The sequence below is a fragment of the Rhodococcus sp. NPDC057135 genome, assembly GCF_042670865.1.
GTDB lineage: Bacteria > Actinomycetota > Actinomycetes > Mycobacteriales > Mycobacteriaceae > Rhodococcus_F.
Genome location: NZ_JBHUUU010000006.1, coordinates 55486 through 164748, shown reverse-complemented (window position 1 = coordinate 164748; position 109263 = coordinate 55486). Strand labels below are relative to the sequence as shown.

Sequence of the window (109263 nt, the reverse complement as noted above, 5' to 3'; positions counted from 1 at the left end):
ACCCAGAACTTCGGGCCGTAGTATCCGACAAGAACCATGCGCATGGCGTTTCGCGCCCACGTGAGCGGCATCAGAGCGTGCAGCCACTGCAGGACCGTCGGCATCTGTTCGATGGGGTACACCGCACCGAACGCGAAGATCTGAATCATCAGGGCGCCCAGGGCGATGAAGGTTCCGTTGACGGCTCCGAACACAACGGTGAAGAGCCTGCCGGAGCTGACTGCGGCGGCGCCCACCAGGATCATCACTGCGATCATCGCCAGGACACTCGGTGGTTCGACGTTTGCCAGGGTCAGTGAGACCACCGACAACACGAGCGCCGCGACCAAGGTGACCAGGGCGGGAATGCGGTAGCGGCGCAGCCCCTCACGCACCACGCTGGTGTGCGAGTTCAGCGAACGTCCGCGTCGGGGGCGGACGACGAACCAGGTGAGAATTCCGCACAGGAACAATGCCACCGAAATCACGGCTGGGACGGCTCCCGGTCCGAATCCGGCTGCGGGATAGTTGTTCCGCGCGTCGACGGCAACAGGGGAAGAGAGCAGATTGGCCGTGGTGGCGCGCTCGTCGTCCGTGAACTGCGGTACCTGGGCGGCACCGTCGGACAAACCGGTAGCCAGTTCCGCGCTACCCGCGTCGAGCTCGCCGACGCCGGCTGCGAGCTGACCGAGACCGTCACGGAGCGCGATACTTCCGGTGTCCAGCTGGCCGAGGCCTGTGGAGAGTTCCTGCGCGCCGGTAGCGAGTTGGCCTGCGCCGTCGGACAGTTGGCCCAGGCCGGTGTTGAGTTCACCTGCGCCTGCCGCCGCTGCGAGCAGGCCACCGCGGTAGTCACTGCTCGGATCGGTGAGTTGCCGCGAGATTTCCCGCGCACCGTCGCGAAGCTGACCGAGCTGACCGATCACGTCGTCGTCCGACGGTTGCGCGGTCAGGGAGGCTCGCAGTCCGCCGAGTGCGTCGACGAGTCCGGCGGAGACCGGATCGGTCGAGTTCCGAAGCATCGACGTGAGGGCATCGATCTGACCGACGACGGCGTCGGAGGACCCGGCAAGGTCGAGTACCGGGGTGGTGACCATGTCGACCACTTCGCTGATCTGACGAGCTCCAGCGCCGAGTTCGTCTGTTCCCCCGACCAACTGGTTGAGTCCGGCGCTCAGCTCGCCCGAGCCCGCAGCAGCTTCGTTTGCTCCAGCGGCCAGCTCGCCGGCTCCGGCGGCCAACTCCTTGCCGCCCTGATTTGCTTCACCCATACCGGTGGCGAGTTCCTTGCTTCCGGCGTAGAGCTCGTTGGTTCCGGCAAGCGCTTCGGAGGACCCGTCGGAAAGCTGTTGCGCGCCTGCGGCGGCTTCGCCGAATCCTGTTCCGAGTTCACCCAACCCGACCAGCACCTGGTCGATGGACTGCTCACCGATCGACTCGGAGACCGCCGAGCGCACCTGAGCGATGATGCTTTCACCGACCGGGCCGGCGACCAGACTGTTGTAGTCGTTGTACAAGACGTCGAGCTCGGCTTTGCGGCCCGAACCCGATGCGGCACTCGCCACATCCGCGCTGAAAGTCTTCGGAATGACCACGGAGAAGTAGTAGGTGCCGTCGTTGACGCCGTCGGCGGCTTCCTGTTCCGAGACGACCTTCCATGCAACGTCACCGCTCTGGACGAGCGCGGCAACAACCTCGTCTCCGGCGTGGAGACTGGTGCCGTCGAGTTCTGTGCCCGCATCCGCGTTGACGATGGCGACGGGCAAGCGGTTGACCGTGTCGCCCGGATCCCACAGTGCCCACATGTAGAACGCCGCAATCGACAGTGGTGCGATCACGAGGACAGCGAGAACTGTCCGGATGATGTGCGTGCGTCGCGTCGTGGTCGGGTTGTCGACGACGGGTTGTGGCGCCATGTGGAGCTCTCTTCTCGTGGACCGAAGCAGTTGTGGCACGAAAGAAAGCCACCAAAACTGCTGGACATACGTCCAGCTCGGTCACGATACAAAGCAAACGGCCATCCTGTGACCGTTTTCGAAGAATTGGGCGTTACCGGCCGCCGTGCTCTTCCTCGATCTTTGCCCACTCCCACCCGCGGAAGTTGGCCAGACGAAGCTCCTCTGCTTCGTCGAAGGTGTACCACTCGGTGCTCGGCGCATCAGGGAGAGTGCCGCGCAGGTATTCGCCCAGGTAGTGAAGCGGGCCTTCCCATCCGGTTCCGACGCCGTAGCAGCCGGTGTCCGGGTCGTTGCGGAAGACATCGGCGACGGAGGCGTGCTCCAACTCGAGCCAGGTGGCGTCGGGTCCGTCTGCCGTCAAACGGATCTCGACCTGATCGCTGTATCCGCGATCGCCGGGTGGGGTCCACTGCAGTCGCAGCAGGTGTGGAGCGTCGCAGGCCAGGATCTCGCCACTCGCCTGGCCTTCGAAAGCGTAAGAGCCGCCCACCTGGAAGTCTCCGCTCACCGGGAGGAAGAAGCGGTTGATGCGGTCAGGCGTTGTGATGGAGTCCCAGACGTCGTCGACCGACGCGTTGTAGCGGCGCTTGAGTACGGCTGTTCGAGCCGAACCTTCGGCTATCTCGCGGTTGCCCATGCTCCGCTCTACCGCGGTGAGGCTGGTGTCCTGGCTCGCGATCTCGGTCATTGTGAGTCCCCTTCTTCGGAAGAATTCGATGGTGAAGATCTGTTCCGTCCGGAGCCGCGTCGTTTCCCGCGTGCGAGTTCTGTGGCCAGTGCGTCGAGAGGTCCGCTCCAGAACTGCCGGAATCCGTCGAGCCAGTGGTCCACTTCTTGCAGTGGCGCGGGCTCGACGGCATAGAGACGCCTGGTGCCTTCGCTGCGTACGGTGGCGAATCCGTTTTCTCGGAGCACTCGCAAGTGCCCGGACGCGGTCGGTTGGGAGATCCCGAACTCTGCTGCCACGACTTCGGAGATCTGACCCGCCGAGCGTTCTCCGTTGGACAGGAGTTCCAGGATTCGCCGCCGAACGGGGTCTCCGAGAACGTCGAACGCATGCACCAGTCATTTATATCGGCGATGGCCAATATAGGCAAGCGCCGAATTTTCTCTGGAGCGTCGGTCAGTCCGCGAGAGTGAACTCGTCGGCGTCGAAGAGTTCACCGATCAGCCCGCCGAGATGGCGTCGATGTTCGGCCGACAATGTCGCTGCCGCCTCGGCATCGTGGTCTGCACACAGGTCGATCAGCTTGTTGTGATGGTCGACGGAGTCCTGGCTGCCGAGGAGGCTCGAGAACTTGCGGTAGTAGATGCGGTGAATTTGTGGGTGAACTTGGTGGATCAGCTTCTTCAACAGCGGATTTGCCGCAGCATCGATGATGACGCTGTGTAGGCGATCGTCAGCGGTCAGGGCTCGGCCTATGTCGTTTCGCTTGACGGCAGCAGCGAAGTCCTTGTTGGCCGAACGCATCGCCCCGATCATCTCGTCGGTGAGATTCGGTACTGCGGTGACGACGGCCAGTTGGTCGAGAGCTTCGATGACTGCGAGTGTTGCTTCGACGTCGCCGCGGTCGAGGGTGGTGATGCGTGTGTACGCACCGGGTTTCGCTTCCACGAGTCCGGTGTCGACAAGCCTTGCCAGTGCTTCGCGGACCGGAGTTCTGCTCAAGCCCAGATACTCGGCGAGCTCGCTGTCCTTGATCTTCGATCCCGGTGCCAGTTCACCGGTGACGATCGCTTCGCGAATGCGTTCGAGAGCGATGTCGCTCATTCGTGCTCGCTCAACCGGTTTACCGCCACGCAACATACTGGATATCGTACTCTGCAGACCGCCCGCAGCTGGTCAGCTCGGGTGCGCCGTCGAAGCGTATTTCCGTGCATCCGCAACGCGCAGGAGCAGAGCGCGGGCGAGAATTGTTGCCGGATCGATGATCTGACAGATTGTGGCATCGGCAGGCAGTCCGAGTGGAATCTCGGTGCATCCGGCCACGACTACTTGCGCGCCCGATTCGGCGAGAAGATCGGCGGCCCTGACGAGTTTGTCGGTGGTCTCGTCTCCGACGTTGCCGCTCTTGATGGCTCGGATCGCCGGCATCACCAATTCATCCTGGATCGCCGGTTCGGGTAGCAGGACGTCGATCGAGTATTCGGACAGCCACTGTTGATACAACCCGGTGCGGACCGTTCCCGTGGTGGCCAAGAGTCCGACGGACGTCACGGCCGGTGAGAGTGTCCGGATGTGCCGCGCAACTTCGTCGATCATGTGGACGACGGGAAGTCCCAGTTGGGACGAGATGCCGGGCAGAAATGCGTGGGCGGTATTGCACGGGATGGCGAGCGTCGTTGCGCCCGACTCTCGGAGAACGCGCGCACCGCGGATCAGCCACGGAGTGGGGTCCGGGCCGTTCTCGGTGAGTGCCAAAGTCCGGTCGGGAACGGTGGGATCGGCCCAGATGACAACTTTTGGATGCTCCTGATCCGTCGAACCTGGTGTCAGGGCAACGAGTTTGGAGTAGAAGTCGGCAGTAGCGGCGGGCCCCATGCCTCCGAGTATTCCGATGACGGGTTCGCTCATGGCCGCCGGAGAGTGGGCGCTCAGCCGTATTCGTTGCACCTTCATGTTGCAATCCAACCTTTCGCATCCAATATATTGGATACTCGTAATGTTGACTACAGTGAAGGAGATCGGAGGTAGTTGTCAAGTAAGGCGCGGCGTTCCCGGAAATGAGAAGTTCGAAAACTCAGTCGATCAGCAGGGGTTCGGTTCGCCGATCTTGACGGCCGAGAGCACGGCTTCGATTTCCCCGAAAGGACTTCCGGCAGAGGGTGTCTGATCGACGACAATCCAGTTGGAATCGACCAGCTGGCGTCGGCCCGCGCCAGTTGCGTCAGCGCTTCTCGAGAAGAAGACGCCGGCCGACTGAATGGTGTCCTGCGCGTCTTGAAGATTCATGCACACGACGTTGGGCATGATCGCGGGAGCTGCAGCGGGCGTCACTTCCGCGGCGACTGGGGGCGTGACCGTTGGAGAATTCGTCGTACCGGCCGCCGAGGTGGTCGATGGTGCCTGAGTCGTCGTGGGTTGAGTTGTCGAGGTCGCAGTGGTGGTCGCGATGGATGTTGATTCAGCCTTGCTGTCGGTGCTTGTTCCTGAGCATGCGGCAAGTGAAGCCAAGGCGAATGCGCTGAGTGCGATGCGAACGGCAACTGAGGACGGGCGAATCGATGTCGAAAAGATGGGTGGTGCGCGCACAGACGTTCCTTGTCGGTAAAGGGTTGATGAAAGGGGGAGATACGAGCGCAGAGCACATCACACGCCGTCGATGTGCCTTATGTCGAATAGAACCATAGGCTTTCGGCACCGGATTCGAGAGGAATTGCCCTACATGCATTTTCTGGAACTACGACACGCGCAGTGTGAACCCCCAGCGGCGTATTCGCCTGTCCTGGAGAGCTACGGAGACGTGCAGACTGTTCTTCTGGGCACCGACCCACTTCCGGCACATCGACGGTTCGACGCCGTGATCGTGATGGGTGGTCCGATGGGCGTCGGCGATCAAGCTGAGGTCGAGTGGCTGGCGTCCGAGATCGAGTACATTCGCGATCTGGTCGAGAACGACGTCCCGGTGTGGGGAGTGTGTTTGGGTTCGCAGTTGCTCGCCGCGGCGCTGGGTGCTCGCGTCTACACGGGAGCGGTACCCGAAGTCGGAGTTGAGGACATCACCTTGACTGCCGAGGGGCACGAAGATCCGGTGTGGGGAGGCCTGCCTTCCACATTCCCTGCGATGCAATGGCATTCGGATACCTTCGACATTCCGGACGGTGCGGTACGGCTCGCTGGTTCAGCCAAGTATCCGAATCAACTCTTCCGATACAAGCAGAGTTACGCCGTTCAGTTTCACCTCGAAGCGTCCTCCGCGGTGGCGCGCGAATGGATGGAACTGGCCGAGTACCGCGATTCGCTGCATGCTTCGTTGGGAGTGGACGGTCCGCGCATCTTTATGGAGCAGTTGGGTGCTGCCGAGTCGCAGGGGTTGGAGACAGCGACGACAGTCATGGAGAAATGGTTGAAATCCATCTCCACCAAATAGGCCCGTTTTGTCTAGATTGACCGATTTACCTGTTACCTTGTGTTCTCGTGGGTGGATGAACCGATCCGGTCGAGCAACACACCTCGTAGAGTCCGGATCTCCCCCGCGAAAGGGGAGCGATGCGCCGGATACGGAAGATATCGACAGCAGCAGTGACGTGTGTACTCGCGTCGACCGCGGTCTTGGGGGCAACCCAAGCGCATGCATCCCCGTGGGATTGCAACGTCACCGGCAGCTTGGATCAAACAGGCGGGCCGACCAATCCGATTCCCTGGCTCAACGGAACGGACGGGAAACTTCCAGAACTGCAGGGCCGCACCTCGGCGGTCGAGTACATCACGGGAGCACTCAGCCCCAACCAAACCGTCGAGCGGTTCAACGTCCTCGGCACGGATCTCGGCATCATGTGGGACAACGGTGCAGGTCAGGTCCTGACAGCTTTCGGTGACACCGTCGGTATCGGATCTGATCCTCTGTGCTCCGGGGTGGTCGGCGACTGGCGCAGCAACGTCCTGTTCCGTAGCTCGGACGGAAATTTGTCCGACGGGATGAACATCGACTCCTCACCGACCGACCGGCCGAATCACTCACGCGAGATCATCGGAAGTCTGAAAGTCACCGGCGTCGAAACCAGCAGCATTCCGACGACGGGCATCTCCGTGGGCGGCGTTCAATACGTCAACTACATGTCGATTCGGTCGTGGGGTGGGTCGGGCGAGTGGGTCACCAACTTCTCGCAGATCGCGTCCTCGCACGACAACGGTGAGACCTGGCAGATCGAACCGGCCTCGTCCCGGCCGAATCTGCCGTTGACGGGCAACGACAACTTCCAGATGGGCTCCTTTGTCAAAGACGGTGGTTACGTCTACAACTTCGGTACCCCAGCCGGACGTTTCGGCGAGGGACGACTCTCGCGGGTGAAGGAAGCCTCCATCGCGGACGTCGCGGCGTACGAATACTGGGACGGAAAGGCGTGGGTCCCCAACAATCCCGCTGCCGCGGCGGTAGTTCTCGACGGGGATGTCAGCGAACTGTCGGTGCAGTACAACAACTATCTCGGCAAGTTCGTCGCGATGTACTCCAACGAGTGGGGCGCACTGGTGCTGCGGACGGCCTCGGACCTGACCGGCCCGTGGAGTGCACCCGACGTCGTGATCGGCACCGATGCGGTTCCGGGGCTTTACGGCGCGTACATGCACCCCTGGTCGCAGGGGCAGGACCTCTACTTTCTCGCTACCACGTGGTCCGACTACAACGTGATGCTCATGAAGACCACGCTGCACCAGTGAACCGGATGGTTATCGTTGAACGGTGAGCACCACCGACAATGCGCTACTGAGCACCGCCCTTCGAGACGTGTTGGTGGGACCACTTCCCGAAATCGGCCGACGATTTTCGACGCTGATCGCGGATATGGTGCCGCACACCTCTCTGGTGATCTTCACCCGTGAGTGCACCGGTAGGCCGCGCAAAGTTGCCGGGGATCCAACTGTCGTCGATCGTGTGACCATCGCCGAACTCGACCGTATCCGTACAGATCTCACTGTCGGACAGATCTTTCGGGGAAAGTGCGCTGTCGCCGGCCGGGACCGTGAAGTGCTCGCGATGCTCGATCGAACAGACACCCTCCTCGTACTGACGCCACACCCCGGACCGGTGAAGGCGGCATCCCTCGATTTGATCCAGGCACTGTTCGCGGTGACTGCAACCGGAATTCAGCTCCAGGTGCGGAACGCGAGCCCGGCGTACCTGGCAGAGTCGCGGGCGGCGTCGTCCGAGCGAGCACGCACCGTCGCGGAAATGACCGAGGTGCATGCGGCCACCCTCGAGACGATGCTGGCGACGCTGCGCTCGGCTGATCTCGACGACACACGTGCGCGAACCTCGGCAAGGGAGACAGCGGCCTCGGCCCTGATCGGCCTGCGTTCAGCCGTCGACGTGCACCGCGAGCTGGCCGAAGAGTCGACCACCACGGCTTTTGCGCGGATGCGTGGGGAATTGCGTTCGCTGCTCAAGCATCGGGAAATCGCGTTGGAGTTGGTGGAGCCACCCGTCGACGGTCGCGGTCTGCCCGGCGAAGTGGCGCACGGCGCCCGCGCCGTCGTCCGCGGCGCGGTGTTGGCATTGTCGGATCAGCAGACGCTCTCGCGAATCCGCGTGGCCTGGACTCTCGACGCGGCTTCGCTCTCCATCGACATTCGAGACGACGGCGGCGGTGAAGCTGACGTGATCGATGTGGAACGTCAATTACGTTCGAGGGTAGAGACTTTGGGTGGAACCGTCGAATCCGAGTCGACGCCCGGGTGGGGGAACCGGATCAGCGCAACCATCCCGCTCGACGCGCCCGTCGCCCTACCGAACCGCGACGTCCTGACGGAACTGGCTCCGCGGGAGTTCGAGGTACTCGAGCATCTGGTGGCCGGACGGCGCAACAAGGCAATCTCGGAGCGACTCGGTGTCAGTGAGAGCACAGTCAAGTTTCATGTTGCCGGGGTCCTGCGGAAATTGGGCGTCGAGAGTCGGGGTGCGGCGGCCGCCGCGGGCGCCGAGGCCGGCGTGAAGCCCGCGCCCTAGTCCTTTCGGCCAGGTCGGTCAGTCAGTTCGACCAGGGTTGCGGGCACCTGCTTCGGGCTAACCTTTCAACGAGTGCACATATCGCAATGTGAAAACACTGCGTCATGTGACGACACGTCCTCAAATCGCACGAAGCCAGGAGCAAAGCCATGCCACAGCAGGTACGCGGCGTCATCGCCCGATCCAAGGGTGCCCCCGTCGAAATCGTCCCCATCACGATTCCCGATCCCGGCGCCAACGAGGTAGTGGTCGCCATTGCAGCGTGCGGTGTGTGCCACACCGACCTGACCTACCGCGACGGCGGAATCAACGACGAGTACCCGTTCCTGCTCGGGCACGAGGCGTCGGGCATCGTCGAGAGCGTCGGACCCGGTGTCACTCATGTCGAGGTGGGCGACTTCGTCGTGCTCAACTGGCGTGCCGTGTGCGGGCAGTGTCGCGCGTGTAAGCGCGGTCGCCCGCAGTACTGCTTCGACACCTTCAACGCCGAGCAGAAGATGACGCTCGAAGACGGCACGGAACTGACACCGGCACTCGGTATCGGCGCATTCGCAGACAAGACGCTGGTTCACGAAGGCCAGTGCACCAAGGTCGACGCCTCGGCCGATCCGGCTGTTGTCGGACTGCTCGGTTGCGGTGTCATGGCCGGCATGGGTGCCGCGATGAACACCGGCAACGTCGGACGCGGTGATTCGGTGGCCGTGATCGGGTGTGGCGGCGTCGGCGACGCAGCGATCATGGGTTCACGCCTGGCCGGTGCCAACACCATCATCGCGATCGACCGCGATCCCCGAAAGCTGGAGTGGGCCACTGAACTTGGTGCCACGCACACGATCAATGCCACCGAGGTCGACGACGTCGTCGAGGCGGTCCAGGAGCTGACCGGAGGTTTCGGTGCCGACGTGGTTGTCGACGCAGTCGGCCGCCCGGAGACGTGGAAGCAGGCGTTCTACGCCCGTGACCTCGCGGGAACCGTAGTGCTGGTGGGAGTTCCGACGCCGGACATGAAGCTGGAAATGCCACTGGTGGACTTCTTCTCGCGCGGCGGAGCCCTCAAGTCGTCGTGGTACGGCGATTGCCTGCCCGAGCGTGACTTCCCCGTTCTGGTCGACCTGTACCAGCAGGGGCGTCTGCCGCTCGAGAAGTTTGTCAGCGAGCGCATCAAGCTCGACGAGGTCGAGAAGGCCTTCGATACGATGCACCGCGGCGAGGTCCTCCGTTCGGTGGTGGTCCTGTGACATTGCGTGTGGATCGTGTAGTCACCTCGGGCACGTTCAGCCTCGACGGCGGAACGTGGGACGTCGACAACAACATCTGGCTGATCGGTGACGACAACGAAGTGGTTGTCGTGGACGCAGCGCACACCGCGCAGCCGATCATCGACGCTGTCGGTGGACGCAGGGTGCTCGGAATCGTCTGCACCCACGGCCACAACGACCACGTCACCGTTGCGCCGGAGCTGGCCGATAAGCTCGACGCTCCGATCTACCTGAACCCGGCCGACGATGTCCTCTGGGAGATGACTCACCCTGGGGTGAAGCATCTGAGCTTGGAAGATGATCAGCGTATTGCTGTGGCGGGCACGGACATTCTGGCCATCCACACACCGGGCCATTCCCCGGGGTCGACCTGCCTCTACCTGCCCGAGGCGGGGGAACTGTTCAGCGGCGACACCTTGTTCTCCGGTGGACCCGGCGCAACGGGGCGGTCGTACTCAGACTTCCCGACCATCATCGGGTCCATTCGCGACAAGCTGTTCGCGCTCCCCGCCGAGACCAAGGTCCACACGGGTCACGGCGACGGCACGACGATCGGTACCGAGGCGCCGCACCTCGAAGAATGGATTCGCGCCGGATCCTGATGTGATCAAAACGAAGTGGGGACGCCGGTATCGGTGTCCCCACTTTCGTCACAACGCGGAGGCCCAACCGGCGGTGTCGTTCTCACCCGGGATCGCCATCAGACCGTGCCACAGTTCGAGGATCTCGAACCATTCCGACTCGGATCGGCTGAGGGGCCGGACGGATTCGTAGCCGGCACGCAGGCTCTGCCGTACCGCGACCGGTGTCGGTCGCCAATCGGTGAACAGGGTGCCCAGATAGACGCAGGCCTTGGCAAGATCACTCACCCGGTGGTCGATTATCACGTCGTCGAAGTCGAGTACTCCGGTGATCTTCGAGTCTCGAGTCAGGATGTTGGCGGCCCGGAAGTCGTTGTGTACCAGTTGAGTTCGGTCATCGAGCTCGGACGCCCGCGCCAAGAGGTTCGTGAGCCTACGCGTTGCCTCAGGCGCAAACCCGCGGTCGAAATTCTCCAGCCAACCACCGATGCGCTCCTTCAACCCGGTGCTGCGCGACGAGAACACCGATCCGTCGACGTGGGTGGCGCCGAGCGTTCGGTGTATCTCCGCCAGACAGGCTCCTGCCGCCCGGACCGCCGCGTGGTCTTGCACGTCCAACCAATCTCCCGCCAACTCCGGCAGTACGGCGAATGACACTGCGCATGAAGGGCCTTCCAGTGTTTTCCGGACCAGCAGTGTTTCCCGGTCCAATCCGTTCAGGGACGTGACTGGCGATGGAACGGGCGCACCCTGCCCGGCGAGTGTGCTCAGCAGCCGAGTAGACGCTTCCAAATTCGCGAAGCGCTCTGTGGCTCGCGACCACTTCGCCACCAGCCCACCTCGGTCGCTCGCAACCCATACGATCGCGTTCTGGTCACTGATCGCCATCCGCGAGCATTCGAGGACCGTCAATCCCCAAGTCTGCGCGAGTACCGCCGAGACCCAGTGCGTGGCCGCGCCAAAGCTGTTGAATCCGAATCGCTCCTCCAGAGCGGCTTCCGGCTCCACAGACTCCCAGAGCATGGACAACCCGAGTGGAAACATGCTGTCCGACTTTAGTGGGGAGAACATCGTTTCGAGGTGTCGATCTCGAGTGCGCCAGAAGGTGCTGTTGCGGCTGTCCGTTCAGTCACCCTGCCGCAGTTCGCTGAAGATCAGGTTGGTCTGGGTATTGGCGATGGCCGGATCGTTGAGGTGCGCGCTGACGAAATCGCGAAGCCGAGTAGGGGATTCGCACGACACGTGCACCAGGAGATCACGGTCCCCGCTCATCAGGAATACTCGCTGAACGGAATCCAGTCCGCTCAGGTGCTCGGCAATTTCCGTCATCCGACTCCTGGCGTGGGAGTGAATCAGAATCGACACCATCGCCGAGATTTCGAGGCCGAGTAGCTCGAGGTCTATGTCTGCATGAAACCCCTTGATGACGCCCGATTCGCGTAGAGCGCGCATCCGCGCCAGAGCGGTCGACGGCGCTATCCCGACCTTCTCGGCGAGTGCATTGTTGGGGATGCGTGCATCCCGGACGAGTTCGCGGAGAATCGCCGTATCGACGTCGTCGAGCCGAACATGATTCGGCCGAGCTGCGGCAGCTGCCCGTTCGATCGCATTTATCATCCGATTTCTCCCTGCCGTCGCGAAAATATTCAGCATCTATTGACCGCGCCCGTCGATGATTCTAGCTTTTGCCAAACACATCGAATTATCAAACGGTCGAGATCGACACAGTTGACTGTTACGGACGAAGGGGTCTGGATGCTTCCGAGGATCGGCCGACACACGGGCGACGGACACATGGGCGACTGGGTGGCACGGGTGATCGACATCAGCCCGCCGATCTCCGAATCGACGCCTGTGTGGCCAGGCGATACCGCCTTCACCCGCGCTGTCACGTCAGACCTCGGCGGCAGTGACGCCGTCACCATCAACCGAATCACCACCACTCCGCATATCGGTGCTCACGCCGATGCCCCGGCGCACACTCGCATCGACGGCGCGACCATCGGTTCTGTTCCCCTCGAGCCCTATCTCGGCGAAGCACTGGTGGTCGACATGACGGGGGTCGACGGTGCCGCCCGCATCAGGCCCGTCGAAGAAACGGTGGAGCGACTCGGCGGACATCTGCCGCAACGGCTGATTCTGAGGACGTACCCGAAGTACCCGCGCGAGTGGGACAACGACTTCGCCGGTGTTTCTCCGGAGCTGACCCACTGGTTCGCCGACCGCGGTGGAGTTCTGATCGGAATCGACGCCGCTTCGTTCGATCCGATGGACAGCAAGACCATGGACGGGCACCACGCGGCAAGCGATCGTAGCGTCGCGATCCTCGAAGGACTTTGCCTCGACGACGTCGACGAAGGCTACTACGAGTTGATCGCACTGCCGCTGAAGTTCCTCGACCTCGATGCCAGCCCGGTACGCGCCGTGCTCCGGACTCTGCCTTCATCACTTTCAACGCCGACACATGCAGGAGAAGAATCGTCATGACATCGACAACCACCCTTTCGTTGGAAGACTGCGTCAAGGCCGACGCAGTGGATCCCTTGAGGGAGTTCCGCCGCGAGTTCGCGATTCCGGAGGGCGTTCTCTACTTCGACGGAAACTCGCTCGGCGCGCGTCCCATTGCTGCGCAGGAATGCGCCGCGAGAGTGATCGGCGACGAGTGGGGCAACGGCTTGGTTCGCAGTTGGAACGAGGCTGGATGGTTCGACCTCCCGGTCCGCCTCGGTGACAAACTTGCCCCGTTGCTGGGAGCAGGTGAAGGCGAAGTGGTAGTAACGGATTCGACGTCGATCAACCTGTTCAAGGCATTGGCCTCTGCGCTGTCCATCGCGGCTGCACAGGATCCCAGCCGGAAGGTGATCGTCTCCGAGCGAGACAATTTCCCCACTGACCTCTACATTGCGGAGGGCATCATCTCGCTGCTCGATCAGGGATACGAACTACGCCTGATCGACCAACCGGGCGACCTCACCGAAGCAGTAGGACCGGACACCGCCGTAGTGATGCTGTCGCACGTCAACTACCGCACCGGAAACCTGTATGCGATGGCGGAAGTCACTGCAGCAGTGCAGGAGCGTGGCGCGCTCATGATCTGGGACCTCGCACACTCGGCCGGCGCCGTCACTGTCGATCTGAGCGGCGCCGACGCCGACTTCGCGGTCGGGTGTACGTACAAGTACCTCAATGGTGGTCCAGGCTCTCCCGCATTCATCTGGGTCAACCGTCGTCATCAGAACACCGGAATCCAACCTCTGTCCGGGTGGTGGGGGCACGCGCGACCGTTTGCGATGGAGTCGGCCTACGAACCCGGCGCAGGAATACGGCGGTTTCTGAGTGGTACTCAACCCATCACGTCGTTGTCGCTTGTCGAATGTGGTCTCGACGTCGCGCTCAAAGCTGACATGGCCGACATCCGGAGCAAGTCGCTCGCGCTGGCCGATCTCTTCATCGACCTCGTCGAGGAGCGTTGCGCCGCCTACGGTTTGGAGTTGATCACGCCACGCGAGCATGAGCGTCGCGGCTCGCACGTGAGTTTTGTTCATCCCGAGGGTTATTCGATCATGAAGGCTCTCATCTCGAGGGGCGTCATCGGCGACTACCGCGAACCAGGAGTGCTGAGGTTCGGTATCACTCCGCTCTATCTCGGCTACGCCGACGTGTGGAACGCCGTCGACGTGTTGCGAGACATCCTCGAGAACAAGTCCTGGGATCGCCCCGAATTCCGCGAGCGCGACGCAGTCACCTGATTCTTCTTCCAAGTTTCCGCGGACCGGGAGGTGCCGCCTTTCGCAAGGAGCTTTCATGAGTGATTTCAAAAACATCCAGCAACGAGAATCAGGTCTCAAACGCGAACTCGGCCCCAAGCAGATGAGCATGATCGCGCTCGGCGGCGCAATCGGCACCGGACTCTTCCTCGGCAGTAAGTTCGCCATCGGCTTTGCCGGGCCGAGCGTCATCGTCAGTTACGCGATCGGTGGGCTGATCGCCCTCCTGCTGATGGGCGCCCTCGCCGAAATGACTGTCGCGCATGCGACATCGGGTTCGTTCGGTGCGTACGCAGAGTTCTACGTCGGACCGTTGATCGGCTTCCTCGTTCGCTATCTCTACTGGTCATGCATCGTCCTCGCGGTCGGTACCGAGGTCACCGCAATCGGTGAATACATGCAGTTCTGGTTCGCCGACGTACCGTCATGGCTGTGGATCGTGTTGTTCTCCGGGGTGCTGATCGGCGTGAACATGTTCAACGTCAAGGCCTTCGGAACGATGGAGTACTGGTTCTCGACGATCAAGGTCTTCGCGATCGTGGCATTCATCGTGATGGCAGCGTACGTCGTGTTCGGTAGCGGGAACCCGGACTACGGATTTCACAACTACACGGCCGGTGGCGGATTCTTCCCGAATGGTCTGTCCGGCATGTGGTTTGCCGTGATCGTATCGATCTTCAGCTACTTGAGCATCGAGATGATCGCCATTGCGGCCGGTGAGGCAGAAAACCCGGCGGTGGCGGTGAAGAAGGCATTCCGTGTGACGATCGTCCGGTTGTTCGTCTTCTACATCGCAACGCTTGCCTTGATTCTGGCAATCGCTCCGATGGACAAGATCTTGAGCGGCGGAAGCCCTTTCGTCACGGTGATGCAGGTCGTGAAGATTCCGGGCGCAGACAGCGTGCTGAACTTCGTGGTGATCATTGCTGCATTGTCCGCGATGAACAGTCAGTTGTACGTGTCTTCGCGAATGATGTTCTCGCTCTCCCGTGCTGGTGACGCGCCGGCCATTCTCGGCAAGGTCAGGGCCAACGGCTCACCGGTCAACGCCTTGCTCTTGTCGACGTCAGGTATCGCCGTCGCGACAATCGTCTACGTTCTCTTTCCCGAGCAGGCATTCACGTTGATGATCTCGCTGTCGATGTTCGGGGCAATGGCGACGTGGCTACTGATCTTCGTGACGCACTGGTTCTTTCGCAAGCGAATGAAAGAGGACGGAACAAAGCTTTCCTTCACGATCCCGTTCTTTCCCGTGGGGACAATCCTCGGCGGCGTCCTCATGGTCGCGATTCTGATCACCACGTTGTGGGTCGAGGATTTCAAGATGACGCTGGTGTTCGGGGTACCGTTTGTCCTCGCCGTGATCGGCATCTACTACTTCACTCGCTCACGTCGGGCACAGAGTCGAGCGGTGACGGCTGAGCAGGTTCAGGACGAGATCACCGGCACGGTGGTCAAGCGGGTGCCCTGACTCACGTTGGCAATCAAAGGTTTTCGTTGAAGAACTCCATAGTGCGGGTCCACGCGATGGCAGCAGAATCCGGGGCGTAGTGGCTGGCCGAAGTGTCGTTGTTGAACGCGTGGCCGGCGCCGGCGTAGCGGTACACCCGGGCGAGATCGGAGGCGGTTGCGCGCAATTGCTCGACGCTCTCGGGTGGGATGCTCGGATCGAGGTCGCCGTAGTGGCCGAGCCATGGGACCTGCAGTTGCGCAGCGAGTTCGGTGCCTGCCGCGATTCCGTCCCATCGGGCCTCGGCGACACCGCCGCCGTAGTACGTGACAGCGGAATCGACGAGGGGTACGGCGGCACACCACAGTGAGGCAGTGCCGCCCATACAGAACCCGAGGGAGCCGACCTTGTCTGCTCCCTCGGATCGGCTGTAGTCGACAGCGGCACGTACGTCGTGGCCGATGCTTGTGCTGTCGAGCGCCATGAGCGCGTCCTTGGCGGACGGAAAGTCGGTGAAGGACGTCTGTGCGCCGCGGTGGTAGAGGTGCGGAGCCACGGCAAGGTAGCCGGCATCGGCGAGACGCTCGAGGATGCTCTCGATGTGCTTGTTCACGCCCCACGCTTCTTGGAGAACCACTACCGCATGCTTCGGTTCTCCTGGCGAATCCGGTCGGCTGACGGTCAGCGGCACGTCGTGTGTGGTCGTCGTGAAAGTTCCCATATCCAGACTGTAAGCGAGTCCAGACTGTAGATGGACCGTCGAACTAGACTCGTCAAATGTTGAGTTCCGCCGTACAGCCGATCAGCTTGGGCAGTTGGCCGACGCCCGTCGAACCTGTGACGCATTGCGCGCAGGCACTCGGATTGGGGCCGGAAGACCTGTGGATCAAACGTGACGACGTCACCGGCCTGGGCGGCGGCGGCAACAAGATCAGAAAGCTGCAATACACCTGCGCTCAGGCTTTGGCCGTCGGCGCGACGACACTGATCACTACCGGTGCACCGCAAAGCAATCACGCTCGCTTGACTGCATCCGCAGCAGCTCGGTTGGGATTGCGTTGTGTGCTGGTGCTCGGTGGTGCCGAGCCGGAATCCGCGCAGGGAAATCTCGTTCTGGATGCGCTCGCGGGCGCTGAGATCGTCTGGGCCGGTGGGGACACGGCATCAGCGGTCGACGCCGCAGCGCAGGCAGTTGTTGACTCGGGCGGTGTACCTTTTGTCATTCCCTTCGGTGGTACGAGCGCGGTGGCCGCGCAGGGATACGTCGACTGCGCGCGCGAGATCGAGCAGCAACTCGCCGGAATCGATCGCGTCGTGGTTGCACTCGGATCGGGTGGAACGATGGCAGGCCTTGTCGCGCATCTGGGCGTCGACAGAGTTGTGGGCGTCGATGTCGGGGCTGTTGCCGATCCAGTGTCGACTGTCGCTGGGTTATTGGAAGAGATGCCGGGTCCGACCGTGCGAGCCGCAGATCTTCAGATCCTGCGAAACCAAGTTGGCCAAGGCTATTCGACGCTCACGGAAGCATCAGCCGGCGCGATCCGATTTTTGGCTCGTACAGAGGGCATCTTCCTCGACCCGACGTACACCGGCCGAGCCTTTGCGGGATTGATCCAACTCGTGGAGGACAAGGCCATCACGGCGGGATCGAAAACGGTCTTCCTGCACACCGGTGGGTTGCCTGGCCTGTTCGGACATCCAGAACTGCCGACGCTGCGGTGAGCGAGCAGATCGACTACCCGCTCAGCAGTCCGCTCGACGAACTGTCCGAGTGGCAACGCGTCGTTCGACCGCTGCGCGTCAGTGCCGACGGGTACCTGCGGTTGGCGACCAATCGGCTGGCCGTCGATTCCGACTACACGTGGGAGATGCACCGCCACAGCGATCACGAATTGCTGTGGGCGATCGACGGTGTTCTCGAGGTCCGTACTCCGGAGACTGTGTACACGGTGCCGAGCGGAGTCAGTCTGTGGATCCCGTCCTTCGTTCCCCACGAGGTGACAGCGCGCAGCGGGACCGAATTGTCGTGCACGTGGTTGGTGGCATCCGACGTGACGGGGTTGGATCGTGTGGTGGCCTTGTCCACCCCGCCGCTGCTAGAACAAGTACTCGACCACCTCACCCGAGACGACTTGACGGATGCGGCTCGTCGACGAGCCGAGGCGTTTGCCATCGATCTCGTCGAACCCGTTCCACGACTGATTTTCGATGTGCCGCTGCCGACGACGCCGTGGCTTCGGCAGATCGCAGATCAGTTGGTTGCCAGCCCGGCCGACACCCGATCGGTCGAGGAGTGGGCCGCCGACGCGAAAGTCAGCACTAGGACCTTCACGCGAAGGTTTCCGGCGGAGACCGGACTGACCTTCTCGGAATGGCGTATGCGACTGCGGGCTCATCACGCGATGCAACTTCTGGCACTCGGTCGAAGCATCTCGTTTGTGGCGCGGAAGACGGGTTTTCGTTCCGAGAGCGCGTTCGGCGCGGCATTCCGTCGAACGATGGGTGTGACTCCGGGCGAGTTCGCAAGCCTGATCGATCACCCGCGCACGCCAATGACCGATTGGCTACAGGACTAGTCCGAACAGCGACTCAAAGGGCCTCGATCGGACTTGTGTAGCGCCCGAGAATCAACTTAGGGTTGGCTAAACAATCACCCTGTAGGAGTTCTGCGTGCGCGCAATTCGATCAATTTCTGTCGGTTCCAGAGTCATCGCAGCGGCGGCAGCAGCCGTTGTCGGTGCGATGGTGATGACCGGCTGTTCCTCGTCGTCGGCCGATTCCGAGCAGACGGACGTCCGGACTGTTGCGTCGGCGTACGGGGACATCGAGGTTCCGGTTTCACCCGAGCGCGTCGTCGCCGCGTCATACGACACTCCTTGGCAGCTCATGTCCCTCGGAGTGAGACCGGCTGCTGTGCAGGACTACGGCAAGTGGATCAGTGAATTCACGCCGGAGCAGCAGGCCTTCGTCGACGGGCTCCCGACCATCGGGCCGTACGGGGAAATGAACTTCGAAGCGATCGCCGCGGCGGATCCCGACATCATCGTCGGTGACGCCGACGAGGTGGACCAAGCGGCGTTCGACCGTCTGTCGGGCATTGCACCCACCGTCATCGTCAAGGGTGAGAGCCGAGGCGACTGGAAGACGATCACCACCGAGATCGCCGAGGCGATCGGCAAGACCGACGTGCTCGAGTCGACGCGCACTGCTTACGAAACGAATCTCGAACGTGTTCGTGGCGAGTACGCGGACGTGATCGCGAACAACAAGTGGATTCACATCTCGCTCGGAGACGCACCCGGCGCATTCTCAGTCCAGCAACCCACCGGTGCGATCGGCAATTTGGTCGTCAACGAACTCGGGTTGGCGTACGGGCCTGGTGTTCCGACCAATTACACCGACGCCGGATACGAGTCCTACCCGATGGAGCAGTTGGCCGACATCGTCAACGGCGTGACGGTCGTGCTGTATCCGCTGAACGCGGACGGATCGACCAGTGCGGCGGTTCAGGCGGTCCTCGACGACAACCTCTTCACGAGGCTGCCGGCGGCGCAGGCCGGGCATGTTTTCGGATTGCAGTCGAGCGTCACAGATTTCGTGACCGCGAACGGTTGGCTGAACGAAGTGAAAACGAAGGTGTTTGCAAGGCTCTGACGCTTGCTCACCTTTTGACTGCGCGCCCGCAACTGACCAGTTGAGGGCGCGCAGTCTTTTTGGTCGCCACTACGAGCGGAAATCCTGTCCTCTGCTTATGATTTCTGTCACTGCTGGTTACCGTTACTTCGACGAGGGCGACGCGGTTCGACCTTGCCTTGGCAGGGATCGCCGATCCTCGGCGACGTGCGGAGGTGGTCGCCATCCCCGCAGATCGGTGGGGTATTTTGTCCGTATCTACTGTCGGGGTGAGCAGTGATGTGCGGGGGAGTTCTTGGTGAGGACAAGCGCTCGTGCCGTCTTTCGAGCAGGGCGCTCTGGATTTCGGGGCCATACCCGTCCGGACATTAGTTCTGGTTTGCTGAGCGTGAACGGTGCGTGGGGCGAACCGTTCGAGGGGACGAAAGGCGAGATCGGCGAATGACAGCGACTTCCGACGCACGGCGTACCGAATCGAACGCTGTCCAGAAGACAGTCTCGCCGTCCGCCGAAAACCCACGCTGGCGCGATCGCAAGAGGTACCTGTGGCCGCTCGGATTGCTTATCCCGCTCAGCCCGTTCATATCGTGGTTTCTCGTCGACAACCTTCGCCTCGGATTGTTCTGGGCGACCGGCGCGTGGCTGCTGGTCATTGTCATCCCGATCATCGACATGCTGGCCGGTGAAGACGGCGAAAGTCCGCCGGACGATGCGATCCCCGGACTGCAGAAGGACCGCTATTACCGCTGGTGCACTTACGCGTTCCTCCCCTTGCAATACGCCGGTCTGGTCTTTGCCTGCTGGTGCTGGATCAACGCTCCGATGGGAATCGCGGAGAAGATCGCGATGTCGTTCACGGTGGGCGTCGTCGCCGGCGTGGGTATCAACGCAGCACACGAACTCGGTCACAAGAGCGAGGAGGTCGAGCAGTGGCTCGCGAAAGTGGCGCTTGCACAGTCTCTGTACGGGCACTTCTACGTCGAACACAACTTCGGCCACCATGTGCGCGTAGCTACTCCGCAGGATCCGGCCAGCTCACGGTTCGGTGAGAGCTTCTGGAGGTTCTTGCCACGAAGTGTGGTCGGCGGCCTGCGTTCTGCGTGGCGTATCGAGAGCGCTCGACTCCAGCGGAAAGGCAAGCGAACCTGGAGTTTCGAAAACAACGTCCTCAACGCCTGGGCGATGAGCGTTGTCCTCTTCGCGACGCTCATCGGCATCTTCGGTTGGGAGGTCGCACCCTGGCTGCTACTGCAGGCGGTGGCCGGATTCACCTTCCTCGAAGCCGCGAACTACCTCGAGCATTACGGCCTGCTGCGTGGCAAGCGTGCCGACGGCTCGTTTGTGCGCTGCAGCCCGGCTGACAGTTGGAACAGCGATCACGTGGTGAGCAATCTGTTCCTCTATCAGTTGCAGCGACACAGCGACCACCACGCCAACCCGAAGCTGCGGTACCAAAGCTTGCGCAGCGCAGCCGAAGCCCCGCAACTTCCGGCCGGCTATGCGGTGATGATCGTGATCGCGTGGATACCGCCGCTGTGGCGTCGGGTGATGGATCAGAGATTGTTGGACTACTACGACGGCGATACAGAACGGATCAACGTCGGCTGATCACGTAGCCGCCGCTGAACTGTTCGGAGTTGTCGTCTCAGCGACCGTCGTCCCACACGGTGTTGCCGCTTGCAGTCGTCGACGGGTAGTCCTGGACGGCGTCCCAATGTTCGACGATCTTGCCGTTCTCATCGAAGCGGAAGATGTCCATCGAGCCGCTGCCAGCGGTTCCTTCACCGGACGAAGCGAAGGTCTGGACGAAGACGAAGTCGCCCTCGGCTACCGTTCGCGGAAACTTGGTGGCCTTGTCTCCGGTAACAGGTTCGACCCCGGCCAGTGCCGTGACAAACGCATCCTTGCCGTCTGCGAACGAGGGGTTGTGCTGCGTGTAGCTCGGGCCGACCAGCTGGTCGGCAGCCTCGGCGGCTTTGCCCTCGTTGAAGGCGAGCTGTAGGAAGGTCAGGGCGTTGGCCGTGTTGCGCTCCAATACTTCTGACGTCTTGGACGGCGAAGAGGTGGGTCCGTCGAACATCGTGTTCGGATTCGCGGACGTTTCCGGCACGTCTTGAATGGCATCCCAGTGTTCGACGATCTTGCCGTTGTCGACACGGAAGATGTCGAACACGGCCTGGCCGCGGTCGCCGGGTGCAGAAGTGGTGTGCGACTGGAGGACAACAAGATCACCCTCGGCGAAGACGCGAGTGATCTCGGCGTGCAACCCGGGTGTGGCCTCGACGTAACCGCCTATGCCGCTGACAAATCCGGCTGCCCCATCGGCGGCGGTGGGGTTGTGTTGGATGTAGACGTCGCCGATGTACCGGTCGGCGGCTTGCTGAACCTGGCGGCCGTTGAACGCCAGTTCGTAGAAATCCGTGACGATGGTCTTGTTGGATTCGAGTTGATCGCTCTGTCCGGCAACAACATTTGTGGACGTCGTAGAACTCCTGGGTGTTGCGGTTTCCGAGTCGTTGGAGCAAGAGGTGAGCAGGAGGGCGGCGGCAGCGGGAACAGTCATCCAGGCTGCGCGCCTACGAAGGTTGCCCATGCTCAGTGTGCGACGGTGAAACGCTGGCGACGGTGAGCCGGAGTCTCGATCTCGTCGACAAAAGCGTGTGCGTAATCTTCGCCTGCGATAGCGGAATTGCCCTCGGCGTCTGTCAGGAGAACGTCGCCACCCACCTGGAAGGATCCCTTCGGAGCGACGCCGGCGTGGGCGCCGAATGCTGCGGCCGGGCTCACGTAGAACCAGTCGACATTGCTGTCAGTCGCGCGGAGCGCATCGAGGACCTCGGCGTGAGCGAGCGCCTCACCCTTGTATGCGTCCGGGAAGTCGGGGGTGTCGACGACGCGTGGCCCACCCTCGGCGACCAACAAGCTGCCGGCGCCACCGACTACGGCAATGCGAGCACCGTTGCGTGCGGCGGCATCTGCGAGGGGAGTGACGGCGTCGAGCAGGCGCTTGCCGTCGATCTCGCGGGCGGGGATGGCAACGACAACGACGTCGTTGTCCGCCGTGACCTGCTCCACGATCGTGTTGTCGTGAACGGAACCCTGCACGACATTCGCCTCGGTTCCGGACTGCGCACTGCGGGCGACGACGGTCACCTCGTGGCCGCGTGAAGTGGCTTCCTTCGCGATTGCGCTTCCTGCAAAACCGTTTCCACCGAATACTGCGATCTTCGACATGGCGTGTGCCTTTCCTTGATGTCGTCGTTGTGCTTGTAGTAGTAAATTTATTCACCTGGAATGCCGATGTCTCGGTCAGATGCGGGCAGTAATTGGTGAAAAACAGACATCTTGATGACGGTGGACCGACTGCTTCGTGTCTACATTGCGAACCGTAGGGTTGGTGCATGACTCTCACCGCCGACAACAACGCAGGTCCGCTGGCAATCGAGCGCTCGGACGTCGAAGCCGCACGGACTCGTATCGCAGGGTTGGCGCGGCATACCCCGATCTTTCGAACTGCGCTACCGACGCCACACGGTGAGGTACCGGTTCTGTTCAAGCTCGAGTACCTCCAGCACGGCGGTTCCTTCAAAGTGCGCGGCAGTCTCAATGCAGTGGAACGAGCTGTAGCCAACGGCACCATGCCCGATGCCGGCGTGGTGATCGCGTCCGGCGGCAATGCAGCGATCGGGGCCGCGTGGGCGGCGCGGCGACGAGGACTCACATGCACAGTGGTGGTGCCGGAGACCGCGCCCGACGCAAAGGTGAAGGCGCTCGGGGAGTTGGGCGCCGCCGTTCACAAGGTAGGCGATCGCTACGCGCTCGCTGCTGCCGCCGCGGCGGAGATCGCACGCGCGAGCGGCGCGCTCGAACTGCACGCCTACGACCTGCCCGACATCGTCAGTGGGGCCGGCACCATCGCTCTCGAGATCGAAGACGAGGCGTCCGGACCGATCACGTATTGCATTGCAGTCGGCGGCGGTGGTTTGGTCTCTGGAATCGCCGCGGCGGCACGTCCCGAAGATCAAGTAGTAGCAGTCGAGCCGACCGGAGCTGCTACCTTGCACACCTCGCTCGATGCGGGTCGCCCGGTCGACATCGAAGTGAACAGCATCGCCGGGGACTCATTGGGGGCCACACGCATTGGCGCCATCGCCTGGGAGACACTGCATGAGAGTTCGGTAGGCAGTGTTGTGGTCGACGATGATTCGATCCGGCAGGCTCGGGCATTCCTGTGGCGGGAGTTCCGGATTCTGGTGGAGTTGGGAACCGCAGCAGCATTGGTTCCGGTTCTGAACGGAACGGTTACGCAGCCGTCCGGCGGTGAACTGTGCGTGGTTTTATGCGGAGCCAACACACATCCGACCGACCTGTAATTTTGGCGTATTTGTTTGCCTGCGTGTGAGAAAGTCGCAGGTGGGTACCTCTCGCAGTATGAGTACCAGCAGCATTATCTGGATAATTGTTGCCGTGGTCGTGGTGATAGCGATCGTGGCCGCACTCCTGTGGGTGGCGCGAAACAGACGTGACGAGCGTCGACACATCGAGGCAGAACAGATCCGCGAAGACGTCGCAGACAAGTCGCTGCAAGTCGGCGAGCGCGAGGCGCGGGCAGAAGAGACAGCAGCCAAGGCGCGCATGGTGAAAGCAGAGGCGGATGCCAAAGCGGCGGAAGCGTCTGCGCTGCAACACCATGCAGCGCAACACCGGAAAGAGGCGACGAGTTCTCGCGAGGAACTGAACCAGCAAAGAGATCACGCAGACACCATCGACCCCAAGGTGCCCAACCCGAAGGTCCCCAACCCCGAAGAACCGCGATCGGCGCCCGATCAGAACCCTCGCAACCCTTGACCTCGAAACCCTTCATGCACGCGTTCGAAGGAAGCGTCGGTCCGTATATGGTTCGTCGATCATGATGAACAAAGAATCGTCACCGCAGAACCAGAAAAGCGTCGCGTCGACGGCCGCTGACGTCGCACAGAACAACGTCTTCGAGCGCTTTGCCCGTGCCGGATTCATCGTCAGCGGTGTCGTTCACCTGCTGATCGGGTATATCGCGATCCGCGTTGCTCTCGGTGGATCCGGGTCTGCGGACCAATCGGGTGCGATGGCCGAGTTGGCAGGAAAGCCAGGGGGCGTCTTCGCTCTGTGGTTCGGCGTCGTCGCCTTCCTTGCCATGGCGTTGTGGAGATTGGCCGAGGCTGCGTTGGGAAGCTCGTCGTCGCCGTCCTCGGACGACAAGAAGAAGGAGTTCTTCGATCGCGCCAAAGCTTTGGGCATCTCGCTCGTCTATTTCGGTTTTGCGTTCACTGCATTCGGATTCGCCCGCGGTAGCGGTAAGTCGAGCAGTGGTCAGAGTGCGGGATTCACGGCACGTCTGATGGAGAACACGCTTGGGGCTATCGCATTGGTGCTCGGCGGGATCGTAATCATCGCTGTTGGTCTTTACCACGTGTACAAGGGCGCGAGTCAGAACTTCCTGGACGATCTGAAAGGCACACCCAGCACCTTCGTGCGCCGACTCGGAACCGTCGGGTACGTCGCCAAGGGTTTGGCCATCGCCGCGGTCGGCATTCTGGTTCTTCTCGCGGTCAACAACTCCGAACCAGGCAAGGCCTCCGGCCTCGACGGAGCGTTCAAGACGCTGGGTGCGCAACCGTACGGAGTCGCCCTGCTGATCCTTGCCGGATTGGGCATCATCACCTACGGGCTTTACTGCTTCGTGATGGCGCGCTCGACGAAGATGTAGCGCCCGTAGGTAAGTGGGTCTATCCGAATGACCCGGTCTGGAAGCCGACGTCGCTACCCGACGAACTTCCGGTCGAGCTACCGAATAGCGGTCGTCTCGGAACCAGATCATGCATCAGGTTCTCTGCTGCAGGGTCGATCATCGCCGCGTTTCCACCGTTCGCCAGAATCGTGATCGACCAGCCACTGTCGGGGACCAACAGGGTGATGCAGTTGGAACCCGTGCTGCCACCGTTCTTTTTGGCGAACCGTTGTGGGAAGTTCGGCGTCGGGGGTTGGAGCTGCCACGCCATTCCCATTCCGAAGGCCGGATTCTCCGGAGCCTGGGTGGCGATCTGATCGAGCATCGAGGTCAGTACCGGTTTGAGCGGGTTATTGCCGTAGCCGAGAGTTGTTGCGGCCCAGATCGACATGTCCTCAGCGGTGCTGACCAGGCCACCCCCGCCTGCGATCGCGCCCGTGTTGTTCCACAGAGGCGCTCTTGCGCCGTCGAGGTAGTACGGAACGGCCAGATCGGTTGCTTTGGACTCGATCACGGTACCCATCATCCCGAGCGGGTCGGTGATTTCGCGGGCGACTGCTGCCGCGAAAGGCGGCTTCTCCTGTCCCGGAATGATCTTGTCTGCCATGAGTGTGCCGAGCAGTCCGAACCCGAAGTCCGAGTACAGCCAGTGGCTACCGGGGGAGAACGCCAAGGCGCGGGGGTCCTCGAGGCCTTCCCACAGCATGTCTTTGGTGTACTTCGCCTTCTCGTCGTTGCATGATTTCTTGGGATCGGCACATCCTGCCGAAAGATTGGGCGGGTCGTCGCTGAGACCCGAACGGTGGGTGACCAGTTGGCGAAGCGTGATCTCCTCGCCACCGCTGCCTTTCGGCAGTGGGTTGCCATCCGAATACTTGCTCGCCAGGTCGTCCAATCCGACTTCTCCCCGAGCGATCAGTTTCGCCAGTAGTGCAGCGGTGAAGGTCTTGGTCTCCGAGGCGATCTCGAATTGCGTTCGCGGAGTGACTCTCACGCCGTTTTCGACGTCGGCATGACCGTAGTGGTACGTAGTGGTGACACTCGCCTTGCGGTTCTTCTCATCCGGTTTGACGATGGCCAAGGCAAGACCGGGAACTCCACCGTTCAGCAGTGTCTCTGCGACGCGCTGTACCGCTTGGGCTTCTGCAGGATCGCCGACCCGTGAACCTGGATTGGGCGCGACGGGGCCGGCGGCGCCGGCGGTCGACGAGGTCGCGAAGGTTATGACGGCGGTTGCCGCCAGCCCCGCAACGCTGATGAACTGTCGCCGTGACGTCCGGGCGGACCCTCGATCCTGGTTTTCCATTGTTTGCACATTACAACCAAAGTCGACTGGTTTGACTGTTTTGTCGGAATTGGCAAGGTGTGGTCCTTAGAGGACAGTGTCGTTAGATCACGCCGCCGTTGACGTAGATGACCTGGCCGTTGACCCAGCGAGCTGGGCCGGCGAGGAACGCGACAGCCTCCGCGATATCCACCGGGGTGCCGAGCCGCTCCAGGGGTGCCAGCTTGGACAGATTCTCCACTGTAGCTTCGTCTTTCCCGTCCAAGAACAGATCGGTGGCTGTGGGACCAGGGGCTACCGCGTTGACTGTGATGTCACGTCCGCGTAGCTCTTTCGCGAGAACCAGGGTGATTGCGTCGACAGCACCTTTGGTGGCGGCGTACGCGGCATAGGTCGGGAAGGCCAGCTTTTTCACCGAAGTAGAGAAATTGACGATCGCACCGCCGCGCCGGACGCGCCTGGCCGCCTGCTGGTCGACGACGAAGGTTCCTCGGACGTTGGTCCGATGCATCCGATCGAAGTCGTCGAAGTTCATTTCGGCAACGGTGGAGAGGATCATGATTCCGGCTGCGTGAACGACTACGTCGATGCCTCCGAACTCCTCCTCGACCGTATCGAACAGTGCAGCGACTTCACCTTCGTCGGCGACGTCGGCATGCACCGCTATAGCGCGCCCGCCCGCAGCGACGATGGCGTCAACTGTTTCCTGGGCGCGTTGAAGGTTTCCTGAATAGTGCACGGCGACAGCCATTCCGTCGGCGGCGAGCTTCTCTGCAGTCGCTCGCCCGATGCCGCCGGAAGCTCCGGTGACGATGGCGACGCGGGTAGTGGTGTCAGTCATGATGTAACTCCTGAACTGGTTTCGGTTGCATCGGACAGCTTGCGGAGCCACTCTCGCAGTAGGCCGACTTCGTTGGTGGAGAGGGAAGTTGAATCTGTGGCAGCCAGTTGGGCGTCGAGAGTGGATGCAACTCTGTTGAGTGAGGTTTCCGGGTGGGCGCCGGATTCGTCGATGATGGACGCGAAGATTCCGTCGCGAACTCGCTGTGACAGCGTCGGATCGGGGTACTGTTCCGGCCTTACGACGAGCATCAGAGCGACGCCCGCATTGGCGGACATCACCATCTGCGTAGCCACGTCGACCGATACGGTCAGAACGCCTGCGGCAGCACATCGTTCGAGAACCGATCGAAGTAGCGCCTGAGCCTGCAAGGCAGTGTCTGCGCTCTGGGCAGAGGGTGAGTGCATCAGCCGGTAGTGAGCGGGATGTGCGAGCGCGAAGGCTGTATGTGCATCCCAGCCGGCCCGTAGATCGGCAACGGGGTCATCGGAAGGTGTCGCAGCGCGTTTGCCTTCGAGGTATTCGAAGAAACCTGCCTCGACGACGGCTGCGAGCAGTCCGTCCTTGTCGCCGAACTGACGGTAGAGCGCGGGGGCGCCGACGCCGGCCATCTCGCACACGGCGCGGGTGGATATGTCGCCGTTGGGGGAGGTGTTGAGCAGCTCGGTCGCTGCGGCCAGAATCTTTGCTTTCGAGCTCATGTAAACAACGCTAACATAAATATGAAATCATCGCTATCAATGGTTCGGGTCGTGCGAACGAACTACAGACACAGAGACCAGGGCTTGATCAGATGAGTGAGCCGGTCCGGCCACGGTTCTGTGTGGAGTGACGGCTAAAGCCGTTCTGTTCTCACACTCTGAACGAAGGAATTCTGGTGATCGACTCGGAAACTACTGTCGCGCCCAATAATTTGCATTCCGGTTATCTGGGTTGGATTCTGCGGGTCATCAGTGTCGCGGCGTGCGTTGCGGTTGCAACGGTCGTTTTCTCGCTGACGCTCGGGCCGCCATTCGCGCGGGCCTGGGCACAGTGGGTTGCTCGTCATGTAGGTGGGGACTTCGAGACGGGAGTCGTTGTCGGATTCCTGACTGGGCTTCTAGGCACCGCTGTGACTTTGTTTGGAGCGCTGATGACTTCGTTGGCGTGGCGGCGCCGCGGTGGCCCGGCATTGTCGCTTGGTGTCGGTGCCATTGCCGTGCTTGCCGTTATTCCCGGCGCAGTGAATTTGAGTATCGCGGTCGGTGCAGCAGGATCCGGGGTAAGGGCGGCGGGGAGGATCCTCGACGTCGACGGGCCGGCGTTTCGTGGAGCCTGGGTAGCCGGATCAGTGGCGGGACTGTTGCTGTATATGGTCGGGGCGCTGCTGTTGGGGAGGAGCCTTCGTTCGACATTCGGGCCTGTCAGGCAGGCGGCGCCGCCGCTCCCGGGGGTGGTCGGCTACACCGCCGATGGCCGACCCGTTTTTGCGCAAGTGGGCTTCACAGCGGACGGGATTCCGGTACTCGCAGATCAACTTGAAGTGCGCTACCCAGCGCGACCAGCGGTCGGTACGAATGCCTTGGCCATCGTTGCACTCGTACTTGGAATCTTCGGTGGGGTTCTTGCCATTCCAGTGGGTCACGTGGCGCTGAATCAAATTCGCCAATCCGGCGAAAGTGGGCGTGGGTTGGCAGTGGCCGGCCTCGTTCTCGGTTATCTGTCGCTGATCGTCATCGTAGGTTTCGTATTAGTAGCTGTGTCCGCGGCGTATCGGTAATTTGGGTCGCGCATCAGAGCGGGATCGGTGAGAGGGGTTCGATGTCGTGGTCGCGAGGTCCGAACAGGCCCAGAGTCTGGGTGCGAATGGACGGTAGTACTTCGTGGAAGCTCCCGCCGAGACGGTGGAGAGAGTTGAACGAGCGCGATTCCCAAACCGGAAACTCTCCGTCAGCGCCGCGGGATGCTGTGTCCCACAGCAGAGCGTCACCGTTTTCGCTCCATCCGAAAACCTGCAGCGAGTCAGGGAGTGACCAATCGCCGTCGGGTTCGATCATCCAATCGAACTCGTCATCCCGTCCTTCTCGGTAGACGGACCGAAGATGAGCGGTGAGGTTGCGGGCGCGCCCTTGCCAGCCGTCGGCGAATCCGGGAAGGACGGGCGGATAGATGAGCCAGAGTCCGAAGGTCCGCGCCCAACCTGCGTGCCGGATGAATGCGCGATAAGAATCGGGGAAGCCCTGCCGGTCGGGAAATCGAAAAGAATCCAAAACAGTGAAATCTATGTGTTGAAGCGTCGACTGGCCTTCTACCGTCAGCGCGTTGGGTCCCGTGGCAAACACGTCATCAACACTAGCAATGCGAGTTCGTGAAATACTTGGACGCTCGACACCTTACCCCGTCTCACGATGCCGCGATGGGTGAGTTGTGTTGTCATGAATGCTCTTTCACAGCTTGGTTACACGGAGGCGACCGGCGGCAATGGGCCGCTAAGTCATAAAACGGCTGTTCGACGCATTCCCAGATTTTCGCCGGCAATGCGAATCAGATCGAGATCGTGGTCGGTTGAGCGGCGCAGTCGCTGGTCGCCAGGATCGGTATCGAGAACAATCGTCTGTGCACCCACCTCGGTCAGAAACTCGATGTCGGTACGTATCTGGTTGATGGTTCCGTACCCGAGTGGACGGTCCGGCGATTCGACAGATTCTCCGGCGGGGAGAAAGTAGATGCGGGGGACGAACTCACGCCCGGGGGCGAGTGAAGCGACTCCAGCGATGCATAGGTCCCGGGAGGGGTGCAATGGGTGCCATGCGGTGCCCAATCTGTTGGTTCGGTCGATCGCAGCGGGTCCGTTGCCGCCGATCCACAACGGAGGATGCGGTTGTTGCAAGGGAAGGGGTCCGTTGTGCACGCGATGTGTTCCGGCCGAGCCCGGGGCGTCGTACGTCTCCGACGTCCATGCTGCGATCAAGGTTTCGAGAGTGGTATCCGTCAGTCGACCTCGACGTGTGAACGGAACGCCGAGAACGTCGAAAGCCTGTGCAGTCCAGCCGACCCCGATGCCCACGATTAACCGTCCGCCGCTGAGACGATCGATCGTCGCGGTCGCGTGGGCGAGGTGGGCCGGGTGTCGATGACTGCCGATCAACACGCCGCTGCCCAGACGAATCGACTCGGTTCCCGCTGCGAGCCAGGACAGCGTGGCCAGGCACTCGTAAAACGGAGCAGGAGAGCGGCGATTCGCGTCGTCGGTCAACACCACGTGATCCGAGAGTAGGACATTGTCGAATCCGGCAGTTTCCGCTGTCCGGGCCCACGCGAGAATCCCGTCGGGGTCGATCTGCGGCCCGAAATTGGGGAGATTGATTCCGTACTTCACGACGAACTCGGAATCAGTCGGGCGGCGCCACCGCGGCGGAACGTCAGGACGTTTCCCCCGTTGGCGGTAAAAGGGAGAGGGGCGTCCGGTCGGCTGATGTGGTGCTCGAACAGCTCGATGTTCAAGTCGCCGACGGATACCATCGCCATCCGGGACGTTCCTTTCACGTCCGCATCGGGAACGGTGACACCGACTGTGGACAAGGCATTTTCGACATTCACGGTCACGGTCATGGGATCAGCAGTACCTTTCCTCGGGTTCCACCCGCGGCCAGCAGAGCGTGGGCTTGGGGTGCTTCGTCGAACCGGAATGTTCGGGCGACAGGGACGGTGACCGAACCGGTCGATACCAGTTCGGCGAATGATTCGAGGCCCGAGCCGTCCTCGTCGACATAGCTTTTCGCCGGTGTGATTCCACGTTGCGGTGCGGGTTGCTCGTTGTCGTCGATGGAGATGAAGGCGCCGTCGTCTCGCACGCTGTCGACGGATTCGGAAACACCCGCCGTGTCGACGACGGCGTCGTATTCCTTGTGCGCCAGGTCAACGGGACTCGCGATGACCCGACTGAGGCCGAGGGCCAAGAGTTCGTCAGCGTCGCTCTCGCGAGCGAGGGCGTCGACGCGGTGCCCTCGCGAGAGCAGCAGCGCCGACGCTATTCGGCCCACCGCGCCGGCAGCACCGGTCACCAACACCGCGGATTCTGGTGCAAGGTCGAGTTTGTCGAGGCATTGCACAGCGGTGAGCGCCGCGAGTGGGATCGCAGCAGCGTGCTCAAGGGTGACGTTCGACGGAGCGGGTGCGAATAGGGACTGGTCGGCGGTGACGCGTTCGGCATAGGTTCCGTAGCGGTGTGCCGGTTGCGCGATCATTCCGATGACTCGGTCTCCTGGCGCGAAGCGTGTTACCGCGGATCCGACTGCGATGACGGTGCCGGAGACGTCCCATCCCAAAACTGCTGGGAAGCACAACTCGATCGGCAAGAACCCCGAACGGGTCTTCAGATCGACAGGGTTGACGGCAGCGGCCGCAACGGAAACAGTGACGTCTCCGGGACCGGGTGTCGGCTCGTCGACCTCGGTGAGAGTGAGAACGCTCGGGTCGCCGGTGGCTTCGATTGCGATGACTTTCATGCGATTCCTTTCGTGAGACCTTGCGCTGGAGAGTGATCGACGGCGTAGCGGGCATTCTCTTCGGCTGCAGTCAGACCCAACCCGCCGTCGACGGTGACGGTGGTCCCCGTGAGATAGCTCAAACCGGATCCGGCGAGGAACACCGCGGCTGCTGCGACCTCGTGCACACCGGCCGGACGCCCCAACGGGATAGCGGGGCGATCGATGTCTGCATACGAGGATTCGTCATCGATGCCGTTCATCGCGGTGGCGGTTTCCCCCGGCGCGACGAGATTGACGCACACTCCGTGGAGTGCGAAGTAGAGGGCGGGGATACGACTCGGCGCCGCCAATGCGGCCTTGCTGGAGAAGCAGATTGCACTGCCGGTGATGGGGACTGTGTCTCAGCCTCGAATTCGATCCCCGTGATTCGGTCGACGTTCGCGTCGATGACGATCAACCGTCGGTCTCCGCGGTGTAGCGACGCTGGGCTGCACCCGTTGAGTAGTCGAGTGCTGTCCTTGGCGAACAGATTTCGTGCGGCGATCACGTGATACTCGACCTGTTTGACCGCTTCGACCGCTGTGGCTGAGACTCAGTTTGAATGAAGCGGCACTACGCATGTCGATCCCCCTAGACGGTGTGAAAGAGCGTTCGCGAGCTATGTCAGCAGTACGGCGTTACTTCAGTGAACAAAATGACTTTCGAGGAGAACAGTAGGACATTCGCATAGTGATCGCTACAAGAGTAGAATAGATCACATTTGGATCGGTAGATGCTGTGGAATTGGGAGGTTGCATGGCCGGGGTGCCGGGACAAGGACGGAAGTTCGACGTAGACGCGGCCTTGGACAAGGCGATGTATGCCTTCTGGGAGCACGGCTACGAGGGGACATCCGTTGCCATGTTGACTGCTGCGATGCAGATCAATCCACCGAGTCTCTACAGCGCTTTCGGCGGCAAGGAAGGAGTGTTCTTTGCCGCCGTCGATCACTACAACGCGACTCGCGGCGACTTCATGGACCGGGCGTTCGCCGAAGAGCGCGAGGCATCCGAATTGATTCGCCGCCTCTTGAACGACGCGGCGTCCCATTACACCGACGAGTCTTGTCCGGGTGGCTGTCTGATCATCAGTGCGGCGGTCAGCGTGACCGATGCCAACAGTCACATAGCAAACCGATTGCGCGACATGCGAAATGCCAACGTGGCATTGCTGTCGCAGAGGATCGCAGGCGATATCGCCAACGGACTCTTGCCCGCTGATTCCGATCCCGAGGACCTTGCCGAGTTCATCGGTGTAGTCATGCAAGGCATGTCTCAGCGCGCCCGAGACGGTGCAACACAGAGGCAATTGGAACTCGTAGCGAACAGGTCTTTCGACTCGCTGAACTTCTCGAAAGACCTCATCGGCTGAACAGACTTCAGTTGACGGTCGGGGGTCTAGTTGGATTGGTGTGAAGGTGAGTATCGAGGTCGGTCGTAGTGCCCTCTGCCCCAATATAGTTCGTCACTGACCGTGATGGCTGTCGGTTCGTTGGAGGAAGGGGCGAGGCCAGGCGCCGAGTGCAAGGACGGCGAGGATCGTCTGGACGAGTCCGGTGGTGAAGAAGATGCCTTGCAGCGGCGACCAGGCGAGGATCATGGCTATCTCGACGAAGATCCAGATCATCATCGTCAGGCCGGCGGCGGCGTGCAGGCCCCATGCCAGGCGGAACCTGTTGTGCTGAGCGAAGAGCGCGGCGGCCTGGATGCCGCCCACGACTACGCCGAGGATGATGCCGGGCCAGAAGTAGGAAGGAAAGACGGTTCCTTCGATCCACTCCGGAGGCAGACCCATCCCACCGCCGATCGTCAGGCCCGCCATCCCGATGAGCGCGGAGATCAGGTTGAGCCACGCGATGGCGGACAGACCGATCCGGAAACCCCGTGGCGGGAGCGATGTGGACGTCATGACTGCCAACGATAGAGAGGCTCAGTCGAGCCCGTCCATGTTCCTGCGCGTAGCCGCGCTGGCAGCGTCGGCATCACCCGCGACGATGGCTTCCACCAGATCTCGGTGGGCAGCGGCTTCGTCGTCGATGGAGTCGGGGTTTCGGGCCGTGACGTCGGTGATCACGTCCAGGGCTGAGTTGCGGAGCGTTTCGATGAATGAATCGAACACCATCGACAACACGCTGTTGTGTGCTGCATTCACCACGGCGCGATGTAGTTCCATGTCAGCGTCGACAAATTCTGTTGGTGTCGAAGCATTTTCACGGGCTTCGAGTGCTGCCATTAACAGGTCGACGTCGGCAGAGGTCCGACGCATGGCAGCCAGGCGGCCCGCTTCCACCTCCAGCAGTCTGCGCACTTCGTAGACTTCGCGGCGGTCCGAGCGTTTGAGCTCTCGCTCGAGCTCTGTGACCGGAGTCGAGGACATGACGTAGGTGCCGGATCCTTGATGAGAGTAGAGCTGTCCCGACGCAATCAGTGCACGCACGGCTTCCCGGCCGGTCGAACGCCCGACGCCGAGGAGTGTGCTCAGATCCTGCTCGTTCGGGATTTTCGTCCCGACCGGCCACTCGCCGTCGCCGATGAGGCGCGCAAGTTCGTCCGCGGCTTTCTGTACCAGCGACTGCTGCTTGACCTGGCGCACTGCCATGTATCTGCTCCTGACTGACTCGGTGAACCGCAGTGGAGCGGCTCACCGAGTAATACTTCATGTCCTCCGATGAATCTTCAGACTACGGTGCCGTCTTTTGGTTTATCGAAGCGCGATGACGTCCAGTTCGCGCTCCGTCTCGTCTTCCGGGTCGAGGCGTCGATCGCGCAAGGTGAATGCGATGACGGCGCCGACGAACAGCACTGCAGTTGTCGCCCCGATTGCCATGCGCGGTCCGAAGTGATCTGCCAGGTAGCCGAACAGCGGAGATGCGATGCCTCCCACGGACATCGCGAGTCCGAGCGTCACCCCACTTGCTGTGCCGGGGCGATTCGGTAGGTAGTCCTGAGCCAACGTCACCTGTGGCGCGAAGGGCAGGAACATCGAGAATCCGAGGCAGGCGATTCCCAGTTCGGCAATCGCAACGTGCGGGGCGGCAGCGAGCAGTGCCAGTGAAGGTACCGCAAGCAGGTAGCCGAGTCGGATGGATGCGCGTCGACCACGACGGTCCGCGAGGACTCCACCCAGTAGCGTTCCGGCCGCTCCTGCCAATGTGAAGGAGGACAACACGATTGCTGCACTCGAGGACGAGCCGTTCAGTCCGTTGAGCACGTACGGTGAGACCAACGACAGTGTGGTCACGTACGGAATCGACCAACAGACCGTTACCAGCACGAGTCGGGTGAACGAGCGCCAATCGTCTGACACGGGACCGTTCGCTGCCAGTTGCGCACTCAGCGACTGGGCTGACTCGGCCTCACCCGTGTTGACCGATCGCGACTGGGCGACCATCCACCAAATCGCCGCCACCACTGCAGGAACTGCAAGTAGATAGCCGCCGGACAATCCGAGTGAGCCAACGACGAGCGTGACAAACGGTGGCGCCAGCGAGGCGCCCAACGTGCCGCCCACGGAGAACACGCTCATGGCTTTCTGCGAATGACCTCCAGCCGTGCGTGCCAAATTTGTGGCGGGCGGGTGGTATGCGGCGATGCCGATGCCTGCCACGGCAATTGCCAGCCAAGTGACGATGTAGGTGGTGCTCATCGCTGCCACGACAATTCCTGCTGCGGCCGTCACAAAACCCGTGGGTACCAGCCAATTTCGGCTCTTTCGATCGACCAGCATGCCGAATGCGGGTTGCACGACACTGGATAGGCCGGTCGCGGCGAGCGTGATTCCGGCGACTGCGGAGTAGGAATATCCGCGTTCGAGCATCATGAACGGCAAAAGTGCAGGCACAGCCCCCTGGTACAGATCGTTCACGACGTGTGTGCCGGTGAGAAATGCAACTTGCCCCTTCTTCATCTCCTTGGGCATCCCTTCGTTCAGGTCTTCAAGTCCTCAGGTCCTCTGAGGACTTGAAAGTTATCACGAACCCGCGGACGCACGGTTGTGTTGGAGACCTGGATCTCATTCGAGCCGACTGACTAACTCGCAGCAGTCGCAGCATTGCGGGCGGCGAGCTGCGCGAAAGCGTGGGTCAGTTCTGCCGGGCCGACGACATCGATGTCGGTGTCGAATCGGTTGAAAGAGGCTGCCAGCGCCGTCCACGACCATGATCCGGCTTCGAGGCTGCACTGCTCAGGGCCAAGATCTTCGACGATGCCGTCGCCGACAAAGGGAAGAACATAACTGGCTGGTCGATGGAGAACGACCTTGCCGTTGCACGGCCATTTGTTGATATGTTCCGATCCCTTGAAGCGCGCGGACACGTATTCGCTCACGTCTCCGCCGGGGATCTCCTTCGGTGCGAACCGGGGGCCGTTCGGGGTGCGTGGGGTGATGCGATCGGCGCGGAAGATTCGCCAGTCGTCTCGCTCGAGATCCCACGCGACGAGGTACCAGCGACGCTTGGAGGTCACCAGATGATGTGGCTCCACTCGGCGTGGGGGTGCTATTTCGCTGGTGTCGGTTGAGTGGTCGTTCGAGTAATCGAAGCGGAGCACCTCGCGAGCGCGGACTGCTGCGGAAATCGCGACGAGCACCACTGGCGACACGGGGTCTATGCCGCCAGAATCGGTCGGGACCGTGGTGAACGTGAGTGCGTCGAGGCGATGGCGCAGGCGCGACGGCATCACTTGCCGCACAGTGGTCAACGCTCGCACTGCGTCCTCTTCGATACCGACGCCGGTCAGCATCGCGGCCTGCAGCGCAACTGCCAGTGCGATGACTTGATCGTCGTCGAACAGTAGGGGCGGCAGCTCGCTGCCGGCGTCGAGTCGGTACCCACCGTCCGGGCCCATGGTCGCCGCAATGCTGTAACCCATCTCCCGGAGTCGGTCGATGTCGCGGCGGACCGTGCGGTGGCTGATGTCGAGCCGCTCGGCGAGTACGGCGCCCGGCCAGTCGCGTCTGGTCTGCAAGAGGGACAGCAGATTCAAGAGCCGCGTGGTGGTCGCCATGTCGTGAGACTACGACGAGTCTAGGACGAAAACAGTCCTATACGGCTGTGAGAGTGGACGTAGTCACGGAAAACCCGGGCGACGTTCGTACTAGGAGCAGACATGAGCATCACGACAACGACCCATCTCAACTTCCGCGGAGACGCCCGCGCGGCTCTGGAGTTCTACCAGTCCGTCTTCGGTGGCCAGGTCACGATCGCAACTTACGGCGACTTCGGAATGCCCAAGGATGTGCCTGGCGCTGAGAACATTGTGTTCGGCCAGGTCGAAACCGCGGACGGCTTCCGCGTGATGGCGTACGACATCCCCGGACAGTCGGGCGGCTCGGCCGGAAACGCAGGCGAGACGCACCGCGAGAACGGCACGACGATCACCGATCGACCGTTCTTCGTCTCCGTTCGCGGTGAATCGCTCGAAGAGGTGCAGAGTTACTGGGCCAAACTCTCTGCTGGTGCATCGATCATCGAGGGTCTTGCCGCCGCGGCGTGGAGCCCCGGTTTCGGCATGCTCACCGATGCGTTCGGGGTGACCTGGATCCTCGACGTCGCCGCCGGCGAGAACCCGGCCTGATCATTCACGCGACGAAGCCGCCGGCACCGAAAGGTGTCCAGCGGCTCCAGCGCGTCGGTGCCCGTCTTGCGCCTCTCGGCAAGTGGCCGCTCGAAGCGGCAATTCTGGGGTGGTACCCGGGGCAAAGAACCGAACACCGACACCCTCTACAACGAAGCTCTGCGGAGAGTTATTCCACGCTGACCTGTGCCGCTGTCAGTCGCAGTCCTGCTCATCGTTCAGCTCCGGCAGAGCTGGGCGACAACGGCTTCGATTGTCTGCGGGGCGCGTCGTAGCAGTGTTGCCAGGTCATCGGACTCTTCGCTGAAGATCCCTTTGCGAATCAGTGGAAAGAGCACAGCAAAGGGCCCGGTTTCGAGATCGTTTACCTCGCGGTGCTCGATCGTCCTACCGAGTTCGGCCGAGACCGATTCGGTGAGTTGATGGAAAGTCCAGGCCGGGCCTCGAAGCTCCCACAACCGTTTGGCAGGCGGGGTTGTCAGTGCGATGACAGCCGCTTCGGCGAGATCGGCAATGGAGGAGGTGACCAGAGTCCTTCCCGCGCCGGCGGAAACGATGGGGCCGGTCTCCATGTCCTGAATTACCTTGGCAGCAAATGCATCCGAGTAGAGTGCATTGCGGAGGACAGTGTGGCTCACGCCGATCTCCTGCAGCTCGACTTCCGTAGTGCGATGACCGGGATCGTGCTGCGCTCCCATCGCGCTCGTGTACACGATGTGCTCGACGCCTGCCGAGACTGCCTCCTGCACAACACCTTTGTGTTGGTCGATTCTGACATTCGGATCGAGCGCCGGGCTCGATACGAACAGCAGTCCGTCGATGCCACTGAACGCGGTCCGCAAACTCGCGCGATCCGTGTAGTCGCCAACTCGCGTATCGATCCCCTGATGGCCGAGGGCATCGGCTTGGGTAGTACTTCGGACCAATGCGTAGGTGTTCGATCCGGTATGTGCCTGCAGGATGCGCAGCGCCGCGCCGCCCAGGTTTCCGGTGGCTCCGGTGACGAGAAAGTTTCTCATGTACGTACTCCAAAGGTGGATTCTGGTGAGTGGTCAGATAAGGACTCGGCTATCGCGAATCCCCATGAAGGCACACAGAATCGCCATCCCAGGGCGGAGTAACAAGCTACTGCTGCGGATGGTGGTCAGGACGTGCGGCAAGAATGCATTGAAGCGACTGTAGCAGGACTAACGAACCGTACGGCCCGCCTGCTCATCGAGATTGCCTGGTGAGAGACACGAGAACGGCTCAGGCCCCCATCTCGGTGTGAGATGGGGGCCGACGTGAGGGGTGAAATCAGCCGGTGACGCCGGTCAATTCGTTCGGGGCGTGATCGAGGGTGGTCTCGGTCAGGATGCTGCCGTCCTCGAGGTCGACTGCGATGAGCTTCTTCGACGCGGGGTCGGTGACGTAGGCGGTGTGATCTTCTACGAAGAGCGCGGGCCTGGGCTCTTGCCACTTGGTGGGCTCGGTCCATGCGTCGATAACGGCGATCTTCTTGGTGACGACGCCGGTGTTGGGGTCGATGACATGGATGGCGCCGTCGGTGCCGAGTACCAGGGCCTCGCCATGCGGTCCGCGTCCGAGTGAGCGGAAGGTGTAGCTGGTGCCGAGGTCGACGAGCTTGAGTTCGGACGTCGTCGTGTTGGTCAGCGAGACCCGTTGCGGACGTTCGAGTTCGGCGTCCTTGTCAGTCTTGTAGTCACCCAGCACGATGTCCGACTCCTCGGAGCCTGCCTGGTTGCCGATGCGGCCGTAAGCATCGGGGCTCTGCACCTTGGTGATCGCTCCGTTCTTGTACACGAGCAAACCGTCCTGGCAGCCCAGCACGATGGCTTCGCCTGCGGCCACTGCTTCGCCGTGGACACCCGGGCACTGTTCGTTTCGCAGGATTTCCTTGCGGTCGGCATCCAGGACGGCAATGCCGTTGCGGGACTCCGAATTTCCGATTGTCGTCAACAGGCTTCCGTCGGCAAGTGCGACGGCTACACCGTGATGGGGTTCCGGGGTGGTGTACGTCTCGACGCGAGGTTGACGTTTTGCCAGCTGAATCGGGTCGAAGATCTCGACCAGTCCCGAGCCGTCGTTGAAGAGGACGGTCTTTCCTGCATGGCGCACGACGTGTCCGGGCTCGTTGGCTGCGAACTCGACCTCGGACATCGCGGGATCGGCTGTGTAGTAATGAGAATGGTCACCGTGGGCCGAAGACCACGTGCCGGTGTCGAGCACCTTGAACGCTTCGCCGGCAGAGATCATGACATGGCGACCGTCGCCGGCCGGGTTGAGTCGGGTGAAGCCGTCGATCTCGGTCTCGCCGACCACGTCGAGGGAAGTTGCATCCAGCACCAGGACGCCGCCGTCGTACGACACGGCGAGACGTGGTGTTGCCGAGGCCTGTTCGGTGGGTGCGGCCGACGTCGTGGTCGTGGTTTCGGACTGGGCGGAGTCCTTGTTGTCGGACGAGCAGCCCGTAACGAGGGCGAGCGAGAGGCCTACTGATGTGGCAAGGGTGAGGCGCCGCGACATGCGGGTGTTGAGGTGCATGGGTATAGATCTACTGCTTAATGTAAATGGTTGTCAAAGTCGTGTATGCGAATGTTCGCATGTCAGGACGGTCGTCGAGGAGCTGGAGAAGAGATGGAGATCGCCTGGGGTGTGGTCCCTGAATGTCCGGTGTCGATGCGTTCACTTTGGGTATGGCACCAGTTCAACTAGGTATTAGTGCATGGATGCCGGCAGGGACATGCTGTAGATCACATCGGTCGATCGAAAGCTGGGCAGCAATGACGCAGTTCATGTTGATTCACGGCGCAGGACACGGAGCCTGGTGCTGGGACTATGTGATCGAGGCGCTGGAGAGACGTGGGCACACCGTTCTGGCTACTGATCAACCGGGCTTGGGTCGAGACATGACGAAAGCGGAGGACATTACCTGGGAATCAACGCTTTCCAAGCTGTCGGCTGAGTTGGTTCAATTGCCTGGCGAAGTGGTACTTGTCGGTCACTCGATGGGTGGAACGCTGACGGCACAACTGACGGAAATGCACCCGACGAGTGTTGCTGCGGCCGTTTATCTGGCCGCGACGCTGCCCGGAGACGGGGAATCCTGCCTGAGTAGTTCGCGAGAGGACCGAAGTACTGCGCGATTGTTCTTCGCTTGCGATGAACTCGGGGTCGACCCTGAGGTTGCCTTGAAGTTGTACCCGATGCTCTTGTTCGGGGACTGTACCGAAGAGGTGGTGCGAGAATCGATGTCAAAACTTCGCCCTCAACCGATGAGTGTTTTCAGTGGTTCGGTATCGCTGACGCCGGAGAGGGAAGGGACGGTACCCCGCTACTACATTGAAACACTCCGCGATCTTGTCATCACTCCTGCGCATCAACGGGCGATGGTCGCCAGGCGCTTTTGCGAGAGGGTCTTCACCCTGACGACGGGGCATTCCCCCATGCTCGCGGCACCCGAGGACGTTGCCGATATTCTCGACGAAATCGCCCAAAGTCTGCCGAGTTCAACGCGTTCGTGAGATCGCGACCCGGTCAGGGTAGTCACCACGCTCGAGCATGCGCGAGGCGATGACCCCGAACACGAGTCCCCAGAAAGCGGCGCCGATATTGAGTAGTTCGATGTCGGAGATCGTCACGAGGAACGCGATCAGAGCGCCGAAGGTGAATTTCCCGCCGAATGCGGTGACGAAGGCTCCCTGCAAGGCCTTGAGCATGGCCAGACCACCAAGAGTGACGATGAACGCCATCGGAGTTCCCAACATCATCGCGACGAAGGTCGGGGCGAACAGTCCGAAGACGACGGCGAGTAAGCCGCAGACGATTCCGGCGGTGTACTGGCGTGTCCGCTCTCCCGACGCCGTGAGCAATGCGTTCGTCGGCCCGGTCAGGCACGTCGACACACAACCCACCGCCGCGTTCACGAGAGAGAACACACCGCAGGCAACCGTTGCTGTCCCGATCGGCGGTTGATGACCCGCTGCTCGGAGGACTGCGATTCCTTGGCCGTTCTGCACGACGACGACTGTGATCGTCAGCGGTACAACCAGTTCGATCATCGCCTGCCAAGACCAGGTTGGCGTGGTCAGCATCGGATGCGCCAGCCACTCATGAGCGTCGCCGGCGGAGTTGAATCTTCCGGTCGCGAGTATCACGACTACACCGACGATCAACGCGCCGAGAACGGGCGGAACGAATCTTCCTAACTTGGCGAACACGCTCAGGGCGACAAAGGTGGCGATCATCGGCAGTGCGATCACCGCGTCGTGGGCGGGCGCTTCGACCAAATCGGTTCCGAAATGAAGGAAAACACCTGCCACCATTGCCATTACGATGGGCATGGGTAATGCGGCCATGATCGGTGTGACCCACCCTGTCAATCCCAACAGCAAGATCAGGGCGCCGGTCGCGAAGAACGCTCCGAGCACTTGCTCCCACGGCAGATGCTCCAACGACGCTCCGACGACAACGGTTCCGGGAATCGTCCAGAAGAAGGCCAGCGGCTGCCGGTACAGCCAGGACGCCGTGATGGTCAGAATGCCGTTGACGAAGAAGGCACCGAAAAGCCAAGAGGCCAATTGAGCTTGACTCAGTCCACCCGCCAACCCTGCAGCGAGAATGACCGCTACCGGTCCGGTGGCCGAGAAGACGATGCCGATGATTCCGTTGGCAATGGACGTTCCGCCGAAGTCGCGTAGGACCCGCTTCGGGCCGTAGAGCGGTTGGGGGAGTGGCTCGGTGACGACGCGAACGGGCGTGGTCGTCGCAGTGTCCGACATGTTCTCAGTTCTCCTGATGCGGATCCGAAAGCCCCCGGTCGCGGAACAAGGCCGCGAGTTCGCTCCGTGATCGCAGTCCGAGCTTCGCGTACGCGCGCGTGAGGTGATATTGAATGGTCTTGACGGAGAGGAACAATTCGCCGGCAGCTTCCTTGTTGGACTTGCCCGCTGCGACAAGGTCGGCGACTGCTCGCTCTTGTGGGGTCAGGTCGGTGATTCCCTTCTCCGTTCGCGTGAGGTTCAACCCGCCCGCGCGGAGTTCGCGCTCGCAGCGCTCGACGTAAGTAGCGGCGCCCAACGAGTGGTACAGCTCGCGGGCGGCCCGGAGGACGACGTCGGCCTCTGCGCGTTTTCCCGCCCGGCGGAGAGTTTGGCCGTAGGCAAAATTGATTCGGGCTCGATCGTAGGGGAGCGGCAGCGTCTCGATGCCGAGTAGTGCAGCATCGAAACTTTCTCTTGCCGAGTCGAGTTCGCCCCGTGCGCCGTGGATCCGGCCGCGAACGTAGCCGAGACGTGCCGCAGCTGAGCGGTGCTCACGACGTCGTGCGGTCTGCTCGTGTGGTTGTAGAAAGGCGTCGGCATCATCGACTCGCCCGACCATGACCAATGCATTGGCGTAGAGATCGACCCACGGCCAGAAGCCCGGCTCGTCGAGCCATTGTTGCGCCTTGCTCGAGGTGAGCGGAGCCAGCGCCACCAGGACTTCGGCGTAGTCGGCGGCGGCCTCGGCAACCTGCGCTCTGGCGAGAAGTGCAGGAACGTACATGATTTCGTAGGCGTGAACGCCGGCGTAAGCGCGTCGTACGTGGTCACGAGCCAGTTCCCAGTTGCCGCGCAGAGCGTGAATCTGTGCTCCCGACCAGTGGACCAACGGCCGGATGATCTCGATCTCGAACCGATCTACCTCGGCCCCGGCACCCTCGACGGTTGAGAGCGCTTCGTCCCAGGCACCGAGGGCGAATTGAGTGCGGGCGAGCCAGGCCTGTGCCCACAGCGAGATTCTTGCCGAACCACTGGAAAACTCTGTGGACACCGCGCTTTCGAGGTCGCGTCTGGCGGACTCCGGGTGGTCCAACGCAAGCTCGAGCCATCCGCGTCCCATCTGGAAGCGCTGTGCTTGGGCTCCGGGGCGGACGCGATCGGACAGTTCGTCGTATGCCGCGAGCGCATTCTCGGTTCTTCCAGTAGCGCCGAGCCCGAGACCCTTGATCGCTTCGGACTCCACTGCTGCGGGGTCAGAAGGACCTACCAATTCGACTGCGCGGTCGACCCACTCGACGAGGGCCGTGCCATCGAGTCGAGCCAGAGAATGCAGGACCATTCGTTGGGCGATCATCGCAGCGGTGCTTGGCTCACGATTCGCGCTGCAGCTGTCCCACGCTCTGGTCAGCAGATCGGCAGCCTCGGTCGGTCGCCCTCGATGAATGGCGAGGTAGCCGAGGACGGCGTCGCGGAGAGGCCCGCGCGAAATACTCTCGATCTCCGGCACGAAGACCATGGCCCGGGGGATGTCACCCGATCCGGTCAGCGCGTCGACTCCGCGGAGCAGTCGGTCCTCGTGTTCGGTTCGGGCTGTGGTGAGACGACTTGCCGTGACCATGGCGTCGGCGACTTCCGACCACGCGCCGTCGGATGCTCGTAGTGATGCGTACGCAACGAGTTCGGCGGCGAGGTCCTCGTCGTGGGTGGTGCTGGCAGCGGCAAGGTGGAAAAGCCGTTCACCTTCTCCCCAAGCGATCTCGGCTGCTCGAGTGTGCAGCAGATGCAAGTGTGCGGGTCCCAACGCCGCGTGCACGGCGGCTGTCACCATCGGACCGCTCAGTGACACCTCGGTGCTGCCGCGCTGCTCGTGGACGGAGAGGAGGCCGCTGGCGAAGGCGCTGTCCAAGGCGCCGACCACGTCGTCGACGTCGGCCAACTGCGCAAGGTGGGACAACGTCGTGCTGCGTCCGAGAACTGCTGCGGCTTCGATCAACGTTCGAGCTCCCGCCGAACACGCCGCGAGGGCGGCGGCGATCGCCACCGCACGATGGCGAGGGACGGGCAAGGTTCGGTGCCACTGGGACCAATAGGCCGGTGGCAGCTCGTCGAGGAGCGAGACGATGTCGAGTGTGTTGCCTGCTGTGAAGTCCTGAAGTTGAAGCGCGACGCCGGAACTGAGGTCGATTCCGCTTCGCATCCGCGCGATGTCGATGATGACGGGTGCGTCGAGCGGGCTGATGTGCAAACGCGTCGACCAGTGCAGGTCGAGAATCTGCCTGACATCTCCGCGCAGGAACGGTGTTTCCTCGGCGACGAGGACGAACAGCAGTGGGGCTGTTCGGCCTCGATGGAGGGCGGAGGTGATTGCTTGAAGCGAGCTGACATCACTGTGATGGGCATCGTCGACGACGATGATGGTCAGTTGCTTCGCTGCGTCGACGATCTCGTGTGCAACGGCTACTGGGTCCGAGATGGATACCGGACGTTCGAGTAGTTGTCCGATCACTCCGAAGGCAGTGTTCGATTCCCACTCCAGCCCACGGGCACGACGGAGCGTATGAGCGGAGGAGATTTCGGCGAACCGGTCGACGAGAGTGGACTTACCGCTACCGGCATCGCCCTCGACCAGCACGAGAGTCGGCACTCCTGACTCCGCCGCGGCCAAGGCTCGGCCGAGAACGGCAAGTTCGCGTTCTCGGCCGAGCAGCAGGTCGCGAAGTGTCACCCGACTACCGTAACGCCGGGCTCACCACGGGTTTCCTTTTCGGCACGGTCTTCATCGGATCGAAGTTCAGTGGCGCCCAGGTCGGGTGCTTGCTTCGGCACGAAGAAGGTGACGATCGCGCCAAGCACCGCGATGCCGGCGAAGACGTAGAACGCCGTTTCGGAACTGATTCCGGCGCTGATCAGACTGCCTCCGATCAGTGGCCCGAATATCCCGCCCAGACGTCCGAATCCGGCGCACCACGCAACACCTGCGGCCCGAGCGGCCGTCGAATAGTAGTTGGACACGAATCCGTAGATCAGGACCTGAGTACCGATGGTGCCGACACCCGCGATGGCAACGGAGGTGAGGAGTACAGGAAGCGGGAACCCGAATGTGAACAGGAGCAGGGCGAGTGCAGCCAGGCCGAAGGTGGTGGCGACAACCCGTTGCGGACCGGTGACGTCCGCGATCTTGGAGGCGAGAAGTCCACCGATGATGGCACCGCCGTTGAGTACCAACAGGAACGAGAGCGAACCCTTCGCGTTGTATCCCGCGTTTTCCATGATCTTGGGCAGCCAGGTGTTGAGTCCGTAGGTCAGGAGGAGGCCGGCGAAGCTCATGAGGCCGAGAAGCGCGGTGCCCCAGACGTATTGTCTGCTCGCCAACGCTCGGAAGCCGACCTTCTCGGCTACGGCATCGTTGGGTCGATCTGCACCGACAGGCAACGGAATTCCAGTCTTCGAGGAAATGGCGCGAGCTTCCTCGACACGTCCGCGAGCAATGAGCCACGCGGGAGACTCCGGCAGTTTGAACCAGGCGAGTGGGAACAGGAACACCAACGGCAGCGCGCCGATGAGAAACAGTCCGCGCCATCCGATGGAATCGCGGAGAACGATCGCCAGGACGGAAGCCATGACGCCACCGGCCGGGACACCGCTGTAGACGATGGCGTTGAACAGATTGCGGCGTCCCGGCGGCGCGAACTCGGCAATCATGGCTCCGGCGGTGGCGACGAGCCCACCGACGCCGATGCCGGTGAAGAACCGCAGCAGACCGAAGGTGGTGATGCTGGTGGCGAACGCTGCGAGTGCCATTCCGACCGAGAACCAGATGATGTTGATCAGCATCATCTTTCGGCGACCGAAGTGATCGCCGATCGCTCCACATGTCAGTGCGCCGACCATCACTCCGACGAGTGCATACGAACCCAACGCACCGGCCTGAGATGCGGTCAAGGTGCCGATATGGCTGGGGTCGTCCATGAGTACGGGCAGGATCGTGCCGTACACGACCAGGTCGTATCCGTCGAACAGAATGGCAATGGCGGCGATGGTGACCACCCACAACACTGACGAGCGATGGCGGGCACTGGCCCAGGAACCACGTTCGATCGAGGACATGGCGAATCTCCGTTCGAGAGATCAGGAATCGGGGGAGGCTGGATTCAGCCGAGGTCGCCACCGGCGACGGGCAGAACCGTTCCGGTGACATACGAAGCCTCTTCGGAGGCAAGGAAAGTGATAGCAGCAGCCTGTTCGTCCAGGGTGCCGTAACGCTTGAGCAGCGACGAGTCGACGGTCTGGTCGACGATCTGCTGGTACCAGGCCTTCTCCTCGTCGGTCTCGGCGCCCGGTCCGCGTGCCACGACCCGTGGTGGCGCCTCGGTTCCGCCGGGAGCGGTTGCCACGACACGTATTCCGTACTGCGCGACTTCCATCGCCAGTGCAGCGGTGATCGCGCTGACTCCGCCCTTGGCCGCCGCGTAGGGAACACGGTTGACGCCGCGGGTGGCGACCGAGGAGACGTTGACGATGGTGCCGCCCGCCTGCTCGATCAGATGGGGCAGTACCGCACGGCACGTCCAGAGGGTGGGGAACAGCGATCGTGTGACCTCGGATTGTATCTGCTGCGGTGTGTAGTGCTCGTAGGGTTTGGCCCAGATGGTGCCGCCGACGTTGTTGACCAGGACGTCGATGCGTCCGAAGCGCTCCAATGCGGAATCTATTGCATTCTGGGCACCTTCGAACGTCTCGAGGTCCGCGGTCACCGAATGGGAACGCTCCAGCGGTGTCGCGATGTCGTGAACCAGTTCGGCTCGATCCACAAGCGCGACGGAACCACCTTCTGCGGAAACTCTTTCGGCAACGCTGCGCCCGATCCCCTGAGCCGCTCCGGTGACGACCACGACCCGGTCGTCGAACCGGCCGGCGAAGAATCTCGTGCTCACGACGCCACACTTTCCCGAGCGTCAGTGATGGCGCGGTGCATCGTCGACTTGGCGTGTTCGCTGTGCTGGACGATCAGATCACGGGCCGCGGCGCGATCATTCTGCTCGAATGCACGCACGATACGTGAGTGATCCTCCGCGACATGTTCGTCCACCCAATCGGCGGTGTGGAGCACTCGGTTCATCAGTTGTGTGACCTCGAGACGGTGGTATGCCTGCAGCAGCACTTCGTTTCCGGTGCAGCGGAAGAGGAAGTCGTGGAACAGGGCATTGGTTTCGGTGAATGCCGCTGCGTCAGTGAAGTGATCGCGGTCGATGGAAGCAGCCGAGTTCTCCGCCAGAATGCGGTACTCCGTCAACTGTGCCGGAGTGAGGCGGCCGATCGTGAGTTCCATTGCTCCGAGTTCGAGTGCCATACGAGCGTCGAACTGTGCGTCCGACTCCGCGACCGGCAGATGTTCTTCACCGATCTCGTACGTGTCGGCTGCTGATTCTTCGGCCGAGGCTGCCGGTGAATCAGCCGGTGCTGCCGCGTTGTTGAACTTTTCGAAGTAGAAGTTCGTGGGTGTGATCGAGACGTCCTTGAAGTGCAGACGTACGGCTTCGACCATCGGCGGCGGGCCGCACAGGTAGACGTCTACGTTGCCGTCGTCGAGGTGATCGGGCTCGATCAAGCCCGTGACATAGCCCTTGTTCGGTGCTGTGCTGTCGGGATCGGATACGCAGTAGTCGAAGGTGAACTGAGGTAAAGACTCCGCGTAGTCATGCAGTGTGTCGAGCTCGACGAGATCGGTGTCGGAGCTGACGCCGTAGACCAGATGAACGGGCCGAGTGGAGCTTTCGGTACGCATCTTCTCCAGTATGGAGAGCAGCGGGGCCAAGCCGCTTCCGCCGGCAAGCAGTAGGGCTCTCCGTTGACCTGACCGGAGGAAGAAGCTACCCATCGGTCCGGTCAGTTCGAGAGTGTCACCTATCTGCGCACGCTGACTGAGATACTCGGACATCAGACCACCCGGGGTGATCTTGACCAGGAACGACGCCGACTCGATCTCGGGGCCGGAGCTGAACGAGTACGACCGCGTCGCTTCGGTTCCGGGAACGAGGATGTTCACGTACTGACCGGGGAGGAAGACCAGATCTGCGCGATTGTCGACTTCGACGGTGAAACCCACAGTCGAATCCGAATGGCGAATGATCTCGGTGATCGTGGACGTGTACGAACCGGCAGTGGTCTTGGCGACTGCCGACGTGGTGGGAATCTGCAGCACGAGATCTGATTCCGGCACCATCTGGCACGGAAGGCAGTAGCCCTGCTCGGCCTCGTCGTCCGTGAGGGCCTCCTCGATGTAGTCGCCGGCATCGAAAGTGCCTGACTCACAGAGTGACTTGCAGGTGCCGCAAGCTCCGTCGCGGCAGTCGAGTGGAATGTTGATTCGTGCGCGGTACGACGCGTCCGCAACGGTCTCGGCGGTGTTGCATTCGACGAAGCGGGTGATGCCGTCTTCGAAACTCAGGGCTACTTGAAAGGTCGGCGCAGCTTGAATACTCATGGGAAACAGCTCGATTCGAAGGGGAGTCGTGTCAGAAGTGGTAGATGTCGACCACGTGATGGATGTAGTCGTTCTTGAGAACTACTTTCTTCTTCATGATCAACGGCTGCTCGCCCGAGAAGTCGATCGTGTAGTGCGAGGTGCCGAAGTAGGTGTCGACCGTGTTGTAGCGGAAGTACAGCGTGAACCAATTGAAGCGGACGTCGACGACGAAGCCGCGTTCTTCGATCACTTCCACGTTGGTGATGTTGTGACCGGTGCGGGGCTCGGGAAGGCTTGTCGCGCTGGAACGGTCAGTCCTGATTCGGAACACGCGATCCTCGATACCGCCGCGATTCGGGTAGTAGATCAGGGAGATCTCTGCGGCCGGGTCCGTGGTCAGCTCGCCGTCGTCCGCCCATGCGGGCATCCAGTACTCGGAATCGGGGTGGTAGCACTCGATCCACTTCTCGAACTCGCGATCGTCCAGATAGCGAGCCTCACGGTAGAGAAACTGCTGCACTGTTTCGAGGGCGACGGCATTGGTGGTGGTGACAGTCATGGTGATCGTCCTCAGATGGTCCGGTTGGAAGCGGCTTGCTCGGCATCTACGGCCGCAAGCATGGCGTCGCGCCAGTATCCGTGCTGAATGGGATACAAGCCCTCGTCCTCGGTCTTGGCTCCGCTCGAGAGCACACGATTCATGCCGAGATCCTTCGCGACGTCGTTCGGACCGGGAATCTGGTGTGTGACACCACGGCTGAGGTCGTTCCACGGGGCACCGGCTGCCTGGTAGGTCTTCTGGCAGGAACGGAACTCTTCGAGATCGTCCGGGGTGGCCATACCGCTGGCATTGAAGAAGTCCTCGTACTGACGGATGCGGTTGCTGCGCGCTTCGGCGCTCTCTCCCTTGGGGGCGATGCAGTAGATGGTGACTTCGGTCTGGTCTACGGAGATCGGACGGAAGTGCCGGATCTGGCTGCTGAACTGATCCATGAGGTAGACGTTCGGGTACAGGCAGAGGTTCCTCGACGCACCGACCATGAATTCGGCCTTCTTGGAACCGAACTGAGCCTCCAGCTCCGCTTTGCGTTCGAACAGGGGACGGTCCTCGGGATTGCCCCACCACATCCAGAGCAGGAGGTGGCCGTAGTCGTAGGAGAAGTATCCACCGCCCTGCTTGCCCCAGGTGCCGGCATCCATGGCTTTGGTCTCGTTGGACGATTCACCGGCGGTGCGGCGAGCGGTGGTAGCGGCGTAGTTCCAGTGTGTCGAGGACACGTGGTAGCCGTCAGCACCGTTCTCGGTCTGCAGCTTCCAGTTGCCGTCGTAGGTGTACGTGGATGCGCCGCGCAGGACTTCGAGTCCGTCGGGTGATTGATCGACGATCATGTCGATGACCTTCGTGGTGTCACCGAGGTGCTCTTCGAGCGGCAGGACGTCGGGGTTGAGGCTGCCGAAGAGGAAGCCGCGGTAGTTCTCGAACCGCGCCACCTTGGTCAGGTCGTGTGAGCCGTCCTTGTTGAACTGCTCCGGATAGCCACCGGTGCGAGCGTCCTTGGCCTTGAGGAGCTTTCCGCTGTTGTTGAAGGTCCAGCCGTGGAACGGGCAGGTGAAGGTGGTTCGGTTATCGGTCTTACGGCGACACAGCATCGCACCGCGGTGGCTGCATGCGTTGATCAGCGCACCCAATTCGCCGTCCTTGTTGCGGGTGATCACGATGGGCTGACGGCCCATGTACGTGGTGAAGTAGTCGCCGACGTTCGGGATCTGGCTCTCGTGCGCGAGGTAGATCCAATTGCCCTCGAAGATGTGCGTCATCTCGAGCTCGAACAGTTGCTCGTCCGTGAAGACGCTGCGCCGCACCTGGTAGCGGCCGGTCTCCGGGTCCTCGACGAGCGCGTCGTCGAGGGCAGCGCGGATGTTCGCGAACTGGTCGGTGCCGCGGGCAGCGTCCAACATATCCGTCATGGGTGTCCTCCAGATAAGAGTGGGCGCCGACCGAGAAATCCGAGGGCTGTCGGACAAAATCGGTGGGACCCGCTTTCCGGACGGGGCTGCGTCCGGTACTGAATTCACCTTGACATCGTGTGTCTCGGGTCACACTAGGCAATTGCCTAGTCCTGACCAAGGGTGCAGTGTTCGTCGAATTCTGCTGATGGCCATGCCTGCTGAAGACGACGACCAGGGCGGACTCGACATCGCGAGTCCGCCCTACCCGCCGAGTGGGCTACCGGTTCTTGAAGAACGAGACGTCGTCGTTGCCGATGAGGTCAGGGACCGTCCAGCCGTCGAGGTCGTATTCACTCAGGCACTGCTCGGCCAGTCCCTTCATGGAACTTGCGTGTCCACGATTCTGGGCTGCGAACAGCAGTTCCGCTTTGACGTTCTCGTGATTGCCGGAGTAGTTGCGCTCGTAGAGTTCGTGTCGGCCGCCGAACTCGGTACCGATCGAATCCCACAGCGCTTTCATGACTTTCACGCGGTCCACGGCGGTGATGCCGTCGGAACCGCGAACGTACTTGTCGAGGTAGGGACGCACGTCCGGGCTCTTGAAGTCGAGTGAACTCGAAGGCAGGTAGATCAGGCCCGACGCGACGTCCTGTTCGATGATTTCCTTGATCCGCGGGTACCCCTGGATCATGAACATTCGATAGGTGAGGCCGTATTCGAGCTTCGGGATCACCGAATCGCCGACCCACTGTTCGGGATCACGTGCCATCGATTCGGTTAACGACCAGAAGAGGTTTCGCCACCCGATCACTTCACCGACACGGGTCTGGACTCCGCGGAAGCCGCCCGCGCCGGTGGCTTCGAGTGCCTTCATCAACAGTCCGGCGATGAAGTCGAGCTTGACGGCCAGGCGAGTGCAGCCCTGAAAGGTGAAGCGTGGCAAGAACCCCGATTGAGGGAAGAAGGCGTTGATCCGGTCGACGTCGCCGTACATGAAGACGTTCTCCCACGGAACCAGCACCTTGTCGAAGACGAAGATGGTGTCGTTCTCGTCCATGCGGCTCGACAGCGGGTAGTCGAATGGACTGCCCATCACCGCAGCATGTTCGGTGTACGAGGTGCGGCAGATCAGCTTCACACCCGGTGCGTCCATCGGTACCGTGCAGATCAGGGCGAACTGCTTCTTCTTGATCGGCAGACCGTAGTGCGCGATGAAGTTGTAGTTCGTGATCGCCGATCCGGTGGCGACCACCTTGGCGCCGCTGACGATCAAACCTGCGTCGGTTTCTTTCTCCACCTTCATGAAGACGTCGCCGACCTCGTCCGGTGGAAGTTGGCGATCCACCGGGGGATTGATGATCGCGTGGTTCCAGTACAGAACCTTCTCCTGCGATTCGCGGTACCAGCGTTCGGCGTTGTCCTGGAACGGTGCGTACAACTCCTTGTTGGCGTGCAGGGTTCCCAGGAAACTTGCCTTGTAGTCGGGGGAGCGGCCCATCCAGCCGTAGGTCATACGTGCCCACGTCGCGATGGCATCGCGTTCCTTGAGCAGATCGGCCGAGGACGTCGGAGTGCGGAAGAACGGCATGGTGACACCGCCGTTGCCCGTGTCCGTCGGAACGGTCAAGGCGTCTACGTGCTCGCCCGTATGTAGAGCGTCGTACAGCCTTGCGGTCATGCGGATCGGATTCCGGAACGCGGGGTGCGTCGTGACGTCCTTGACGCGATCACCGTGAAGCCAGATCTCGCGACCGTCCTGCAGGCTCGAGATGTACTCGTCACCGGTCATGGGCCGGGTGGCGAAGTTCTTCGTGCGGTTGGCTTCGCAGTCGGCGGCCGGATTGACCTGTGGCGCTCCGGAATCTGTGGGGTCGACGCCGGTGGGAGGGATTTCGGTGGTCGTCATGGCAAAGCCTTTCAGATCGTTTGGGGTGCGGGCTGAAGATGAATCGGGGTGAACGAAGTGGTGGCATCGAACCAGCCGCTGTGGGGGTCGTCCTGACTTCCGTTCCAGACTGTGGTCGACGAGGTAGCGCCTAGATCGTGAAAAGTGCTTCGGTAGAACAGAAGCGGATCCTTGCCACTCGACTGTGCGTCGACGATCTCGCCGATGAAGATGATGTGGTCGCCGCCGTCGTACTCCTTCCACGGGATGCACGAGATGGTTGCTGCGGCGCCGTCGAGCAGAGGAGCGGTCGGTCCGTCGATCCACCTCGGCTCGGTGCGCTGCGGTCGGCCGGCAAAATGCATGGCCGTGTCCACTTGGTCGGAGGCAAGGATGTTGACGGCAAACGGCGCGTTGCCGAGGTAGCCGCACGCCTTGGACTTGCGAGTCATCGTGATCTGGCACAGCCGTGGTTCCAGGGAAATGGCCGTGAATGCGGTGACGGTGGCTCCGTGCGGTTGACCGTCGGCATTGGTACAGGTGATGACGGTGACGCCGCTCGCGAATTGACCGAAGATTCCTCGAAGCTGATTTTGTTCCATGACCGGACCTCCTTGTCGGATGGCGGTTGAGTGAAAGTGCCGCGAAGTGCGGGAGGGAAGTAGTGGGCGACTAGCGCCGGGAGTGAAGACGAACGTACGGCGGGCGCAGGCTTCGGTCGATCCGTGCAGCGCGGTGTCTATCCGGATTGCGCACCCGATCGCGGCCCGTACCCGTTTTCTCTTGGAAGTGACCGGGGACACAGTGTTCAATGATGTTCAGCGCCCTTGCTCGGCAATGTGGCTGGTCACGGGTTTGGAAGGTGAAGAAGGACAATGGTCGACTCCATGATCAGTGCAGCTCCCCGCGACTGGGACGAGGCGTGTCATGCGGTTTCGGACGCCTATTTTCCGCACACGCTGACGCCGTTGTCGCGGCATGCGGCCAGTGGAGTCGGGGTGTGCACCACCGAGTTGGGACCGCTGAGGATCGCTCATATTCGGTGGGGAGCAGACGTCGCCGTCGAATCCGATCATCCCGGCGCCTATGGCGTGAACATCCCGCTCTCGGGCGAGCTCGAGTCGGTCTTCGCGGGCTCGCACGTGCTCTCGACGCAGGGGGTTGCGACGGTATGTCCGCCCGACATCACCACAAGAATCACGCGGTGGAGTGCGGACTGCGAGATCGTCGGAGTCCGGATGGACCGTCAGTACCTCGACCGTGAGATGGAAAAGGTCCTCGGTCGACCCGGAATGCACTTGCCTGATCAGGTGGATCTTCGGGGAGACGACGGGGCCAGATGGCTGAAATTTGTTCGCTCACTGTCGGATCAGATACTCGGCCCGGTCGGCGTGCTGCACAACGAACTGGTGGCAGGTCAGCTCTCCGGCGCCGTGGTCACGGCATTCGTCCTTGCTGCAATGCCTGAAAGCGAGGACGCGGTGCGACACGCCAGGCCACGCATCGTCAAGCGTGTGCTGGACGAGATGCACGACGACCCGGCCCGCGTGTGGACCGCAGCGGAGATGGCCGAGGTGGCGGGCGTCAGCGTACGGAGATTGCAGGAGGGATTTCGGCAGTACGTGGGCCGGAGTCCGTCGGAATGCCTGCTCGACATCCGTCTCGAGCGGGTCCATGCAGATCTGGTGGATGCCGACGACTCGACGACGGTCACCGATGTCGCTGTGAGATGGGGTTTTACGCACACCGGACGGTTCGCGTCGTCCTTTCGGCGTAAGTACGGATTGCTGCCTTCCGAGGTGTTGAGGCGCTAGCTTCGGTAACCCATGTCCGCGCTGAGTTGGTTCGCCTTCTCGACGAGGAAAGGCGCGACGTCGGCGCGGAAGGCTTCCGGGGTTGTTCGTCCGGCCGAGGTCGAGCACGCTGTTACTCCGACGACGCTTCCGCCGGCGTCGCGGACGGGGGCGGCGAGGGAAATCAAGCCATCTTCCAGTTCCTCGGACGTGAGCGCGTATCCCTGCTCGCGTACCACCCGAAGGGCGGTATGGAATGCGCCTTCGTCGGTGATCGTGGTGGGGGTGAGGGCGTCGAACGTGGAATTCGCGATGACGTTGTCGACGATTTCCGTTGGCGCCCAAGCTAGCAGGGCCCGACCCATGGAGGTGGCATATGCAGGCACTCTGGTGCCGACGCTGACGTTGATGCTCATGATCCGCCGGACGGGTACACGCGCGGCGTAGACCACGTCGACGCCGTCGAGCACCCCGAGCGACGCCGACTCGTGGGTGTGTTCTGCGATCTCCAGCAGGCGAGGGAGCGCCGCCTCCGTCAAGGCATGTGATGCCGAGAAGTGCTGCCCGATGCTCAGAACGCGCGGGGTGAGCGACCACCGACTGTTGTTGCCGGTGACGTATCCGAGCTTCTGCAGCGTGAGGAGGATGCGCCGGACCGCGGGGCGGGAGAGACCTGTTTCGGCGGCAAGATCGGCGAGCGACGGGTTGGGGTTCTTCTCGTCGAAGGCCGTCAGCACAGCAAATCCACGCTCGATGCTCTGGATGTAATCGCGATCGTTCTCGCTCACGGAATGGCCTTTCATCTGCGGGTATGCCCGATCGACGCCTTCGAAGGTTGACAAACCTTGTGACTGGGCGCACAGTACAAGCGTACGCAGAGCGTAACAGATGTACGCACAGCGTACAACCCAAACTTGGGGAGCCGACTCAGCCCAGCAGTACGGCACCCACCCGGTAACAGCCACATAAGGCCCCGAGGAGGACCACATGACCACTTCCGAGAGCCCCACCGCAGTAGGTTCGGGCACTGCCGCCACCGACAAGTTCCTCCAGGAACGAGTCAGTGCGGACACCCCGCCCGAGCGCGTCTCGGCCATCGCCAAGGACGTTCTCGAGGCACTCGCCGGCGTCATCGACAAGCACGGCATCACCTACCCCGAGTACCGCGTCCTCAAGCAGTGGCTCATCGACATCGGTCAGTTCGGCGAGTGGCCCCTGTGGCTGGACGTCTTCCTCGAGCACAACGTCGAGGAGGTTGCGTACCGCGGCCAGCACGGCACCAAGGGAAGCATCGAGGGCCCGTACTACGTCGCCGACGCCAAGACGTTGCCTGCCAAGTGTGAACTTCCGATGCGTGACAACGAGGTTGGATCGAAGCTGGTCTTCGAGGGACAGGTTCGCGATCTCGACGGCAAGGGGTTGGGCGGTGCAACCGTCGAACTCTGGCACGCGGACGACGAAGGCTACTACTCCCATTTCGCTCCGCACATCCCCGACGGCAACCTCCGCGGAACGATTGTTGCCGACGACGAGGGACGCTTCGAGATCACCACGATTCAGCCTGCGCCGTACCAGATCCCGACCGACGGCCCCACTGGCTGGTTCATCGAGAAGGCCGGCTGGCACCCGTGGCGTCCGGCTCACCTGCACCTCATGGTGAAGGCTCCCGGTAAGCGAACGATCACCACCCAGCTCTATTTCAAGGATGGAGAGTGGATCGAGAACGACGTGGCAACGGCGACGAAGCCCGAACTGATTCTCGATCCGAAGCCGGGTGCTGACGGAACCAACCGGGTCACATACGACTTCGTGCTCGATCCGGCCTGATCCACAACTGCTCAATAGAAAGTGATTTGATGACAGACCTGTCGATCGTCTCCATCGAGACGACCATCCTCGACGTTCCTCTGGTTCGCCCCCACAAATTCGCCACCACGTCGATGACGGCGCAGCCGTTGTTGCTGGTCGCGATTCGCACCTCCGACGGAGTGATCGGATACGGCGAAGGTGTCGTTCCGGGCGGGCCGTGGTGGGGCGGCGAATCGGTGGAGACGATGCAGGTCATCATCGAGAAGTACATCGCGCCCGTGATGGTCGGCAGGCGCGTGGATCAGATTACCGCGATCATGGCCGACATCGAAAAAGTTGTCGCCAATGCACGATTCGCGAAGGCCGCCGTCGACGTGGCGTTGCACGACGCCTGGGCTCGTAGCCTGGGAGTTCCCGTACACACGCTGCTCGGCGGGGCCTTCCGTGAGAGCGTCGACGTCACGTGGGCACTGGGCGCGGCGCCGGCGGCGGAGATCATCGAGGAAGCTCACGAAAAGCTCGAAGCCCGACTCAATTTCAGCTTCAAACTGAAGATGGGCGCACTCGATCCTGCCGTCGATGTTGCGCGCATCGTCGAGATCGCTCAGGCGCTCGACGGTCATGCCGGTGTCCGCGTCGACGTCAACGCGCGGTGGGATCGTTTCACCGCTCTGCGATACCTGCCGCAACTCGCCGAGGGCGGAGTCGAACTGATCGAACAGCCCACTCCGGCAGACCAAATCGAGGTCCTCGCCGAACTCAGCAGGCTTCTACCAATTCCGATCATGGCCGACGAGAGTGTGCAGACCCCACACGACGCTCTGGAAATCGCTCGCCGGAGCGCCGCCGATGTCATCGCCCTCAAGACCACCAAGTGCGGTGGCCTGCAGCGCAGCCGCGAAATCGTCGCGATTGCCAAGGCCGCGGGTATCGCGTGCCACGGTGCGACGTCGATCGAAGGTCCGATCGGCACAGCAGCTTCGTTGCACTTCGCGTGCGCCGAGCCGGGAATCAACTTCGGAACAGAACTTTTCGGCCCTCTGCTCTTCAGTGAGGAATTGCTCCAGGAACCCCTGAAGTATTCCGAGGGTCAGTTGCACCTCCCCGCCGGGCCTGGCTTGGGAGTCGAACTGAACATGGACGCCGTCAAGACCTGGACCAGGAACTAGAGGAAAAAGGAACATGGCACTCTTTCACGTTCGGATGGACGTCGATATTCCGCGCGACCTGGATCCGGAAGTTCGCGCCGATACCGTCGCGACGGAGAAGGCGTACTCACAAGACCTTCAGCGCCAGGGCAAGTGGGTTCATTTGTGGCGAATTGTGGGGCAGTTCAGCAACATCAGCATTTTCGACGTCGAGTCGGCTGACGAACTGCACGAGATTCTCTGGAATCTCCCCTTGTTCCCGTACATGAGCATCGAGGTCATGCCATTGACGCAGCACGGATCTTCGATCAAGTAGCCCGCCATGTCTGCCACACCTCCGGGCCTGCTGGAATCTGTGCAGCAGTGGCACTGCGAGATGTCGGAGACGTTCGGTGGCCTGTCCCCCGAGAGCTCCGTCGATACCGCGCCTGTGGGCACGGTCAGCGGCGTAAGTCTCGGGGACGTAGGCGCTTTCGACATCTCCGGTTCACCTCAGATACTGCGGCGGAGTACGCGCGCAGCAAAGCGGCACGGTAGCGAACTGCTCAAGATCTGCACGGTCCGAACCGGGCGAGCGACCCTGCGCCAATCCGACCGCGAGTTGACGGCCCCGCCCGGCGCGATGATTCTCTACGACGTAGAGCGTCCGTACGCGTTGCGTTTCGACGGCCACTGGTCGTGCACCGTCATGACCGTACCCCGCGGCGCAATGAGTCTGACCGAACGAGAACTGAATTGCGCGCTCGCGCGCATCCACGACGGCCGGCGCGGATCCGGTGCATTGCTGCAGAACTTCATCGTGGGCGCTGTTGCATCGCAGGTAGACGGCAGCGCCGCAGGGCTTCTCGGAGATGCCGGAGTCAATCTCGCTGCGGCAGTTCTGGTGCAAGACTTTGCGCCCGCGACACCCGGAAGTTCCTCGCGTGAGGCGATCTTGCGATATGTGCTTCGGAATCTCGATGCACCGGACCTCTCGGTCGCGTCGATCGCCGGTGCGCTGCACATGTCACCGAGAACAATTCAGCGTCATTTCGGCGACGGGGGTCTGACCCTCAACGCGCTGATCCGTCGAGAACGGTTGATCCGTGTGCGCCGCGATCTCACCGACGTCTCACTGCGCGATCACTCGATCTCCGTCCTGGCCGCGCGATGGTGTTTCCATGACGCACCGGCGTTTTCGCGTGCGTTCAAAGCGGAATTCGGTACGGCGCCGTCGGAAGTACGTCACTGATCTGTCGCATCCGAACAACAAACGTGTCCGATCACGACAACTCGGAGCCCGAATACCGGGGCAGAGTGTGTTCCAGATCGCTTTTCAAGCTCGCGAAGAGCTCAGGCCCGCGAACAGCGAGGGCCGCAGCGAAAGCTACGAATCGAGGAACTCATGACGAATCTGCTCGCTCATCAGCAATGGCACGGAAGGATTTTCGACGGCCAATGGATCGATGGGGGCGGTGACACCGTCGAGTCCGTCGAACCGGCTACCGGCGAGGTGCTCGGTGTGATCGGGACGGCGACTGTTGCGGATATCGATCGAGCGGCGCACATCGCGTCGGTCGCGCAGCCGTCGTGGGCGGCCACGATCGGGCAGGCCCGCGCTTCGGTGATCCGTAAGGCGGCGCAGATATTGGAAGCCGAGCGAGCCGAGGTGGAGCGCTGGTTGATTCGTGAAGGTGGTTCCGTACCAGGGAAAGCCGCGTTCGAAGTTGATCTTGTCATCTCCGAACTGTGGGAGGCGTCGGCACTGCCGACACAGCCGTTCGGACACCTCCTGGCTGCCAGCCAGGAGGGGCGCACGAGCATCGGTCGCCGGGTGCCCCTGGGTGTGGTCGGCGTGATCAGCCCGTGGAATTTCCCGCTTCTCCTCGCCATGCGCGCTGTCGCCCCCGCCTTGGCACTCGGAAATGGCGTCGTTCTCAAGCCGGACGTTCAAACCGCGATCAGCGGCGGCGCAGTCATCGCGGAATTGTTCACGGCAGCAGGTCTTCCGGAAGGTCTCCTGCATGTGCTCGCCGGTGATGCGGAGCCTGGTCAGGCATTGTGCGAGAGCCCGAACATCGCGATGGTGTCCTTCACGGGTTCGACCGCCGTCGGCCGTCAGGTCGGAGCAACAGCAGGCCGCACGCTCAAGCGCGTCTCGCTCGAGCTGGGTGGGAACAATGCTCTGATCGTCCTCGACGACGCAGACCTGGAAGCCGCGAGTTCGGCGGGTGCGTGGGGATCGTTCCTGCATCAGGGCCAGGTCTGCATGACCGCGGGCCGACACATCGTGCTGGAGTCGGTCGCCGATCAGTACCTGGACCTGCTGGCCAAGCGCGCCTCGGTCCTGCCTGTCGGGGACCCCAACACAGGTAACGTCGCTCTCGGTCCGCTCATCAACGCGAGGCAGATTGCCAACGTCGATCGAATCGTCCAGGGCACCAAGGCGGCCGGCGCCGAAATCCGCGCCGGTGGAACCTACGAAGGGCTGTTCTATCAGCCGACCGTCCTGGCCGGTGTCACCTCGGACATGCCCGCGTTCCGCGAAGAGATTTTCGGACCCGTGGCGCCCGTCGTGGTCGTCAAGGACGAAGACGAGGCCGTCAGACTTGCCAATGACAGCGAATACGGTCTGGTAGCGGCCATTCAAACAGGATCGGTGGAACGCGGCGAGCGGATTGCGGACCGTCTGCGGACCGGCATAGTGCACATCAACGATCAGACGTTGAACAACGATGCCTATGCACCATTCGGCGGTGCGGGTGCCTCCGGAAACGGCGCGAGATTCGGAACTCAAAGCAGCTGGGACGAATTCACCACCTGGCAGTGGCGAACCAGCCGGCCCGCCGCCCAGGCCTTCCCGTTCTGAAGTCGAAAGGATAACAAGGTCAGCGTATTCCGTCACGACGTAGTGCGACGGACACTGCGGCAGAGCGGGTATCGACGCCGAGCTTGGCGTAGATGTGCCCGAGATGTGTCTTCACCGTCGCCTCGCTGATGAAAAGCGCCTTGCTCAGCTCGCGGTTGGTCATCCCCTCGGCGAGCAGACTGAGCAGTTCGGACTCACGCGCGGTGAGCGCTTCCTGCGGGCGCTGCATCTGCTGGACAAGACGGGAGGCCACGGCGGGGGATAGGACGCTGCGCCCGGCGACCGCGCCCCGTACCGCGCCGAAGATCTCGTCAGGAGTGGAGTCCTTGAGTAGGTACCCGATGGCACCGGCGTCGACGGCCCGTACGACGTCGGCGTCGGTGTCATAGGTCGTGAAAACGAGTACGGGAACATCGACCCCGTCGTTTCGAAGCCGTTTGATCGCTTCTGCACCATGCATGCCGGTGCCCATGTCCAGATCCATCATCACCAGATCAGGCGAGGCGGAAGGTATCGCCGTGGCCGCTTCCTCGCCGGACGATGCTTCGCCGACCACCTCGACGTCCGGTTGAGTGTCCAGCAGCGCTCTCAGCCCGGCGCGCACGACCAGATGGTCGTCGACGAGGAACACTCGAATGGAGGTGGTCATCGGATCCTCCGTTCGAGCGGGAACTGGGCTGCGACGGCGGTGCCGTCTCCCGGTGCGCTTTCCACGGTGAACGATCCGCCGAGCTGAGCCACGCGGCTCCGCATCGCACGTAGGCCGTATCCACCGTACCGAGAATGGTCGGTGAGTTTTCCCGGATCGAAGCCGACGCCGTCGTCGAAGATGTCTACGGAGATGGAGTCGTCGAGATACGTGATCGTCACGCCCGCTGTTTCGGCGCGAGCGTGGCGGGCGATGTTGGACGACGCGCTCGAGATCACTCGCACGATGGCGTGAGCCACGTCCGGCGGCACGGCGACCGGTTCGCCCACAGTGCGAACCCGAACATCAGGGGTGAACTGGCGGGCGGCGGCAACGACCAGGGCGTCGAAATCAGCGGGGCCACCCTTGGCCGGTGCGAGATCATGGACGAGGTCGCGGCTCTGCATCAGGCTCGTGCGGATGTTCTCTGTCGCGGCATCGACATCGGTTCGAGACGGCGAACCCGTTGTATTCCAGGTTTGTTCGGCTGCCTCGAGCCGAAGTAGGGCGCTCGCCAGTCCCTGGGTAACGGTGTCGTGGATCTCGCGAGCGAGGCGCTCTCGTTCAGCGGCAACGCCGGCAGCCCGTTCGGTATCTGCCAGTGCCGACTGCGCTTCCGCCACCTGGCGCAGAAGCCGAAGGCGTTCTCGGGCATCGCGTTCCATCTGACCGTACGCTGCCGCCACCAGTGCAGCGGTGCACAGAGGCCCGAGCAGGGTCACCAATTCGGCGCGACCGGTGACCCGGTAAAACGCGATACCGGCGAGGACGCCCAGGATCCCGACGAGGGGGTAGGCGATCTTGCTCGGATACAGACGAATGCAGAGGAAGAGAACCGGGAAGGCGCACCACGCGAAACTCGGTGCAAGCCAGACCAACGCTGCCCACGTACTCAGTACCGGCCACATCCAGAGCCGTTGACGAACCACCTCTCGCGAGGACACCGTTGCCATGACGGCGTAGAGCAGGGCGAGGACCACGGCCAGGACGAGCACCACCCCGAACCGACCGCTGGTGCCGTGGACTGCGACGTACCGAACGCCGGACGTGGACAGCAGCACGAAGAACGACGCGTGGATCGCATACGCCAACGGACCGCGTAGGCCGAGGTCGGCGTCGACATCCGGCGTGGCTCCACTGCTCATCCCTCGAATGTTACGGAGTGCGCCTGGCCCTCGTATCAACCATTCGGATGACATCTAGGTACCCGTTGTGGGCACTGTTCGCCACCCGAGCGCCCGATGTGCGGACCCTCACCGGAACGCGACGCTGTAGTGGACGGTTTCGAACCACCCGACTGAAAGTGTGCCCATCATGAACCACCGCGTTTACACACGACTGCCCCGGACGCTTGCTGTCACCATTCCGGTTGTCGCAATCCTTGCGAGCGCCGCATGCTCGAGCACCGACCCCGACACACCCGTGCAGAACCTGTCGAGCACGACGTCGACTTCTGCCACGCAGCAGCCTGCTGCGAGCGGAGATTCGGCAGTTGTCACTCAGAATCGACTCAGCGCCGACGCGGCAGTGGCGGCTGCCGGTGCAGCGCTGGCGAAATGCCGCGCCGACGGTCTCGGCTTCGTCACCGTCTCCGTCGTCGACCGTGCGGGAAATGTCATCGCCATGGTGCGCGGCGACAACGCGGCCCAGCACACGGTGGAGTCCTCACGCGAGAAGGCATACACCTCTGCAGCTTTCGGAGCCGACACCAGTGACCTCTCGCAGCGTACCAAAGGCGAAGGATCGACCATCGCCGACCTTCCCGGCACTCTCTTCCTTGCAGGTGGAGTCACATTGAAGGCGGGAGCTGGGTCGATCGCCGGTATCGGTGTCGGTGGCGCTCCAGACGGAATGCAGGACCAAGCTTGTGCTGCTGCGGGGCGAGACGCGATCGCTTCGTCCCTCGGCTGAGTGGGCGCATTCAGAGCGCTTCGTGAATTGTGCTTTTCGCCACCCGGATTCACTCGGCATGACAGTTGTCCGTTTGCTGCGATGACCTCGACTTTGTAACACGGAAGCCCCCACAAAGGGACAAACACGTCGACAGTGGAACCGACGATGCACTTACCGAAGCAGTTTCTTCATGCGCAGTTTCGGGGAAAGACACAACCTTGCAGAGAATCAGATTCACGTTGCCCGAACGCAATACACGGCGGGTGCGGGTGCTCGTAGCGGTGTTGTTGTCGATATTCCTGCTCGGCGGTATGTTCGGTCCGACCGCCGCGAGTGCTACTCCGGCGCGCTCGGCGCCATGGGGTGGTTACGACGAGTTGTGGGTCCCGTCTTCGATGGGAAACATCAAGGTTCAGGTGCAGTGGGCCGCGCGCGGTGGCAACGCCGCGCTGTACCTGCTCGACGGTCTTCGCGCGCAAAACGACAGGAATGCCTGGAGTTTCGAAACGAACGCACTCGATCAGTACCGCAACGACAACATCACTTTGGTGATGCCTGTGGGCGGCGAGTCGAGTTTCTACACGGACTGGTACGCGCCGTCGAACTTCAATGCCCAGCCGATAACGTACAGGTGGGAAACATTTCTCACTCGTGAGCTTCCAGACTTTCTTGCGGGGTACGGTGTTTCACCTACCAACAACGCGATCATCGGGTTGTCGATGGGTGGTAGCGCGGCATTGAACCTGGCTGGGCACCATCGTGATCAGTTCAAGTTCGCAGGCTCACTGTCCGGGTACATCAACATCTCGGGGCCGGGCATGCGTGAAGCGATCAGGGTGGCGATGTTCGATGCCGGGCGGTACAACGTCGACTCGATGTGGGGCCCGCCGTGGTCGTCCGGTTGGCTTCGCAACGACCCGTTTGTCAACGCGGAATCGCTTCGCGGACTGTCGATGTACATTTCGTCGTCCAACGGCATCCCGGGACCGTATGACCATCCGTCTGCACCGATCGAGTACTTCCACACGGCGACGGGTATGGGACTCGAGGCGCTCTCGTGGGTTCATGCGCGTGCATTCGAGATTCGTCTGAAATCCTTGGGAATCCCAGCGACGTACAGCTTTCCGCCCGCCGGAATTCACTCGTGGCCGTACTGGTCTGCTGAATTGTGGATGGCCAGAGGACAAATCCTCGACACCATGAACGCTTGGTGAAGCCGTAGTGAGGATCTCTCCGGACTTGCTCTCGATCGAAAGTCCGGAGAGAACTCGCTCAGAAGGTGATGATCCCGCGAAGATTGCGACCGGCATGCATGTCGGCGAAACCGTCGTTGATCTGGTCGAGGGTGTACCGGTTGGTGATCAGTCCGTCGAGTTCGAGTTTGCCGCTGGTGTAGAGATCGATCATCCAGGGAATGTCGGCGGTGGGATTCGACGCGCCGAACAGGGATCCTTGAATTCTCTTCTGGTACAGCGTGAGTTCCATCAGGCTCACGGGAATTCCGACGTCCGTCATCTTCCCGAGGCCGGTGACGACGCATGTTCCGGCCTTGCGGATCGACGAGAATGCTTGCGCGACATGTTCTCCGGTGGTGACGCCGACGGTGACGATGGCGGAATCGGCGCCCTGGCCGTTGGTGAACGAGCGCGCTATGTCGGTGGCTTCCTCCATGGTGGCGACGGCATGGGTGGCGCCCAACTTCAATGCACTGTCGCGCTTGAAAGCGACCGGGTCCACCGCGATCACGTGGGCGGCGCCGGCGTGCGAGGCGCCCTGTACCGCGTTGATTCCGATTCCGCCGACGCCCATGACGATGACGGTCTGCCCGGGATACACCTGAGCGGAGTTGACGGCGGCGCCCCAACCGGTTCCGACGCCGCAGCCGAGCAGGCACAGAGCGTCGAGTGGCAGATGCTTGTCGACCTTCACCGCCGAAAGAGTGCTGACCGTGGTGTATTCGCTGAAGGTGGACAGGCCGCAGGTTTGTGCGACGGGTTGACCGTCGAGAGACATTCTGTAGCTCGAGGTTTCGCCTGGCCTGCTGCCGGTCATGATGGCGGCGCCGTTGTCGCAGAGGTTCTGGATTCCGCTTGCACACCAACGACAACGGCCGCAGGCGGCGAGGAAAGAGAACACGACATGATCGCCCTCGGACCACCCTTCGGTGTTCGGCCCGACCTCGACGACGATTCCGGCGCCTTCGTGCCCGCCGCAGATGGGGTAGCGGCCTACGCCGTGGTCGCCGCTGGCGATGTGGTCGTCCGAGTGGCACAGGCCGGAGGCGACCATCTTGACGGTGAGTTCGCCGCTACGGGGTGAGTCGAGTTCGAGATCGACCACCTCGTATGTGCCTGGTGCTTGGCGAATGACGGCTCCACGAGTGCGCAAGGTATCTCCTGAGGTGAGAGTTGTTCTTCGGCTTCCTCAGTTGTCTACTCGAGAGTTCGAGACGGGTCCGAGATCCGTCTCACTGATCGGACGTTTCGTACCGTTCAGACTCGTCCGGGGTGCGTCCCAAAATGGCGAGTTGCAGTTCGGTGAGCAGGCGCGTGTCCGGCTCGTCCAACGAAATGCCCATGATCTGTTCAGCGCGCCGGATGCGGTAGCGCAGCGTGTTCGGATGCACTTTCAAAGAGGATGCGGCCTTCTTCACGTCCCCGAAAGCTGTCAGGTAGGCAGTGAGCGTGAACTGCATGTCAGAGGTGTTCTTGTCGTCGTAGGAGATGAGTCTGTCGATACGAGGGTCGCGCAATCGCTCGTGATCAGCGACGAGGTCGAGTATCTCGCCCAGCAATACCGCGGTGCGCGACGCCGCGAGGGTGGTGACCTTCGAGGTTCCGTGATCATCGGTGGTATCGAGCACGCGGTCCACCTCTCGACGCGCCTCGGGTACGCCGTGCAACCGCGCGATCGGCACTGCGACGGCGGCGCGGACGCTGATACCCGCACGTTTTTCGAGCGCTCGCACGGTGTCGTAAGCCCAGTCGCTGATCGCGACCTCGTGCTCGGCCTGCGGGAACAGCACGTAGATCCGGTTGTCGATGATCGTCGTGACGGCGTCGTGGCGAAATGCGCTGGCACGCAGGCGCAAGGCGTTGGTGATTCGATCGAGATTCGATCCGGGTGCAAGTGATGTCGCAAATCCGATGACCGCAGCCGGTCCGTCGGTACTGATGCCGAACGAGCCGGCGAGTGAGTGCATGTCGACCCCGCCGGAGCGAATGCCGAACAGTCTTTCCACTTGGGCGTTCTCGCGGCTGGAGGCGTCCAACGTCCGCATGAGAATGCGTGCGGCGACGGCGGCGGCACCCCGCAATACCGCTCGGGCGTCGTCGGAAAGAGGTCCGGATGCCTGCTGTATCCAGATGCTCCCGATATTGTGTTGTTGCGCAACGGAACCCGTCGGCCCTGGCTGGCCTGGCCGGGTGATGCTCACAGCCAGCCGGTGTGCGGCGCCGATGCTCAACTCGGATGGCAGACTGATGACCTCGTTCGAGCGTCTGAGATGCTCGAACACGCCCCTCTTCTCGATCCATTCGGTGTATTCGATCGGCCATTCCCGGCCGAGTATGGAGAGCTGGCGGAGCTCGTCTTCGCCTTCGTGAGCAGCAGAATATGCAATGACGTGCAGTGCGGTGTCGTCGATCGTCACGAGTCCGCCGGTCAATTCGGCGATCGTTTCCGAGAGTGCGAACAAATCGTAATCACCGCCTGGTACAGCACCGGCGGCGGCTCGCGAACGATACAAGCTCTGTGTCAGAAGACGTTGTACAAGCGAATAGACGTGGCCGGAACTGGCCTGCGGATGGACCGCTGCCACGGCGATCCCGATGTTACGTGCGGCGGTGAGTACCGCCGTCGCCTTGCGTGCATTTTTGACGAGCAAGAGCTTCGGCCGCCGCCGTGGCGGCCTGCCCTCGAACTTTCGCAGCCACTGCGCGAGCGTTGATTCGGGAACCCCGACGGGAAGGTAGATGTCGGAGATCGCACCTCGGCTGTCGGTGCCGTCGATGTCGGAGGACTCGACGAGGGCGATCGACCGTATTTCGACATCAAGCCCGTCCGGGCTTTCCAGAAGCTCGATCACGGACTTGTCCGTGGAATGCATGAGGGCGCCAAGCGTGGTGCCGACACGCGGCCCGTTACTCCTCGGACCTGTCGACGCTTGCGGGAGGGCTACAGAAAGTGGCTGCACATTTGCTCCTCGGCCGGTGGTTCATTACAGGCTAACCCCGACAGACGAAATGCAGAATAAGGAAATAGGGGACAAATTTATTCGTCAGGCATGGTGATGCCGAGTTCTTGGGCCTTTTCGGCGACTGCCTCGGGAAATACGTTCTTGAACAGATAGAGGTCTTGTCCGATCACCCAACCAGGTGCCAACGCCGTCGCATATCGCTCGAAATATCCGAGTTGCTTTCCGAAAAGAACCAATTCCTCGGGACTCGCAACACCCCACTGTTTACCCAATTGAATCAGCGCCATGATCAGCTCGCTGAGCTTGAGTTCACCCAGATCGCGGCCGAGGATCGGAGCTAGAGCAGTGGCGACCTGCATACCGAGTTGGGCGTCGTCGACCTCGTAGTCGGTTGCATAACCCAAGGATCGAATTCCCCGGGCAACGCGGGCGAAATCTCCGTCGACAAGCGTTGCGCGGAACATGTCGGAGAGGATCGATCGCCACGTTTCCGGGAGAACACCGACAATGCCGAAGTCGAGCATTGCAATCCGACCGTCGTCGAGGACCCACAGATTCCCGGCGTGTACGTCGCCGTGGAAAGGACCGTGAACGATGACTGATTCGAGCCAGACCTTTACACCGCGCCGGATCAACATGCGGGCTTCGTCGATTCCGTCCGGGCCGGCGACGAATCGATCGAGCGGAACGCCCCGCATGCGTTCCATGCAGATGACTCGGGGGCCGCAGTAATCCCAGTAGACCTCCGGCGTCGTGACTCCTTTGTTGTCGCCGAACGCACTGATGTTGTTCCGGAAAGTGGTTTGCCGATCGGCCTCGACCGCGCTGTTCAATTCCGTCATCGTGGCATTGTGCAGATCGCGAATGATGGCGGTGGCATTGGCAATTCGAAGGAACTCGACAAACTTCTCGAGGATGTTCGCACCCCAATATGCCGCCCGCAGGTCGATCAGCATGCGCGCATAGATGTCCGGGCGCTGGATCTTGATGACTGCCTCTCGGCCGTCGTGCAGAACGCACGCGTGTACCTGTGCAACCGATGCGGCCGCGAGAGGCGCGTCGTCGAACTTCGCGAACAGTTCGTCCACGGAGTAACCGAGGTCCTCCTGCACGACTCTTCGGGCCTGCTCGGCAGGGAAGGACGGAACGTCGTCGAGGCAACGCAGGCACGCATTGGCGACCGGGGCCGGGAAGAGGCCGGACGACGACGCGACGAGTTGGCCGAGCTTGACGAAGGTGGGCCCCAGAGCGATGAAGCCGTCGACCATTCCGTCGGAGGCAGCGTCCGCCCAGGTGCGTCCACGCTTGCGGAAAGGCCACACGATCAGCGCCAGCATGATCGACGTGGACAGCACGACGGCGATGATCGCGGAGCGCCACAACTGGGCGAGGCCGAAGCGTTCCAGGTCCGGCATGCGGACCTCGAGGGCAGCGGCGGGCACTCCTGACGAGTACGGCCCGACAGGTCGTCGCGTTGGATCCAGCACAGCTCTCCCTCGTTCAACGAGCGCATACAGCATTTTGCCGTGAGATCACTTGCGTGACCCCTTCCGTTAGTCAGTATGCCAAGTCACACATAACTACCAGAACCGCCTACGCACTCAGCCTACGATCGGTGAATGCGTGAGCACTTGATCCCGATCGGCGAGGTTGCAAAATCGTTCGGAATCGCGGCGTCGACCTTGCGGTACTACGAGGACGAAGGCCTGCTGTCCGCGCGTTCGCGAACCGGCGGCAAACGCTGGTACGGGCAGCGTGAGCTGCGCCGGCTGGCGTTGATCCGGATGTACACCGAGACGGGAATGTCCTTGGAACAGGTGCGCTCCTTCATCGAAACCGACACCACGTCCGAGCAGTTCTCCGCGGTTCTCGCGGATCAAGTGTCGGCGCTCGAGGCACAGATTGCCGCCGCTACGCGAGCGAAACTGATTCTCGAGCATCACCTGACGTGTCGGCAAGAGCGTCCGATGCAGTGTCCGTGGTTGCTCGAGCAACTCGACGTTCGCGTAGAAGCGGCGCTTGACTTCAAGTTGACTTGAACCTCCATAGTTAGGGCGCACTTACCGCCCTATTCGGAGGTTGACCATGTCGACACGACGATGGCTGCCGCTCATCGCCGCATGCATCGGAACTTTCCTGTTGCTGACGTACGCCACGATCACGACGATCGCGGTGCCGGCCATCGCAGACGGTTTGAACGGCAGTACGGGCGCGATGTCCTGGGTCGTCGACGCCTACACACTGGCTCTCGCTGCGCTTCTGGTTGGCATGGGCGCGCTCGGCGATGCTTGGGGACGCAAACGCCTCTACATCTGCGGCCTGGTCGTGTTCCTGGTTGCGACGGCCGTGTGCGCCGTTGCTCCGGACGTCACGGTTCTGGTCGCAACTCGCGGCGCGCAAGGAATTGCCGGTGCAGCGATGTTCGCGACGCTCCTGCCTCTGCTCGGCGACGCATATTCGGGACGTGATCGTCACGTCGCCTTTGCCGCGTGGGGCGCCGTCGCCGGATTGGCGGCAGGAATCGGGAATGTTGCAGGAGGGCTGCTGACGCAGTTCTTCGACTGGCGTGCGGTCTTCTATTTCGGAATCCCCGTGGCCGCAGTGGCGCTCGCACTGGCTGTGTTCTGTTTCGCCGAAAGTAGGCGCGGCGACGACAATATCGACTGGGCTGGAATGGTTTTGTTCACTCTCGCTGCCGTTGCCGCGGTTCTCGGCGTGACGTGGGGCGGCGACGCCGGGTGGACTTCGCCTTCGACAGCTCTCGCCTTCCTCATCGCAATCGTTGCGCTGACGGCATTTGTGTCCTGGCAGCGTCGAAGCAGCAGTCCGATGCTCGATCCGGCATTGTTCCGATCCCTGAAATTCGACGGAGTTCTCGTCGCGGCTTTCGGTTACTACCTTGCGGCTTACGGCCCACTCGTCGTTCTTTCACTGTGGCTGCAGAACGGGCTGGAACTGTCGGCGTCGACGGCCGCACTTGTGCTCTCGATTCAACCGCTCGCCTTTGTCCTCGTATCGGCACTGTGTGGATCACGGCTTCAGCGAGCCGATCTTCGATTGTCGCTCGGATTCGGGACGGTCCTCTGCGGAATCGGTTGCCTGGCAATGTTGTACGTTCTCGTCACGCCGATCTGGCCGGCGCTGATCGCCGGACTGATTCTGACCGGTGTCGGTTCGGCCATGGTGTCACCGGTGTTGCCGGGTGCCGCGATGTCGGACGCCCCGGCAGAGCGCGCCGGGACGGCTTCGGCAACAGCCAACTCGTCGCGGCAGTTCGGGCTCGCAGTCGGAATTGCGTTGTGCGGCTCGCTATTCACGGGTTCGGACGAGTTTGCCTTGTTGTGGCCGTTGGTCTTCTGCGGATGCGTCGGAATGCTCACGGGTTGTGGATCGATCCTTCTCTTTTCTCGTTCGTCAACTCCTGCAACAGTTCAACCAATCGCCGAAAGGGCACACACATGACCACGCTGCTCACTCCACGACCGCACCGGCGCCTCGAGATGGACTGGAACCGTCGCAGGTTCCTCGGCGCAGCAGCAGGATTGGCTGCTGCGCTGGCAGCGGCCGGGTGCTCACACTCCGACGCAGATGCCGGCGGCACACGCGATGCCGGTTGGTCCTTCACCGACGATCGCGGAACCCTGATCGAGTTGGATTCACCGCCGAGAACATTTGTCACCTACACCGGAATCGCGGGTGCTCTGTGGGATTACGGACTGGTGCCTGTCGGTGTTTTCGGGGCGCTCACACGATCGCCGGGATCGACGGACACCAGCATCTCCGGCAACTTGGATTTCTCGAAGACCGACATGGTCGGGCAACTCTGGGGGCAAGTGGAACTCGAAAAGATCGCTGCGCTGGAGCCGGACGTCGTCATAGTCCCTCAGTTGCGTGGTTCGGCTCTACTCGACGAGGCGAACTTGGATGCGGTGAAGGGCTTGTCGACAGTATTGTTCGTGGAAACGGCAGCAGGAACTATCGACCGAAACGTGCAAGAGATCGTGGAACTGGCCGTGGAACTCGGAGCAGACCCGGATATGGACGCGCAGCGAAAGGACTACGACGCTGCGCGCCAGCGGATCTCCGAAGTTGCTTCTTCACTGAACTATTCACCCGTACTATTCGCGTCCGCAGATCCGGACACGATTCGAGTCAGTCGTTCCGGATTTCCGATCCTCGCAGATCTGGTGGGTTTGGGTCTTACCGTCGTCGATCCAGCAGAGGGATCGTCGGTCTACGTCGAGAAGCTGGCATGGGAGATGGCGGACCACTATCCGGCCGACATGATCTTCCTCGACGATCGTCCGTCCAGTTTGCAACTCGATACGCTCGACACCAATCCTGCGTGGTCCAACTTGCCCGCGGTGAAGGCGGGGAAGGTCGGCACCTGGAATCCGGAACCCGTACTCAGCTATGCCGGGATCGCCCGTACGTACAATACTTTGGCTGACCAGCTGCTGGCATTCTCACATTCCTGACCGCCGCGTCGTCTACGACGTATGGACCTGTTCACCGATCTGTCTGCTCGAGCTGATTCCCTCGATTGGCCTGCGCTGATCGAGGGAATCAACTCCAGTGGGTGTGCTCAGACGACCCCGCTACTCGACGAATCGGAGTGTCGCGAGATCGCTTCCTGGTACTCGGACGTCGACCGATTTCGAAGCACGATCGACATGGCTCGGTACCGCTTCGGTCAAGGGGAGTATCGATACTTCGGCGATCCGGTACCCGAGCCGATCACCGCTATGCGAGCGGCTTTCTACCGGCAGCTTCTCCCGATCGCGCGAGAGTGGGCGTTCAAGCTGGGGGACAGCGCACCGTGGCCGGACACTTTCGAAGAATGGATCGACCAATGTCACAACGCCGGCCAGAATCGGCCTACCCCGATTCTCCTGTCCTACGGCCCTGGCGACTGGAATGCACTGCATCGGGACCTGTACGGAGAGTTGGTGTTTCCCTTACAGGTGGTGATCGGGCTCGACAGACCTCGAATCGATCACGACGGGGGAGAGTTCTTGCTCGTCGAACAGCGGCCGCGCGCCCAGTCGAAAGGGACTGTCACGGTGCTCGAACAAGGTCAGGCGTTGATCTTCACCACGCGGGATCGGCCGGTCCAGAGTTCGCGTGGGTGGTCCAGAGCCCCTGTGCGACATGGTGTCAGCGTGGTGCACGCGGGTACCCGTCGAACATTGGGATTGGTGCTTCATGATGCCGAATAGGACGTACATTCTCCGCGACGCTCGCAACAAACCCTACGAGAGTTCGATGCCCGGTGCGCTTGGCGGGCACCGGAAAACGAAGATATACGGCCGACTCGACTGTCGAGGGGCGGCGCAGGCAATCGCGCGTGGTGGGTATGTCGCCAGTCGGGTGTTCTTCGCGGACGAGCCGACCGCGATTGCGGCCGGCTATCGCCCCTGCGCCGTCTGCATGCCCGAAGACTACGCAGCGTGGAAGGCGGCTTCTACGCGCCGAAGCGGTCGCGGTACTCCTTCGGAATGAGCGGTTTCTCGCCGCGGACCTTCAGTTGCTGGACAGCCCAGGTATTACCGTCCGGGTCGGCGAATCCGAAGAAGGTGCCACCGTCACGCTCGTCGAAGACGGTGACCTCACTGGCATCGACGCCGCGGTCGATGAGCTCCTGCCGAGCCGCTGCCGCGTCGGCAACTACCAACTGCAATCCCTTCAACGAACCAGGGGCCATCTCGGTTTGCGACGGCAGGTTGCCGATGACGATGGAGCAGCCCGAACCTCGCGGCGTGAGCTGGGCAACCGTCATGTGTTCGTTCACGGTGTGGTGGTCGAGGTCGAAACCGACCTTGTCGCGGTAGAACTCGATGGAACGGTCGAGATCGCTGACGGGAACGATGACTACTTCGAGGGTCCAGTCCATGAAACTGCCTTTCACTGCGGAGGTTCGGGCAAACAGGTGGTCAGAGTTGCGCGACGATCTTGTCCAGGCGTTCGTAACCTTCGGTGACGCCGAGTTCCATATTGCTCTCGATCATTCCGTCCCGCGCTTCGAGGCTCGGATACACGGAATGGCCGGAGAGTCGGGTGCGCCCGTTGCCCAGGTCCTCGAACGTGATCGATTCGATGCTGACCACGTCGGCGAATCCCTCGTATTCGAACGTCTGGATGACAAAGTCGTTCTCGCGAACGACGTGAAACACGCCGTTGAACCGGAACTCTTCTCCCTCGGGGTTGCGATGAACGTACTTGTACCGGCCGCCGCTGACGAACTCGTATTCGTCGATCTCCATCTCGTATCCGTTGGGGCCGAGCCACTGCTTGACCACTTCGGGATTCGAATGAGCTGCGAAGACGGCACTGACGGGCGCGTCGAACTCGCGGGTGATGTCGATGAACGGCACGCCCTCAGGAGCCGTGATGGTGACGGGATTGGTGGTAGCCATGGCTAAGTCTCCTTCTGTGTGGTGCTGAGTAGGTGATCGAGCTTGCGGAACTGTTGTTCGTGGATCAGTCGATAGCGGTCGATCCAGGCGGTCAAAGCCTCGAGAGTTGCGGCGTTGAGATGTACCGGCCGCCTCTGGGCGTCGCGGCTGCGAGTGACCAAACCCGCGGCTTCGAGTACCTGAATATGTTTGGAGACAGCCTGTTTGGTGATCTCGAACGGCTCGGCCAACTCGTTGACCGTTTGGGGGCCGCTACTCAGGCGGGCGATGATCCGCCGTCGTACCGGGTCGGCGAGCGCCATGAACGCTTTGTCGAGACGCTCGTCTGCCTCTGGATCCACGATCACTTGTCAACCATCTCCTTTATCAACCAATCTGTTGATTACGATACGAGCCGATGGGGAGGGTGTCAATGCCTCGGGGCCGATTAGCGTGGAAACCATGAACGCTCTGATTCCTCGGCCACGATTGGAAGTGGCGCCGGGGGCGATCCTCGTTCCGGATTGGCTCAGCGTCGAACAGCAACGCACCTTGGTGGCCGAGTGCCGACGGTGGGCAACCGCACCCGTGCCGATGCGCTCCGCTGTTGTCCCTGGTGGGCACAAGATGTCGGTGCAGACAGTCTGTCTGGGTTGGCATTGGCAGCCGTACAAGTACACCCGCACCGCCGACGACGTGAACGGTGCGCCTGTCGCAGCGGTGCCCGACTGGCTCGTCGACCTCGGCCGTAGCGCAGTTGCCGCTGCCTACGGTGACCCGCGTGCGGGGGAGAGGTACACGCCCGACACCGCGCTGATCAACTTCTACGACGAGGGCGCTCGCATGGGCATGCACCAGGACAAGGACGAGCGCTGCGACGCTCCCGTCGTCTCACTGAGCGTCGGGCAGAGTTGTGTCTTTCGGTTCGGGAATTCCGAGAACCGGAACAAGCCGTACACCGATATCGAATTGCACTCGGGTGATCTCTTCGTGTTCGGCGGAGAGTCGAGGTTCGCGTATCACGGTGTGCCGAAAGTTATTGCAGGAAGTTCTCTTCCGGGCATCGGTCTGCCATCGGGGAGGCTGAACATCACGTTGCGAGATACCGGAATGTCCTGACAGTCTCACCCCTGTTGTGCCACTGGTTCAGCAGGGTCGAAGTCCGCGCTGGAAGGTCCGTCCCCGACCATCTCGACCAACTCGGTCGACGGCGGAGTTGGCAGAGTGCGCCAGCGCTCTCGTTCGAGGTTGTGGGGTTGTATCTCGTTCATGCCCTCATTATCGACTTCCTACTTCACTCCGTCGGCTATTTGTGGGTGGACATTCTGCTAGGCCTCGTGTCCGACGTCGATATCGAGTCGGGTCGAGATATTGACTGTTACCGTAAGTCGCACATACTCTGGTTACTGGCGCTGACCGTAGGGAACCCGGCCTGAAACGACCGATCGTTCTCGGCCACCGCCGACGCCAGATGTAGCTTCGCGACGACCTACGAAACGAGTTTCCTCCATGCCACAGCATGTCGACGTACTGATCATCGGCGCTGGCTTGTCCGGAATCGGCGCGGCTTGTCACCTCATTCGGGAGCAGACGGGAAGCACTTACGCGATCCTCGAGCGCCGGGAAAATATCGGTGGCACCTGGGACCTGTTCAAGTACCCGGGCATCCGTTCGGACTCCGACATGCTCACCTTCGGATTCGGGTTCCGTCCGTGGATCGGCACCAAAGTGCTCGCCGACGGCTCCAGCATCCGGGACTACGTCGAGGAAACTGCCAAGGAATACGGCGTCACCGACCACATCAACTTCGGCCGCAAGGTCGTGGCAATGGACTTCGATCGCGCGACTGCTCAGTGGACCGTGACCGTCCTGATCGAGGCCACCGGAGAGACCGAGACGTGGACCGCGAATGTCCTCGTCGGCGCCTGCGGTTACTACAACTACGACAAGGGCTACCGCCCCGCCTTCCCAGGTGAGGACGACTTCCGCGGTCAGATCGTGCACCCACAGCACTGGCCCGAGGATCTCGATTACACCGGAAAGAAGGTCGTGGTCATCGGGTCCGGTGCCACCGCGATCACGCTGATCCCGTCGATGGCCCCCACTGCCGGCCACGTCACCATGCTGCAGCGCTCGCCCACGTGGATCCAGGCGCTACCGTCCGAGGACCCTGTTGCCAAAGGTCTCAAGCTCGCACGCGTTCCCGACCAGATCGCGTACAAGATCGGTCGAGCCCGCAATATCGCACTGCAACGCGCCAGCTTTCAGCTCTCACGTACCAACCCGAAGCTGGCGAAGAAGCTGTTCCTCACCCAGATCCGCTTGCAACTCGGCAAGAACGTGGACCTGCGTCACTTCACCCCCAGCTACAACCCGTGGGATCAGCGTCTGTGCGTGGTTCCCAACGGAGACCTGTTCAAGGTGCTCAAGAGCGGCAAGGCCGACATCGTCACAGACCGTATCGCCAAGTTCACCGAGAATGGCATCGTGACCGAGTCGGGTCTCGAACTCGAGGCCGACATCATCGTCACGGCGACCGGCTTGAACGTGCAGATCCTGGGCGGGGCGGCCATGAGCGTCGACGGCGAGCCGGTCAAGCTCAACGAGACAGTCGCCTACAAGAGTGTTCTCTACTCCGACATTCCGAACTTCCTGATGATTCTCGGCTACACCAACGCATCCTGGACGCTCAAGGCAGACCTGGCCGCGTCCTATCTGTGTCGAGTGCTCAAGATCATGCGCAAGCGCAGCTACACGACTTTCGAGGTTCACGCCGAACCCGAGGACTTCGCGGAAGAATCTCTCATGGGCGGAGCTCTGACCTCGGGCTACATTCAGCGTGGCGACGGAGAAATGCCGCGCCAAGGTGCCCGTGGCGCATGGAAAGTGGTCAACAATTACTACCGCGACCGCAAGCTGATGCACGACGCCGAGATCGAAGACGGTGTGCTGCAGTTCAGCAAGGTCGATATTGCTGTCGTGCCTGATAGCAAGGTCGCCAGCGCATAGTCGACTCCACCTTGGGGACGTCGGCGAATGTGCTGGAGATGTTGCGTCGACGTACCCGATCGCGTCACGGGGTTTGTGATCGGTGAGTTCGCTTCCGCAATCGTCGGTTGTGCACCACGACGGGAAGAACATAGGCAGCGACCATGGTCACGGCAAGCAGTCCGAGGTAGAGGTAGGGCCAGGTCCATCCCGCTGCTCGTATGGCCAACAACGATCCACCCATGATCAGCGGCATCCCGGCCCCGGCGAGCAGGTCGACGTCACGGGGCGACACGGGTGGGGTTCCGAGCAGGGGTACGCGGATGCCCGAGTTTTCTCTGATCGTGCGCATTACTGAAATGAAGTAGAGGGCGGCGCCGGCGATCGCGATCATCGCGCCGAGCGCAGCTTCGACCACGCCAGTTCTCGTGGACATCAATGCGTAGGCAAATACGCCCATCGTTCCCAAAGTGACCGGCGCCGACTTCCAGATCGGGGTCGACGTATGGGTGTCGGCGGGAACACTCACCGAGCGCATCGGTTCGAGAGGCTCCATCAGCTCAGCGTGCCATGTGCTGCTCGGGAAACAAACTGTGACCGCTGTTTCTTTTCCGGCCTCCCTGCCTGGCCGAGATGTCGGGACCTCTCACTACGATTCTCGTCGTGACCGATTACGACGATCTCGACATGTTCGGTGGCCTCGACGCCTCCTCCCTGCCGCTCCGCCAGCAGCAGATTCTGATGACCATCCGGGATCTCGTTGCTGCCAACGGGTGCACGCCGAGCACGCGGCAGATCGGAGACGCGGTTGGCTTGCGCTCGACATCGACGGTGTCCAAGCACCTCAAGAGCCTCGAGGAGAAGGGCTTCCTCCGCCGGGGAGCGGCCATGGCTCGGCAGTTGGACGTGCGGCCTTTCCTCGTGGGCGCGAAGGAACAGTCGTCGTCGAATACCGTCACGGTTCCAGTGGTCGGCGACATTGCCGCCGGCGCGCCGATCCTCGCGGAGGAGCACACCGACGAGGTGTTGGCGCTTCCTCGCGAGCTCGTCGGTTCCGGCACGGTGTTCGGTCTTCGGGTGCGTGGTGAGTCGATGGTCGACGCAGCAATCTGCGACGGTGACGTCGTCGTGGTGCGGCGCCAGGACGAGGCCCATTCCGGTGAGATCGTTGCCGCGATGATCGACGGTGAGGCCACCGTGAAGGTGCTCCGACGCCGCGACGGTCACGTGTATCTCGAGCCTCGCAATCCCGCGTACAGCGTCATCGACGGCGACCGAGCGGCCATCTTGGGCAAGGTTGTTTCCGTGATGCGACGTATCTGAGACTTATCCGGTCTCAGCGACGGTTGGCGCGGAGGCCGTTGTATTCCTCGTCGGTGACTTTGTCGCCCCACGTAGTTTCGGCGCTACCGTCGCCGGGTCCTTCCCACAGTGCGAGGTGGCTCATGAAACGATCTGGTGCCGCGCCGTGCCAGTGTTCTTCTCCCGCCGGGGTATAGATGGTCTCGCCCGGGTGTGCTTCGATGATCTCGCCGCCGCGAGCTTGAATCAGCGCGGTGCCGGAGACAATGTGGAGGGTCTGCCCGAGGGCATGTGAATGCCAGTCGGTTCGCGCACACGGTGAAAAGCGAACCATGTTGGCGCGCATCCTCGACGGCTCCTGGCCGGCGTAGATGACGTCCCACCAGACGTCGCCGGTGAACCAGTCGCCGGGTGCCTTGCTGGTGGGCTGGGGCGTCAAGATTTCCATGAGTTCTCCTCGGGATCGAAAGGGTGAGTTCAGTTCTGCGTCAGCGGAACAAGTCGAATTGTGTTGGGCGCGGCCTCCGGCCCGGTCACGGAGCCGACAATCTGTGGGCCGTAGCGGTCGTATTTGGTGTGATAGGCGGAGTCGATCACGGAGTGGGCATCCGCTGTGGCGGCCTCGAAAGAGACGTCCCGTTCAATTCCTCCTGCTCGGATTCGGCCCGTTCCGCTTGCCGTTGCTCGGACGAACCAAGGGTTGTCGGTTCCGTATGCCGAGCGCACGTACAACTCGTTGTCAGCCCGAACAACCCATATGGTGACGTACGGCCTCGCGGTGCCGTCGCGGCGGAACGAGGAGATCTGCAATTCCTCGGCACTGCCGATCTTGGTCAGTTCAGCCTCGGTCCACGAGTGCGACATCTCTGGTTCCCTTCTCCGGTTCGAATTGCTGTGTGGTACTTCGCGTTCTCGTAGCCGGGACGATCAGTGTGAGAACTATGACGAGACAAGCGGCGAGCAGGACGGTTCCTGTGGTGAGAGCCGTTGATACGTGATCGGTGAGTGCGGTTGCAGCGTCGTCGGCAGTGGATCCGGCTCCTGCCGAGACCGCGACGAGGATGCCGAGCCCGAGAGCGCTGCCCAGTTGGTGGGCAGTGTTGACCAATCCTGATGCGGCACCTGCATCCTCGGCATGTACTCCGGAGATACCGGCGGAGGTCAGTGGCGCGAATGCCAGCCCCTGCCCGGCGCCGATCAAGATCATCGGAAGCGCAATCGCAGTGAGATACGAGCTGTTGGGATGGACCAGGCTGAGCCAGCCCATGCCGGCGAGAGTAACGGCAACGCCAACCGAAAGAAGCGCGGAGTTGCCGAATCGCGGCGTCAGTCGCGGAATAAGCATCGCCACAGCAAAATTGACGATCGTCATCGGGAAGAAGGCGACGCCGGCTTGGAACGCGCTGAAGCCAAAAACACCTTGGAGTAGCTGAGTAGTGAAGTAGAAAAATCCGATCATGGCACCCAGATAGAGCATTCGGGCGGCGTAGGCACCGGATCGCTCTCGGCTACGGAACAATCTCAGGGGCATGATCGGCTGTTCCGCACGCGCTTCGTTGAGGAAGAGCAGGATCAGAAGGGTCGCCCCAGTCGCCAGGGTCGAAACAGTGATCGGTGAGGTCCACCCCGCTTCGGCCGAGTTGACGGTGCCGAAGACGAGTGCGGTCATGCCCAGTGTGGCGAGAACGGCGCCGGTCACATCGAAACGTCCGGTGTTCGGCTCGGTTTCCGGAATGAACCGGGGAGCGAGCACGATCATCGCGATACCGATCGGAACGTTGATGAAAAAGCCTGCGCGCCAAGACACCCAGTCGGCCAGGGCACCACCGATCACGAGTCCGAGGCTGGCGCCTATCCCTGCTGCAGCGCCGTACCAGGCAACAGCGCGCGTTCGCTCCCGACCAGGTGGGAAACTGGCGGTCAACAGTGACAGCGACGCCGGGGCCACCACCGCAGCTCCGACGCCTTGGAGAGCGCGCGCCGCGATGAGCCACCACCCGTTCGGTGCGACGCCGACGAGAAACGACGCAATCGCGAAAATCGCGAGCCCGGTGACGAATACGCGACGACGACCGAAGATGTCCCCGAGACGAGCGCCCAGCAGGAGAAGGCCGCCGAACACCAGGGTGTAGGCGTCCTGGACCCAGGAAAGACCGGTCGCTGAGTAACCCATGCTGATCTGGATGCTGGGTAGACCGGTGAAGATGATCGAATTGTCGAGCAGGATCATGAAATAGCTGATCAGAATGATCGCCAGGATCGCGGTGGAGTTGATTCGACCGGCGGCCGGGTTGTCGGCAGTGTGAGTCACGCGCTTCTTCTTCACAGGTGGTGGATTACGGGCGGACGAGGACCTTCAGCGATTCACGGGAATCCATGGCTCGGTAGCCTTCCGCAACGTCGTCCAGTCCGACGGTGCGGTCGAAGACCTTGCCCGGCTGGATCTTTCCGTCGAGAACATCGGGCATCAGTTCTTCGATGTACGCGCGAACGGGAGCCGGTCCGCCGGTAAGAGTGACGTTGGGCCCGAAGAGTGTCCCGAATCCGATTGGAGCTTCTTCGTATTGGGGTACTCCGACTCGGCTGATGACGCCGCCCGGTCGGACAACTCCGAGTGACTGCTCGTAGGCAGGCATGTGACCTACCGCTTCGAGAACGACGTGAGTGCCGTCCCCGCCGGTCAGTTCACGGACTTTCTCGATGCCTTCGTTGCCACGTTCGGCAACCACATCGGTTGCTCCGAACTCGAGGCCGAGGTCTGTGCGGATCTTGTGGCGCCCCATGAGGATGATGCGCTCGGCACCGAGGCGTTTGGCGGAGAGCACTGCCATCAGGCCCACTGCTCCGTCTCCGATGACCGTGACCGTCGTGCGTTGGTTGACGCCGCCCTTGACCGCCGCGTGATAGCCGGTACCGAAGACGTCGGAAAGCGTCAGCAGTGATGGCAGGAGTTCGGAATCCTCGCCCACCGGCGCCTTGACCAGCGTGCCGTCTGCCAATGGCACGCGGATGGCCTCCGCCTGCCCGCCTCCGATCCCGTTTCCGGCCCAGAATCCGCCGTGTCGGCAGGAAGTTTGCAAGCCTTCGCGGCAGAAGTCGCACGTCCCGTCCGACCAGGCGAAGGGGGCGATGACGAAGTCGCCCTTCTTCAACGTGGACACCTCCCGACCTGTCTCTTCGACCACTCCGACGAACTCGTGGCCCATCGGGGAACCGCCTGGCGTGGCCGGCATGTTGTGGTAAGGGTGCAGGTCAGAGCCGCAGACGCAGGCCCTGACGACCCGTACGATCGCGTCCGTCGGCTGCTGAAGTACTGGATCCGGCACGGTCTCGACTCGAACGTCTCCGGCGCCGTACATGATGGTTGCGCGCATGATGTCCCCTCTCGCTTGTGGTGTTGCGTGCTTCTGGGTCGACGTTTCTGCGTGAACCGGTCGACTGCAATGAGTCAACGCCGCGCATCGCGGGCGCGGGAGTGTCTGTTGTTCCAGGTAACGGCAGTACCTCCCTCTGTCATCGCCGCTCGAGTAACGTGAACTGCATGGACAACCGAGCCGAGATTCGCGAATTCCTCAGCTCCCGTCGTGCTCGCATCACTCCCGAGCAGGCAGGACTGCCGGCCTACGGCGGAAACCGTAGAGTCAAGGGATTGCGCCGTGAGGAAGTCGCTCTGCTCGCCGGTGTGAGCATCGACTACTACGTACGCATGGAGCGCGGAAATCTGGCTGGAGCGTCGGACTCGGTACTCGAAAGCCTCTCCCGAGCACTACAACTCGACGAGGCCGAAACTGCCCATTTGTACGACCTGGCGAAGGCTGCCAGTGCCGGCGCACCGAGTAGAAAGCGGCCGGCACCCAAGGGCGTGAGCCCGGCGATTCAGCAGATACTCGACGCCATCACCGACGCCCCGGCGTGGGTACGTAATGCCAGGCACGACATGCTGGCGGCCAATCGCATGGCGCGCGCGCTGTATTCGCCGGTCCTGGCTGATCCGCGTAGGCCGGCGAACAACGCCCGCTTCGTGTACCTGGACCCGGCGTCGCAAGACTTCTTCGTGGATTGGGAGCGCGCGGCAGACGACATCGCCGCGATGCTCCGCTCGGAAGCGGGGCGCAATCCCCACGACAAGGCCCTGACCGAGCTCATCGGTGAACTTGCCACCCGCAGTGAGGTATTCCGCACCCGTTGGGCGAAACATAATGTGCGCTTTCATCGGACGGGTTTCAAGAAGGTTCGCCACCCCGTCGTCGGCGACCTGGAACTGAACTTCGAGGCGATGGAACTGCCGTCCAATCCCGGGCTGACACTGCTGGTCTACACCGCAGCGCCTGGGACGCCGACGGCTGATGCACTCAAACTCTTGGCGAGTTGGGCGGCTACCCAGGATCAGTTGGATCCGGCGAACGACAGCGAAGCGTCGCTCTAGAAGCTGATCGGTATGTGACGTGCTGATTCAGCTCAGATGCGTTACCGCCCAGGCTACCTGGTCTCCACCTCGTCGCTTCGCCCGATACATCGCGTTGTCGGCATCGGCAAGAATCCGATCGATGGTTCCCGAAGCGTCCGGGATTGTCGAGGACAGCCACACGCTGGCGCCGACGCTCACCGAGATCGACTGTCGGCCGGCGGGCCGCGATATCGAGTTGTGGATGTCGACCACGGTTTTTTCGATACGACGTGGCTCGACCGGCATGAGAATCACGAACTCGTCGCCGCCAGTCCGCGCCACCAGCCCGATCTCTCCGACGGCCGAGTTCAATCGTCGACCCACGGTCACCAGCATCCGATCGCCTTCTGCATGACCCAGTTTGTCGTTGACGCTCTTGAACGAATCGACGTCGATCACTATCGCAAGGACTACGTGTCCCCGGAGTTCTTCGACATCGAACAGCTGGTGCCAGACATTGTGCAGCCCACGCCGATTCAGGGCAGCGGTGAGTGGATCTCGCCAAGCGTGTCGTGCATCGTCGGTCAAATACAGGACGAGGAAATGCACTGTCATCGCGGCTGAGGCGATAACACACCCGATGACCAATCCAGTGGACACCGACAGTGAGGAATCGGTATCCGGATCGGTTACCGCTCGAATTGTCAGTAGGGCTACGACCAGCAGTGCGCCGGCGATCTGCGCAGTCACTATCCGGGGGCTGTGAAACACCGACGAATAGTTCGCGACGACCACGAAGAGCACAGCACCGGTCAGTGCCAGGAAGCTCGCATGGATTCCGGCGAGCAGGATCAACGACAAACAGATGTTGGTGAGCGCAATGAATCGAACGGATTGTCGGTGGCTCGGCCAGGATCGTCCGAACGACCAACGAATCATGCAGTACAGCGCGATCACACATGCTGTCCCAGCAGCGAGCCGTTCAGGGACTTCGGTCGCGCCGCCCTTCACGAATTGAGCCAGAACGGCGAGTGCGACGAACACCGCACACCAGAAGGTGACGACGACCCTGGCTGTCCCCAACATCGATCGAGCAGCCAGAAACCTGGGGAACCACTCGCCGTCGTACGCAAGGGACCACCAGCGACGCAACAGTCCCGTTGTCTGACGGATATTCTGCCCCAACCCCGCAGCGCCACTGACTCCCATGAAACCCCCTCCGAGATCTTGCGAAAATTCCCGGAGGTTTCTTCGTCAAGATTTGATCCCCGAACAAGGTACCCGATAGTTGAAAGACGCATTAATGCATCGTGAGGCGTAGACGACTCTAGGGCGAGATCGGTTCCGTCAGGATCTTTCTGAGGGCCGGAAGGTCCAGGGTTGCAGCTAGATCGGCAATCGTGACCCCCGACAGTGATGCGCGCCAGGCTTTTTCGGCGTCAGCCATGACTTTGGCTATTCCGCAGGCGGAACGGCACTGCTCGGGCGGAGCGGCGAGGATTCCTTGCTGCCGAATCTCCGTGCACCGGAAAGCAGGTTCGGTGCCGTCAACCGCCTGTACGACGTCGAGAACCGTGATGCTCTCGGGAGCCCGGGTGAGAACGTACCCACCGTCTCGGCCCTCGGTCGGATTGACCAGACCGGCGTGCGCGAGCGCTCGCAGATGCTTCGCCAGGTATGTCTTCGACACCCCGTGAAGTTCGGCGAGTCTGGCTGTGGGTACCGGCCCCTCGGCCTGGCTGAGAACCACACAGCAGTGGAGTGACCACTCCACGCCTCCGGAAAGCTTCATGATTGGACTCTATCGACGCCGCGGAAAGTGGTGCGGGTCGGACATCGGTCGAGGGTGTCCGTCAGGCCTTCTCGGCAAGCCACGCGTCGTATGTTGTCGGCGCAATCCATGCATCTGCACCGGGTGTCGGGGTGAGTGCCGAGTTGTCGAGTTTCGCGCCGAAGTAGCCGGCCTCGGGATCGGAGATCACCGAACGCTTGTCGCCGGTGACGAGGAACAGGCGCCGGACCAGTTCGTCGATGCCCAGCGGTTCGGGCCCGGCAATCTCGACCGTGCCGTTTTGCGGCGCGGCGGTCACTACCTCGGCGACGTGAGAAACGACGTCTCGAGACGCGATGGGTTGCAGATGTCCCGGCGTTGCGTGGACAGCGCCGTCGGTGGTTCCCGCGTCGGCGATTCCGGCGACGAACTCGAAGAACTGGGTCGAGCGGACGATCGTGTAGGGGATCGGGCCCGCTTTGACCAGGTCTTCCTGGGCGACCTTGGCTCGCATGTACCCCGAATCGGGCAGTCGATCGGCACCCACGATGGACAGAATGACGTGGTGCCCGACGCCGGCCTTCGCTTCGGCGGCGAGGATGTGGCCGGTTCCGTCACGGAAGAAGGCCAAGACGTCTTCGTCCGACCAGGACGGGGAATTGGTCAGGTCCACCACGACGTCGGCGCCCTCGACGGCTTCGGCGATACCTGTGCCGGTGGTGATGTCGATCCCGTCGGCACGACCGAGTGCCTTCACGTCGTGCCCGGCGTCAGTGAGCTTGGCGGCGACCTGGCTTCCGATGAGCCCGCTCCCGAAAATGACGATCTTCATGATTTTCTCCTTTACTCGGATAAGTCATGTCCAAGTATACTCGGACATAACTTATCCAAGTCAAGGGTTGTCCGGTCAGCCGAAGAGTTCGGCGGCCAGTGCTTCGTAGGTCGCGAGCGGATCACCCTCGGCAGGAAGTGCTTGGATCGCAACGTGATCGGCGCCCGCCGCGACATGCTCGCGAAGTCGATCGGCGATGGACTTCGCGGTACCGCGTGCAACGAGGGCATCGATCACGCGATCGTTTCCCTCGTTGGCCAACTCTTCGGGTGCAAAACCGAGGCGCTCGAGATTGCTCGTGTAGTTGCGCAAATACAGATAGGGGTTGGCGACGGCGGGACGTCCGATTGCTCTGGCCTTCTCCGGATCGGTTTCCAGAACAACCTTGTGCTCAGGAGCAAGAATCTTCGAGGGTCCGAGGATTTCACGAGCTTCGGCCGTGTGTTCGGGGGTGGTCAGGTAGGGATGCGCGCCGGCGGCGCGATCGGCGGACAGTTTCAACACCTTCGGTCCCAGCGCGGCGAGGACACGGCGAGATTCCGGGACCTGGGCTGCATCGAGTTCGTCGAGGTAAGACACCAGCGAGGCGTACGGCTTGGTGTAGTCACCGGTCGCCTCCGGATGTCCGACGCCTACACCGAGGAGGAATCGCCCCGGATGCGCGGCTTCGAGTCGGTGATAGGACTCCGCCACCTCAGCCGCAGGTGAGGACCAGATGTTGACGATTCCGGTTGCCACGGTGATGCGCTCGGTCGCATCGAGGAGTTTCTCGGCGATCCGTAGATCGGCCCGCGGTGAGCCGCCGATCCAGATGGTGCCGAAACCGAGTTTCTCGATCGCTGTTCCCAGTTCGGGCGGCAAACCAGCCGCTCCTCGCCAGATTCCGTAGGTGCCAAGGTCGGGTGTTTGCGTAGTCTCCGTCACAGCGGGTGCAACTCGGGCGCTGCCGGGATCTATTCCTTCCGCAATCATTTGCCCGGCGCGCGGTAGTCGGTCGGTCGCTTGACTGCCTCGTCGATCTGCTCCGGCGTGAGCAGTGTGATCGACTCCGAGCGGGCTGCACCTGCCGCAGCTGTACGAATGCTCAATGCGGCGGCCGCGACGTCGTCCGGCAGGTTGCCGATCACGAACATGTCGTGACCGCCCAGTGCGAAGTGGCAGGATTCGACTGTGCCGCCGATGCTTTCGACCATTCGGGTTATCGCGTCGCGTCGCGCAGTGCCTCCCTCCTGTTGTAGGCCGGCGGCGCCGGAGGGCGAGTAGGTCACTTGCCAGAGGTATTTCGGCATTTCCACTCCTTGCTCGGGATGGGTACTTCGATCGTGTACCCGTAGGGCGCTCGGTGGCAATGGGTAGGGGACAATCACGGCATGGTTGGAACTCCGGTGATCGTGACTATCGTGTCCGTGTGTGTAGGTTTTGTGATCTTCATGCTGGCTGCCAGCGGTGCACGCGGAAAATGGGACCGTCGCCTCGTGATCGCATTGTTCGTCGCCGCGGTGGTGTGCCTGACCGTCGTACCGGTATCCGTCGCGCTCAGTGCCGGAGTTTGAAAACACGGAGTGTAAAACACTGGAGTGCCGCTTAGTCTGAAGCGATGGCAGATATTCGGGTAGGTATCTCCGGGTGGACGTATCCCGCGTGGCGCGGAGATTTCTATCCGAAAGGTCTGGCTCACCGCAAAGAATTGTCTTACGCCGCAGAGAGATTGACGTCGATCGAGATCAACGGCTCGTTCTATGCGCTGCAGAAGCCGGAAAGCTACACCAAATGGCGCCGTGAAATTCCCGAAGATTTTGTGTTTGCCATCAAGGGCGGCCGGTACATCACGCACATGAAACGGCTGCTCGACGCCCGCGACGGACTCGCGAACTTCTTCGCCGCCGGGACACTCGCTCTCGGTCCCAAGCTCGGGCCGATTCTGTGGCAACTACCTCCGACGCTGCAGTTCGAACCGCGGCGGTTGGCGGATTTCTTCGACGGTCTTCCCCGTACCACGCAGGCTGCTGCTGATCTGGCAGCGCAGCACGACGACAAGCTGACCGACGAGAGAGTATTCGCGCAGACGGAGAAGGATGTACCGATCCGTTACGCGGTGGAGGCGCGGCACGCCAGCTTCGAGACCGACGAAGCCGTGGACCTGATGCGCGAGCACTCCATCGGTTTTGTCGTTGCAGACACCGCCGGTAGGTACCCCCGCATCACCACTCCGACTACCGACTTCGTCTACGTGCGGATGCACGGAGACAAGGAGTTGTATGCGAGTGGGTACACCGACGAAGCTCTGGACAAGTGGTCCAAGCGATTTCAGGCCTGGGCGGACGAGGGCCTCGACGTGTACGTCTACTTCGACAACGACATGAAAGGCTTTGCGCCGCATAACGCAATGTCCTTGTTGGGGCGGCTGCATTGACGGATCGTCTGGCCTGTCGGTGGGCTGTGGCAGGCTTCCGCGTGAACGCGAAGACCGAGGAGACACCACGATGATGCCCGAACAGAGCTGGCCGACGGCTTGGCCGAACGTGGCCCGTGACATCGCCGATGCCACGGCCGACGCACTCGTCGCGGTCCGGGCGGCAAATCGTGACGGATTGCTCGCCGCCGTCGAAGAACTGCGCGGGCTCTCCTTCGAGCAGGTCAGCTCCGTTCACGCGGCGATCGTGCGCGAATTGCTCGAGGACACGCATCCGGACGGCTTGTCCAGTGAGGACGTGCAGGATGCGCTGACTACTTGCGCCAAGTCCACGATCGTGTGGCTGCCGGATCTGGACGTGCAGGCACTGGCCGCGGTCTACACCGGGGCGCTCGGGATCTCGGATCTGGAAGACGATTCGTTCCGCATCGGGCACGGCGCGTACCTGCGTTCGGCGGTCCTGGTCATCGGGAGCTTGTCCACAGGAGTGAAGAAAGCTCAGAGCGCCTACATCATTCGTGCAATCGGCGAGATCGCACGCGCTCAGACCATCGAGATGCCCTAGGCGTCAGCTCGTAAATCGAATTAGGCTGAGGCCATGTCCAAGATCGCCAGCGCAGATCGTGTGTCGTTTGCAGAACTCCTCGAATTCGTCAGGCCGCGCCATCGGGCCACCTTCGTGACGATGAAGAAATCGGGCGAGCTGCAGATCTCGCCGGTGACGTGTGGTGTCGACGACGAGGGTCGGATCGTCATCTCCACGTACCCGGAACGGGCCAAAGCGGCGAATGTTCGACGGACGCCGGCGGTGTCTCTATGTATCCACTCTGACGAGTGGAATGGTCCGTACGTCCAGGTGAACGGAACCGCGGAGTTGATCGATCTCCCGGATTCGGTGGAACCGTTGGTCGACTACTACCGATCCATCGCCGGTGATCATCCTGACTGGGACGAGTACCGCGAAGCCATGCGCAAGCAGGGCAAGAGCCTGATCCGTGTCACCGTCGACTCGTGGGGTCCGATCGCAACCGGCGGGTTTCCACCCGGACGTTGACGCTATCGAGCAGGTGGCGAGAGTTCGACTACGTGCGCGTCTCTGGCGACCAGCGGCTCTTTGCAGTGTGCGCACACAACTTGGGCGTGCATGATTTCACCGCAACGATGCTCGACGACAGTTGGCGGCGGACCCGTCGTCGCAAAGGTGTCTCCCCATTCCATGAGTGCCATCAGGATCGGGTAGAGCGCCTTCCCTGATTCGGTGGCGACGTATTCGTAGCGCGGCGGATGTTCTTCGTACCGACGCTTTGCGAGGACGTCGGCGTCGACAAGGGTGCGCAGACGCGCGGCGAGGATGTCGCGGCTGGCTCCCGTGCCCGCGGCGATCTCGTCGAACCGTCGTTGCCCGAGAACGATTTCTCTGAGCACCAGAAGTGACCACTTCTCGCCGACGACCTCCAAGGCGTTGGCGATGGAGCAGTTACGTCCTTTTGCTGCCATCGTGTCGGTGTCCTTATTGGTTGAAGACGTTAGTTGGGAAATCCAACTTAGCACTTGACGGCACGTATTTCGGGGCGGAAGGTGAGTCGAGAAATCCAACCGAGCAGATGAGGGGTCGACATGACGGAATTGAATCTCGAGGCAGCAAGCGGATTTGTCAGTGCCGCCGGATTGCAACTGGACGAGGTCTCCGGCACCAAGGTTGTCGGGCACATCGATCTGTCCGAGGCACACCACACTCCGTGGGGCGTTGTCCACGGCGGCGTTTACACGACTGCCGTCGAGTCGGCCGCGAGCATCGGGGCGAGTACCGCAGTGGCGGACCGTGGCGAATTTGCCGTCGGAGTGCACAACGGAACGGATTTCCTGCGCGCCCGCACGGGTGGGCGCGTGGACGTCGTAGCTCTCCCGATTCAACAAGGACGGGTTCAGCAGTTGTGGTCGGTGGTCATCACCGATCCGGAATCGGGCAAAGAGGTGGCACGCGGTCAGGTGCGTTTGCAGAACGTACCGCTGCCGAAGTAGGTCAGTCCCAGATCCCCGAGTCGATGTTGAGTGAGATTCGTTTGAGCAGTGCCGTCAGTTGGGCTCGTTCGCTCTCGTCGAGTCCGGTCAGAACCTGACGGTCTCGCTCGACTCGTCGGGGAAACTCTGCCTCGACTAATTCGCGACCGGCATCGGTGAGTTGAAGCAGAACCACCCGCCCGTCGTGTTCGAAACGCTGGCGCTCGACAAAGCCCAGTTTGGCCAGGCGGTCGGCGTGTTTTGTGGTGGCGGCGCCGCTGACCATCGTGACGGCGGTGACCTCGCTCGCTCGCAGGGGACGGTCGCTGCGAGCGAGTGCGCTCATCACGTCGAATTCGGCTCGAGAGACTCCGCTCGATGCCAGCGCCCGGTCGAGCTGGTGGAGAGACTGCGCGTTGATGCGGGCGATCCGGCCCATCACCTCGACGGGAGCAGTGTCGAACTCGGGGTAGGCGCGCTTCCATTCGCGACGGACTTTGTCGATGAAGTCGTCTTCGGATCTGTTCGCCGCGCCCATGGCCCCATCTTAGCGACAGATTTCACATTACTTCACAAGTAATTTACTAGTGAAATAAATGTATGCTGGGTGGGTGACCCGAACCGAAACCGCAGCCAGGACGCCCAGCCGTCTCACTCATTCGAGTGAGGCCATTGCACATACCGTCTCCCGGGCGACGTGGCGAGCGGCTTTTCGTATCGGATCCGCGGACGCGACCATCGCCCCGGCGATCAGGGTCGGACTCGCCACCGCCGTAGTCCTCGTGGTCGGCGGACTGCTCGGGCATCGGGAATTGGCCGGCTTCGCGGCCTTGGGTGCGCTGTGTGCCGCTTTCGGCAGGTACGAGCCGTATCCACGGTTGGCCGGCAAGCTGGCAATGGTGGGCGCTGCACTGGTGGTTTCGATTGCCTTCGGCGGCGCCATGGGTGTCGCGGGCGTTCCGATATGGGTGCAGATCGGCATCCTGTCGTTGCTTGCCGGTGCGTCGTATTGCTTCATGTCGGGCTTCCGGATCACCGGGCCGGGGCCCGTCATCCTCGTCTTCGCAGCGACCGGTGCAGCCGGATATGCCTCCAGCGTCGATGATTTGGCGAGGTTGGTGACTGTCGGTGCGCTCGGAGTTCTGGTCGGGTGGATAGCCGCGATGCTTCCGGCACTCGTGTTGCCGATGGGACCTGCTCGCCTGGCAGTGGCTCGTGCCGTCTCTGCCGTCGGGCGCCTCGAACAGTCCGGCAAAGACGGAGTGGAGCCGGCACTCGCATCGATTGCCAACGCGCGCTTGGTCATTGCGTCGAGTGGCCGGATCAAGTCGACCGTCGATCACGGACGCGAACTGGTCGCAGTGCTCGACGAAGCAGAAGCGGCAGTTCAGGAGTGGCAGTTGCACGCCGACGCCACCCTGATTCGCAGCATCGCTCGGCACGAGAAGGAGCTTCGGAAGCTCAAGCGTTCCAGCATGATCGAACACGACCTCGCGCCGGCACAGACCCTGGCCGCACCCGAAGGCTATTTCCTCGAAGGATTGAATCGGCTGTATTCGCGCCCGGTGCGGATGAATGCTCTGCGCATCGTGGCAGCGTCGGCTCTGGCCGGTTGGCTCGCGGCGGGAGCCGGGTTGGAGCATCCACTCTGGGCGTCGATGGGTGCCATCGCAGCGATGCAGGGGCTGAACTACAAGCAGACCGTCCAGCGTGGGATTCAGCGGTTGGTGGGAAATGTCGGTGGCGCCGTCGTCGCTGCTGCTCTCATCGCATTGACGCTCGGCTACTGGCAAGCGGTTGCCGTGGTCGTGATTCTGCAAACCGCTGCGGAGCTGCTCGTGATCAAGAACTATGCACTGACATCACTGGCCGTCACCCCGATGGCACTGCTCCTCATCGGTTTCAGCGCTCCGATCGGGACCGAAGCGGCAGTGGCTCGCGTCGCGGACACCCTCATCGGCGTGGTGATCGGCGTTGTCGTCGCCGCAGTGACGATCAGTCGATCGGATCGCCAGCACGTCACCGTGTAACCGGTACTGCTGTGTTTCCGGTACTGCTGTGTTTCCGGTACTGCTGTGTTTCCGGTACTGCGTAGGCTCCTGCAGGTGGAGGACAGCACGCCGATCGACGGCCGGAAACTGCGTTACCAGCATCGCCGTGCCGAATTGCTCGAGCAGGTAACCGCGTATGTCACGGCGAACGGCGTCGGTGAACTGTCCATGCGGCCGTTGGCCAAGGATCTGGGGATCAGTCATGCGACACTCATCCATCATTTCGGTTCGAAGGAACAACTGCTCACTGAAGTAGTCGCCACCCTGCGAGACAGCTCTTCTCTCGACATCTCTTCCGGGACCGACATCGTCGAGATGTTGACGAGTTACTGGAATGGGCGCACATCAGCGGAATCGTTGCCGAACTTTCGATTGATGTTCGAGATCTACGGACAGGCGTTGTTGCATCCGGAGCGGTATCGCGAGTTTCTCGATCATGTGGTGGGGGACTGGTTGGGTGGTTTGGCAGATGCTGCGCTCGCACATGGATGTCCGCCCGATCGCGCTGATCGCTACGCGACGATCGTGTTGGCGCAGATTCGCGGGCTGACGCTCGATCTGGTGACCACCGGTGACCGCGTCAGAATCGACGCGGCGTTCGCCGAATTCGCGGCTGCGATGGGCGCTCTGGCCAGCTCGTGGAAGGCGATCTGACGGCCCAGTGGCCGTGACTCTTCAGGCGATCTGCTCGAACAGGGACACGATGATCCCTTCAGGCCCCCGGACGTAGGCCATTCGCACGCTGTTCTCGTACTCACCGATCCCGCCGATGAGCCCGTACCCGTCCGCAGCCACTGCGTCGACCGCCCCTTGGAGATCGCCCACCTCGAAAGAGACGTTGCGCAGCCCGATCTCGTTGGCCATCGGAGCAGGCGATCCGGGTATGTGGTCGGGCGTGACGAACGACGAGAGCTCCAGCCGTGACCCTTCGCCCGGCGGGCGCAGCATTGCGATTTCACACTTGGCTCCAGGGATACCGCAGACGGTTTCGACGAACTCACCCTCCACGGATCCGGTGCCCTCCAGTTCGAGGCCAAGTCCGACGAAGAACGCCGTCGCTGATTCGAGGTCCGCGACGGTGATGCCGATGTGGTCGAAACGCTGTACGTGTGCCATGGATCCATCCTCCTACTGTTTCTTCGTGCCGGTTCGATGCTAGGTCGGAGTCACGGCCGGGATTTCGACATGTCTTTATTGTCAAACTGCAAAATTTTGCTTGACCGATCGGTTAAACAAAATCTACGATAGCGTCCAACGAGGTCGCCCATCGCACGAACCGGAGTCGTCAGACGTGAAATTCCAGTCGAAGTCGTTCGCACGCATATCCATCGCAGCCCTCTGTGCTGCAACGATCGGCTCCGCCGTTGCTGCGCCCATCGCGTCCGCACAGGCACCGAGCGCGTCGCAAGCCACGGGCACTCTGGTGTCGAGTGAGCCGCTACCGAAAGATCTGTGGATTCCGGGCACCGCCGACGCCAAGCGATTCACCTACTGGACCATCGGTTCCAATGGCGGGCCCGCGCTGAGCAGTGGCGCCTACTACGTCCCGGCCGGTCCGGCACCGGAAGGTGGGTGGCCCGTCATCGCGTGGGCGCACGGCACCACGGGACTCGACGATTCCTGTGCCCCTTCGCTGGTCGGTCCCGGCCTGCCCGAGCGTGACTACCCCTACCTGGGGCGTTGGCTCTCCGAGGGCTACGCCGTAGTCGCCACCGATTACGTCGGTCTGGGAACACCGGGACTGATGCCGTATCTCGACGGAAAGGTGGAGGCGCACAGCGTCGTCGACTCGGTCAAGGCGGCTCGGGTGATCGACCCCACCATCTCGAATCGGTGGGCAGTGGTCGGGCAGTCGCAGGGCGGCGGTGCGGCCATCACGACGGCCCGCTACGCCACCGAATACGGTGGGGATTCTCTCGACTATCGCGGAGGTGTGGGTACCGGCGTGCCGGCCAACATCGAGTTGACGCTCCTGCCTGCAGGTCCGGGCTTCCCGCCCATCGCCCTCGGCGGCGGCTTGACCTCGTACGCGCTCTACATCCTCGCAGGCCTGCGCGAAGCGCACCCCGAGATCGACCTGAACTCGTACCTCAACGAACTGGGCAGGGAAAAGGTCGACTCGGCCGAAAAGCTCTGCGCCGCAGACTTGGACGAGGCGTCCAAGGATCTGGTGCTCGGTGACATCTTCTCCCGCCCGCTCAGTCAGATCCCGAACTTCCAGGGTCTGTTGAACGATTACATGGGTGTGCCGACGAGCGGATACGACCGCCCCATCTTCATCGGCCAGGGTCTATTTGACGTGGATGTTCCTGCACCATCGGCACTTTCGTTGGTGGCAGCGTTGGTCGCCAACGGTGAACCGGTCACCTTCAAGACCTACAACACCGATCACAGCGGTGCTTTGGTCGAATCGCAGGCCGACACGATTCCGTTTGTCGCGAACCTGTTCCGTTAGGCCTACCGAGAATCCGGACCATCCGAGGGGTCGCTGTCGCGTAAGTGCGACAGCGACCCCTCGGTCATTTCTGTGACTCCTTGATTGCGTCCAGTCGCGCTTCGAGACCGTCGAGGACGCGGTCGAGTGTGTAGCGATAGTGTTCTGCCCGTGTCGCTTCCGCAGTATCCGGTGGTCCCGCGAACTTCCCGATCAGTGTCTCCATCGATGAACGGGGATCGGCGGGCCCGTCGTTGCTCAGTCGTTCCAGCATCGCGCTGTGATCGGGTGAAGGCTGACCGCTGGGAATGCGCCTGGCGTCGTTCATGGCGATCAGCGTGGTTGTCGAGGTGAAGGCGACGGTGTAGGCCTGGGCGGCTTCCGCTCCGAACCCGGCGTCTGTCAGCGATGCCAATCCGGCCTCCATGAGTACGCGGCTGCGCTCGGTGGCAACTCCGTTCATCAGCAGCCACTGCGCCGCGCCTGGACACTCGATCAACGCTTCTCGCATCTGCAAGAGCAGATGTGTCAACCATTGACGCCAATCTTCTTCTGCGGATGGCACGTTCACGGCCGACATCGCACTGTCGACCACCGCCGCCGAGAGTGCTTCGCGATCTCCGACGAGTCGATAGACGACGGAGAACGACGTATCGAGTTCGCCGAGCAGCTGCCGCAGCGACCAGCCATCGACTCCGTGCTCGCGACTGAGCCCGAACGCAACGGTCAGCACTGCGTCCGCAGTGATCCCGGTGTTGTAACTCCGGCGGCGCTGTGATTTCGCGGCGGGCTTCTTGTCAGGTGATGGCGCAGTCATGGTCCGACCGAGCATAGCGGCGTCGGATCGGGTCGCGTAGTCGGCGCAAGCGATTGACGGATGAACTTAGGTGAGGTTTACTTGCCAAATCCGAGCAGTGCTCGGATTTGTGCGAACCTCCCGATTTTTCGAAGCTGAAGGACACCATGAAGTTGAAAACGCGACCCGGCTATCTATCAAGGCTGGGTGCTTCGCTGCTGGTCAGTGTCGTTGCCCTGACTGCGGCCGCCTGTAGCTCCAGTGAGGCAGGGCCGACGACGGAACCGGTAGAGGGAACGCATGCTGTGTCCCACGAATTCGGTGAGACGTCGGTTCCGGACGACCTACGGCGGGTTGTTTCCCTGGACGAGTACGCCGCACTCGGTCTCCTTGCCGTCGGCATTACGCCCGACGTGGTCTTCACGTCGTGGGGATCGGAGATCGGCCAGGATATCCTGGCGTCAGCTGGTACCGAGGTGGTCACAGTGCCGCCGCTCGGTGCACCCCCGATCGAGCAGGTCCTCGCCCAGGATCCGGGACTGGTCATCTTCACGTCGATGGGTGATCGGAGCTACTACGACTCCCTCGCATCGACCGTCCCCACAGTGCCGGTCCCGGCCGTCACCACTGCGTGGCGTGAGAATCTTGCCTTCTTCGGTCGCGCTTTCGATCGTCAGGCGGTCGCCGACAAGTTGACTGGCGCTTTGGAGAGCAAGATCGCTGACGTCTCTGCTCACTCCGGTGGTGAAGCGAACACAGTATCGGTGTTGATGAGCAGTTCAGGAATTCTCGCCACCACCACCGAACAGGCACCGCCGTCGTTGTTGTTGGCGGAGAGCGGCTTCGGGCGTCCGGAATCCCAGCGAGCCAACGCCGCTGGAGGTCTGCCGTATGCACCCCTGTCCGACGAAGCAATCCCGGCGCAGGACGCTCGGATCGTGGCCGTGTTCGACGAGGGCGTGTACGAGTTCGGCAAGGTTGCCGGTGTTCCCGGATTCTCGAGTCTTCCAGCGGTGCAGGAGAACCGAGTGGCCAAAGTCAACGGAGACATGTGGCTCGCTACTCATCCTTTCGCCACCTTCTGGATGATCGAGGACATGGATGCCATGGCTGCGGGCAATCTGGCTGGTGCGGGTACCGAATCCGTTGCCGCGAAGCGCTATCAGGATTTCACGGCGCTGACGGCATGAGTTCGAGTGCGTTGAGTCGGCGTCTGGCTCTGAAATGGGGAGCGTTGACGCTCGGCTCTGCGGCTCTGAGTTCGGCGGCATTGAGTGCGTGCAGCCGTGGTTCGGCGAACGAAACCAGTTCCGAAATTTCGCCGTTCGACGACGAGGTTCGTGCTGCCGAGCAATTGCGTTTTCGTAGCGGACATACAGTCGAACGAAACCTGACATCTACGCCGGCTCGGGTGAGCCTGGGCGGTAGAGAGGTCGACACGTGGTCGTACGGCGCAGAAGCGGTGGGCCCGGAGATCCGAATCTCCAAGGGAGACCGGCTCAAAGTTCGGTTGCAGAACAATCTTCCGGCGGAGACCTCGGTTCACTGGCACGGCATTGCGATCCGCAACGACATGGACGGTGTCCCGCCGATCACCCAGGAACGAATCCAACCAGGCGCGGAATTCACCTATGACTTCGTGGCCCCGGACCACGGAACCTACTGGTACCACTCTCATTCAGGGTTGCAGGCTGATCGAGGGCTCTTCGGTGCGCTCGTGGTCGAGGACCCGAACGATCTGACCGGCGCAGACGAGGACGTTGTCATCGTGATCGACGACTGGCTCGACGGGCTGGGAACAACCCCGGATGCAGTTCTTCGTGCATTGTCTCCGGAAGTGCAGGGAGGACACCACGGGCACGGTGGAACCCCGCCGGAAGTCGACGATGCAGAGATCGACTCTGCTGCAGTACTTCTTGCGGGCGGGCACGGAAGTTCGACGGCGCTCGGCGGAATGGCAACGCACATCACCTACCCCTTGCATCTGATCAACGGACGACCGGCGGAAGATCCGTTTGTCGTCAGTGCGCCGGCCGGAACGCGGCTCCGACTACGGGTGATCAATGCCGGGGCGGAGACTCCGTACCGTTTCTCGGTTGCCGGGCACGAGTTGACCGTTGTCAGCGCTGACGGGCAGGACGTCGCTCACGCAGTCGGAGAGGAGATTCTGATCGCACCCGCGCAGCGATACGACGTATTGGTGACGGTGCAGTCCGATTCGTGGCCTATTGCCGCGAAGGTGGAAGGGAAGCCAGGTGGAGCCGCGTGCCTGCTCCGGACACCGGATTCGGTAGCGAGCGTCGATCTGACTTCTCCTGCAGTGCTGTCAGGTTCCGGCGGTCGACTCGTTCTGGAATCGGAGCTTCGCTCGTCAGGCGCACGGGAACAGAGGGTGCCGGATCGTGAGTATTCGGTGGATCTCATTCAGGCCGGCGATCGATATGTCTGGGGAATGGCGGGCGCCGATGCAGGTCGGTTGATCATGAAGCAGGGCGAGCGGATACGAATCGTCATGAACAACAACACCGATATGTGGCACCCGATGCACACCCACGGCCACACCTTCTCGGTTCCCTCGTACGGTGGGCTTCGCCGAGACACCGTGATCTCGCTTCCGCGTACACAATTGGCGATCGACTTCGACGCCGACAATCCAGGACGGTGGATGTTCCACTGTCACAACGCGTACCACTTCGAGGCCGGGATGACTGCCGACCTCCACTATGTTCGATGAGGAGAGTGCAATGTCAGTTCGCACCGGGTTGACCACATTGATCGCTGTTGCAGCGGTGTTCACACTGACGTCGTGCGGTGACGATTCGACGGGATCTACCGAGCAAGCACCGGTCGAGATCTCGGTGAAGAACCTTGCGTACACACCGGGCTCCGTCACGGTACACAAAGGACAGACCGTCACGTGGATTTTCGAGGACCAGGGTATGCCACACGATGTCGTGTTCGCGGAACTGGGGACCAAGAGTGAACTGCAAGGAAGTGGAACCTACAGTCAGACCTTCGACAAAGTGGGAACCTTCACGTACACGTGCACACCACATCCGAACATGACCGGCACGATCATCGTCGAAGAGTGAGTGGCGCAATGAAAGTGAATGAGGCTGCAGCCTCGAAAGATTCGACTGGTCTCGTCGACCGAGACGCTTTGGGCAGGATGATCGCGCCCGTGAGAAATCGACTCCTGCTGGGGGCTGGTTTGTCGGCGCTGTCGGTGCCGCTGCGTTTCCTGCCCTACGTAGCGGTGGTCGAGATCGCGCGAGTGCTTCTGACCGACGCGTCGTTGAATCTGGTCTGGTGGTGGGCCGCGATCGGCGCAGCGGGCACAACTCTCGGTTTTGTCGTCTACAACGCGGCCCTGACGGTGTGTCACACTGCCGACGCGCATTTCAAGTACTCGATCCGCTCGCGTATCGCTCGGCATCTGTCTCGAGTTCCTCTGGGCTGGTTCGCAAACGGCGGAACCGGCGAAGTGAAACAAGCGATGACCGACGACGTCAAACGGATGCATCTCCTCGTCGCCCATCTTCCCGCCGACGTGGTGCCTGCCATCCTGTCGCCGCTAGTGGCTCTGGTCTATCTGGTGGCGATCGACTGGAAGTTCAGCCTGGTCCTGGTGGGCTACATCGGAGTGTGTCTCGCTCTTGCCGCGCCGTCGATGCGCAGAGCGTATCGAACGAACGTCGACTCGTGGAATCGCGCCATGTCGACATTGACCTCTGCAACAGTCGAACTGGGTGACGGTATCGAGGTCGTCAAGACCTACGGGAATGGGAGTCGAGCGTTCGCGCGCTACTCGAGCGCAGTCGATTCGATGGTCGCGGTGTGCGTGCGATGGATGTCGGGGATGGGAAGACCGGTGGTCGCGATGTCGATCCTTCTCTCGCCGGCGGTACTCATCGTGGTTATCACGGGGTCGGGGATCGCACTGCTCTCCGGGGGTTGGGTTACCCCGGTAGCTCTGGTGGCTTTTCTCGTCGTCGGAATAGGCGTTCCATCTTCGGTTCTCCACCTGGGAACGATGGCCAACCTCTACCGCGAAGGCCAACTCGGAGCGACCCACGTCGAGAGCATTCTCGGCGAAGAAGAGCTGGCTGAACCCCGGGAGCCGGTCTCGGCTCGCGGTACCTTGGTTGAATTCGACTGCGTCGGATTCGAGTACACCACTGGACAGCGCGTCCTCGAGAACATCTCCTTCGAGATGCAACCGGGCACCGTCACCGCGATAGTCGGACCGTCCGGCTCCGGAAAGACCACGTTGGCGCGTCTACTTCCGCGGTTCTGGGACGTGACGGATGGATCTATTCGCCTCGGTGGAAGCGATCTACGAGATCAGTCCAGTCGTGAAGTCTTGAAATCGATGGCTATCGTCTTCCAGGATGTTGTGCTCTTGCGGGACACTGTGCGCGAGAACATTCGGCTCGGCAGACCAGATGCAACGGATTTGGAAGTGGAGACAGCGGCGAAGCGGGCGCAAATTCATGACGTGATCATGCGACTGCCAGACGGGTACGACACCGAGATCGGTGGGAGTTCGGGTGGGGAGCTCTCAGGTGGGGAGAAGCAACGCCTGACCATCGCCCGCGCCATCCTTCAGAACCCGCCGATCGTCATCCTGGACGAGGCGACCTCGCAGGCCGATCCCCACAGCGAATCGGCCGTTCAACGAGCATTGGGTGAGATCAGTGCAGACGGCGGCACCATGATGGTGATTGCTCATCGCCTGCACACCATCCGATACGCAGACCAGATACTCGTTCTCGACGACGGACAAATCGTGGAAAAGGGTACGCACGACCAGTTGTCGGAGCTCGGGGGAACCTACGCGCGGATGTGGGCGCTCCAGAACCCCCTCAGCGAGGACATATCTCCGCGAGAGGTGCTGCAATGATTCGAGACCTGGACGAGATCCTCGGGCGCGACAATGGGATGCGAGGTCAGATAGCAGGTTTCACGCTGGCGGGGATACTCGAAGGCATCGTCTTCGCTCTGATGATTCCGATACTGAAAGCAGTTGTTGGCGGCGACTACGACGCTGCAGTTCCGTGGGTTGTCACGGCGGCTTTCGTGGCGGCGGTCTGTGGCGCTGTCCGGTGGATCGCCGAGAATCGTGCGTACCGCATCGGAATCGAGCGTTTTGCCGGTGGAATCATGCACCGACTGGGCGAACATCTGGTGCAGATTCCGCTCGGGTGGTTCAGTAAGGCAAACCGTGGAGCGTTCACTCGCCTGGTCACCGAGGGCACGGCGATCTTGATGAGCATCCCGGGGATGATCATCGCGCAACTCGTCACTGTCACCGTGACTCCCGCGACCGTGGCGATCGCTGTCCTGTTCGTGGACTGGCGACTGTCCCTCGCGATGGTCGTGTTTGTTCCACTGGGAATTCGGGCTTACCGCAATGTGCAGCGGGCGGTTGTGCCCGAATACGAGACGATTGGCAAGAGCGAATCCGAGTTGGCGTCGCGCGTCGTCGAATATGCACAGGCACAGCAAGTTCTACGCTCGGCCGGAAAGAGCGACGAAGGCTGGAATCGGCTGGACGATGCTCTTGTGTCCAATCGGGATGCGCACCTGCAGGAAATCGGTTCGGTCGACAAGTATCTGCTGCGATTCATGATCGTCGTTCAGGTTGCCTTTCTCACCGTGCTGGCGCTGGCGGCACTGCTGGTCACCACCGGGTCCATCGACACCGCAAGCGTGATAGTTGTTCTCGTGTTGGCCGTGAGGTTCGTGGAGCCGATGCAGATGCTCGCAGGGTTTGGCGAAGGGATCTCACTGGCTCGGGTGTCGCTCGGATCCGTCCGAGAGATGATCGGCGTACCGGTGCTGGCGGAGCCCGAGGTATCGAAAGAGCCCACGTCGTACGATATTCGGTTCGATTCGGTCTCCTTCGGCTACGGGTCCGTCTCCGTGATCCGCGACCTCAGTCTCGAGTTCCCGGAAAGTTCGGTCACCGCTTTGGTCGGCCCTTCCGGTTCCGGAAAGACCACGCTGGTTCGGCTGATCTCGAGATTCTGGGATGTCGACGAAGGAACGGTATCGATCGGGGGAGCGGATGTTCGCGAGATCGGAACGCGTGCGCTGATGACGCGGATATCGACTGTCTCGCAGCAGGTTTACCTGTTCGACGGAACCATTCTGGAAAACGTTCGGTTGGCGAGACCGGATGCCACGGAGTCGGAGGTCCGCCAAGCAGTGAGCGATTCCCGACTCGGCGAAGTGATCGATCGTCTGCCGAGCGGTGAAGAGACAAGGGTGGGTGAAGGTGGATCACTGCTGTCCGGTGGTGAACGTCAGCGGGTCTCGATTGCGCGGGCATTCCTCAAAGACACTCCGATCGTTCTCCTCGACGAAGCAACTTCTGCCCTCGACGGAGAGAACGAAGTCGCGATCACCGAGGCGATTCACCGCTTGGCTCGTGGTCGGACCGTCGTGGTGATCGCTCATCGCCTGTCGACTATTCAGGGAGCAGATCACATCGTCTACCTCGAAGACGGTGGGGTCGAGGAGGTCGGTACCCACGAAGACCTGATCGCGCGAGGTGGAAAGTACTCGGATCTGTGGGCCGAGCGCAGTGGCGCGGAGGGATGGAGGATCGACCGAGCACCTGAGCGGTGAAGAAACCGTGTGGTTTGATCGACGAATGGACGAAGCCGCTGCAGATCCAGTGAAACCGCCGCGGAAGCGCAGGTGGCCTCGTTGGGTCGCGGGTATCGCCGTGCTCGGAGCGGTTGTCTACGCGGGCTCGATCGTCTGGATTTCCGTCGCGTCGGCCGGCCATACGTCGGACGCAGCGGAAGCTCCCGAGGCTCCGGTGGTGATCGTGCTGGGCGCGCAGATCAAGGACGGCAAGCCGATGGCGTTCCTGAAGGGACGGCTGGACGCAGCCGTCGAGCTGGTGGAGGCGGGGAAGGCAAGAGCGGTCCTGGTCTCCGGCGACGCGAACGGCGGCTCGGGTGACGAGATCGCGGCGATGACGAACTACCTGGTGGAGCAGGGAATCGATGAGCGTCGCATCGTGGGGGATCCGTACGGCCTCGATACTTATGACACCTGCTTTCGAGCCATACATACGTATGGTGTCACCAGGGCGTTGATCGTCACTCAGGGGTATCACGTGCCCCGCGCTGTAGCGCTGTGCCGAGACGTCGGCATCGACGCAGACGGTGTGAACAGCGATTGTGGGTGCGCAACTCCGACGCTGATCAAGAACGCCGCGCGGGAGTGGGTCCTTGCCAAGCCCAAGGCAGCGCTGGACATGCTGTGGAGTCGGGACGCAAAGGTGACGTCGCCGTCGGAGGATTCGGTCCAGACGGCGCTGTCGGTGTCCTGACGCGCTGAGAGTGCGCACAGTTTGTGTCGAGCGAACACACGCTCCGGGGAGTGGGAGCGTGTGTTCACTCGACGCACAGGGTGCTAGGTCGACAGTCAGATCAGTGCTGCTGCGGCAAATGCTCCAAGTGCTATCAGCGCAGCGCCGGTGACGCTCTGCACTCGACGGTCCACGACGCACATGATCGAGAGGAATCCCGGCATCGAGCCACCGCGCTTGGTGTGCACGATTGCCGCGAGGCTGGGCATACAGCGGCCAAGGGAAACGACCGTGAACAGCGCCGCACCGAGTGCCGGCGAACCCGAGGCAATGACGCCGAGCGCCAGGAGGTAGTACGCACTCGACCGGATGAAGATCAGAAATCCCGGGCCGATGATCGCACCGAAGAGCAGCGAGACCTTCCATGGCGCCATGCTGCGGCGCAGGTGACGCGGAAGCTGTTGGCGCCGCATCGGAGTCGGCATATTGGCTGCGCCCAACTCGTGCAGCCCGTACGCAACCGCGACGACGGCCCAGACGCCTAGCGCCCAGCCGACCGGGACGTAGCCGGACACCGCCGCTCCGATCGCGCCGATCAGTGCGCCGGTGACGGCTCCTGTCGTGACGGAACCCAGTGCGTGCCAGCCGAGTCGGCGTACCGGAGTCGAGGATCCCTTTCGGTGAGCTTGCTTCGGAGCGGCAACAACTCCGGCAACGGACATGCCGCACGTCGACCAGTTGGCGGCCAGCGAGGTGACCAGCCCGGCTCCGACAACGGCAGTGGTCAAAGCTGTTGTTGCAGAGGGTGCAGCCACGAGTGCAATGCCGGCACCCGCGGCCGCACCCGCCGCGATGAGGCTGGCACGAGTTGCGGTCCCGACCGAGCCGTGAAGGGTTGGCCGGATGTCGGGGACATCGGTCTGGAGCGGGCCGTGTGAGAGAACGGTAGTCATCAGATCCTCCAAAATGTGTGTGGTTCAATGAAAGTAGTGAGCCAATCTCACAGCGAAAAAGGTTGAGCCAGAGTCACAGCACTGTGATGGCTCCGATCATGTACGGGTGTACGGAGCACGAGTATTCGTAGACGCCGGCGCTCTCGAACGTGTGCCGGTATGCGCCGTCCCCGGTGATGCCGCTGTCGAACAGGCCGGGCGACTCGACGTGATGCAGGAGTCCACCGTCGTCGAAGCGCCACTCGACGGTGCCGCCACGCTCTACTGTGACGTCCATCGGACTGAACTGAACATTGCTGATCTCGACCACCACGTCGGGGACGGGATCTTTTGTGCCGCATGCTGGAACACACGTTGCGGCGACGGCGAGGCCGAAGCCGGCGATCCACCTCCTCACTATTGAACGATCACGGTGCCCACCATCATCGGGTGGGGCGTGCAGTGGTAGGTGAAAGTTCCGGCGTCGTCGAACGTGTAGGAGAAGGTCCCCTCGGTGAGCAACTCGCTCTTCAGTTTCCCGTCGAGTTCACCGTTGCCGACCACATCGTGGGGGAGTCCGCTGTCGTCGAACTTCCATTCGACGGTCTGTCCCTTCTCGATGGTGACCGATGCCGGTGTGTACGCCATGTTCTTCACCTCGATCACGACGGCAGGTTCGTCCGACGACGCACCTGCATCACTACTGCAGGCGGTGAGGCTCAAGGCAGCGCACGCGGCGAGGAAAGCGGGAACGAGTTTCTTCATGAGGGGTTCTCTCCATTCTTCAACTTGTCAGCGGACGTAACGCAGATTTGCCGTCATGCCGGCTTCGAAGTGGTAGGCGTTGTGGCAGTGGAACATCCACTCGCCGGGATTGTCAGCGTCGAACTCGATGGCAAGCTCGGCACCTGGTAGGACGTTGACGGTGTCGCGGCGAAGTCCGCCGTAGTCCGGTACCGCAAACGTGTGGCCGTGGGTATGCATGGGGTGCCACATCGTGGAGGTGTTCTTCATCGTGATGCGAACCCGTTCGCCCTGTTTCATGACGAGCTTGCCCGCATCGGCACCCGCCATGCCCCAGACGTAACGATCTCCGGCTTGGATCAATTCGATGTGGTAGTCGCGGTCGGGTGACCTCGTCTGGAGACGTACGGATTCCGCTGGTCGTAGCGCACTTTCGGGTACCAGCCTGCCGGCCAGTTCCGAGAGGTTGCCGCCCACATCCGGATTCGCGAGAGCCAAGGCGTCAGTGCTCCGCAGGACGGTCGATGCGTAACCATCTCGACCCTCGACCTTCGCGACCACCGGCCACGTTCCCGATTTCACCGTCACCAGTACGTCGTAGCGTTGGGCCATGCCGACGATGATGGTGTCCGCAGGAGTTGGCACCACGTCGTAGCCGTCGGTGGCGACAATCGTCATCTCGTGTCCGGCCACGGCAAACCGGTACGGAGTTTCGGCTGCCGCGTTGATGATTCGTAGTCGAAGGGTCGAACCAGGCGCTGCACTGATGACAGCAGGATCATTGGGTGGTCGCCCGTTGATCAAGTGCAGTGGATACGCGATGTGTTGAGTCATTCCGCCGAGAGCCGCGGAAGAACCGTGTCCGCCGCTCACCAACTGTTGCGCGACGGACATGTCGGCTTCAGAGTGTTCTGCCGGAGTTGTTGCCCCACCGCCGTGTCCGCCATGCCCGCCCGAAATTGCCGGGTTCAGGGCCATCAGGACGGAATCCGGGGTGGTACCCAATCCGTCGAGCCAGTCGTCGAGGACCAGAACGGCATCGGCGTCGGCTCCGCTGGAGTCGTTCGGGTCCTCGACGATCATGGCACCGAAGAGTCCCCGATCGGCTTGTAATCCGCTGTGCGAGTGGTACCAGTACGTTCCCGGATCCGGTGCGATGAAGTTGTAGGAGAAACTCGAGCCGACGCCGATGGGAGCCTGCGTGGTGGGTGCAGCGCCGTCCATGTCGTTGCGGATTCGAATTCCGTGCCAGTGCAGCGTCGTTTCGGCCTCGAGACCGTTCTGGACGGAAGCATTGACACGGTCTCCGGACTTCAGGCGAAGCTCCGGAGCCACCGCAGCGCCTCCGTACGTCCACGTGTCCACCAGACGACCGCCGAGATCGACCGTCGAGAATCCGGCGGTCAGGGCAAACGCAGCGGTGGTTCCGTTCCAGGTCCGGGCCGATTCGGCTGCAGCAACTTCGGCGTCGGTGGGCAGGATGTAGTCGAGATCGGTCGTGGACGTCGGAGTTGCTGCAGTGGAACTGCATCCGGCGATCGTTCCAACAGCACCGAGCCCGAGTGCTCCGGCGCCGAGTGCTCCCAAACTCAGGAAACGGCGCCGGCCCATCACCACATCGGATCCGGGACGACTCATCGGAGTACTTCTGGTGTGATCAACCCACTGACATCGCCGACGTTGCCCGAGACATCGACAGAACTGACCTGCTCACCGGTGGTCGCCTTGTAGCCCACGATCTTCTGCGGTGCAGAACCTTCGACTTCCGGCCCCGTACCCAGCACGTAGAACGTAGCGCCGTCGACGGAGAAGGTCATGCTCTTGATGTCCGTCAGGCCGAGGTCTGCGAGCGTCAGACTTTTCACCGGGGCGTAGTTCGCGGCGTCGGACAAGTCGATCTTGACCAGTGAGCCTCCGCGAGCGGAGTCCGGATGAATGGCCGTATCCGTGTACGCGATTGCGAGCCGGGTTGCGTCGGCGTTGATGACGTTCTCCGAGAATCGACCCGAATCCTGCCCGGCGTTCCCGATCGGCTTGACAACTTCCTGAGGCAGTCCGTTGGAGAAGTCGAAAACGTAGACATCGCCGTTCTCACTGACCAGCAACGCTTTTTGTGCTTCCGATGCCCAGGTGACCTTGCGTGTGGAGACAAAATCTTCGGGTAGGACCTTGCTTCGGGCGGTTTCCTTCGGAACACCGTCGTCACCGATCGTGACGTGCAGCAGTTCTCGGGTGTCCTCACATACGCTGTACAACTCGTGCCCGACCATCCACGTGAACGGGCCACAACCGACTATCTGGAGCGCACCGGTCGCTTCCTTCTTCTCGAGGTCGACCACCCGGATGCCGTACAACCCGTCATCCCAGGTGACAAAGAACTTGCCGTCGGAGGTCACGGCATTGGAGCCGGAACGGGAATGCACGCGTGCGACGTCCGGAAGCATGACCTCGGCGGGTTCCAGCAGATTTCCCGAGTAGGTGCTGACTGTGAAATCTGCTGCGCCGCGTGAACCTCTGGGACGCCACACCTCCGCCGCGAGAACCGCAGGGTCTTCGGCAGAATCCCCGACAAATCCGTGAATGACCGGATCCCAGATTCCCGGACCGACGGTAATTCGACTCTCGGCCACACCGGTTTTCGGATCGATCACATTGACACTGAGCTCGAGCTGGCCGAATCCGCCCTCGACGCCCAGCAGGCGGTCAGCTGCGATCGGCGTGATCGAACCGACGTGCAGTGGTTCGGGAATGGTATCGCCGATTTCCTGGTCGTCGTGCCCGAGTGAGATCCCCTCGCCCGGGGCGGTGAACGGAACTGTCGGATAGGTGACATCGCCTGCGCTGGAAGTTTCTTCGTTGTCGGACGAACTGCATCCGGCCAGCGCGAGTACGACGGTGAGTGGAATGACGGCAACGGCTGGGCGCGCCAGTTTTCGGGTTAGTGAACTGCTCATGATCCGGCACCGACCTTGGGGCGCTCGGCGGGTCGAGTCTGGCAGTCCTCACCGATGATGGGCGCCATCGTGCAGGTGTATGCCTGAGACTCGTCGGAGACACACCAGATGATTTCCTGGTCGTAGCTTCCGGAGACCGGGTTGTACATCACGGCCTGCATGTCCGGTTCGCCGCAGAAGGCGTTGGAACACGAAGGCGCGCCGCAGCAGTCGTAATAGGCGATCAGATAGGTCTTGCCGGTATCAGGGTTGGTGCAGCATCCAACCCAGAACTCTGCGCCGGGCTTGCTGCCGGGCGCACAGGTGGTGACACCGCCGCCGTTGCATGCGGCACAGGATGTTCCGTCCATGTTGCACCAGCGCCAGTACTCGCACTCGGCTGGATCCTTGCCGTCGTAGACGGGGACAAGAGGCTCCGGACCGGGCGCCGGCGCAGGAACTTCGGGCTCCTGGGCGAAGGCGCTGCGAGTCACGGGAAGCGTGCTGATCAGTGCCACCCCTGACACACCCATGGTCCACTTGCCGATCCGACTGATCATCGAGCGCCGCGAAACTCGTTCGGAGAGTTTGCGCCCCGTTCGGCTGGTGAGCGAGCCGCCCTGGCCCGCCATCCATTCGGCCTGGGCCTGAACTGTCGCCTCGTCGACGGGATATCGATTCTCCGTCATGTTGTGCTGTGGGAATTCATTGTCGTCCAACGATTTTCTCCTGATTCGTGAAGAGGATCGAACTGTGCAGGAAGATCAGGCCGCGCTGCCGGATTTCGCCTGGGCATGAAGGTGCTGGAGTGAGGGGGTACCGGATTCGAGCGCATTGAGCAGGCTCTCCACTTGAGCCGTGTGATTGCACAGGCCCTTTCCTCGGATCTTGCCGTGCTCGTCGAGAATCACTCCGTAGGGAGTTGTACCCACCTGGTACGCGATGCCGACGTCTCGGGCGTCGATGTAGCTGAGCTCGGAACCGATTCCGCTGCCGGCCAGGAACTCACGGTGCTCTTCGGGTGTTCCGTCGGAGATGATCACCACATCGAGATCGGATTCAGCTCGGGCCATTGCCCTTACTCCGGGAAGAAGACTCTTGCACGTCGAGCAGCTCGGTGCGGTGAACAGCAGGAGTTGCGGCTTGTCGCGGTGACCGCCGACTCCGACGGTTCGTCCCTCCTGGTCGATCAGACCGGCAAACGACGGGCCGACTTGTTCGACCTTGGGCCCGGTATCCATCATGCGGGCGCCGAGCGGTCCGAGACGTACTTGTACGCGACCGATTTCACGAGCCAGGGCAAGAACCATCAAGAAGAGTACGGCTACGGCGATCACCAGGATCACGGTCGCGACGAGTAGGAAAGTGGTCATCGTAGTAGTCCTGCCTTCGAGTTTTCGGGGCTGTGGGTGTGGTTCACGAGCCGTACCGGGATGCGGTCTCGGCAGTGCGGAGTCGGATGGAGGCACTCGACAGGTAGTCGTCGACCGGGCGTCGCCCTAGATGGACGACCGAACGAATCTGTGCGAGAGCAACTCCAGCCAGAACGAGGAGGAATCCGAAGGTTGCCGCCACGATCTGGACGCCGATCTCGGCTTGATTGGGGGCGACCGACACGGCCACGGATATCACCGCGAGTGTCCCGGCGCGAACGGCGTGGAACCACCCGATATGCGGAATCTTGCCGACACCGAATGCAAAACAACCGCAGTCCAGATCGCGTCGACCGCGTAGGAGGTTGATCGTGAGACCCGTGAAGAACGACGCGAACATCACGGCAGCGGCCACGGCTGCGAGTCGATGGACAACGCCGAGAACCAGCAGGGCACCCACGACGGACTCGGCGACGGGGAGGGCGCGAGCGATCGGAACTTCGAGTCGCGCCGGCAGCACTTTGTAACCGCGCACGGAACTGAGTACCCCCTCGTGGTCGTTCAGCTTGGGAATGCCGGCGAGCAGTAGTACAAATCCGATGATCGCCGCAGTGGTGGCGCTGACGAAGTCCATGCTTCCTCCGTTCTGTTCGGCAGGGCCGGTGGTGTGTGGGACACATCCTGTACGGGCAGTGCTGCGAACCCGCGTCGACCGCGATACGCCTGGACGAGGTGCAACTGAGAGAGCAGTTTTCGTGTGAGAAGTGGAGAACTAGCAGGTGGAAGCGCCGCTCGTAGGCTTGGGACACCACGGGCCACTATTGATCCCGCACGATGCTGGGTGGCAAACAAAGTCGGATTCTCACTTGAAAGTTCTGCGCGCGCCATCGTGGAAACTGCGCCGAAACATAAGCGGACTAACTTGACCGAATTCTGACAATTCGCTCGTAGGTTCGGGCCCGGACGCGACGGACGGTGAGACATGGCCGTGAGTGCGGCACTGCGTGCAGCGATCGCGCGAGCGCAGAATGCGGATCAACACAGTGAGCCCGTGTTCTCCCCGCTCCGCGGTCTCGGACGGGGACGTCTGACCCCGATCGACCTGTTGGGACAATCGCTCTCCACGATCGCGCCGGCAACCGGGATGGTGTTCATCGCCCTGTGGATGATCACTTACAGTCCCGGCTACGTCGGGTTGGCTGCGATCGCAGCGACCACTTCGGCCGTGTTTCTCGTTGCGTTCTGCATCACTCAGTTCACGCGGAGACTGGCCGCTGCAGGATCGTTGTACAGCTTCGTCTTTCAGGGCTCCGGTATCCGGGCGACACTGACGGCGGGTGCCGCCTTGGTGCTCGGCTACCTCGGAATCTCGGTATCTGTGTTCTCCCAGGCGGTTCCGAGTCTGCTGGATACCGTCGCCCTTATCGGACTCGACGTGCGAGGGACTGCCGCGACGGTCATCACGACGGTGGCGATTGCCCTTGCAGTCGCGTGGATTGCAGTGCGAGGCGTTCGGTTCGCCACCCGAGCGATCCTCGTTGTCGAGGCTTGCTCGCTGATTCTGATAGTCGTGGTCATGCTGGCGACGCACACCAGCGCGACAACTGCTGTTGCCCTGCCGAACCCGTCGCTGAGCGCTGTGCCGTTTCTCGCCATGCTGACCGTACTGAGCATGGCAGGCTTCGAGAGTTCGGCCTTCTTCGGTCCGGAAGCAAAACGACCACTCATCAGCGTCACGCGCACGGTCCTCATTTCGCCGATCATTTGCGGGGTTCTCTTCGTTTTTGCGGCCTGGGCGGCGATGACCGGTCACGGCGCAACGATCGTCGGAGCGTACTTCGAAGGAACGGCATCCGGAGCCAGCGCGGAAGTGGTTC

117 protein-coding genes (2 of these 117 cut by a window edge) are annotated in these 109263 nt (G+C 61.8%); 51 read left to right on the top strand and 66 right to left on the bottom strand.

Annotated features, from left to right (window positions below; all coding sequences use genetic code 11):
- From ACFT1A_RS13720 to ACFT1A_RS13695, 6 genes are all read right to left on the bottom strand, one after another.
- Nucleotides 1-1895: the 5' portion of a YhgE/Pip family protein gene (locus tag ACFT1A_RS13720; protein WP_378447422.1), read on the bottom strand. 148 nt of this gene lie to the left of the window's left edge; 1895 of the gene's 2043 nt are visible here — the first part of the coding sequence; it begins with the start codon at nucleotides 1893-1895; its stop codon lies off the left edge, out of view.
- Between the two features lie 133 nt (nucleotides 1896-2028).
- Nucleotides 2029-2625, bottom strand: coding sequence for an SRPBCC domain-containing protein (locus ACFT1A_RS13715; protein WP_378447421.1), 597 nt, complete (start codon nucleotides 2623-2625; stop codon nucleotides 2029-2031).
- Entirely contained in the window at nucleotides 2622-2999 is a 378-nt protein-coding gene (locus ACFT1A_RS13710) for an ArsR/SmtB family transcription factor (protein ID WP_378447420.1), read from the bottom strand. Before ACFT1A_RS13710 ends, ACFT1A_RS13715 begins: the two co-directional genes overlap by 4 nt.
- Before the next feature lie 61 nt (nucleotides 3000-3060).
- Nucleotides 3061-3744 (bottom strand): GntR family transcriptional regulator, encoded by a 684-nt coding sequence (locus ACFT1A_RS13705; protein WP_333482278.1) that lies wholly within the window; start codon nucleotides 3742-3744, stop codon nucleotides 3061-3063.
- Between the two features lie 36 nt (nucleotides 3745-3780).
- Entirely contained in the window at nucleotides 3781-4557 is a 777-nt protein-coding gene (locus ACFT1A_RS13700) for an aspartate/glutamate racemase family protein (RefSeq protein ID WP_378447419.1), read from the bottom strand.
- Nucleotides 4558-4686: 129 nt separating this feature from the next.
- Nucleotides 4687-5190, bottom strand: a complete 504-nt coding sequence (locus ACFT1A_RS13695) for a PASTA domain-containing protein (RefSeq protein WP_378447418.1) — start codon at nucleotides 5188-5190, stop codon at nucleotides 4687-4689.
- A 133-nt stretch (nucleotides 5191-5323) separates the two neighbouring features.
- On the opposite strand from ACFT1A_RS13695, the gene ACFT1A_RS13690 reads away from it, so the two are divergent.
- The 5 genes from ACFT1A_RS13690 (at nucleotide 5324) to ACFT1A_RS13670 (ending at nucleotide 10463) form a co-directional block, all read left to right on the top strand.
- The gene (locus tag ACFT1A_RS13690) at nucleotides 5324-6028 is read left to right on the top strand and encodes a type 1 glutamine amidotransferase (protein ID WP_378447417.1); all 705 of its coding nucleotides are present in this window, start codon (nucleotides 5324-5326) and stop codon (nucleotides 6026-6028) included.
- Nucleotides 6029-6147: 119 nt separating this feature from the next.
- A complete protein-coding gene (locus tag ACFT1A_RS13685; protein WP_378447416.1) occupies nucleotides 6148-7317 on the top strand; it encodes a DUF4185 domain-containing protein in 1170 nt (389 codons plus the stop codon).
- A 22-nt stretch (nucleotides 7318-7339) separates the two neighbouring features.
- A complete protein-coding gene (locus ACFT1A_RS13680) occupies nucleotides 7340-8602 on the top strand; it encodes a LuxR C-terminal-related transcriptional regulator (protein WP_378447415.1) in 1263 nt (420 codons plus the stop codon).
- Nucleotides 8603-8751: 149 nt separating this feature from the next.
- Nucleotides 8752-9840, top strand: a complete 1089-nt coding sequence (locus ACFT1A_RS13675) for an S-(hydroxymethyl)mycothiol dehydrogenase (RefSeq protein WP_378447414.1) — start codon at nucleotides 8752-8754, stop codon at nucleotides 9838-9840.
- On the top strand, nucleotides 9837-10463 hold the full coding sequence (locus ACFT1A_RS13670) for an MBL fold metallo-hydrolase (protein ID WP_378447413.1): 627 nt from the start codon (nucleotides 9837-9839) through the stop codon (nucleotides 10461-10463). Before ACFT1A_RS13675 ends, ACFT1A_RS13670 begins: the two co-directional genes overlap by 4 nt.
- A gap of 48 nt (nucleotides 10464-10511) precedes the next feature.
- Here the strand turns inward: ACFT1A_RS13670 and ACFT1A_RS13665 are convergent, their stop codons facing one another.
- Together ACFT1A_RS13665 and ACFT1A_RS13660 are read right to left on the bottom strand one after the other, a co-directional pair.
- On the bottom strand, nucleotides 10512-11486 hold the full coding sequence (locus ACFT1A_RS13665; protein WP_378447412.1) for a phosphotransferase enzyme family protein: 975 nt from the start codon (nucleotides 11484-11486) through the stop codon (nucleotides 10512-10514).
- A gap of 81 nt (nucleotides 11487-11567) precedes the next feature.
- On the bottom strand, nucleotides 11568-12059 hold the full coding sequence (locus ACFT1A_RS13660) for an Lrp/AsnC family transcriptional regulator (protein ID WP_019745679.1): 492 nt from the start codon (nucleotides 12057-12059) through the stop codon (nucleotides 11568-11570).
- A gap of 138 nt (nucleotides 12060-12197) precedes the next feature.
- Between ACFT1A_RS13660 and kynB the strand changes: the two genes are divergently transcribed.
- From kynB to ACFT1A_RS13645, 3 genes are read left to right on the top strand one after another with little or no spacing between them, the layout of a single operon-like run.
- Nucleotides 12198-12929, top strand: coding sequence for an arylformamidase (gene kynB, locus ACFT1A_RS13655; protein ID WP_378447411.1), 732 nt, complete (start codon nucleotides 12198-12200; stop codon nucleotides 12927-12929).
- A complete protein-coding gene (kynU, locus tag ACFT1A_RS13650) occupies nucleotides 12926-14191 on the top strand; it encodes a kynureninase (RefSeq protein ID WP_378447410.1) in 1266 nt (421 codons plus the stop codon). The genes kynB and kynU overlap by 4 nt, the downstream gene beginning before the upstream one ends.
- 55 nt (nucleotides 14192-14246) lie before the next feature.
- Nucleotides 14247-15680 carry an amino acid permease gene (locus tag ACFT1A_RS13645; RefSeq protein ID WP_378447409.1) on the top strand — a complete coding sequence of 478 codons (1434 nt, stop codon included), beginning with the start codon at nucleotides 14247-14249 and terminating at the stop codon, nucleotides 15678-15680.
- Between the two features lie 13 nt (nucleotides 15681-15693).
- On the opposite strand, the gene ACFT1A_RS13640 is transcribed toward ACFT1A_RS13645, so the two are convergent.
- Complete coding sequence (locus tag ACFT1A_RS13640; RefSeq protein WP_378447408.1) at nucleotides 15694-16380, bottom strand: dienelactone hydrolase family protein; 687 nt, start codon at nucleotides 16378-16380, stop codon at nucleotides 15694-15696.
- Between the two features lie 56 nt (nucleotides 16381-16436).
- Between ACFT1A_RS13640 and ACFT1A_RS13635 the strand changes: the two genes are divergently transcribed.
- From ACFT1A_RS13635 to ACFT1A_RS13620, 4 genes are all read left to right on the top strand, one after another.
- Nucleotides 16437-17381: a D-cysteine desulfhydrase family protein gene (locus ACFT1A_RS13635; protein WP_378447407.1), complete on the top strand. Its 945-nt coding sequence runs from the start codon at nucleotides 16437-16439 to the stop codon at nucleotides 17379-17381.
- Entirely contained in the window at nucleotides 17378-18235 is an 858-nt protein-coding gene (locus ACFT1A_RS13630) for an AraC family transcriptional regulator (RefSeq protein ID WP_378447406.1), read from the top strand. Before ACFT1A_RS13635 ends, ACFT1A_RS13630 begins: the two co-directional genes overlap by 4 nt.
- 94 nt (nucleotides 18236-18329) lie before the next feature.
- Nucleotides 18330-19313, top strand: a complete 984-nt coding sequence (locus ACFT1A_RS13625; protein ID WP_378447405.1) for an ABC transporter substrate-binding protein — start codon at nucleotides 18330-18332, stop codon at nucleotides 19311-19313.
- A gap of 420 nt (nucleotides 19314-19733) precedes the next feature.
- Nucleotides 19734-20900, top strand: coding sequence for an alkane 1-monooxygenase (locus tag ACFT1A_RS13620; protein ID WP_378447404.1), 1167 nt, complete (start codon nucleotides 19734-19736; stop codon nucleotides 20898-20900).
- A 37-nt stretch (nucleotides 20901-20937) separates the two neighbouring features.
- On the opposite strand, the gene ACFT1A_RS13615 is transcribed toward ACFT1A_RS13620, so the two are convergent.
- Both ACFT1A_RS13615 and ACFT1A_RS13610 read right to left on the bottom strand, forming a co-directional pair.
- Nucleotides 20938-21855: a nuclear transport factor 2 family protein gene (locus ACFT1A_RS13615; RefSeq protein WP_378447403.1), complete on the bottom strand. Its 918-nt coding sequence runs from the start codon at nucleotides 21853-21855 to the stop codon at nucleotides 20938-20940.
- A 32-nt stretch (nucleotides 21856-21887) separates the two neighbouring features.
- Nucleotides 21888-22526 carry an NAD(P)-dependent oxidoreductase gene (locus tag ACFT1A_RS13610; RefSeq protein WP_378447402.1) on the bottom strand — a complete coding sequence of 213 codons (639 nt, stop codon included), beginning with the start codon at nucleotides 22524-22526 and terminating at the stop codon, nucleotides 21888-21890.
- Between the two features lie 167 nt (nucleotides 22527-22693).
- Here ACFT1A_RS13610 and ACFT1A_RS13605 point away from each other — a divergent pair, with 167 nt between their 5' ends.
- The 3 genes from ACFT1A_RS13605 (at nucleotide 22694) to ACFT1A_RS13595 (ending at nucleotide 25038) form a co-directional block, all read left to right on the top strand.
- On the top strand, nucleotides 22694-23665 hold the full coding sequence (locus ACFT1A_RS13605) for a serine/threonine dehydratase (protein ID WP_378447401.1): 972 nt from the start codon (nucleotides 22694-22696) through the stop codon (nucleotides 23663-23665).
- A gap of 58 nt (nucleotides 23666-23723) precedes the next feature.
- Nucleotides 23724-24140, top strand: a complete 417-nt coding sequence (locus ACFT1A_RS13600; protein ID WP_378447400.1) for a hypothetical protein — start codon at nucleotides 23724-23726, stop codon at nucleotides 24138-24140.
- A gap of 61 nt (nucleotides 24141-24201) precedes the next feature.
- Nucleotides 24202-25038 carry a DUF1206 domain-containing protein gene (locus ACFT1A_RS13595; protein WP_378447399.1) on the top strand — a complete coding sequence of 279 codons (837 nt, stop codon included), beginning with the start codon at nucleotides 24202-24204 and terminating at the stop codon, nucleotides 25036-25038.
- 19 nt (nucleotides 25039-25057) lie between these two features.
- Here the strand turns inward: ACFT1A_RS13595 and ACFT1A_RS13590 are convergent, their stop codons facing one another.
- From ACFT1A_RS13590 to ACFT1A_RS13580, 3 genes are all read right to left on the bottom strand, one after another.
- Nucleotides 25058-26365 (bottom strand): serine hydrolase domain-containing protein, encoded by a 1308-nt coding sequence (locus ACFT1A_RS13590; protein ID WP_378447398.1) that lies wholly within the window; start codon nucleotides 26363-26365, stop codon nucleotides 25058-25060.
- 82 nt (nucleotides 26366-26447) lie between these two features.
- The gene (locus ACFT1A_RS13585; protein WP_378447397.1) at nucleotides 26448-27185 is read right to left on the bottom strand and encodes an SDR family oxidoreductase; all 738 of its coding nucleotides are present in this window, start codon (nucleotides 27183-27185) and stop codon (nucleotides 26448-26450) included.
- Entirely contained in the window at nucleotides 27182-27886 is a 705-nt protein-coding gene (locus tag ACFT1A_RS13580) for a TetR/AcrR family transcriptional regulator (protein ID WP_378447396.1), read from the bottom strand. Before ACFT1A_RS13580 ends, ACFT1A_RS13585 begins: the two co-directional genes overlap by 4 nt.
- Before the next feature lie 176 nt (nucleotides 27887-28062).
- Here ACFT1A_RS13580 and ACFT1A_RS13575 point away from each other — a divergent pair, with 176 nt between their 5' ends.
- Complete coding sequence (locus ACFT1A_RS13575; RefSeq protein WP_378447395.1) at nucleotides 28063-28944, top strand: DUF4190 domain-containing protein; 882 nt, start codon at nucleotides 28063-28065, stop codon at nucleotides 28942-28944.
- A 13-nt stretch (nucleotides 28945-28957) separates the two neighbouring features.
- Here ACFT1A_RS13575 and ACFT1A_RS13570 read toward each other — a convergent pair whose 3' ends face one another.
- From ACFT1A_RS13570 to ACFT1A_RS13550, 5 genes are all read right to left on the bottom strand, one after another.
- Nucleotides 28958-29506, bottom strand: a complete 549-nt coding sequence (locus ACFT1A_RS13570) for a hypothetical protein (protein ID WP_378447394.1) — start codon at nucleotides 29504-29506, stop codon at nucleotides 28958-28960.
- A gap of 152 nt (nucleotides 29507-29658) precedes the next feature.
- On the bottom strand, nucleotides 29659-30543 hold the full coding sequence (locus ACFT1A_RS13565) for a TIGR03619 family F420-dependent LLM class oxidoreductase (RefSeq protein WP_378447393.1): 885 nt from the start codon (nucleotides 30541-30543) through the stop codon (nucleotides 29659-29661).
- Nucleotides 30540-30776: a hypothetical protein gene (locus ACFT1A_RS13560; RefSeq protein WP_378447392.1), complete on the bottom strand. Its 237-nt coding sequence runs from the start codon at nucleotides 30774-30776 to the stop codon at nucleotides 30540-30542. The genes ACFT1A_RS13565 and ACFT1A_RS13560 overlap by 4 nt, the downstream gene beginning before the upstream one ends.
- Nucleotides 30773-31672, bottom strand: a complete 900-nt coding sequence (locus ACFT1A_RS13555; RefSeq protein ID WP_378447391.1) for an NADP-dependent oxidoreductase — start codon at nucleotides 31670-31672, stop codon at nucleotides 30773-30775. Before ACFT1A_RS13555 ends, ACFT1A_RS13560 begins: the two co-directional genes overlap by 4 nt.
- A complete protein-coding gene (locus ACFT1A_RS13550; protein WP_378447598.1) occupies nucleotides 31669-32028 on the bottom strand; it encodes an SDR family oxidoreductase in 360 nt (119 codons plus the stop codon). The genes ACFT1A_RS13555 and ACFT1A_RS13550 overlap by 4 nt, the downstream gene beginning before the upstream one ends.
- Nucleotides 32029-32449: 421 nt before the next feature.
- Between ACFT1A_RS13550 and ACFT1A_RS13545 the strand changes: the two genes are divergently transcribed.
- Nucleotides 32450-33064: a TetR/AcrR family transcriptional regulator gene (locus tag ACFT1A_RS13545; protein ID WP_378447390.1), complete on the top strand. Its 615-nt coding sequence runs from the start codon at nucleotides 32450-32452 to the stop codon at nucleotides 33062-33064.
- Nucleotides 33065-33157: 93 nt separating this feature from the next.
- Here the strand turns inward: ACFT1A_RS13545 and ACFT1A_RS13540 are convergent, their stop codons facing one another.
- From ACFT1A_RS13540 to ACFT1A_RS13525, 4 genes are all read right to left on the bottom strand, one after another.
- Entirely contained in the window at nucleotides 33158-33601 is a 444-nt protein-coding gene (locus ACFT1A_RS13540) for a hypothetical protein (RefSeq protein WP_378447389.1), read from the bottom strand.
- Nucleotides 33602-33622: 21 nt separating this feature from the next.
- The gene (locus ACFT1A_RS13535; protein WP_214880378.1) at nucleotides 33623-34291 is read right to left on the bottom strand and encodes a FadR/GntR family transcriptional regulator; all 669 of its coding nucleotides are present in this window, start codon (nucleotides 34289-34291) and stop codon (nucleotides 33623-33625) included.
- Nucleotides 34292-34393: 102 nt separating this feature from the next.
- Complete coding sequence (locus tag ACFT1A_RS13530; RefSeq protein WP_378447388.1) at nucleotides 34394-35599, bottom strand: MFS transporter; 1206 nt, start codon at nucleotides 35597-35599, stop codon at nucleotides 34394-34396.
- Nucleotides 35600-35721: 122 nt separating this feature from the next.
- Nucleotides 35722-36696, bottom strand: a complete 975-nt coding sequence (locus ACFT1A_RS13525) for a helix-turn-helix transcriptional regulator (RefSeq protein ID WP_378447387.1) — start codon at nucleotides 36694-36696, stop codon at nucleotides 35722-35724.
- Nucleotides 36697-36798: 102 nt separating this feature from the next.
- On the opposite strand from ACFT1A_RS13525, the gene ACFT1A_RS13520 reads away from it, so the two are divergent.
- Entirely contained in the window at nucleotides 36799-37266 is a 468-nt protein-coding gene (locus ACFT1A_RS13520; RefSeq protein WP_378447386.1) for a VOC family protein, read from the top strand.
- Between the two features lie 218 nt (nucleotides 37267-37484).
- Here the strand turns inward: ACFT1A_RS13520 and ACFT1A_RS13515 are convergent, their stop codons facing one another.
- Complete coding sequence (locus tag ACFT1A_RS13515; RefSeq protein WP_378447385.1) at nucleotides 37485-38285, bottom strand: NAD(P)H-binding protein; 801 nt, start codon at nucleotides 38283-38285, stop codon at nucleotides 37485-37487.
- Between the two features lie 277 nt (nucleotides 38286-38562).
- The gene (aztD, locus tag ACFT1A_RS13510; RefSeq protein ID WP_378447384.1) at nucleotides 38563-39810 is read right to left on the bottom strand and encodes a zinc metallochaperone AztD; all 1248 of its coding nucleotides are present in this window, start codon (nucleotides 39808-39810) and stop codon (nucleotides 38563-38565) included.
- A gap of 239 nt (nucleotides 39811-40049) precedes the next feature.
- On the opposite strand from aztD, the gene ACFT1A_RS13505 reads away from it, so the two are divergent.
- Nucleotides 40050-40790 carry an alpha/beta fold hydrolase gene (locus tag ACFT1A_RS13505; RefSeq protein WP_378447383.1) on the top strand — a complete coding sequence of 247 codons (741 nt, stop codon included), beginning with the start codon at nucleotides 40050-40052 and terminating at the stop codon, nucleotides 40788-40790.
- On the opposite strand, the gene ACFT1A_RS13500 is transcribed toward ACFT1A_RS13505, so the two are convergent.
- The 9 genes from ACFT1A_RS13500 to ACFT1A_RS13460 all read right to left on the bottom strand — a co-directional run bounded on the left by ACFT1A_RS13500 (nucleotide 40776) and on the right by ACFT1A_RS13460 (nucleotide 52932).
- Nucleotides 40776-42047 carry a benzoate/H(+) symporter BenE family transporter gene (locus ACFT1A_RS13500; protein ID WP_378447382.1) on the bottom strand — a complete coding sequence of 424 codons (1272 nt, stop codon included), beginning with the start codon at nucleotides 42045-42047 and terminating at the stop codon, nucleotides 40776-40778. The genes ACFT1A_RS13505 and ACFT1A_RS13500 overlap by 15 nt on opposite strands.
- Before the next feature lie 4 nt (nucleotides 42048-42051).
- The gene (locus ACFT1A_RS13495; protein ID WP_378447381.1) at nucleotides 42052-44754 is read right to left on the bottom strand and encodes a LuxR C-terminal-related transcriptional regulator; all 2703 of its coding nucleotides are present in this window, start codon (nucleotides 44752-44754) and stop codon (nucleotides 42052-42054) included.
- On the bottom strand, nucleotides 44751-46136 hold the full coding sequence (locus ACFT1A_RS13490) for an MFS transporter (protein WP_378447380.1): 1386 nt from the start codon (nucleotides 46134-46136) through the stop codon (nucleotides 44751-44753). Before ACFT1A_RS13490 ends, ACFT1A_RS13495 begins: the two co-directional genes overlap by 4 nt.
- 44 nt (nucleotides 46137-46180) lie before the next feature.
- Complete coding sequence (locus tag ACFT1A_RS13485) at nucleotides 46181-46963, bottom strand: 1,6-dihydroxycyclohexa-2,4-diene-1-carboxylate dehydrogenase (RefSeq protein ID WP_378447379.1); 783 nt, start codon at nucleotides 46961-46963, stop codon at nucleotides 46181-46183.
- Complete coding sequence (benC, locus tag ACFT1A_RS13480; RefSeq protein WP_378447378.1) at nucleotides 46960-48513, bottom strand: benzoate 1,2-dioxygenase electron transfer component BenC; 1554 nt, start codon at nucleotides 48511-48513, stop codon at nucleotides 46960-46962. The genes ACFT1A_RS13485 and benC overlap by 4 nt, the downstream gene beginning before the upstream one ends.
- 31 nt (nucleotides 48514-48544) lie before the next feature.
- Nucleotides 48545-49054, bottom strand: coding sequence for a benzoate 1,2-dioxygenase small subunit (gene benB / locus ACFT1A_RS13475; RefSeq protein WP_003939939.1), 510 nt, complete (start codon nucleotides 49052-49054; stop codon nucleotides 48545-48547).
- A gap of 11 nt (nucleotides 49055-49065) precedes the next feature.
- Complete coding sequence (benA, locus tag ACFT1A_RS13470; RefSeq protein ID WP_378447377.1) at nucleotides 49066-50463, bottom strand: benzoate 1,2-dioxygenase large subunit; 1398 nt, start codon at nucleotides 50461-50463, stop codon at nucleotides 49066-49068.
- Between the two features lie 259 nt (nucleotides 50464-50722).
- Nucleotides 50723-52351 carry a 4-hydroxyphenylacetate 3-hydroxylase family protein gene (locus tag ACFT1A_RS13465; RefSeq protein ID WP_378447376.1) on the bottom strand — a complete coding sequence of 543 codons (1629 nt, stop codon included), beginning with the start codon at nucleotides 52349-52351 and terminating at the stop codon, nucleotides 50723-50725.
- Nucleotides 52352-52362: 11 nt separating this feature from the next.
- Nucleotides 52363-52932: a flavin reductase family protein gene (locus tag ACFT1A_RS13460; protein ID WP_033233583.1), complete on the bottom strand. Its 570-nt coding sequence runs from the start codon at nucleotides 52930-52932 to the stop codon at nucleotides 52363-52365.
- Nucleotides 52933-53205: 273 nt separating this feature from the next.
- On the opposite strand from ACFT1A_RS13460, the gene ACFT1A_RS13455 reads away from it, so the two are divergent.
- Nucleotides 53206-54144 (top strand): AraC family transcriptional regulator, encoded by a 939-nt coding sequence (locus ACFT1A_RS13455; protein WP_378447375.1) that lies wholly within the window; start codon nucleotides 53206-53208, stop codon nucleotides 54142-54144.
- Here the strand turns inward: ACFT1A_RS13455 and ACFT1A_RS13450 are convergent.
- The gene (locus ACFT1A_RS13450) at nucleotides 54141-54911 is read right to left on the bottom strand and encodes an IclR family transcriptional regulator (protein WP_378447374.1); all 771 of its coding nucleotides are present in this window, start codon (nucleotides 54909-54911) and stop codon (nucleotides 54141-54143) included. The two genes, ACFT1A_RS13455 and ACFT1A_RS13450, sit on opposite strands and share 4 nt — an antisense overlap.
- Before the next feature lie 199 nt (nucleotides 54912-55110).
- On the opposite strand from ACFT1A_RS13450, the gene catA reads away from it, so the two are divergent.
- The 5 genes from catA (at nucleotide 55111) to ACFT1A_RS13425 (ending at nucleotide 59928) form a co-directional block, all read left to right on the top strand.
- On the top strand, nucleotides 55111-55950 hold the full coding sequence (catA, locus tag ACFT1A_RS13445) for a catechol 1,2-dioxygenase (RefSeq protein ID WP_003940427.1): 840 nt from the start codon (nucleotides 55111-55113) through the stop codon (nucleotides 55948-55950).
- Between the two features lie 29 nt (nucleotides 55951-55979).
- Nucleotides 55980-57101, top strand: a complete 1122-nt coding sequence (locus ACFT1A_RS13440; RefSeq protein WP_378447373.1) for a muconate/chloromuconate family cycloisomerase — start codon at nucleotides 55980-55982, stop codon at nucleotides 57099-57101.
- A 13-nt stretch (nucleotides 57102-57114) separates the two neighbouring features.
- Nucleotides 57115-57396 (top strand): muconolactone Delta-isomerase, encoded by a 282-nt coding sequence (gene catC, locus ACFT1A_RS13435; protein WP_138870757.1) that lies wholly within the window; start codon nucleotides 57115-57117, stop codon nucleotides 57394-57396.
- Between the two features lie 6 nt (nucleotides 57397-57402).
- Nucleotides 57403-58311, top strand: a complete 909-nt coding sequence (locus tag ACFT1A_RS13430; protein WP_378447372.1) for a helix-turn-helix domain-containing protein — start codon at nucleotides 57403-57405, stop codon at nucleotides 58309-58311.
- Between the two features lie 153 nt (nucleotides 58312-58464).
- Nucleotides 58465-59928 (top strand): benzaldehyde dehydrogenase, encoded by a 1464-nt coding sequence (locus ACFT1A_RS13425; protein ID WP_378447371.1) that lies wholly within the window; start codon nucleotides 58465-58467, stop codon nucleotides 59926-59928.
- 19 nt (nucleotides 59929-59947) lie between these two features.
- Here the strand turns inward: ACFT1A_RS13425 and ACFT1A_RS13420 are convergent, their stop codons facing one another.
- Both ACFT1A_RS13420 and ACFT1A_RS13415 read right to left on the bottom strand, forming a co-directional pair.
- Nucleotides 59948-60577 (bottom strand): response regulator, encoded by a 630-nt coding sequence (locus tag ACFT1A_RS13420; RefSeq protein ID WP_378447370.1) that lies wholly within the window; start codon nucleotides 60575-60577, stop codon nucleotides 59948-59950.
- Nucleotides 60574-61761 (bottom strand): sensor histidine kinase, encoded by a 1188-nt coding sequence (locus ACFT1A_RS13415; RefSeq protein WP_378447369.1) that lies wholly within the window; start codon nucleotides 61759-61761, stop codon nucleotides 60574-60576. Before ACFT1A_RS13415 ends, ACFT1A_RS13420 begins: the two co-directional genes overlap by 4 nt.
- A 169-nt stretch (nucleotides 61762-61930) precedes the next feature.
- On the opposite strand from ACFT1A_RS13415, the gene ACFT1A_RS13410 reads away from it, so the two are divergent.
- The gene (locus ACFT1A_RS13410; RefSeq protein WP_378447368.1) at nucleotides 61931-62527 is read left to right on the top strand and encodes a heme-binding protein; all 597 of its coding nucleotides are present in this window, start codon (nucleotides 61931-61933) and stop codon (nucleotides 62525-62527) included.
- 209 nt (nucleotides 62528-62736) lie between these two features.
- Nucleotides 62737-63723, top strand: a complete 987-nt coding sequence (locus tag ACFT1A_RS13405; RefSeq protein ID WP_378447597.1) for an alpha/beta hydrolase — start codon at nucleotides 62737-62739, stop codon at nucleotides 63721-63723.
- A 58-nt stretch (nucleotides 63724-63781) separates the two neighbouring features.
- On the opposite strand, the gene ACFT1A_RS13400 is transcribed toward ACFT1A_RS13405, so the two are convergent.
- The 3 genes from ACFT1A_RS13400 to ACFT1A_RS13390 all read right to left on the bottom strand — a co-directional run bounded on the left by ACFT1A_RS13400 (nucleotide 63782) and on the right by ACFT1A_RS13390 (nucleotide 68194).
- A complete protein-coding gene (locus ACFT1A_RS13400) occupies nucleotides 63782-64897 on the bottom strand; it encodes an NDMA-dependent alcohol dehydrogenase (protein ID WP_003939726.1) in 1116 nt (371 codons plus the stop codon).
- A 79-nt stretch (nucleotides 64898-64976) separates the two neighbouring features.
- Nucleotides 64977-66617 (bottom strand): PucR family transcriptional regulator, encoded by a 1641-nt coding sequence (locus ACFT1A_RS13395; protein ID WP_378447367.1) that lies wholly within the window; start codon nucleotides 66615-66617, stop codon nucleotides 64977-64979.
- A gap of 164 nt (nucleotides 66618-66781) precedes the next feature.
- Nucleotides 66782-68194, bottom strand: coding sequence for an ABC1 kinase family protein (locus tag ACFT1A_RS13390; RefSeq protein ID WP_378447366.1), 1413 nt, complete (start codon nucleotides 68192-68194; stop codon nucleotides 66782-66784).
- Nucleotides 68195-68326: 132 nt separating this feature from the next.
- Between ACFT1A_RS13390 and ACFT1A_RS13385 the strand changes: the two genes are divergently transcribed.
- The 5 genes from ACFT1A_RS13385 to ACFT1A_RS13365 are packed head-to-tail and all read left to right on the top strand — an operon-like array spanning nucleotide 68327 to nucleotide 72209.
- Complete coding sequence (locus ACFT1A_RS13385) at nucleotides 68327-68746, top strand: MerR family transcriptional regulator (protein ID WP_378447365.1); 420 nt, start codon at nucleotides 68327-68329, stop codon at nucleotides 68744-68746.
- A 46-nt stretch (nucleotides 68747-68792) separates the two neighbouring features.
- A complete protein-coding gene (locus ACFT1A_RS13380) occupies nucleotides 68793-70169 on the top strand; it encodes an MFS transporter (protein WP_378447364.1) in 1377 nt (458 codons plus the stop codon).
- Nucleotides 70166-71185, top strand: a complete 1020-nt coding sequence (locus ACFT1A_RS13375; protein WP_378447363.1) for an ABC transporter substrate-binding protein — start codon at nucleotides 70166-70168, stop codon at nucleotides 71183-71185. Before ACFT1A_RS13380 ends, ACFT1A_RS13375 begins: the two co-directional genes overlap by 4 nt.
- A gap of 21 nt (nucleotides 71186-71206) precedes the next feature.
- A complete protein-coding gene (locus ACFT1A_RS13370; RefSeq protein WP_378447362.1) occupies nucleotides 71207-71926 on the top strand; it encodes a 2OG-Fe(II) oxygenase in 720 nt (239 codons plus the stop codon).
- The gene (locus tag ACFT1A_RS13365) at nucleotides 71916-72209 is read left to right on the top strand and encodes an Ada metal-binding domain-containing protein (RefSeq protein WP_378447596.1); all 294 of its coding nucleotides are present in this window, start codon (nucleotides 71916-71918) and stop codon (nucleotides 72207-72209) included. Before ACFT1A_RS13370 ends, ACFT1A_RS13365 begins: the two co-directional genes overlap by 11 nt.
- Here ACFT1A_RS13365 and ACFT1A_RS13360 read toward each other — a convergent pair.
- The 3 genes from ACFT1A_RS13360 to ACFT1A_RS13350 are packed head-to-tail and all read right to left on the bottom strand — an operon-like array spanning nucleotide 72172 to nucleotide 73470.
- On the bottom strand, nucleotides 72172-72600 hold the full coding sequence (locus ACFT1A_RS13360) for a VOC family protein (RefSeq protein WP_378447361.1): 429 nt from the start codon (nucleotides 72598-72600) through the stop codon (nucleotides 72172-72174). The genes ACFT1A_RS13365 and ACFT1A_RS13360 overlap by 38 nt on opposite strands.
- Nucleotides 72601-72640: 40 nt before the next feature.
- A complete protein-coding gene (locus ACFT1A_RS13355; protein ID WP_378447360.1) occupies nucleotides 72641-73123 on the bottom strand; it encodes an SRPBCC family protein in 483 nt (160 codons plus the stop codon).
- Nucleotides 73124-73125: 2 nt separating this feature from the next.
- Nucleotides 73126-73470: an ArsR/SmtB family transcription factor gene (locus ACFT1A_RS13350; RefSeq protein ID WP_378447359.1), complete on the bottom strand. Its 345-nt coding sequence runs from the start codon at nucleotides 73468-73470 to the stop codon at nucleotides 73126-73128.
- Between the two features lie 94 nt (nucleotides 73471-73564).
- Between ACFT1A_RS13350 and ACFT1A_RS13345 the strand changes: the two genes are divergently transcribed.
- Nucleotides 73565-74221 carry an alpha-ketoglutarate-dependent dioxygenase AlkB family protein gene (locus ACFT1A_RS13345; protein ID WP_378447358.1) on the top strand — a complete coding sequence of 219 codons (657 nt, stop codon included), beginning with the start codon at nucleotides 73565-73567 and terminating at the stop codon, nucleotides 74219-74221.
- Nucleotides 74222-74226: 5 nt separating this feature from the next.
- On the opposite strand, the gene ACFT1A_RS13340 is transcribed toward ACFT1A_RS13345, so the two are convergent.
- Nucleotides 74227-74373: a hypothetical protein gene (locus ACFT1A_RS13340; protein WP_378447357.1), complete on the bottom strand. Its 147-nt coding sequence runs from the start codon at nucleotides 74371-74373 to the stop codon at nucleotides 74227-74229.
- Between the two features lie 238 nt (nucleotides 74374-74611).
- Between ACFT1A_RS13340 and ACFT1A_RS13335 the strand changes: the two genes are divergently transcribed.
- The gene (locus tag ACFT1A_RS13335) at nucleotides 74612-76111 is read left to right on the top strand and encodes a flavin-containing monooxygenase (protein ID WP_378447356.1); all 1500 of its coding nucleotides are present in this window, start codon (nucleotides 74612-74614) and stop codon (nucleotides 76109-76111) included.
- 64 nt (nucleotides 76112-76175) lie between these two features.
- Here ACFT1A_RS13335 and ACFT1A_RS13330 read toward each other — a convergent pair whose 3' ends face one another.
- Entirely contained in the window at nucleotides 76176-76646 is a 471-nt protein-coding gene (locus ACFT1A_RS13330) for a hypothetical protein (RefSeq protein WP_378447355.1), read from the bottom strand.
- 77 nt (nucleotides 76647-76723) lie between these two features.
- Here ACFT1A_RS13330 and lexA point away from each other — a divergent pair, with 77 nt between their 5' ends.
- Nucleotides 76724-77413 (top strand): transcriptional repressor LexA, encoded by a 690-nt coding sequence (gene lexA / locus ACFT1A_RS13325; protein WP_317552332.1) that lies wholly within the window; start codon nucleotides 76724-76726, stop codon nucleotides 77411-77413.
- A gap of 13 nt (nucleotides 77414-77426) precedes the next feature.
- Here lexA and ACFT1A_RS13320 read toward each other — a convergent pair whose 3' ends face one another.
- Genes ACFT1A_RS13320 through ACFT1A_RS13305 form a run of 4 tightly spaced genes read right to left on the bottom strand, consistent with a single transcriptional unit; the run spans nucleotide 77427 to nucleotide 80766 of the window.
- Nucleotides 77427-77840 (bottom strand): cupin domain-containing protein, encoded by a 414-nt coding sequence (locus ACFT1A_RS13320; RefSeq protein WP_378447354.1) that lies wholly within the window; start codon nucleotides 77838-77840, stop codon nucleotides 77427-77429.
- A gap of 29 nt (nucleotides 77841-77869) precedes the next feature.
- A complete protein-coding gene (locus tag ACFT1A_RS13315) occupies nucleotides 77870-78256 on the bottom strand; it encodes a DUF2255 family protein (protein WP_378447353.1) in 387 nt (128 codons plus the stop codon).
- A complete protein-coding gene (locus tag ACFT1A_RS13310; protein WP_378447352.1) occupies nucleotides 78231-79703 on the bottom strand; it encodes an MFS transporter in 1473 nt (490 codons plus the stop codon). The genes ACFT1A_RS13315 and ACFT1A_RS13310 overlap by 26 nt, the downstream gene beginning before the upstream one ends.
- A 25-nt stretch (nucleotides 79704-79728) precedes the next feature.
- Entirely contained in the window at nucleotides 79729-80766 is a 1038-nt protein-coding gene (locus tag ACFT1A_RS13305) for a zinc-dependent alcohol dehydrogenase family protein (RefSeq protein ID WP_378447351.1), read from the bottom strand.
- Between the two features lie 167 nt (nucleotides 80767-80933).
- On the opposite strand from ACFT1A_RS13305, the gene ACFT1A_RS13300 reads away from it, so the two are divergent.
- Nucleotides 80934-81818 (top strand): helix-turn-helix transcriptional regulator, encoded by an 885-nt coding sequence (locus tag ACFT1A_RS13300; protein WP_378447350.1) that lies wholly within the window; start codon nucleotides 80934-80936, stop codon nucleotides 81816-81818.
- A 27-nt stretch (nucleotides 81819-81845) separates the two neighbouring features.
- Here the strand turns inward: ACFT1A_RS13300 and ACFT1A_RS13295 are convergent, their stop codons facing one another.
- The 5 genes from ACFT1A_RS13295 to ACFT1A_RS13275 all read right to left on the bottom strand — a co-directional run bounded on the left by ACFT1A_RS13295 (nucleotide 81846) and on the right by ACFT1A_RS13275 (nucleotide 85671).
- Nucleotides 81846-82988 (bottom strand): diguanylate cyclase, encoded by a 1143-nt coding sequence (locus tag ACFT1A_RS13295; RefSeq protein WP_378447349.1) that lies wholly within the window; start codon nucleotides 82986-82988, stop codon nucleotides 81846-81848.
- A 118-nt stretch (nucleotides 82989-83106) separates the two neighbouring features.
- Nucleotides 83107-83571 carry an RrF2 family transcriptional regulator gene (locus ACFT1A_RS13290; RefSeq protein ID WP_378447348.1) on the bottom strand — a complete coding sequence of 155 codons (465 nt, stop codon included), beginning with the start codon at nucleotides 83569-83571 and terminating at the stop codon, nucleotides 83107-83109.
- A 61-nt stretch (nucleotides 83572-83632) separates the two neighbouring features.
- Nucleotides 83633-84382 carry an SDR family oxidoreductase gene (locus tag ACFT1A_RS13285; RefSeq protein WP_378447347.1) on the bottom strand — a complete coding sequence of 250 codons (750 nt, stop codon included), beginning with the start codon at nucleotides 84380-84382 and terminating at the stop codon, nucleotides 83633-83635.
- A gap of 75 nt (nucleotides 84383-84457) precedes the next feature.
- Nucleotides 84458-85354, bottom strand: coding sequence for an LLM class F420-dependent oxidoreductase (locus tag ACFT1A_RS13280; protein WP_378447346.1), 897 nt, complete (start codon nucleotides 85352-85354; stop codon nucleotides 84458-84460).
- Nucleotides 85351-85671, bottom strand: coding sequence for a GYD domain-containing protein (locus tag ACFT1A_RS13275; RefSeq protein ID WP_007729728.1), 321 nt, complete (start codon nucleotides 85669-85671; stop codon nucleotides 85351-85353). Before ACFT1A_RS13275 ends, ACFT1A_RS13280 begins: the two co-directional genes overlap by 4 nt.
- 81 nt (nucleotides 85672-85752) lie before the next feature.
- Here ACFT1A_RS13275 and ACFT1A_RS13270 point away from each other — a divergent pair, with 81 nt between their 5' ends.
- The 4 genes from ACFT1A_RS13270 (at nucleotide 85753) to ACFT1A_RS13255 (ending at nucleotide 87849) form a co-directional block, all read left to right on the top strand.
- The gene (locus tag ACFT1A_RS13270) at nucleotides 85753-85935 is read left to right on the top strand and encodes a hypothetical protein (protein WP_095972013.1); all 183 of its coding nucleotides are present in this window, start codon (nucleotides 85753-85755) and stop codon (nucleotides 85933-85935) included.
- 44 nt (nucleotides 85936-85979) lie between these two features.
- Nucleotides 85980-86795 carry a DUF72 domain-containing protein gene (locus ACFT1A_RS13265; protein ID WP_378447345.1) on the top strand — a complete coding sequence of 272 codons (816 nt, stop codon included), beginning with the start codon at nucleotides 85980-85982 and terminating at the stop codon, nucleotides 86793-86795.
- 70 nt (nucleotides 86796-86865) lie between these two features.
- Nucleotides 86866-87360, top strand: a complete 495-nt coding sequence (locus ACFT1A_RS13260) for a hypothetical protein (protein WP_378447344.1) — start codon at nucleotides 86866-86868, stop codon at nucleotides 87358-87360.
- A 33-nt stretch (nucleotides 87361-87393) separates the two neighbouring features.
- Nucleotides 87394-87849: a PPOX class F420-dependent oxidoreductase gene (locus ACFT1A_RS13255; RefSeq protein WP_378447343.1), complete on the top strand. Its 456-nt coding sequence runs from the start codon at nucleotides 87394-87396 to the stop codon at nucleotides 87847-87849.
- Between the two features lie 2 nt (nucleotides 87850-87851).
- Here ACFT1A_RS13255 and ACFT1A_RS13250 read toward each other — a convergent pair whose 3' ends face one another.
- Complete coding sequence (locus ACFT1A_RS13250) at nucleotides 87852-88292, bottom strand: winged helix-turn-helix transcriptional regulator (RefSeq protein WP_378447342.1); 441 nt, start codon at nucleotides 88290-88292, stop codon at nucleotides 87852-87854.
- Between the two features lie 120 nt (nucleotides 88293-88412).
- On the opposite strand from ACFT1A_RS13250, the gene ACFT1A_RS13245 reads away from it, so the two are divergent.
- Nucleotides 88413-88817 (top strand): PaaI family thioesterase, encoded by a 405-nt coding sequence (locus ACFT1A_RS13245; RefSeq protein WP_069145498.1) that lies wholly within the window; start codon nucleotides 88413-88415, stop codon nucleotides 88815-88817.
- 1 nt (nucleotide 88818) lies between these two features.
- On the opposite strand, the gene ACFT1A_RS13240 is transcribed toward ACFT1A_RS13245, so the two are convergent.
- The gene (locus ACFT1A_RS13240) at nucleotides 88819-89334 is read right to left on the bottom strand and encodes a MarR family winged helix-turn-helix transcriptional regulator (RefSeq protein ID WP_230817536.1); all 516 of its coding nucleotides are present in this window, start codon (nucleotides 89332-89334) and stop codon (nucleotides 88819-88821) included.
- A 58-nt stretch (nucleotides 89335-89392) separates the two neighbouring features.
- Between ACFT1A_RS13240 and ACFT1A_RS13235 the strand changes: the two genes are divergently transcribed.
- Both ACFT1A_RS13235 and ACFT1A_RS13230 read left to right on the top strand, forming a co-directional pair.
- Nucleotides 89393-90826: an FUSC family protein gene (locus tag ACFT1A_RS13235; protein WP_378447341.1), complete on the top strand. Its 1434-nt coding sequence runs from the start codon at nucleotides 89393-89395 to the stop codon at nucleotides 90824-90826.
- A 75-nt stretch (nucleotides 90827-90901) separates the two neighbouring features.
- Nucleotides 90902-91501 (top strand): TetR/AcrR family transcriptional regulator, encoded by a 600-nt coding sequence (locus ACFT1A_RS13230; RefSeq protein ID WP_378447340.1) that lies wholly within the window; start codon nucleotides 90902-90904, stop codon nucleotides 91499-91501.
- A gap of 21 nt (nucleotides 91502-91522) precedes the next feature.
- Here ACFT1A_RS13230 and ACFT1A_RS13225 read toward each other — a convergent pair whose 3' ends face one another.
- Complete coding sequence (locus ACFT1A_RS13225) at nucleotides 91523-91963, bottom strand: VOC family protein (RefSeq protein ID WP_378447339.1); 441 nt, start codon at nucleotides 91961-91963, stop codon at nucleotides 91523-91525.
- Between the two features lie 175 nt (nucleotides 91964-92138).
- Here ACFT1A_RS13225 and ACFT1A_RS13220 point away from each other — a divergent pair, with 175 nt between their 5' ends.
- Nucleotides 92139-93302, top strand: coding sequence for an alpha/beta hydrolase family protein (locus ACFT1A_RS13220; protein ID WP_378447338.1), 1164 nt, complete (start codon nucleotides 92139-92141; stop codon nucleotides 93300-93302).
- Nucleotides 93303-93366: 64 nt separating this feature from the next.
- Here the strand turns inward: ACFT1A_RS13220 and ACFT1A_RS13215 are convergent, their stop codons facing one another.
- The gene (locus ACFT1A_RS13215) at nucleotides 93367-94098 is read right to left on the bottom strand and encodes a TetR/AcrR family transcriptional regulator (RefSeq protein WP_378447337.1); all 732 of its coding nucleotides are present in this window, start codon (nucleotides 94096-94098) and stop codon (nucleotides 93367-93369) included.
- A gap of 284 nt (nucleotides 94099-94382) precedes the next feature.
- Between ACFT1A_RS13215 and ACFT1A_RS13210 the strand changes: the two genes are divergently transcribed.
- From ACFT1A_RS13210 to ACFT1A_RS13185, 6 genes are all read left to right on the top strand, one after another.
- Nucleotides 94383-95267: an ABC transporter substrate-binding protein gene (locus tag ACFT1A_RS13210; protein ID WP_378447336.1), complete on the top strand. Its 885-nt coding sequence runs from the start codon at nucleotides 94383-94385 to the stop codon at nucleotides 95265-95267.
- On the top strand, nucleotides 95264-96811 hold the full coding sequence (locus ACFT1A_RS13205) for a multicopper oxidase family protein (RefSeq protein WP_378447335.1): 1548 nt from the start codon (nucleotides 95264-95266) through the stop codon (nucleotides 96809-96811). Before ACFT1A_RS13210 ends, ACFT1A_RS13205 begins: the two co-directional genes overlap by 4 nt.
- A 10-nt stretch (nucleotides 96812-96821) precedes the next feature.
- Nucleotides 96822-97169 (top strand): plastocyanin/azurin family copper-binding protein, encoded by a 348-nt coding sequence (locus ACFT1A_RS13200; protein ID WP_378447334.1) that lies wholly within the window; start codon nucleotides 96822-96824, stop codon nucleotides 97167-97169.
- A gap of 89 nt (nucleotides 97170-97258) precedes the next feature.
- A complete protein-coding gene (locus ACFT1A_RS13195) occupies nucleotides 97259-98980 on the top strand; it encodes an ABC transporter ATP-binding protein (RefSeq protein ID WP_378447333.1) in 1722 nt (573 codons plus the stop codon).
- Nucleotides 98977-100710, top strand: coding sequence for an ABC transporter ATP-binding protein (locus ACFT1A_RS13190; RefSeq protein ID WP_378447332.1), 1734 nt, complete (start codon nucleotides 98977-98979; stop codon nucleotides 100708-100710). Before ACFT1A_RS13195 ends, ACFT1A_RS13190 begins: the two co-directional genes overlap by 4 nt.
- Before the next feature lie 25 nt (nucleotides 100711-100735).
- Nucleotides 100736-101425: a vancomycin high temperature exclusion protein gene (locus ACFT1A_RS13185; protein ID WP_378447331.1), complete on the top strand. Its 690-nt coding sequence runs from the start codon at nucleotides 100736-100738 to the stop codon at nucleotides 101423-101425.
- A 95-nt stretch (nucleotides 101426-101520) separates the two neighbouring features.
- Here ACFT1A_RS13185 and ACFT1A_RS13180 read toward each other — a convergent pair whose 3' ends face one another.
- The 8 genes from ACFT1A_RS13180 to ACFT1A_RS13145 all read right to left on the bottom strand — a co-directional run bounded on the left by ACFT1A_RS13180 (nucleotide 101521) and on the right by ACFT1A_RS13145 (nucleotide 108020).
- Nucleotides 101521-102357: a methylamine utilization protein gene (locus ACFT1A_RS13180; protein WP_378447330.1), complete on the bottom strand. Its 837-nt coding sequence runs from the start codon at nucleotides 102355-102357 to the stop codon at nucleotides 101521-101523.
- A gap of 73 nt (nucleotides 102358-102430) precedes the next feature.
- Nucleotides 102431-102754, bottom strand: coding sequence for a biphenyl 2,3-dioxygenase (locus ACFT1A_RS13175; protein WP_378447329.1), 324 nt, complete (start codon nucleotides 102752-102754; stop codon nucleotides 102431-102433).
- On the bottom strand, nucleotides 102754-103101 hold the full coding sequence (locus ACFT1A_RS13170; protein ID WP_378447328.1) for a plastocyanin/azurin family copper-binding protein: 348 nt from the start codon (nucleotides 103099-103101) through the stop codon (nucleotides 102754-102756). The genes ACFT1A_RS13175 and ACFT1A_RS13170 overlap by 1 nt, the downstream gene beginning before the upstream one ends.
- A 27-nt stretch (nucleotides 103102-103128) precedes the next feature.
- Complete coding sequence (locus ACFT1A_RS13165) at nucleotides 103129-104718, bottom strand: multicopper oxidase family protein (protein ID WP_378447327.1); 1590 nt, start codon at nucleotides 104716-104718, stop codon at nucleotides 103129-103131.
- The gene (locus ACFT1A_RS13160) at nucleotides 104715-106034 is read right to left on the bottom strand and encodes a hypothetical protein (protein ID WP_378447326.1); all 1320 of its coding nucleotides are present in this window, start codon (nucleotides 106032-106034) and stop codon (nucleotides 104715-104717) included. The genes ACFT1A_RS13165 and ACFT1A_RS13160 overlap by 4 nt, the downstream gene beginning before the upstream one ends.
- Nucleotides 106031-106702, bottom strand: coding sequence for a methylamine dehydrogenase light chain (locus ACFT1A_RS13155; protein ID WP_029256402.1), 672 nt, complete (start codon nucleotides 106700-106702; stop codon nucleotides 106031-106033). The genes ACFT1A_RS13160 and ACFT1A_RS13155 overlap by 4 nt, the downstream gene beginning before the upstream one ends.
- 75 nt (nucleotides 106703-106777) lie before the next feature.
- Nucleotides 106778-107386 carry a redoxin domain-containing protein gene (locus tag ACFT1A_RS13150; RefSeq protein ID WP_378447325.1) on the bottom strand — a complete coding sequence of 203 codons (609 nt, stop codon included), beginning with the start codon at nucleotides 107384-107386 and terminating at the stop codon, nucleotides 106778-106780.
- 43 nt (nucleotides 107387-107429) lie between these two features.
- Nucleotides 107430-108020: a MauE/DoxX family redox-associated membrane protein gene (locus tag ACFT1A_RS13145; protein WP_378447324.1), complete on the bottom strand. Its 591-nt coding sequence runs from the start codon at nucleotides 108018-108020 to the stop codon at nucleotides 107430-107432.
- 348 nt (nucleotides 108021-108368) lie between these two features.
- On the opposite strand from ACFT1A_RS13145, the gene ACFT1A_RS13140 reads away from it, so the two are divergent.
- Nucleotides 108369-109263, top strand: the 5' portion of a protein-coding gene (locus ACFT1A_RS13140; protein WP_378447323.1) for an APC family permease. It continues 644 nt past the right edge of the window; only the first 895 of its 1539 coding nucleotides appear in the window; the start codon lies at nucleotides 108369-108371; its stop codon lies off the right edge, out of view.

Excerpts from the sequence above, each read along its gene's own strand:
- ACFT1A_RS13270 (WP_095972013.1), top strand. The coding sequence starts at position 85,753 with ATGGTTGGAACTCCGGTGATCGTGACTATCGTGTCCGTGTGTGTAGGT.
- ACFT1A_RS13515 (WP_378447385.1), bottom strand. The coding sequence starts at position 38,285 with ATGAGAAACTTTCTCGTCACCGGAGCCACCGGAAACCTGGGCGGCGCG.
- ACFT1A_RS13500 (WP_378447382.1), bottom strand. The coding sequence starts at position 42,047 with ATGTCGGACACTGCGACGACCACGCCCGTTCGCGTCGTCACCGAGCCA.
- ACFT1A_RS13330 (WP_378447355.1), bottom strand. The coding sequence starts at position 76,646 with ATGGAGCCTCTCGAACCGATGCGCTCGGTGAGTGTTCCCGCCGACACC.
- aztD (WP_378447384.1), bottom strand. The coding sequence starts at position 39,810 with ATGCACCTCAACACCCGCATGTCGCGGCGCCTCACCCTTGCCACATCA.
- ACFT1A_RS13245 (WP_069145498.1), top strand. The coding sequence starts at position 88,413 with ATGACGGAATTGAATCTCGAGGCAGCAAGCGGATTTGTCAGTGCCGCC.
- ACFT1A_RS13370 (WP_378447362.1), top strand. The coding sequence starts at position 71,207 with ATGGACCTGTTCACCGATCTGTCTGCTCGAGCTGATTCCCTCGATTGG.
- catC (WP_138870757.1), top strand. The coding sequence starts at position 57,115 with ATGGCACTCTTTCACGTTCGGATGGACGTCGATATTCCGCGCGACCTG.
- benC (WP_378447378.1), bottom strand. The coding sequence starts at position 48,513 with ATGAGTATTCAAGCTGCGCCGACCTTTCAAGTAGCCCTGAGTTTCGAA.
- ACFT1A_RS13155 (WP_029256402.1), bottom strand. The coding sequence starts at position 106,702 with ATGACGGAGAATCGATATCCCGTCGACGAGGCGACAGTTCAGGCCCAG.
- ACFT1A_RS13700 (WP_378447419.1), bottom strand. The coding sequence starts at position 4,557 with ATGAAGGTGCAACGAATACGGCTGAGCGCCCACTCTCCGGCGGCCATG.
- ACFT1A_RS13460 (WP_033233583.1), bottom strand. The coding sequence starts at position 52,932 with ATGGAACAAAATCAGCTTCGAGGAATCTTCGGTCAATTCGCGAGCGGC.
- ACFT1A_RS13255 (WP_378447343.1), top strand. The coding sequence starts at position 87,394 with ATGTCCAAGATCGCCAGCGCAGATCGTGTGTCGTTTGCAGAACTCCTC.
- ACFT1A_RS13185 (WP_378447331.1), top strand. The coding sequence starts at position 100,736 with ATGGACGAAGCCGCTGCAGATCCAGTGAAACCGCCGCGGAAGCGCAGG.
- ACFT1A_RS13675 (WP_378447414.1), top strand. The coding sequence starts at position 8,752 with ATGCCACAGCAGGTACGCGGCGTCATCGCCCGATCCAAGGGTGCCCCC.
- ACFT1A_RS13225 (WP_378447339.1), bottom strand. The coding sequence starts at position 91,963 with ATGGCACACGTACAGCGTTTCGACCACATCGGCATCACCGTCGCGGAC.
- ACFT1A_RS13150 (WP_378447325.1), bottom strand. The coding sequence starts at position 107,386 with ATGACCACTTTCCTACTCGTCGCGACCGTGATCCTGGTGATCGCCGTA.
- ACFT1A_RS13535 (WP_214880378.1), bottom strand. The coding sequence starts at position 34,291 with ATGGCAGTGCGCCAGGTCAAGCAGCAGTCGCTGGTACAGAAAGCCGCG.
- ACFT1A_RS13715 (WP_378447421.1), bottom strand. The coding sequence starts at position 2,625 with ATGACCGAGATCGCGAGCCAGGACACCAGCCTCACCGCGGTAGAGCGG.
- ACFT1A_RS13340 (WP_378447357.1), bottom strand. The coding sequence starts at position 74,373 with ATGAACGAGATACAACCCCACAACCTCGAACGAGAGCGCTGGCGCACT.
- ACFT1A_RS13690 (WP_378447417.1), top strand. The coding sequence starts at position 5,324 with ATGCATTTTCTGGAACTACGACACGCGCAGTGTGAACCCCCAGCGGCG.
- ACFT1A_RS13615 (WP_378447403.1), bottom strand. The coding sequence starts at position 21,855 with ATGACTGTTCCCGCTGCCGCCGCCCTCCTGCTCACCTCTTGCTCCAAC.
- ACFT1A_RS13420 (WP_378447370.1), bottom strand. The coding sequence starts at position 60,577 with ATGACCACCTCCATTCGAGTGTTCCTCGTCGACGACCATCTGGTCGTG.
- kynU (WP_378447410.1), top strand. The coding sequence starts at position 12,926 with ATGACATCGACAACCACCCTTTCGTTGGAAGACTGCGTCAAGGCCGAC.
- ACFT1A_RS13465 (WP_378447376.1), bottom strand. The coding sequence starts at position 52,351 with ATGACGACCACCGAAATCCCTCCCACCGGCGTCGACCCCACAGATTCC.
- ACFT1A_RS13180 (WP_378447330.1), bottom strand. The coding sequence starts at position 102,357 with ATGACTACCGTTCTCTCACACGGCCCGCTCCAGACCGATGTCCCCGAC.
- ACFT1A_RS13380 (WP_378447364.1), top strand. The coding sequence starts at position 68,793 with ATGTCGACACGACGATGGCTGCCGCTCATCGCCGCATGCATCGGAACT.
- ACFT1A_RS13580 (WP_378447396.1), bottom strand. The coding sequence starts at position 27,886 with ATGAGCTCGAAAGCAAAGATTCTGGCCGCAGCGACCGAGCTGCTCAAC.
- ACFT1A_RS13530 (WP_378447388.1), bottom strand. The coding sequence starts at position 35,599 with ATGAAGAAGGGGCAAGTTGCATTTCTCACCGGCACACACGTCGTGAAC.
- ACFT1A_RS13160 (WP_378447326.1), bottom strand. The coding sequence starts at position 106,034 with ATGAGCAGTTCACTAACCCGAAAACTGGCGCGCCCAGCCGTTGCCGTC.
- ACFT1A_RS13415 (WP_378447369.1), bottom strand. The coding sequence starts at position 61,761 with ATGAGCAGTGGAGCCACGCCGGATGTCGACGCCGACCTCGGCCTACGC.
- ACFT1A_RS13295 (WP_378447349.1), bottom strand. The coding sequence starts at position 82,988 with ATGGGAGTCAGTGGCGCTGCGGGGTTGGGGCAGAATATCCGTCAGACA.
- ACFT1A_RS13355 (WP_378447360.1), bottom strand. The coding sequence starts at position 73,123 with ATGGCTACCACCAATCCCGTCACCATCACGGCTCCTGAGGGCGTGCCG.
- ACFT1A_RS13635 (WP_378447407.1), top strand. The coding sequence starts at position 16,437 with ATGTTGAGTTCCGCCGTACAGCCGATCAGCTTGGGCAGTTGGCCGACG.
- ACFT1A_RS13685 (WP_378447416.1), top strand. The coding sequence starts at position 6,148 with ATGCGCCGGATACGGAAGATATCGACAGCAGCAGTGACGTGTGTACTC.
- catA (WP_003940427.1), top strand. The coding sequence starts at position 55,111 with ATGACCACTTCCGAGAGCCCCACCGCAGTAGGTTCGGGCACTGCCGCC.
- ACFT1A_RS13235 (WP_378447341.1), top strand. The coding sequence starts at position 89,393 with ATGTATGCTGGGTGGGTGACCCGAACCGAAACCGCAGCCAGGACGCCC.
- ACFT1A_RS13540 (WP_378447389.1), bottom strand. The coding sequence starts at position 33,601 with ATGACGTCCACATCGCTCCCGCCACGGGGTTTCCGGATCGGTCTGTCC.
- ACFT1A_RS13705 (WP_333482278.1), bottom strand. The coding sequence starts at position 3,744 with ATGTTGCGTGGCGGTAAACCGGTTGAGCGAGCACGAATGAGCGACATC.
- ACFT1A_RS13360 (WP_378447361.1), bottom strand. The coding sequence starts at position 72,600 with ATGGACTGGACCCTCGAAGTAGTCATCGTTCCCGTCAGCGATCTCGAC.
- ACFT1A_RS13345 (WP_378447358.1), top strand. The coding sequence starts at position 73,565 with ATGAACGCTCTGATTCCTCGGCCACGATTGGAAGTGGCGCCGGGGGCG.
- ACFT1A_RS13290 (WP_378447348.1), bottom strand. The coding sequence starts at position 83,571 with ATGAAGCTTTCCGGAGGCGTGGAGTGGTCACTCCACTGCTGTGTGGTT.
- ACFT1A_RS13440 (WP_378447373.1), top strand. The coding sequence starts at position 55,980 with ATGACAGACCTGTCGATCGTCTCCATCGAGACGACCATCCTCGACGTT.
- ACFT1A_RS13665 (WP_378447412.1), bottom strand. The coding sequence starts at position 11,486 with ATGTTTCCACTCGGGTTGTCCATGCTCTGGGAGTCTGTGGAGCCGGAA.
- ACFT1A_RS13375 (WP_378447363.1), top strand. The coding sequence starts at position 70,166 with ATGACCACGCTGCTCACTCCACGACCGCACCGGCGCCTCGAGATGGAC.
- lexA (WP_317552332.1), top strand. The coding sequence starts at position 76,724 with ATGTCGGGACCTCTCACTACGATTCTCGTCGTGACCGATTACGACGAT.
- ACFT1A_RS13490 (WP_378447380.1), bottom strand. The coding sequence starts at position 46,136 with ATGTCCTCGATCGAACGTGGTTCCTGGGCCAGTGCCCGCCATCGCTCG.
- ACFT1A_RS13260 (WP_378447344.1), top strand. The coding sequence starts at position 86,866 with ATGATGCCCGAACAGAGCTGGCCGACGGCTTGGCCGAACGTGGCCCGT.
- ACFT1A_RS13585 (WP_378447397.1), bottom strand. The coding sequence starts at position 27,185 with ATGACTGACACCACTACCCGCGTCGCCATCGTCACCGGAGCTTCCGGC.
- ACFT1A_RS13425 (WP_378447371.1), top strand. The coding sequence starts at position 58,465 with ATGACGAATCTGCTCGCTCATCAGCAATGGCACGGAAGGATTTTCGAC.
- ACFT1A_RS13365 (WP_378447596.1), top strand. The coding sequence starts at position 71,916 with ATGCCGAATAGGACGTACATTCTCCGCGACGCTCGCAACAAACCCTAC.
- ACFT1A_RS13145 (WP_378447324.1), bottom strand. The coding sequence starts at position 108,020 with ATGGACTTCGTCAGCGCCACCACTGCGGCGATCATCGGATTTGTACTA.
- ACFT1A_RS13660 (WP_019745679.1), bottom strand. The coding sequence starts at position 12,059 with ATGATAAATGCGATCGAACGGGCAGCTGCCGCAGCTCGGCCGAATCAT.
- ACFT1A_RS13335 (WP_378447356.1), top strand. The coding sequence starts at position 74,612 with ATGCCACAGCATGTCGACGTACTGATCATCGGCGCTGGCTTGTCCGGA.
- ACFT1A_RS13285 (WP_378447347.1), bottom strand. The coding sequence starts at position 84,382 with ATGAAGATCGTCATTTTCGGGAGCGGGCTCATCGGAAGCCAGGTCGCC.
- ACFT1A_RS13620 (WP_378447404.1), top strand. The coding sequence starts at position 19,734 with ATGACAGCGACTTCCGACGCACGGCGTACCGAATCGAACGCTGTCCAG.
- ACFT1A_RS13215 (WP_378447337.1), bottom strand. The coding sequence starts at position 94,098 with ATGACTGCGCCATCACCTGACAAGAAGCCCGCCGCGAAATCACAGCGC.
- ACFT1A_RS13205 (WP_378447335.1), top strand. The coding sequence starts at position 95,264 with ATGAGTTCGAGTGCGTTGAGTCGGCGTCTGGCTCTGAAATGGGGAGCG.
- ACFT1A_RS13525 (WP_378447387.1), bottom strand. The coding sequence starts at position 36,696 with ATGGCGACCACCACGCGGCTCTTGAATCTGCTGTCCCTCTTGCAGACC.
- kynB (WP_378447411.1), top strand. The coding sequence starts at position 12,198 with ATGCTTCCGAGGATCGGCCGACACACGGGCGACGGACACATGGGCGAC.
- ACFT1A_RS13250 (WP_378447342.1), bottom strand. The coding sequence starts at position 88,292 with ATGGCAGCAAAAGGACGTAACTGCTCCATCGCCAACGCCTTGGAGGTC.
- ACFT1A_RS13300 (WP_378447350.1), top strand. The coding sequence starts at position 80,934 with ATGGACAACCGAGCCGAGATTCGCGAATTCCTCAGCTCCCGTCGTGCT.
- ACFT1A_RS13600 (WP_378447400.1), top strand. The coding sequence starts at position 23,724 with ATGAGTACCAGCAGCATTATCTGGATAATTGTTGCCGTGGTCGTGGTG.
- ACFT1A_RS13265 (WP_378447345.1), top strand. The coding sequence starts at position 85,980 with ATGGCAGATATTCGGGTAGGTATCTCCGGGTGGACGTATCCCGCGTGG.
- ACFT1A_RS13505 (WP_378447383.1), top strand. The coding sequence starts at position 40,050 with ATGACGCAGTTCATGTTGATTCACGGCGCAGGACACGGAGCCTGGTGC.
- ACFT1A_RS13610 (WP_378447402.1), bottom strand. The coding sequence starts at position 22,526 with ATGTCGAAGATCGCAGTATTCGGTGGAAACGGTTTTGCAGGAAGCGCA.
- ACFT1A_RS13545 (WP_378447390.1), top strand. The coding sequence starts at position 32,450 with ATGGCCGGGGTGCCGGGACAAGGACGGAAGTTCGACGTAGACGCGGCC.
- ACFT1A_RS13320 (WP_378447354.1), bottom strand. The coding sequence starts at position 77,840 with ATGGAAATCTTGACGCCCCAGCCCACCAGCAAGGCACCCGGCGACTGG.
- ACFT1A_RS13605 (WP_378447401.1), top strand. The coding sequence starts at position 22,694 with ATGACTCTCACCGCCGACAACAACGCAGGTCCGCTGGCAATCGAGCGC.
- ACFT1A_RS13640 (WP_378447408.1), bottom strand. The coding sequence starts at position 16,380 with ATGGGAACTTTCACGACGACCACACACGACGTGCCGCTGACCGTCAGC.
- benB (WP_003939939.1), bottom strand. The coding sequence starts at position 49,054 with ATGACTGTCACCACCACCAATGCCGTCGCCCTCGAAACAGTGCAGCAG.
- ACFT1A_RS13455 (WP_378447375.1), top strand. The coding sequence starts at position 53,206 with ATGGTCGACTCCATGATCAGTGCAGCTCCCCGCGACTGGGACGAGGCG.
- ACFT1A_RS13165 (WP_378447327.1), bottom strand. The coding sequence starts at position 104,718 with ATGAGTCGTCCCGGATCCGATGTGGTGATGGGCCGGCGCCGTTTCCTG.
- ACFT1A_RS13645 (WP_378447409.1), top strand. The coding sequence starts at position 14,247 with ATGAGTGATTTCAAAAACATCCAGCAACGAGAATCAGGTCTCAAACGC.
- ACFT1A_RS13200 (WP_378447334.1), top strand. The coding sequence starts at position 96,822 with ATGTCAGTTCGCACCGGGTTGACCACATTGATCGCTGTTGCAGCGGTG.
- ACFT1A_RS13595 (WP_378447399.1), top strand. The coding sequence starts at position 24,202 with ATGATGAACAAAGAATCGTCACCGCAGAACCAGAAAAGCGTCGCGTCG.
- ACFT1A_RS13395 (WP_378447367.1), bottom strand. The coding sequence starts at position 66,617 with ATGCATTCCACGGACAAGTCCGTGATCGAGCTTCTGGAAAGCCCGGAC.
- ACFT1A_RS13560 (WP_378447392.1), bottom strand. The coding sequence starts at position 30,776 with ATGACCGTGACCGTGAATGTCGAAAATGCCTTGTCCACAGTCGGTGTC.
- ACFT1A_RS13170 (WP_378447328.1), bottom strand. The coding sequence starts at position 103,101 with ATGAAGAAACTCGTTCCCGCTTTCCTCGCCGCGTGCGCTGCCTTGAGC.
- ACFT1A_RS13430 (WP_378447372.1), top strand. The coding sequence starts at position 57,403 with ATGTCTGCCACACCTCCGGGCCTGCTGGAATCTGTGCAGCAGTGGCAC.
- ACFT1A_RS13385 (WP_378447365.1), top strand. The coding sequence starts at position 68,327 with ATGCGTGAGCACTTGATCCCGATCGGCGAGGTTGCAAAATCGTTCGGA.
- ACFT1A_RS13305 (WP_378447351.1), bottom strand. The coding sequence starts at position 80,766 with ATGCGCGCAACCATCATGTACGGCGCCGGAGACGTTCGAGTCGAGACC.
- ACFT1A_RS13280 (WP_378447346.1), bottom strand. The coding sequence starts at position 85,354 with ATGATTGCGGAAGGAATAGATCCCGGCAGCGCCCGAGTTGCACCCGCT.
- benA (WP_378447377.1), bottom strand. The coding sequence starts at position 50,463 with ATGACGGATATGTTGGACGCTGCCCGCGGCACCGACCAGTTCGCGAAC.
- ACFT1A_RS13410 (WP_378447368.1), top strand. The coding sequence starts at position 61,931 with ATGAACCACCGCGTTTACACACGACTGCCCCGGACGCTTGCTGTCACC.
- ACFT1A_RS13315 (WP_378447353.1), bottom strand. The coding sequence starts at position 78,256 with ATGTCGCACTCGTGGACCGAGGCTGAACTGACCAAGATCGGCAGTGCC.
- ACFT1A_RS13190 (WP_378447332.1), top strand. The coding sequence starts at position 98,977 with ATGATTCGAGACCTGGACGAGATCCTCGGGCGCGACAATGGGATGCGA.
- ACFT1A_RS13555 (WP_378447391.1), bottom strand. The coding sequence starts at position 31,672 with ATGAAAGTCATCGCAATCGAAGCCACCGGCGACCCGAGCGTTCTCACT.
- ACFT1A_RS13240 (WP_230817536.1), bottom strand. The coding sequence starts at position 89,334 with ATGGGCGCGGCGAACAGATCCGAAGACGACTTCATCGACAAAGTCCGT.
- ACFT1A_RS13275 (WP_007729728.1), bottom strand. The coding sequence starts at position 85,671 with ATGCCGAAATACCTCTGGCAAGTGACCTACTCGCCCTCCGGCGCCGCC.
- ACFT1A_RS13520 (WP_378447386.1), top strand. The coding sequence starts at position 36,799 with ATGAGCATCACGACAACGACCCATCTCAACTTCCGCGGAGACGCCCGC.
- ACFT1A_RS13590 (WP_378447398.1), bottom strand. The coding sequence starts at position 26,365 with ATGGAAAACCAGGATCGAGGGTCCGCCCGGACGTCACGGCGACAGTTC.